Genomic DNA, 112,618 nt, shown 5'->3' with positions numbered 1-112,618 from the left:
CCCGTACAGCTGGCGCTGGTTCAGCTGGCCGACCGCTCGATGAGCTTTTTTTCACTGTTTATCCGCGCTTTCGCCGTCATCTGGCACTGGCTTGCCAGCGCCTATTTTATCGCCCTGTTTCTGCTCTCGATCTTTAACCCCGGCGACAGCCTCAGGTTTATGATGTCCGCTACCGTGCGTTCGCTGGCAATAATAGGGCTGGGCGCGCTGATTTCCGGCGTTCTCAGCCGCTGGATCTCAAAAACCATTATTCTCTCGCCAGAGCTGCGTCGCAACTATCCCGAGCTACAAAAAAGAGTGAACGGCTGGGTTTCCATGATGTTAAAGCTGGCGCGTACGCTGACGGTGTTTGCCGTCTGCCTGCTGCTGCTGAACGCCTGGAATCTTTTCGACCTCTGGCATTGGCTGACGGTCGGCGCAGGCGTGAAGCTGGTAGATGTGATCATCCGTATTGTCATGATCCTGTTTTTCTCGGCGGTGGGCTGGACACTGCTTGCCAGTCTGATCGAGAGCCGTCTCGCTTCCGATTCTCACGGCAGGCCGATGCCCAGCGCCAGAACCCGCACACTGCTGACGCTGTTTCGCAACGCGCTGGCCGTGGTCATCAGTACCATCACTATCATGATCCTGTTGTCGGAAATCGGCGTGAATATCGCGCCGCTGCTGGCGGGCGCAGGCGCGCTGGGCCTGGCGGTATCCTTTGGTTCGCAAACCCTGGTTAAGGATATTATTACCGGTATTTTTATTCAGTTTGAGAACGGAATGAACACGGGCGATTTGGTCACTATCGGCGCCATTACCGGCACGGTGGAGCGCATGTCAATCCGCTCGGTAGGCGTTCGCCAGGATACCGGCGCTTACCATATTATCCCCTGGTCTTCGATCACTACCTTCGCTAATTTCGTGCGCGGCATTGGCTCTTTCGTGGCGAATTACGATGTGGATCGCAGTGAGGACAGCGATAAGGTGAATGCCGCGCTGCACGAGGCGGTGGACGAACTGATGCAGGACGAAACCATTCGCGGCATGGTTATTGGCGAGCCTAATTTCGCCGGACTGGTCGGGCTGACCAACCAGGCCTTTACCGTGCGCGTCTCCTTTACTACCCAACCGCTGAAGCAGTGGACGGTGCGTTTCGCGCTCGACAATAGGGTGAAGAAGCATTTTGATGCGGCGGGGATCAAAGCGCCGCATCCAACGGTGCAGGTCATGCCAAACGGCAGCGGGCTGGACGCCGCCGCCGCTGTGCCTGCGTTGCCTGCGCCGGAGTAACGGACGGCCGTACTGGCGGTATTAAAGACGGCTCATCTGGCGTTCGCGAGCCGTCTTTTCCATAAAGGTCCAGGCGATAAAACGGCTCTGCTTTTGGCCCTGAGCCATTTCCACGGTGCGTACGGCCACCGCATCGACCTGCTCCAGTGCACGCCACAGCTCGGGCAGGTTTTCGCGGCGGGACACCAGCGAAGTAAACCACACGCACTGTTTCGCAAAATCCACGCTTTCATTAATCATGCGGCTGATAAAGGCTTTTTCGCCGCCTTCACACCACAGCTCCTCCTGCTGGCCGCCGAAATTTAACGGCGCGTTTTTATCCAGACCGAGATTACGCACCTTGCGCTGGGTGCCCTGCTGCGCTTCGCTGGCGGACGCGTGAAACGGCGGGTTGCACAGCACGGCATGATACTGCTCGTTTTTATGAATAACGCCGTGAAAAATCGCCTGCGTATTTTTCTGACGACGCAGGCGAATACCGCGATTCAGGCCCGGATTGGCGGCGATAATGGCGTTAGCGGCGCGCATCGCCTCTTCATTGATTTCGCTGCCGGTAAAGCGCCACTCATATTCCCGATAGCCAATCAGCGGATAAATGCAGTTGGCACCGCAGCCGATATCGAGCACGTTAATATTGCGCGGCGCGACGGCGCGGTTATCTTCCGCCAGCAGGTCGGCCAGATGATGAATATAGTCAGCCCGGCCCGGCACCGGCGGACAAAGAAAACCATCCGGGATCGCCCACTGTTCAACCTGATAGAAATGCTTCAGCAATGCCTGATTTAACATTTTTACCGCGGCCGGATCGGCGAAATTCACCGATTCATCACCGTACTGATTAACCGCCACAAACTCCGCCAGCGGCGGATGACTGGCAATCAGGGCAGGAAAATCATAGCGGCCACGATGGCGGTTACGGGGATGAAGCTGGGTTTTTTCGACAATCTTTTTCATGAACGGCTCTCTTATCTGCAGGCGCGTAAGATACCTGCTGCGGTAAAAATCGTAAACAATTCCCGCCTTTTTTCCCACGGCGAAGCGGCTACTATGTAATAACTATCCCTTTATCAGGAGTTCAGATGTCCTCTTCCCGCCATACTTATCAACCGCGTCTTGGCCACGGTCTGCCTCATGATCCTTTGAACGCCATTATTGGCCCGCGTCCCATCGGCTGGATCAGTTCCCAAAGCGCCAGCGGCGAGCGCAATCTGGCGCCCTACAGCTTTTTTAACTGCTTTAACTATAAGCCGCCTATTATTGGTTTCTCCAGCCAGGGCTGGAAAGACAGCGTGGCGAACATCGTGGAAACAGGCGAGTTTGTCTGGAACCTGGCTACCCGCGAGCTGGCCGTGGCGATGAATGAAAGTTCGGCTTCGCTGCCGCGCGGCGAGGATGAATTCGCTTTTTCCGGCGTGACGCCCATTCCCGGCACGCAGGTAGCGGTCAGCATGGTAGCCGAAAGCCCGGTGAATTTTGAATGCAAGCTGACGCAGGTTATCCAGCTGCAAGACGCCGACGGCGGCAAGCTGGAGCAGTGGCTGGTGCTGGGCGAGGCGGTGGCGATCCATATCGATCACAAGCTGCTGGAGAACGGCATCTATCAGACGGCGAAAGCCAACCCTATATTGCGGGCGGGCGGCCCCAGCGCCTATTACGCCATTAGCGACGATTTACGTTTTGATTTGGTACGGCCGGACGCGCGCCAGTCCTGAGCCGTTCTGTGCCGCCTTGTACAGGGCGGCTTAGATCGCTTTCTTTTAGCTTATACAGCATTGCTATCAGGCAAGCTCGCCGGGCAGCCTGGCGCAGATATTCTGGCGGCCGCGCCGTAAGCGGCCGCAGCCACGAAAAGCCTGAGTGAACGGCCACGCCCCGCGCTGTTTTTAGACGCGCAGCTCTGCTTTTCAACGCGAGCGGGAAACCCTGCTGCGCACCTTTTTTTGGTATGATGTTATGCATCCCGAAAGCCATCATGGAGTGATAATGAAGAGAATTGCTATTGATATGGATGAGGTCATTGCCGATTTCCATCCTAAAATGGTCGCCACGTTTAACCGCCATTTCTCGCTGGAACTGGCGCACAGCGAATTCAATCTGTTCAGCCTGGCAGAGGAAAAGCCCGAGATGCTGCAGGAGATCTTTAGCCGGGTCAGCGAAGACGCGGAATTTTTTGGCGATCTGGGCGTAATTGCCGACAGCCAGCGCGTGATTGAGGCGCTAAGCCATCGTTACGAGATCTTTATCACCACGGCCGCCATGCAGATGCCCTCTTCGTTTAATGCAAAATTCCGCTGGTTAAATACCCATTTCCCGGCCATCAAACCCAGTAATATTGTGTTCTGCGGCAACAAAAGCATTATCAATGCGGATTATATGATTGATGATAACGCCCATAATTTCACAGGGTTTTGCGGAGAAGGCATCCTTTATAGCGCCCCGCACAACCTGCAGGTAACCGGCTACAGGCGGGTTAAAAACTGGCAGGAAATAGAGAACCTGTTGCTCTGAGCTCCCTCACTTTTGAAAAATACCTGTCAGGCAGCAGTGCCGCGCTCGCCTTCCGGCTTATCGTCCGCAAAGGAGAAGATATGATCCCCGTTTCGCTGATTCAGGAAGCCATTGAATGGCGCAGACAGTTTCACTTAAGGCCGGAGCTGGGCTATCACGAAGATGAGACTTCACAGCGCGTAGCGGCGCTGCTGCGCGAGTTTGGTTTGCAGGTGCATACGGGCCTGGCAGGCACCGGCGTGGTGGGCACGCTGGAGAACGGTCCCGGTCCCGCTATCGGTTTTCGTGCGGATATGGACGCCCTGCCCATCACCGAGCTGGGCGATGCGCCGTGGCGCTCCTCGCAGCCTGGCGTGATGCACGCCTGCGGACACGATGGCCACACGGCCATGCTGCTGGCGGCGGCGAAACATCTCAGCGCCACGCGGCGGTTCAGCGGCACGCTGCATTTTGTTTTCCAGCCGGCGGAAGAAAACCTGGGCGGTGCCAGAAAAATGGTCGCCGACGGCCTGTTTACGCTGTTTCCCATGGACGCTATCTACGGCCTGCATAACTGGCCAGGCCTGCCGGTCGGTCATGTGGCGGTGAACAGCGGCCCCATGATGGCTTCGCTGGACGCTTTCGAAATTACGCTGCGCGGGAAAAGCTGCCACGCGGCGATGCCGGAAAACGGCGCAGATCCGATCGTAGCCGCCGCGCAGCTCATTCTTGCGCTGCAAACTATCCCGGCCCGACGCCTGTCGCCGCTCTCCTCTGCGGTAGTCAGCATCACGCAAATTAATGGCGGCGAAGCCATTAACGTTATCCCGGAAAGCGTGGTGCTTCGCGGCACGCTAAGATGCCTGCAGGCCGATGTGCGTAGCCGGGTGCGCGGCATGATTGACGACTTTGTCACTACTTTTACCGCGCCGCTGGGCATTGACGGCAGCATTGACTACCTGACCGATTACCCGGTGACCTGCAATCACGCCGCCGCCGCACAGCAGGTTCGCGACTGCGCGCTGGCATTACTGCCGACAGAACAGGTGCACTGGGAAACCAGCCCATCAATGGCGTCGGAAGATTTTGCCTGCATGCTGGAAGCCTGCCCCGGTGCCTATTTCTGGATAGGTGCAGACGGCGAGGTGCCTTCTGCTCCGCTGCATAACGCCCGCTACGATTTTAACGATGATGTTATCCCGGAAGGCGTTACGTTCTGGACGGCGCTGGCGGAAAAGCTTCTGCCGCTCGGATAAGCGCCATGCGCTTTCCGGCCCGACGGGAAGGCTGCCTCGCTTTTTAGATCCACTTCAAAAAAGAATGCAAGAAGCAGGCAGGCACGTAAAAAACTTTGCGTGACCTGTTCCGCTTCATGAAAACGTCGCTGACTTCACGGCCAAACCGCTTTATCCTGACGGCAGATTTTTCAGGGAAGGCGGGATTTATGCACAGAACGCGAAGCGTACTGCCGGATGGCAGACACGCCATGTTATATCGGGTTGAGGCAGGCGAAGCGGGCGTTTACCTGGTGCAGTTAACGGAAATTGTTACGGTTGAGGATTCACTTATTAATTTGCCGCAGGGGCTACTGACAGGTAAACGACCGCACAGGCTAACGTTGAAGGGCGGCTGTTATGATATCGCTTTTGACAGCCTGGATAATATCGAAGCCGACACGCCCTTTTTTAAAAGGCGATTTAGGGGTCAGCGCGCGCAGGCTCTGAACTGCATTATTGATTATATAATCGACAAGCACTACACTGCGTACCGGCCTTATTGCTATACGTTTTTGGCTTTTGACGAACTGCTTTCACGAGCTTATCGCTTGCGAATACTACAGCTCAGCAGAAGCCAGCCGCAGCGGATAGCCGCCGTTTACCCAAACCTTGATCCTCACAGGAGGGGTTATGCCGTTAAACTCAGATAAACCCACCAGGCCGCTGACGCTGGAAGAGGCCATCGCGCTTAAAGCCCGGCGGATGAAAGCTGTTTATGAGCACTTTCAGAAGCAGGACAAAAAGCGCAGCGCATCCGTTATTTTTTTCAGGCCGGATGCGTAACCGCCAGGTAAGGCTTGCAAAGCCTTACCTTTCGAACGCTTACCTGCCCGGCGAAGCCATCCATCCGGCAAAACGTTCAACCTCAGCCCGGCGAAGCGTTCAATCTCAGTCAGGCGAAACGTTCAGCCTCAGCCCGGCAAAATCGTTTCCCCGATAAACAGCTTATCGCCGCCCTGGCTAAAACGCCCGGTCCGGCTCAGTATCCGGCCTTCGCGATTTGCTCCAGCGCGCTCTCTACGTCCACCGCGCGGCCCGTAGCGACGTAACAGCAGGCGATCTGCTGACGCAGCGACTGCGGTACCGCTACTTCGCGATTGAGGCAACGCCTGATCCATTCAGCCGTTGTTTCAGCCTCTTTACCCGCAGGCAGCGCGTCGCGGGCGATATGGCTTTCCGGCTGGCGTGGTAACAGCACCTCTGGCTCCTCTCCGGCAATCAGGTTCAGCGCCGGGCAGCGCTGCGGATTGGCATAAACCTCGCCTTCCGTACCGTTAAGCAGCAGCGCGCGGCCGCCGATGGCCTGGAAGAATTTGCCCACGCGCGGGATATATTCCGGGTGCGACACGCTGGAAAGCCGCAGCGCCGCATCTTCGCCAAACGGCGTCAGCAGCTTCGCCAGCGTATGCGCGCTGTTGCGTACGCCCAGCAGCCAGCGCAGCGAGAGCTGCCGCGCCAGCGGCGCGCAAAGCGTTTCAACCGACACGAAGACCAGTTTGCCCTCTTCCAGCCGCTGCTGCGCTTCCTGCATGTCCGATACCGCCTTAACGCCCAGCGCGGCAAACACCGCCTCACTGGTAACGCGAGTCGGGTCATCGCTAACGCCGTGCACCACCACAGGAAAACCGAGCAGGGAGAGCAGTAGCGCCAGCAGCGGCGTCAGGTTCGCCTGTTTACGCGCGCCGTTATAGCTTGGGATCACCACCGGCATAGGCAGGCTGGCAGGCGGCTGTAGTTTCAGCACGCGCGCCTGTACGGCCTGATAAAAGCCGAGCATCTCCTCCTCGCCCTCGCCTTTGATTCGCAGCGCAATCAGGATAGCGCCCATCTCAAGCGGCGACACCTCGTCCGCCAGCATCCGGCTGTAAAGCTCGCTGGCGGTAGCGAAATCAAGGTCGCGGGCATGATTTTTCCCTCGGCCGATCTCTTTAATAATTTTTGTATAGTCCATGCTTCTGCTCTGTTGGGTGGTTAGCGACGGCGGCGACGTACGGTTTTCTTACCCGGTACGGCCGCAACGGCTTTTGGCGGCTCCCCCGGCGGCATAGGCGGCTGCTCAATGGGGAAAACCGGTAGCGCGCCCAGCAGGCGCGCGCCATAGCTTTTGGTCAGCAAACGACGATCGTAAATCACTATCTCGCCGAAACAGTCGTGGCTGCGGATCAGCCTGCCCACCTGCTGGATCAGGTTAAAGGAGGCGCTCGGCAGGCTTTGTACTTCAAAAGGATAGCGCTTCAGGCTTTTCAGCCATTCGCCCTCCGTCAAAATAACCGGACTGTCCACCGGCGGAAAGGCAATTTTATGGATATGCACCTGCGACAGCAGGTCACCCTTCAGATCCAGCCCTTCGGCAAAGGATTGCAGGCCCACCAGCACGCTGGTTTCGCCCTGCTCCACCTTTTTACGATGTAGCGCCACCAGCGCCGGACGCGGCCTGTCGCCCTGCACCAGCAGCATCAGCCGCAGCTCCGGCAGGTAAGAGATAAACTGCTGCATCGCCCGCCCGCTGGCAAACAGCACCAGCAGCCCTTTGTGTTTGCCTTCTTTAATCTGCTGGCGGAAAAAGTGCGCCATTTCCGCCAGGTGTTCCACTTCGTTAGCCAGCATCGGCTCGTAGCGCATCTGCGGGATAATCAGCTTGCCCTGCTCAACGTGGTTAAAAGGCGAATCCAGCGCGACAAAGCGATCGCCCGGCTTTTCGCTCAAGCCCGCCATTTCCTGCAGGCGCTGAAAGCTGTTCAGCGAGCGTAGCGTGGCCGAGGTCAGCACCACGTGCGGGATTTTACGCCACAGCAGTTTTTCCAGCTGCTCGCTGACGCGGATACCGGCGCAGTGAAACAGCAGGTGCGGGTTACCTTCACGCAGCTCACGCGTCACCCATTTGGACACCGGCGCGCCGGAGGCCTGCGCCATTGAGGCGAGCCGCCACAGCTTGCTGCTGGCCTCGAACCAGCCCAGCGCGCGGTTCATCTGGATCAGCGTACGGTGCAGGCGCACTACGTCGAACTGCCCCGTTTTTTCACTGAGATCGTTCAGCAGCGCCTCTGCCAGCCCGCGCAGCCCGTCGCTGAGTTTGAACAGGCGCGCGCACAGCGTCATCACCTCTTCCGGCAGCTGGCCCATCTCGAAACGGTATTCGCCTTCCTGATTGCCGGGCGGCAACAGCTGCACCAGGATTTGCGACAGCTGTTGCAGCTGCTCGCGCACCTCTTCACAGTGGGCTTTAAGCCGCTCCGGATTGCCAAGATGCGGCGGCTTTTTCGGCCGGAACTGCGCCATACACTGTTCAACCAGACGACAGAAAAGGTCGAGCTGTAACGTGCTCCAGGCGGGCGTGATATCCCCGCTCATTTCCAGCGCGTCGCGCGCCACGTCCGGCAGGTGGTGTCCTTCATCAAGTACCAGCAGCAGATTTTTCGGCGGCGGCAGCACCGATTCCGTTTCCAGGGCCGCCATGACCAGCGCATGGTTAGCCACCACCACGTCGGCGTTTTCGATTTCCCGCCGGGCCAGGTAGAACGGGCATTCACGGAACCAGTGACAGTTGCTGCCCAGACAGTTGGCTTTATCGGTACTGATGCGCTGCCAGAGCGAATCTTCAATCGTCTCTTCGCAGTGGTCGCGCAGGCCGTCCCACTGATGGCGATCGAGGTTTTTCGCCAGCGTAGTACAGAGCGCCCGCTCATCCTTGCTGGCGGTCATTTCATCATCAAGAAACAGCAGCAAATCGCCCTGCTTTTCTTCATCGCCGCCCAGCGCGGACAGGTTGCGCGGGCAGACGTAGCGACCCCGGCCAAACGCGGCGGTAAAACGCAGATCGGGGATGATCTTCTGCAACAGCGGCAGATCTTTCGTGAAGATCTGATCCTGCAGCGCCACGTTGGCGGTGCTGACCACCAGCGGCTTATCTTCCGCACGGCTGACGGCGATACCGGGGATCAGATAGGAGAGCGTTTTGCCGACGCCGGTCGGGGCTTCAATCGCCAGATGGCGCCCTTCGTCGCCCGCCAGCGTTTTCGCCACTTCGGCAATCATCTGCCGCTGCGGCGCTCGGGAAATAAAATCGGGGATTTGCTGCTGGAGAGCCTTGTACCAGCCGGCAATTTGCGCTTTTAACGCGGCAGTTAGCGCCATATCAATCACTTTTTATTGAAACGGCCTGTATTTTTACACAGTATTTCGTTCAGCAATAGTCCCTGAAGGTTAATCCTGCGGCGCGGCTCGCAACCTGGTGCTGTCCGCGCCTGCTGACGGGCCGAATTTACTCGCCGCTGTCCGTTTCGATTTTATTGGTGCCCAGCCTGCCGGTAAAAGGCAGCCGCAGCGCCGGATGCTTAAAATCGATGCCGAAATTAAAGGCCAGCACGTTAAATTCCACGCCTTCCTCCGCACCCAGCGTCAGCCCAAGCACGCCCAGCAGTGAAACCTGCAAGCCTTTGCCTGAGGCGGGCAGCCCCACCGGACGGCTCAGCGGGCGGAAATCTTTACCGATGGCGTTCGCAGGCAGATCGAGCTTCAGCTCCGGCACTTCTCTGCCGATATGGGCCAGAAAAGTATTGCTGTTGGGGCCGGGCCAGACCCGATAGCTGTGCGGCCAGGGATAGCTGCCGATAGCGGCTTCGATCGCCGGGATCATCGCCGCCGCGCGTTCGCCGCGATGATCGACCAGCAGTCTGGGCTTAGCGCCAAACCAGTAGCCGTCGGGCAAAGCGTAATTATGGCGAATAACGTTGCTGCTGCCCCAGCTGACCACCTCGTAGCGGTGATACTGGCTCTCGCCGGCCTTTTTAAAAATGATCCACGGATGGACGGCGAACAGTCCACGCCAGCCAAAGGTCGGCGCGGTATAAACCTGCACGATGGCCGTATCGATAAACTTCTGCGGATCGGGCGCCATCTCTGCCGAATCACGTCTGGCTGTGGACCAATGTTGGCCATTGATGGCGACGCCGCTGTGGGTCGCCTTAACGTAGCTCTGCGCGAAAGAGAGCAGCAGCATACAGATAAAACTGATACCTATCACTTTTACAAGGAACATAATACCTTTGGCTGCCCGCAGCTGCGGGTCGGATCAGAGAGTGGGATAACATCAGCGAGCAGCATGCTGTCGCTTAAGGTGTGAGCAGAATCACATTACTGAAAACCGGCGCGGCATTCAATCTTTGTCCACCGCATGCCGTCGTGAGTAAAATTCACAAAAACCGGCCGGTTGCCCGGCCTTTTAGTTATTCGTCAGTTAATTGCTCTGGCTGGCAACCGTACAGCTCCGCCAGCTTGTGCAAATTAAAATTGCGTGGTCTCTCGCTTTTTTCCATGGCTGATACAGAAGCCTGAGTAATGTTCAGCGCCTCAGCGACCTGCTTTTGGGTCAGGCCACGATAAAGACGCCACGCCGCATGAAGCGTTACGCCTTTTTGCACAGAAATATCGACTACCTCGCCGGGGATAAAAGCATCATCATTTTTTCCCGCAACATAGGGTACTGATTCCCATAATTCAGCCAGATCGGCGCTTTGCGTTAGTTTTTCAAATAGCGCTATTGGCACTATTGCCGCCTTGCGATTTCCGGCGCTGTCAGTGATGAATTCAATCATATCGTTTCTCATTGTAGTAGACCGGCAATAATGAAGTTATTTAAGACAAATTCGGCAAATCGAATTTTATTCAATAAGTTTTGCTGGTACGCCTCGCAATTTGCTGGATGGCAATGATTTTGGGTTCCCCGTCTTTTACATAGTCGAATAATACCGGATAGTTACCCCATCTTAGCCGGTAATCGGCTTCACCTGCCGTCAAGGGCTTTACGTCCAGATTTGGCGTGTGCAGCGGAAAATTTTTTAACTCATTCACCGCTGCGTTAATCGCTTCTCTGTCGCTTTTGCTTTTGATAGCAAGAAGTTGTTTCCGCGCTGCTTTGCGCCATTTCAGTTCCGGCATTCCTTGCCCACCTTTTAAAGGATACATCCTTATCAAACTCGATAAATATAGATATTATATTCTATGAGAACAACATAAAAATAGAACTACGTCGTGTTTTTATCTATAAAAACTGGCGACGGCTATTGTATCCGGGACTGCGAGGGCTGTAGCTATACACCCGCCGTGACCTGTTTGTACATAACGGTAGTCGCTTCCGGTTCGCCACGGGTCGAGAGAGCAAAATACGGGATCTGCCCGCAAACCTGCCAGCCCTGCGCCAGGTAAAGCTGCTCGGCCGCATCACCGGAGCGCGTATCAAGCACCAGCAGCGTTTTGCCCTCCTGCTCCGCCAGCCGTTCAGCGCGGCCTAACAGCTCACGAGCGATGCCCTGCCGTCTGGCATCAGGATGTACCAGCAATTTGGCGATTTCTGCACGATGAGAGCCGTTTGGCTTGCCGCAAAATTCTACGATGACCGTGCCGACAATCTCCTGCTGTCGACGTGCAACCAGCAGCCGCTTTTCGCCGCTGGCGAGGCTGGCGATTACCCCTGTCCAGAACTGTTTCATAGGTGCAGGTTCGTTACTGACAAAGCCGATACTGGCGCCCAGCGCAACACAAGCGCTCAATACATTGTATAATTCATCCTGGCCTTTAGCGGCCTCTTCTGCGGTAAGAAGCGAATAAGTGATAGTGGTCATAAGTAGCAGATCGTCCTGTAAATCGTGCTTTGGCGACACGTGGATTAACGGGTAGACTACCGTTATCGTGCGTGACGGAGACTGAGGGTTTCCCGCCGCGTTTCAATAAGATATACGACGTGGCGCCTCGCCCGGCAAGTTGTACAATTAAATAATAGTTGTACAACAATAGAGAGTTGGTTAGGCTCAGGGGAGTCAAACAGGTTTAAGGAAAGGCATGGCTTTATACAGTATTGGTGACGTCGCCGAACGCTGTCGGATAAATCCTGTTACGCTTCGTGCGTGGCAGCGCCGCTACGGTTTGCTGAAACCGCAGCGCACCGAAGGCGGCCATCGTCAGTTTGATGATGAAGATATACAGCGTATTGAAGAGATTAAACGCTGGATAGAGAGCGGCGTACCGGTAGGCAAAGTTAAAGCGCTGCTGGAAGGCGAAAGCGTTAACGCGCACGACGGCTGGATGACGCTACAGGAAGAGATGATGACGGTATTGCGTCACGTCAGGCCCGCTAAGCTCAGAGCAAAAGTGGCAACGGCCGGTCGGGAACATCCGGCGGCGGCGCTGATTGACCATGTTTTTATTCCTATCCGCCAGCGACTGAACCTGGATCAAAATACGGCCAGAACGATGTGCAGCCTGCTTGACGGCATCCTGATCGATTACGTGACCTTCTGCCTTGCAGGCAGCCGCAAGAAGCCCGGCAAGGATGCGCTGATTATCGGCTGGGGCACGGAAGATCGTACGCGCATCTGGCTGGAGGCCTGGCGTCTGTCGCAGCAGGGCTGGCGTATGGAAGTGCTGGCCGAACCGCTGGAGATGCCGCGTCCTGAACTTTTTCCCGGCCAGCAGCTGTTTATTTTCACCGGCAAACCTCTGACGCGCCGCCAGCAGGAGCAGATCGCCCACTGGCAGGAACAGGGCTACGCCGTGGCGCATCAGGCCGCATAGCTTTATGGTCATCGTCGCCAGCGCCCTGCTGGCCTCGTCCGTTTTCTCCTGCTAAAAACCAGCAAAGGCTTAACGTCCGCTCAGTAAAAGCGATATACTTTGCTCTCTTTTTTACGGCAGGCGGATAACGGTATGAACTGGCAGAAAATCGGCGTAATTTTTATCTTCTTAATGATGGCGCTGGGCGGTATCGGCGGCGTCATGCTGACCGGCTACACCATCCTTATTCGCGCTTAAACCGCCGTAGCAGGCGCTCGAAAAGGCGGTCCGTCACGATCGCCAGCAGCGCTACCAGGCAGGCTCCCTGTAAGATATAGGCGGTATTAAAGCCGCTCAGCCCGATAATCACCGGCGATCCCAGCGTGTTAGCGCCCACCGTTGAAGCGATGGTGGCCGTGCCGATATTAATAATCACCGAAGTGCGGATCCCGGCCAGGATCACCGGCGCGGCCAGCGGCAGCTCTACCTTAAACAGTATTTGACGCGGACTCATACCGACGCCCGCCGCCACCTCGCGCAAAGTCGGCGGCACCGCGTCAATACCAGCCAGCGTGCCCTGTAAGATCGGCAGCAGCCCATACAACAGCAGCGCGACCATCGCAGGCTGTTCGCCAAAGCCGATAACCGGCACCGCCAGCGCCAGCACGGCCACCGGCGGGAAGGTCTGGCCTGCGGCCACCAGCGTTTCTACTACCGAGCGAAACGCCTTTCCCGCCCGGCGCGTTACCGCAATACCGGCGCCCAAACCCACTATCACCGCAGCGAAGCTGGAGAACGCCACCAGCCGGATATGCGCCAGCGCCAGCCGGATAAAGCTTTCCTGCTGGTAAAGCGGCCTGTCGAGCTGGGGAAAAGCGCGCGCGAACAGCGGGCCGCTATAGGGCATCAGCAGCAGCAGCGCTACAAACAGTAAAATCAGCCAGAGGAGCGGATCGCGAAGCAGGCGCATATTATGGCTTCTTCTGCCGCAGTAAATCAGCAAAGTGCAGCACGCCGAGCGGCTGCTGATTGCTGTCCCGTACCGCCAGCCGGTCGGTTCCACGTGCGATAAACAGCGACAGGGCTTCGCGCAGCGTCAGCGTTTCCGCAATGCCTTCCTCCTCCAGCCATTCGTCTCGCCGCGCCGCCTCGCCTGCCAGCCCCAGCGAAAGCAGGCGAATACCCCATTCGCTCTGGCCGAAAAAGCGACGCACAAAGTCATTAACGGGTTTTGTCAGCAGCGCCGTCGGCGTGCCCTGCTGCACCACTTTGCCGCCGTCCATTAAGACCAGCCGGTCTGCCAGCGCCAGCGCCTCGTCGATATCGTGCGTTACCAGCACTATCGTCTTGCCGGAAAGGCGATGAATACGGGCAATTTCCTGCTGAAGCATGGCGCGAGTCACCGGATCGAGCGCGCCGAAAGGCTCATCCATCAGCAGCACTTCCGGATCGGCTGCCAGCGCTCTCGCCACGCCAATACGCTGCTGCTGCCCGCCGGAAAGCTGATGCGGATAGCGATGGCGAAACGTCTCTTCCATATTCAGCAAGGCCAGCAGTTCACTGACGCGCGCGTCGATTTGCGGCTTGCTCCAGCCCAGCAGTTTCGGCACGGTGGCGATATTTTTTTCTACCGTCCAGTGCGGGAAAAGCCCGGTGGACTGGATAACGTAGCCCATTCGCCGCCGCAGCGCCTGCGGGTCGAAGCGACGGATCTCTTCGCCGCCAAAACGTATCGCGCCCTTATCGTGTTCGATCAAACGATTAATCATCTTCAGCGTGGTCGATTTACCGCAGCCGGACGTGCCGATCAGCACGGTAAATTCGCCTTTGGCGATATGCAGCGTCAAATCGCTGACCGCCGCCTTGCCCGCAAAATATTTACTCACCTCTTTGAATTCAATCACTGGCGTTGTATCCCGGAGAGCAACAGCTTAAATAACGTATCCACCGCCACCGCCAGGGCGATAACAGGGATCACCCCCAACATGACCAGATCCAGCGCGCTGCTGAGCAGGCCCTGAAAAATGACGGCCCCGAAGCCGCCCGCCCCGATCAGCGCGGCGATAACCGCCATGCCGATGGTTTGCACCGCCGTGACGCGCAGACCGGCAAGCAGTACCGGCAGCGCCAGCGGCACCTCGACCTGGCGGAATATCTGGCCACCGCTCATGCCCATGCCCCGCGCAGTTTCAATCACCGCTTGCGGCACGTTCTGCAATCCGCTCACGACGCTACGCACCAGCGGCAGCAGCGCATAGAGCACCAGCGCGATTAGCGCGGGCGCCATACCGATGCCGCTGATGCCTAACGTGGTCAGTGCCGGAAACTCGCGCGCCAGCCCGCTGAGCGGGGCGATAAGCAGGCCAAATAGCGCGACGGAAGGCACGGTCTGAATGATATTCAGCGTGGCGAAAACCGATGACTGTATGGCCGGACGACGACAGCAGTACCAGCCCAGCGGCACGCCGATCAGCAGCGCCGGCAAAAGCGTGCCGCCCAAAATCAGCAGGTGTCGTGACAGCGCCTGGTCGAAGACATCGCGCCGGTTGGCATACTCTTTCAGCAGGGAAAGCGCGTCGAGCTGGCCGCTCAGCAGCAAAAAGACCGCCGGCAGCCAGATCTGCGCGTTCAGCAGCAAACGCCATAACGCCTGTCGGGTCAAACGGCTGATGGCATCTGTCGCCATCAGCAGCGCCAGCGCGGCTGCCAGCCAGAAGCCGCTGCCCAGAGAGGTTCTTGCCAGCGGATGGCCCTGCTGCGCCAGCGAGGCGGCCGCATAACCGCCAGCGGCGATCAGCGCGATAAACAGCGTTTCGCTACAGAGCAGCGTTAAGGCCAGGCTGGCGCGCTTCTGCGGCCAAAAAGCGAGCAGCATCAGTAACAATGCGGGCAGCAACAGCCACCAGCCCAGGCCGTTGGCTACCTGTTGCAGCCCAAGCGGCTGACCGGAAACAAGCCGGTTCGGCGCCCAGTTGAGAAACGGCAGCGCCGTCAGCGCTGCCGTCAGCAGCAGCGCCAGCGTCAACGTAACGCGGTTATGTACCCGAATAGTCATTTTGCCGCGCGTGGCTACAGATTTTTCTGTTGCAGATAGTCGGCGGCCACTTTTTTCGCGTCCATCCCTTCTACCGCAATTTTGGCATTAAGCTGCTGCAGCGTTTTTTCATCCAGCGAGGCGAAAACCGGCTTCAGCCAGTCGCCGATTTGCGGATACGCTTTCAGCACCGCTTCGCGGATAACCGGCGTCGGCGCGTATACAGGCTGCACGCCCTTGGGATCGCTCAGCGTTTGCAGGCCAAGCGCCGCTACCGGGCCGTCGGTGCCGTAAGCCATCGCCGCGTTAACGCCGGAGGTTTGCTGCGCTGCCGCTTTCAGCGTAACGGCCGTATCGCCGCCCGCCAGCGACAGCAGCTGATCCTGATCCAGCTTAAACTGATAGGCACGCTCAAAAGCGGGCAGCGCGTCGGGCCTTTCGATAAACTCCGCCGAGGCCGCCAGCTTAAATTCGCCGCCGCTTTTCAGCCAGGCACTGAGATCGGCCAGCGTGGCGAGCTTGTTTTTCTGCGCCACATCGCCGTGTACCGCGATGGTCCATGTATTGTTAGCGGGCGACGGCGTCAGCCAGATCAGATGATTTTTCTCGCCGTCGAGCTTCTTAACCAGCTGATAGCCTGCCTGGGCATTTTTCCAGGCGGGGTTTTTCTCGTCGTGGAAGAAGAAAGCGCCGTTGCCGGTATATTCCGGATAGATATCCAGTTCGCCCGCCGTGATGGCGCCCCTGACGACCTGCGTATTTCCCAGCTGAATTTTGTTCACGGTTTTTACGCCGTGTTTATCCAGCACCTGTAAAATCAGGTTGCCCAGCAGCGAACCTTCCGTATCAATTTTCGACCCGACCTTTACCGCCTCCGCCGCCTGCGCGCCGCCCGCCATCGCCAGCCAAACCGCCAGCGCCAGCGCGCCGCCCAATCTTATGCTTTTAGCCATTTCGCGTTTCCCTGTTATCGACTCAGCTTCAAGAGTAGCTGAAGAATTAACCACTTAAAACCGCCGCCTTACAACTAAATTACATTGCACCGTTTGGTTGTAACTTATAACGAGCGGGAATTTAACTCTGCCAGCGCCGGGAGTATGCTCACAAACCACACCACTAAAACTGAATATAACCTCATGACTGACTTAACGGCTGAATCGCATGTCGCCACGGCAGGGAGCGAGCCAACGGGCGAAACGTTGTTTATCCGTCAGGCTGCGGACGTTGCAACGCTGGTCAACAACAGTACCCAGGCGCGTAGCAATGCGCATATCGTGATCGCGATTGCGCTGGGTGGCGTGTTTCTGGACGCCTACGATCTGGGCGCGCTGGCGTTTGGCATGAAGGACGTAACCAAAGAGTTTGGCCTGACGCCTGCGGGCGCAGGCATGGTGGCTTCCGCTATTGCCTTTGGCGCTATCGTCGGCGCGCTGATTGGCGGCTATCTCACCGATAAAATTGGCCGCTACCGCGTGTTTATGGCCGATATGTTTTTCTTTGTGGTGGCCGCGCTGGCCTGCGCTTTTGCGCCAAACGAATACGTACTGGCGGGCGCGCGTTTTGTGATGGGGCTGGGCGTGGGCATCGATCTGCCGGTCGCGATGGCTTTTTTAGCGGAGTTCTCAAAGCTGAAAGGACGAGGCAACAAGGCGGCCAGCATTGCCATGTGGTGCCCTACCTGGTATGCCGCTATTTCTGTCTCTTATCTGCTGGTGCTGTTTTTTTACTCGGTGCTACCGGAAGCACAGGCGGGCTGGCTGTGGCGGATTATCCTGGGCTTTGGCGCGGTACCCGCGCTGCTGATTATCGCCGTTCGCAGTCGCTATATGAGCGAATCGCCCGTCTGGGCCGCTAACCAGGGCGATTTGCATGGTGCGGCCGCTATTTTACGGCGCTCTTACGGCATCAATGCGCAGGTGGCGAAAGAAGCCGATCTGACGCCCGCCGTGCCGGTTCGTCGTGCCAGCTGGCGCAACTATGGCGAACTGTTTAAGGGCATTTACCTGCGTCGTACGCTGCTCGCTACCGTTACCGCCGTCGCTTCGGCTTTCGCCTATAACGCCGTTGCGTTTGGATTGCCGGTGATCCTCTCCAGCTTTCTGGCGCAGTCGATGCTGACCACCATCCTGGTCTCGCTGGCGCTGAATCTGCTGTTCGCCTTTGTTGGCGGGCTGCTGGCGGTACGTTTAGTGCCGCGTCTGGGCACCTGGCGGATGACGGTAGCCGGCTACGGCTGCCAGTTTGTGGCGCTGCTCGGCCTGGCGCTGGTGGGCAGGCCGGACGACGGCACGCAGGCGGCGGTGTCTGTCGCCATGCTGGCGCTGTTTCTGCTGGGCCAGGGCTTTGGGCCAGGCTCGCATACCATGACTTTTGCCTCGCTTAGCTATCCAACCTCGCTACGCGGCGTGGGCGTGGGTATGAACCAGACGCTGATGCGCGGCAGCTCTACCCTGTCGCTGTTTCTGTTTCCGCTGCTGTCGGCGGCGCTGGGCACTAACGTGTTCTGGGTTATCGGCCTTGCGCCGCTGGCGGGCCTGCTGGCGCTGCTGCTGGTACGCTGGGAGCCGTCAGGCTACGACGTGGACGCCGAGGATTTTACGGCTGAACCGCCAGCGCGGCCGCAGTAAAGCGGGCAAATTCGGCGGGGATGCGGGCGAAGGTATGCAGAAACCACGGCGTAAAACGCTCGGGGTGCGCCGCCATTTCCTGCTGAATTTCCGGCAGCGAAGCGTAGCGCCAGTCGTCCGCTTCTTCCGGATTAGGCTGCGGCAGCTCATCGCTCAGGGTAAACAGGACGTGACCATATTCATGTTCGATCAGGCCATTTGCCAGCGGCAGGTAATAGCTCAGCTCAAACATGGGTTCTAGCCTCAGCGATAACCCCATTTCTTCATTGAGGCGTCGCTCGGCCGCGTGTCGCGTCGACTCTTCCGGGTAAGGATGGCCGCAGGTGGTATTGCTCCACAGCCCGCCGCAGTGGTATTTACCGCTGGCGCGCCGTTGCAGCAGCAGCTGATGGTGGGAGTTAAACACGTAAACGGTGACCGCGCGATGCAGCAATCCTTTCTGATGAACCTCAAGCTTTTCCATTCGACCGATGGCGCGATCCTGGTCGTCGACCAGGATAACTTCGATTGCAGACATGCACACCTCTTAAGAATTATCTCAGATAATTGTGGCATATCTTTGGCGGCCGTGGCTGGGTAAAATCGTGCGAAAGTATGACGGCTTAGCCAGCCGGCGGATCCACCAGCTCGGGCCGCGCCCGGAAGACAGGATTACACCCCGCCTCGGTTAAGCGTTCCACTAATTGCAGGCCGCCTTGTGGTTCCTGTTCGACGAATTCCTGCTCGGCGGCCGTCACCGGCGTGGCCCATAACAGCGTCACTTTTTCTCCTTCGCGCGGCGGCAGTGTGAAACTGTCGCCCAGCGTGGCCGAAAGCAAAAAGCCTTCAAAACCTATCGGCGCGACGGCGGAAGAGAGCGTGTGCCCTTCGCCCAGCCAACTGAGGCGCGCCCAGGGAAAATGCGCAAAGCTTGCCAGCGCGCTGGCCATCTGCACCGCGTTCTCTTCGCTCATCACCTCGCCGTCGATCGCCATCGCCAGCTCGATACGGCGATGATCGGCAGCGTCTTTATCCTTATAGAGGAAATCGATCCACGGCATGGGCCGGATGCTCATACCCAGCGTCAGAAAATACCAGTTGCCCTGATGATAGTGCTGCGAGATGGCCATTGGCGGCCAGCTGCCCTGGTCGATAGCGTAGTACTTTAGCGACTCACCATATTGCGCCTCGTAGCAGCGCAGCATTTCTCGCTGAATGCCTTCCCACGGCTGGGCATCCTGCCAGTCGCGCCAGAAAAGACGATCTTTCTCCGCCCGCGCGTACCAGCTGTTGGTAGAGGCGGAACCCAGCGGCGCGGTCAGCCGGTTCTCTTTGATGCAGCCAGCGGAAAAGCTGACCTGTTTATCCTGATACAGGCTCCAGCCGGGAATAACCGCCAGCAGCTGCCCCTGATACCAGAGCGCCGCACCGTCATCGCCGGGCGTCCAGATAACCTGCAGGCCTGCCGGATGCAATATCGGCTCCGCTTCCAGCGTGCGGCAGTATTCGGCGCTGAGCAGCGGCGGAATGCCCTGCGCCATCGCCTCGCTGTCTTCCTGCGCGGGCGCAGGCAGCAGGTTTCTCAGCCAACAGCCGCGCACGGCAAACTGGCCGCGAAACGGCTCGGCCGGACGAATGTAAAAATAGGCGGTGCGCTCATCCTGCTCAACCGTGGCAATAAGGGTTTGTTGCTGATTAAAGACTTCAGCCAGCCGGTACGTCTGTGTCATAGCGCCTCGACAAGGGTTCAGGGTCATCCCTTTTCCCGGAATTTCCCGGAGAATAGAGCAGGATGCCCGTGCGCGCCATGTCACAACAAGGGTAATAATCTCAAATTTCGCGCCCCATGCGCTGCATGGCACGATAATAGCCGCCGCGACGCACGCACCAGCGCAGCCCGGACGCCAGCCATTTCATCCGCTGGCGGATTAGCGCCCGCCGCCAGCCGGAAAAGCGAAAGCCAAACTGCTGCTGCGTCCATTCGGGCAAAAGCTCAATGCCCGCCATCATCATAGTGCGCATGGCCGGACGCGCCTGCCAGCTCGGCGCGGGCATGGTCAGCAGCACGGCGAGCACCGCTCTGGTGCGCTCGTCACAGCGCAGCTGCGGCCGCATCGCCGTCAGATAAGCCTCAACTTCCTGTACCGTTTTCGGCACCTGCTCCGCGCCCAGCGCTTCGGCCACCACGGCGGCCTCCGTATAATAGCGATCCTGATCTTCTCTGCTGAGCAGCGGATTTTTATAGCGCAGATGGGCAGCCAGAAAGCGGCTGGTCTCTGCGACGTGCACCCAGGTCAACAGCGCCGGATCGCTGGCCGCATAGGCGTTGCCCTGGCCGTCCACGCCCGTTACCCGCAGATGGATCCGCTTTACGCGCTCGATTAACGTGTGGGCGTCCGCCGTGTTGCCAAAGGTGGTCACGGCGATAAACTGGCTGGTGCGCCGCAGCCTGCCTGACATATCCTCACGAAAGGTTGAGTGATCCCAGACGCCTGCCAGCGCCTGCTGATGCAGCATCTGCATCAGCAGCGCGGAGATGCCGCCGCACAGCATCGACGAGAAATCGCCGTGCACCTGCCAGATAACGCTGTCCGGCCCGTAAAGACCGGGATCGCCAGGCGGCTGGCTGAGGTCGAAGTCGTTCATCGCCAGCCCGTTCAGGCGAAAGACCTGCTGCTGGATCCTGTCTCTGAGTGAAAGCATTATTTTCCTGATTTTGAGGCGTTAATGACGTCTGATACAGCCCAGGCTGCGTTTTCGGGCAGTTCATCTTCGTGCCAACGTGACATCCGGCCTTGCCGATGTAATAAATTATATAATATTCCTTTGTTCTTTTTTAGACTTTGCAAGCAAGATGATACTTCGTTATATTTCTCGAGTAGCTTACTCAGCCTTTAAATCAGATATCAAAAGGATAAGGGAATATGCTTGAACCAGAAAAAGGATTATTAACCTTCAGAGCTGAAGGCAGCAATAGTAAATATACCAAAAGCGCGCGCCCTATGCTGGCTGGTGCACATAACAATCCACAGGAACTTATTAATTATATAAGAAATACGCCGGCCCTTCGTGATGATGAGCCTGCCAGACAAAGAGTAAACTATTTACTGGAGTCGCGATGAAAAAATCTCTCGCGTTCGTATTACTTATCTGCCAGGCGAGCTTTGCTCAGGAGAATTGCGCGACGATCACCAATAGCGAGCAGTACTATAACTGCTCATATATCAAAAAGGAGGCCGCTACCAAAAGGCTGGATGCTGTTTACAGTAAGTATTTAACTGAAGTTACTCATAGCTACACTGAGCATAAAAATATTGGTGAGGATCTTCTGGCTAAAATTAAAAAATCTCAGGTAGCATGGCTTAATTATATGCACGCTACTTGTGATATTTATGCCTTTCAGATCGACGAAAATAACCAGCGTCATACCGCGGCAATTAATCAATGTGTTACTGATATGTCGGAAAAAAGAGTCACGGAGCTGGCAGAAATGATAGCCAATATTTAACCAGTACAAGCCACGCCAGCCGGTATGCTCACCGTTAGTTGCCCGGATTTTCTTGCCGCCAGGGGGCAGGAATGTACAAACGCCGTCTACGGTAGCAAATCGGCGGCCATACCACGACGAAATGCACAAATGCCCTCTGCAGCGGCAAGCTGGCGATCGTAGCGGCGGCGAAAGCTTTCCAGCTGTTATCCAGATTATGTAAAAAGGTCACGCGTGGTTCCTGACTGAAAAATCCACCATATCGGTGCGGAAACTTCGCATCACAGGGAGAGTCGGGCGCAGGTAAAAAGTTTGATTGCGCTTAATTCCGCACGCAATAACCTTTATGCTTATCCGCTTTAACCCGCAGGGAAAAGGAAAAGCCATGAGTATCACTATCCGCCAGGCCCGTCCGGCAGACGCGCAAACCATTTACGCGATGATTTATGAACTGGCCGTTTATGAAAAAGCGCCGGAAGAAGTTGTGACCACGCCGGAGGAAATTCGCGAGACGCTGTTTGGCGCAGAAAGCAAAACCGAAGCGCTGATTTGCGAAGTGGACGGCACCGCCGTCGGCTATGCGGTGTTTTTTACCAGCTACTCAACCTGGCTTGGCCGCAACGGCATTTATCTGGAAGATCTCTATATTTCGCCCGATGCGCGCGGCAACGGCGCGGGCAAAGCGCTGATTAAGCATATTGCGCAGCTGGCCGTGCAGCGCCGCTGCGGTCGTCTGGAGTGGAGCGTGCTGGACTGGAATCAGCCCGCTATCGACTTCTATTTAAGCATTGGCGCCGTGGCGCAAAGCGAATGGGTGCGTTATCGCCTGGACGGCGACGCGCTGCTGAAATTTGCCGAAGCAGGAAAGTGAAAAGGAGGCGAATATTCGCCTCCTGATGTCTACAGCCGGGCCTTCACGCCCGGTTTTTACAGGTAATTAAATTCCGCATCGCTGGTGTGAACAGAATCCAGCCCGATCATCACGCTGAATTTACCCGGTTCCGCCACCTGCTGCATTTTGGCGTTCCAGAATTTAAGCGCCTTCACGTCAACAGGGAAGGTCACGGTCTGCGACTCGCCCGCTTTCAGCATAATGCGCTTAAAGCCCTTCAGCTCCTTCACCGGGCGGCTAACGCTGGCGACCTGGTCACGCAGGTAAAGCTGCACCACGGTCGCGCCGTCAAGCTTGCCTGTGTTGGTCACCGTGACCGAAGCCGAAACCTGACCGTTACGCGGCATGGTTTTAGCCGAAAGCGTGACCGGCGATACCGTAAAGCTGGTATAGCTCAGCCCGTAGCCAAACGGATAAAGCGGGCCGTTCTCCGCATCGTAATAGTGCGAGGTATATTTGTTCGGCCTTGCCGGATCGTAAGGCCGCCCCGTGTTCAGGTGGTTGTAGTAGATTGGGATCTGCCCTACCGAACGAGGGAAAGACATCGGCAGCTTGCCGGACGGATTGTAATCGCCGAACAGCACGTCCGCGATGGCGTTGCCGCCTTCGGTGCCGCTGAACCAGGTTTCCAGCAGCGCATCCGCTTCGCGGCTCTCTTTAACGATAGCCAGCGGGCGCCCGTTCATCAGCACCAGCACCAGCGGCTTGCCGGTCGCCTTCAGCGCGCTAATCAGCGCCTGCTGCGAAGGCGGAATGGTGATATCGCTGCGGCTGGACGCTTCATGCGCCATGCCCTGCGCTTCGCCCACGACGGCAACCACCACATCCGCTTTTTTCGCCGTCTCTACCGCTTCGTCCAACAGCTGCTGCGGGGTGCGCGCATCTACCGTGACCGCTTTTTCATAGAGGTTCAGAAAGTCCTGAATGCCCTTGTTGTCGCTGACGTTAGCGCCTTTGGCGTAAAGCAGCGTGGCTTTGCCTGCGGTAGCGTTTTTAATGCCTTGCATGACGGTAACGGACTGCGAGGCGACGCCTGCCGCCGACCAGCTGCCCATAATATCGCGCTGGCTGTCGGCCAGCGGGCCGATCAGCGCGATAGTGCCCGCTTTTTTCAGCGGCAGCGTGTCATTGCGGTTTTTCAGCAGCACGATGCTTTTGCGAGCGACATCACGCGCTTCCGGCCGGTGTAAGCGGCTTTCGGCATTGGTGTCTTTGGGATCGCTCTCCGCCGGGCCAAGATGACTGTAGGGATCGTTAAACAGTCCCATATCATATTTGACGTTAAGCACATGGCGCGTGGCATCGTCGATATCCGCCATGCTGACCGCGCCGCTTTTTACCAGGTTCGGCAGATACTTACTGTAGTATTCGTCGCTCATGCTCATATTCACGCCGGACTGGATGGCGACACGTACGGCATCCTGCGGATCGCTGGCCACGCCGTGCTTCATCAGCTCTTTGATCGCGCCGTGATCGCTGATGGTGATACCTTTGAACTTCCAGTCATCCCGCAGCAAATCTTTCAGCAGCCAGCTATTGGAAGTGGCAGGCACGCCGTTGATTGAATTCAGTGAGACCATCACGCCGCCGCTGCCCGCGTCCAGCGCCGCTTTGTAAGGCGGCAGATAGTCCTGCGCCAGCCGCTGCGGGCTCATATCCACCGTGTTGTAATCGCGACCGCCCTCTACCGCACCATAGGCGGCGAAGTGCTTCACGCTGGTCATCACCGAATAGCGATCCGCCGGGCTTTTGCCCTGCATGGATTCAACCAGCATGCGGCCCATCTCCGAGGTCAGCCAGGTATCCTCGCCGAACCCTTCCGATACCCTGCCCCAGCGCGGTTCGCGCGTGACGTCCACCATCGGCGCCCAGGTCATGTTCAGGCCGTCGTCCGCCGCTTCATAAGCCGACACGCGCCCCACGGTTGCGATAGCATCCAGATCCCAGCTTGCCGCCAGCGCCAGCGGAATAGGGAAAACGGTACGCTGACCGTGTACCACGTCATAGGCAAAGAACAGCGGAATTTTCAGGCGGCTGAGCTGCATCGCCTGATCCTGCATCGCGCGGATATCGTGGCGCGTGACGGTATTAAAGATCGCGCCGACCTGCTCTTGCTTGATCATTTCCCGGATAGCCTCTTTCGGGTTATCCGGGCCGACGCTGATTAACCGGAGCTGGCCGATTTTTTCATCCAGCGTCATTTTCTGCAGGAGGTTGCTCACAAAGGCATCGCGAGCTTCGGGCGTCAGCGGGTGCTGCCCGTGGTTATCGTCGGCAAAGGCAGGCTGTAGCGCCAGCGCAACGGCGAAGCTAACAGAACAAATCCATTTCATCAGGGTAGTTTCTCTCAGGTAAACGACAGAAAATCGTGCGGCGAGTGTGCCATAAGTTGAGGATAGCAGGTAGTTTTCAAGCCGGTTGAGCCTGCTTTAGTTCAGCGGTGCTAAAGTTAGGGCGTGCGATAAAAAAGGACACAAGGATATGAACAGACCCTCATCAACCGGCAGCAGGCTGGTTTCGGAACTGGGCCGCATCGTCGGCCGCGCCCACTTGCTGACCGATCCGCAAAAAACCGAACGCTACCGCAAAGGCTTCCGCTCTGGCGAAGGCGAAGCGCTGGCCGTGGTGTTTCCCGGCACGCTGCTGGAACAGTGGCGCATTTTACAGGCCTGCGTGGCGGCAGACGTCATCGTGCTGATGCAGGCGGCCAATACCGGCCTTACCGAAGGCTCGACGCCAAACGGCAACGATTACGATCGCGACATCGTGATTGTCAGCACCCGCCGGATGGATAAAATTCAGCTGCTGGATGACGGCAAACAGGTGCTGGCGTTTCCCGGCAGCACGCTTTATCAGCTGGAAAAAATCCTTAAGCCGCTGGGGCGCGAACCGCATTCGGTGATTGGCTCCTCCTGCATTGGCGCGTCGGTGCTGGGCGGCATCTGCAACAACTCCGGCGGTTCGCTGATTAAGCGCGGCCCGGCCTACAGCGAAATGGCGCTCTATGCGCAAAAAGATGCCAGCGGCAGGCTGGTGCTGGTAAACCATCTTGGTATTGAGCTGGGCAGCACGCCGGAGCAAATTCTCAGCCGGCTTGATGATGAAACCTGGCGGCCTGAAGATGTGCGCTACGACAGGCGGCACGCGTCGGATCACGACTACGCGGAACGCGTGCGCGAAGTCGAGGCGGATACGCCTTCCCGCTTTAACGCCGATGCGCGGCGGCTGTTTGAGGCTTCCGGCTGTGCGGGCAAGCTGGCCGTTTTCGCCGTGCGGCTGGATACCTTCACCAGCGAAAAAGCCCAGCAGGTTTTTTATATCGGCACCAATCAGCCTGCCGTGCTGGACGAGCTGCGCCGCCATATCCTGCAACACTTTAACGAACTGCCGGTGGCAGGCGAATATCTGCACCGCGATATGTTTGATATTGCCGAAACTTACGGTAAAGACACCTTTGTGATGATCGATAAACTCGGCACCGATAAAATGCCGCTGTTTTTCGCGCTGAAAGGCCATATCGACGCGCTGCTGAAGCGCTTCTCGTTTATTAAGCCCAACCTTACCGACCGCGTGATGCAAAAAATCAGCGGCCTGCTACCTTCACACCTTCCCGCCAGGCTGAAAGCTTACCGCGATCGTTTCGAGCATCATCTGATGTTAAAAATGGCCGGGCCGGGCGTGGAGGAAGCGCGCCAGTACCTGAAAGATTACTTTCAGCAGGCGGACGGCGACTATTTTGAGTGCACGCCGGAAGAAGGCGGCAAGGCCTTTTTGCATCGCTTTGCCGCAGCGGGCGCGGCCGTTCGCTATCATGCGGTGCATCAGCAGGAAGTGGAGGATATTCTGGCGCTGGATATCGCCCTGCGCCGCAACGATCGAGACTGGTTTGAAAAGCTGCCGCCGGAATTTGACGACGCGCTGGTGCATCGTCTCTATTACGGCCACTTTTTCTGCCACGTCTTCCATCAGGATTACATCGTGAAAAAGGGCGTTGACGCGCATGCCCTGAAGGAGAAGATGTTGCAGATCCTCAGCGAGCGCGGCGCGGAATATCCTGCCGAACATAACGTAGGCCATCTTTATCAGGCCAAACCGCAGCTGAAAGCTTTTTATCAGCAGCTCGATCCCACCAACAGTTTTAACCCCGGCATCGGCAAAACCACCAGGGCGAAAAACTGGGCGGAGTGCGGCTGTACAAGAAAAGCGGAGCGCTAAGCCAGATAGCGGCATAACCGATAGTCATGCCGCCTCAGACTGCTGACAAAGAATACGTGCGAACCGGACTTTTTGCAGCGAAACCGCAGCCCCGCAGCAGCAGAGGCTGAGCGGATAAGCGGACCGTTTTGGCGCATGGACGCGCCAAACGAGCCTACAGGGACGTGCGCGTCCGTGTTCCGATCTGCCTCTGCTGCTTTTCACCGGCCCGAATGCGACCTGGTGACAGCATATGAGTTTGTCAGTAATCTCCGGCGGCATATGCCGCCTGGCGTTTACGTCTCGCCGTCCTGCACCACCACTTTCTGACCGTTACGCTGCTCGACGATCATCGTCTGCGGCGTGGAAAGCACGATGCCTTCTTTGCGCAGCCGCGTCAGAATATCAAACAGCAGATCGCTCTTCGCGCCGGAAACCTGGCGCGGACTGGTGACGTTGCCGGTCACCGACAGCACAATGCCGGCCGGGGTAAGATCCTTAAAGGTGACGGAAGGCTCCGGCGTGTCCAGAATGCGCTCGTTATCGACATAAACGTCCAGCAGCAGCTGGCGCACCTTGACCGGATCGATATCCAGCGGGAACGTCAGCGTAATGGTCGCCACGCCCTGCGCGTTACCCATTGTCGCGTTACGCACGTTCTGCGAGATAAACTGCGAGTTCGGCACGATCACCGTGGATTTATCGCCCAGCTGGATCTCGGTGGCGCGCACGTTAATACGACGGATATCCCCTTCAATGCCGCTGATACTGACCAGATCGCCCACTTTTACCGGCCGTTCGGTCAGCAGGATCAGACCAGAGATAAAGTTTTTAACGATTTCCTGCAGGCCGAAACCGATACCGACCGATAAGGCGCTGACGATCCAGGCCAGCTTGTTCCATTGCAGCCCCATCACCGACAGCGCCAGCAGGATCACCAACACATAGCCCAGGTTACTGAACAGCGTAATCAGCGACACCCGCATCCCGGTGTCCATAGTGGTTTTCGGCAGGAAATCCTGATCCAGCCAGCGGCGAGCCGAACGCAGCACGTAGATGCCGACAATCAGGCACAGCAGCGCGTTCAGCACGTGCGCCGGCACGATGTTCAGCGACTCCAGCCCTTTGCCGCCCCAGAACTCAATGGCTTTTTGCACCAGCTCAATCGGCGTGGCGCTGCTGAAGGTGCCGTTCAGCAAGGCTATCGCGGCGATCAGCACCAGCACGGTTTTACCCAGCGCGCCCAGCAGCGCAGCGACCTGGGAAAGGTGGCGCTCGTCGATATTCAGCGAGCGCTGAATGCCTTTGCCGGTGGCGTTGCTGGTAGAAAACAGCGATTCGCTGGCGTCGGCCACCAGGTGGCTGAGAATATAAAACGAACCGCAGACGATCCCCGCCCAAACCAGCTCGTAGCTCAGAAAGCGCGCCAGCGTGACGTAGCCGATCACCAGCGCCGCCATAATCGCCACGCCGGTCAGCGTGATCGCCATCTGGATCAGGCCAACCAGCGTCGATTTGGCTTCCGGCTGCACGCCTTCCAGCGCCAGTTTGCGGCGCACGCGATTGGTGCGGAAACTGATAGAGAGCGCCGCCGCGCCGATCAGCAGCGCGGTGATGCCGTTCGCCATCACCGTGGTGGCGACGCTGGTATTGGCGCTGCTGTTAAGGTTTTCCAGCGCCTGAAACACAAACACCAGTCCCGCCATCAGCGGCGGGAAGGGTTTTAACGCCAGCGCTACTTCGTTGGAAATCGTCGGCAGACGCCAGGAAGGCCGACGCGTGGAGAGAAACGCCCGGCCCAGGCCCGCAATCAGACCGCAGAAGATGCTCAGGCCGACCAGCTTATCGGCAAAGGCGCGCACGTCGTCCGTCACGTCAGGATGACGGGTAAAGGCCAGGTTGAGGAAGTTAAAGGCCAGCACCACGGCGGCCAGCGTGGTCAGCGCAATCGCGGCGGCAAGAAAACTGCGGCGCAAACGTCCTTCCGGCAGACGGTGGATACCCACCCACGCCAGAAACTCTTCCATATAGCGGCGTCCGAACGTCGCCACCAGGCCCGCTAACACTATCCACACCACCGTGCCCATGCGCCAGTCCGGCTGCCAGGCCAGCACCGCCGTATCGGCCAGCTCGTCAAGAAAGCCTTTCACTTTCTCATTGTCGTTGCTCTGGCTGTTGTACAGCGGCGACCAGAAGCGCGGCCCGAAAATACTGCCCGCGTTCAGGGCCAGCTGGGTCTTTAACGCATCGCGGCGCAGGCTGACGATCTGCGTAGACAGGTTGGTCGCGCCGCTTTTAATCGCTTCCGCCTGGCTAATCTGATCGTCGATTTTTGCCTTCTGGTTTTGCAGATTTTTACGCTTGCTGGTGACTTCCGAAGTCTCTTTGACACCGCTTTCCGGCTTCGGCGGCGGGCCGAGCACGTCAAGCTGGGCCTGAAGCTGAGCACGCTGCGGCGTAATGGCCTGCACCAGCGTGTCGGCGTCGCCGGACAGCTCCTGCGCCATCTCGTTCAGCGCGCTAAGCTTGCTGTCGTTGGTTTCGCCGGAAACCTGCTGTTTGATTTTATCCAGCACCTTCTGCATTTTAGGCAGCTCAACGGCGGCGTTGAGTTTGGCCGGCGCCTCGGCGGTTTGCTGGCTGGCATCATCGTCAGCGGCCCAGCTCAGCGCGGGCGAAAACGCGATCAGCGCAAACAGACAGGCGCGTAAAAAAGTCACTATGGTAGACATGAAAAGTTCCAGATATCAGACAATCGGACGGGCAAACGCGCGCTATTTTAGGGGTTTGCCCGCCTGAAAACCAGCAGATGCTTAACTATTCAGTAACGTCGCCGTTACCGCCATTGCTGACCATTTCCGCCGCGCGCTGCTTTTTATAGCTCAGGGCGGCGGCGGGAACCGGCGAAACTTTCCCCGTTTCCAGCCAGCTGCGTAGACGATTAGCGTCGGCAAAGTGGGTATATTTTCCAAAAGCGTCCAGTACCACCAGCGCCACCGGACGCTGTTTGATGACGGTGCGCATTACCAGGCAGTGGCCCGCCTGATTGGTGAAGCCGGTTTTGGTCAGCTGGATATTCCAGTCCGGCCGGTAAACCAGATGGTTAGTGTTGCGGAACGGCAGCGTATAGGGTGGATTGGCGAAGGTCGCCATCTCTTCATGGGTGGTGCTCAGCTGCCCAAGCAGCGGATAGCGCTTGCTGGCGATCAGCAGCTTAGTGAGATCGCGCGCGGTCGACACGTTCTGAATCGACAGCCCGGTAGGCTCTACGTAACGGGTATGGGTCATGCCCAGCTCGCGCGCTTTCGCGTTCATCGCCCGGATAAAGGCGTCGTAGCCGCCGGGATAGTGATGCGCCAGGCTGGCGGCCGCCCGGTTTTCCGAGGACATCAGCGCCAGCAGCATCATATCTTTGCGGCTGATTTCGCTGTTTAAACGCACGCGGGAAAAGACGCCGCGCATTTCCGGCGTATGGCTGATATCCACTTTCAGCATCTCGTTCATCGGCAGATGCGCATCGAGCGCCACCATCACCGTCATCAGCTTGGTGATAGAGGCCATCGGCCGCACCAGATCGGGATGGCTTTCGTAGATCACTTTATTCGTATTGAGATCGACAATCATCGCGCTGCCGGAGGCAATCTGCGGTTGCGCCAGCGAGACCTCGTGCGGGCTGGCAGCGGCCTGATGCACAGCAACCTGTCCGGAAAAAAGCAGGGCCAAACTTAAAAGAGACAAGCGAATTTTTGCAGGCATTATTGAAAACTTAATCGGGTAGTGATTCAGGTATGGCCAGGCCATACGCCGCCGCCGCACAATGCACGCCACGCGGGGGCTGGCGGCGTCATCATACGATGGTGACTCATCTTTTTCCTAAGGGATATTCGTATCCGGGCGTAACGAATCCGCCGTCGGCGACCCGACGGCGGCGACAGTCAGAACAGGCGATAGCCGTAGCCCCAAAGAACCACGGTCATGGCCAGCAGCACTTCAAAGACCAGCACGCCAATCGCCAGCGTCGAGCCGGAAAAGCGCAGGCTTTCTTCCCGGTCGATATTCAGAAACATAGGGATGCCGAGGTACAGCAGATAGCCGGTATAGGCCAGCGCCAGCGCGCCGACAAAAACGCAAAGCCAGACCAGCGGATAAAGCGCGACCAGCCCGCTGATAAACAGCGGCGTAGCGACATAGCCCGCAAAAACGGTACAGCGTTGCAGACTGGGACGTTGCGGATAGTTCCGTGCCATCCAGTGGATCACCCGGCCCATCACCGCAACGCCGCCTAAAATCAGGCCATAAAACAGAATGGCGAGGGCGAAAGCAGTCATCAGTGACAGCTGAACGGTACGCTGCGCGCCAAAGTCCCAACCTAATCGGGTGGTGCCGATAAACGCACAAATCACCGGGATCAGCGCCATCAATAAAACGTGATGGGTATAGTGATGCGAAACGGTTTCGTTTTCTTGCCGGATATCGCGCATTTCACGGTCAGGATGCGCAAGAAGTCCCCAGACATGGTTCATATCTTCACTCCTTTAGCTTTGAGAGGCCGCAGCGGACTGGCGGGTCAGGATAAAGTATAAACGATCGTAAACTGTTTATTTTTTAAACGCTGCATCCTCAGGCTAAGCGGTTCTGTTTGTTACGAAAAAAAGTGCGCTTTACGGCAACTTTTGTCCCGCTTTGGCCATCAACGTTTAGACTAAGAGTCTTTTAGCGCATTAACCGCAGGAGCAAAGGCAAATGGATATCAATCAACTGATCACGCAGTACGGTTACGTGGCGCTGTTTTTAGGCTGTATTGCCGAAGGGGAAACCTTCACGCTGCTGGGCGGCGTGGCGGCGCATGAAGGCCTGCTGCACTACGGTCTGGTGGTGCTGGTGGCGATGGCGGGCGGCATTCTGGGCGATACCGCGCTCTTTTTCCTCGGCCGTTACTACGGCGCAAATATCCTTAAAAAATTTACAAAACATCAGAAGCAGATCAAAAAAGCCAACTCGTTAATCCGTAAGCGGCCGGTGCTGTTTGTGATCGGCGTACGCTTTATGTACGGCCTGAGAATTGTCGGCCCGATTATCATCGGTTCCAGCCGCCTGAAGCCACAAAAATTTATGCTGCTGAACGTGATTGGCGCGGTGCTGTGGGCGCTGATTTTCGTTTCGCTGGGCTATATCGGCGGCCAGGTTATCGCGCCGTGGCTGCATACGCTGGATCGCCACCTCAAGCAGATTTTCTGGGTGGTGCTGATTGTGGCGCTGGTCTGGGGAGTAAGGATTTGGTTTAAGCGCCGCGCGGCGCACCAGACGGATGAAGAGTAACGCTGACAGATAAAGGGCGAGGTCGCCCTTTGTCATCGGCTACTTCTGAATATAGAACTGCGGGTTCGCCAGCGTAAAGCCGCCGTCTATCACAAAAGACTGCCCGGTAGTGTAGCTGGCCCATTCGGAACAGAGCCAGGCGACCATGCTGGCTATTTCACGCGGATCGCCCGGTCGGCCTGCCGGGATCTCCGGAATAGAAACGTTACGGGCATCATCATCGCTCATGTCGTTCATCGGCGTGGCGATCGCGCCGGGCGCTACCGAATTTACCAGAATGTTATGCGGCATCAGGCTCAGCGCCATCGATTTGGTCAGGCCGCCCAGCGCATGTTTGGCAGCGGTGTAGGCCGTCGAATCCGGCAGCGGCGTGTGCTCGTGTACAGAGGTAATATTGACAATCCTGCCGCCCTCGCCCTGTTCAACCATATGGCGCGCGGCAATTTGCCCACAGATAAAAGCGCCGTCCACGTCCACGGTAAAGACTTTCCGCCACGAATCAAACGAGGTTTCCAGAAAAGGAGATTTATCGTTGGTGCCGGCGTTATTGACCAGGGCGTCAATGCGGCCGAGTTTACTGATTAACGCCTCCAGCGCCTTGCCGCCCTCCTGCGGATCCGCCAGGTCAAGATGCTGAATTTCCGCTCTCCTGCCCAGTGCACGCACCCGTTCCGCCGTATCCTGCGCGCCCTTTTCATCCGAGCGCCAGGTAATGCCGATATCGTACCCCTGCTCCGCTAACATAATCGCGCTGGCCTTGCCTATCCCGGAATCGGAAGCGGTAACAACGGCAACTTTCTGCTCTGCTTTACTCATGGGTTTCTCCTCGGTCGCTGTAAAAAAGCTAAGTATAGATGAGGGAGATTCAGCGGCATTTACACTTGCTTGCGCTTCCTGACGCCCGTCCCGCCGGACGCTGGCTATAGTTAAAAAACAACCGGCTACCCGAGGAAGGGGCATGAGCAAGATAAAAAGAAAGATCGAGGATCATGGCGTTATCGGGGATTTACGCACCTGTGCTTTAGTCGCCAACGATGGCGCAATCGACTACTTTTGCTGGCCGGATCTGGACAGCCCGTCCGTGTTTACCGCGCTGCTGGACGGCGACGAAGCGGGCCTGTTCAGCATTGAGCCTGACTGGCCGGAGGCGCGCCGCCAGCAGCTTTATCTGCCTGATACCAATATTCTGCAAACCCGCTGGCTGGATCGCAAAGGCGTGGCGGAAATTACCGACTATATGCCGCTCTGCCAGCCGGAAGACCGGCAGCCACGCCTGATCCGACGGGTTAAGGTCATTCATGGCGAAGCAACGTTTACGCTGCGCTGCGCGCCGGTTCATGACTATGCCCGCGCGGAAACCACGGCCAGCCTGAGCGAGGGCGACGTACTCTTCAGCGCGGAGAACCAGCCCACGCTGCGGTTGAGCGGTAAAGCTGACTTCCAGCTGGCGCGCAACGCGGCAACTTCTACTTTTACCTTACAGGCTGGCGAACACCGCGAGTTCGTGCTGGGCTGCGCGGACGACGAGAAGGTGGATGAGGAAAAGACCGCCCTGTGTTTCCAGGATACGCTGCGTTTCTGGCGCGACTGGAGCGCGAAAAGCACCTATCGCGGCCGCTGGCAGGAAATGGTGACCCGTTCGGCGCTGACCCTGAAGCTGCTGACCTCGTGGAAGCACGGCTCGATCGCCGCCGCCGCCACCTTCGGCCTGCCGGAGGAGCTGGGCGGTGAACGCAACTGGGACTATCGCGCCTCGTGGCTGCGCGACGCCTCTTTCAGCATGTACGCGCTGATGCGGCTGGGCTACGTCGATGAAGCCCGCCACTTTACGCATTGGGTTGGGCGCTGCGTCGAAAACAGCCATCACGACGTGGAAAAACTTCAGGTAATGTATCGCATCGACAGCGGTACCGAGCTGCACGAAAGCGAGCTGCTTAATCTTTCCGGCTACGCGAACTCCACGCCGGTACGCATCGGCAACGACGCCTGGAATCAGACGCAGCTGGATATCTATGGCGAGCTGATGGACGCTGTTTACCTGGCTAATAAATATGGCGAGGCCATCTCCCATCGCGGCTGGCTGCACGTCAGTAAAATGATCGATCACGTCGGCGAAAACTGGAACAAGCCCGATGCGGGAATTTGGGAAATGCGCGGTGAACCGGAGCATTTTCTGCATTCGCGTCTGATGTGCTGGGTGGCGCTGGATCGGGCGATACGGCTGGGCCAGAAGCGCTCACTGTCGTTTCCCTATGAGCGCTGGCTACGCATCCGCGACGAGATCCGCGAAGATATCTGGACAAACTTCTGGAATGAAGAACAGGGCCATTTCGTTGCCACACGCCACGGCGACTTTGTTGACGCCTCAATGCTGCTGATGCCGCTGGTGAGGTTCGTCGGCGCGACCGATCCTGACTGGCTGGCGACGCTCGACGTCATTAAAGATAAGCTGGTCAGTGACGGCCTGGTTAAACGCTATAACCGAACCGAAACGCCGGCTGACGGGCTGGAAGGCACGGAAGGCTCCTTTACCGCCTGTTCGTTCTGGTACGTAGAGTGCCTTGCGCGCGCCGGGCGGGTTTACGAAGCCCATTTTGAATTTGAAAAACTGCTAAGCTATGCCAATCCGCTCGGGCTTTATGCCGAGGAGTTCGATCACCAGGGCTATGCGTTAGGCAATACGCCGCAGGCGCTCAGCCATCTGGCGCTGATCAGCGCGGCCTTTTTCCTGAACCGCAAGCTGAACGGCGACGATCCGCTATGGCAGCCCTGACGCGGCGTGCCGCAGAGAACGCTCTGCGGCTAAATTTACGTAAAGCTGGCCTTTGGCCGCAAATGCAGGTTTATTCCTGCTGAGTTATGACCATATAATGTGCAGCCGGTCACAGCCGACCTGCACAGGCTCCTTTATCCACAGTTTACATGGCGCAATACCTTGAAGAATATGAAAAAAAGCATCCGCGCGTTAGCCACTTTACTGCTGGCCGCCACCGCTTACAGCCAGTCTGCTTTTGCCGTGGTTTATAATCTGCCCGCCGCCAACAGCCGTCTTATTGGCGAAAACATTGAAATTACCGTGCCTCAGGACAGCAAACTGCCGCTGGAGGCGTTTGCCGCACAGTATCAGATGGGCCTGAGCAATATGCTCGAAGCCAATCCCGGCGTGGATGTCTATCTGCCGAAAGCAGGCTCAAAACTGATCGTGCCTCAGCAGCTGATCCTGCCCGACGCGCCGCGCGAAGGGGTGGTGATCAACAGCGCTGAAATGCGTCTTTATTACTATCCGAAAGGCGGTAAGACCGTGGTCGTGCTGCCGGTCGGCGTGGGCGAACTGGGTAAAGATACGCCGGTAAACTGGACGACAACGGTACAAAGCAAGAAAGACGGCCCAACCTGGACGCCGACGAAAAAGATGCATGAAGACGCCGCGGCGGCCGGTTCGCCGCTGCCGCCGATCTTCCCGGCCGGCCCGGATAACCCGATGGGCCTTTACGCGCTCTATATCGGCCGCCTGTACGCTATCCACGGCACCAACGCTAACTTTGGCATCGGCCTGCGCGTCAGCCACGGCTGCGTGCGCCTGCGCGCCGACGATATCAAATGGCTGTTCGACAACGTGCCTGTGGGTACGCGCGTACAGTTTATCGACCAGCCGGTGAAGGCGAGCGTGGAGCCGGACGGCACCCGCTATATCGAGGTGCACAACCCGCTGTCGCAGACCGAAGAGCAGTTCAACTCTCGCGAGCCGGTGCCGCTGACGCTGACCGCCGCCGTGAATAAAGTGGTTGGCGACGCCAGCGTGGACAGCGCAAGCCTCGAAGCCGCGCTGAAAGCCCGTACCGGCATGCCGACCAAGGTCAACGGCGCGTCCGGCAACGGCTATGCGGCCCCGATCCCTGTTCAGGAGAACAACAGCGCGCAGCCAACAGAGCAGCCAACCACGCCAGTTACGCCGCAGGGCGCTAACGTGGGCGGCGAGGCGGCTCCGGCGGCTACGGTAGACGGCCAGCCCGCGACCGTAGACGGTCAGGCCACCGGCGAAGGCGCAACCGACGCGCCGCAGGCACCGGCGGCAGGCGACAACGGCTTTGTCGTGCCGGCGCAGCCTGGCCCGGTTTACGATAAGACCACCAAACCGGCAGCGAAAGTCGCGGTGCCAGCGCAGTCGTAACCGAACTCGCTCACTCACCAGCAAAAACGGGCCTTATGGCCCGTTTTTTATTGCACGCCGTGGGCTTTCTGACCGTTCTCTCCCGCAACTTTCATTTTTTTCTCAACCTGTTCTGTGATCGTTTTCAATAATTACTACATTCCTGCCAGAGATTATTTTTTAAACGGCTACGTTTTAAAAACGCAACGACATCCCATTAAAACAATAATGGCCAGCAAGACTTATCTTTCACCTCTGGAAGGCAAAAATGGCGAAAAAAAGTAATGCTCAGGATATTGATAAACTGATCGAACTGGTGGGCGGAAAAGAAAATATAGCAACGGTGAGCCATTGTATTACGAGGCTCAGATTTGTGCTTAACGATCCGGCGAAAGCCAGGCCCAAAGAGATTGAAACGCTGCCGATGGTGAAAGGCTGTTTTACCAATGCCGGTCAGTTTCAGGTGGTTATCGGCACGGATGTCGATGACTGGTATCAGGTATTGCTCAAACAAACACAGCTTAGCGGCACCGATAAAGAAAGCGCCAAGCGGGTCGCCAGGCAGAATATGAAATGGCACGAAAGCCTGATCTCGCACTTTGCCGAAATCTTTTTCCCGCTGCTGCCGGCGCTTATCAGCGGAGGGTTAATATTAGGCTTCCGTAATCTGATTGGGGATTTACCGCTTTATAACGATGCTCCGCTTACCGCCGCGTCGGTAGTATGGAAAAGCGTTTACGATTTCTTGTGGTTAATTGGCGAGGCGATCTTCTTTTATATTCCGGTAGGCCTGTGCTGGTCTGTGGTTAAAAAAATGGGCGGTACCCCGATTTTAGGGATCGTGCTGGGGATCACCCTGGTTTCGCCGCAGCTGATGAATGCTTACCTGTTAGGCCAGCAGGTGCCTGAGTCGTGGAATTTTGGCTGGTTTACTATCGATAAGGTCGGCTATCAGTCTCAGGTTATCCCTTCAATTCTGGCTGGCCTGACGCTGGCATGGATTGAGCTTAAGCTGAAGCGTATCGTGCCGGATTATTTAACGCTGGTGGTGGTGCCGGTGGTATCGCTGCTGATCGCGGTGTTTCTGGCGCATACCCTTATTGGGCCTTTTGGCCGCATTGTCGGTAACGGTATCGCCTGGGGCGTAAGCCACCTGATGACCGGGCCTTTTGCCCCCGTCGGCTCCGCGCTGTTTGGCTTTTTGTATGCCCCGCTGGTTATCACCGGCGTGCATCAGACCACGCTGGCGGTAGATTTACAGCTGATCCAGAATCTTGGCGGCACACCGGTCTGGCCCATTATCGCCCTGTCGAACATGGCGCAGGGGTCAGCGGTGCTCGGCATCATCTTTATGAGCAAAAAAGTGAACGAGCGTGAAATCTCCGTACCAGCGGCTATCTCCGCTTATCTGGGCGTAACCGAACCGGCCATGTACGGGATCAACATGAAATACCGTTTTCCCATGCTGTGCGGCATGGTGGGATCGGCCTGCGCCGGTCTTATCTGCGGGCTTTCCGGCGTGATGGCGAACGGGATTGGCGTTGGCGGGCTGCCGGCTATTTTGTCGGTTAAAACGCAATATTGGGCCGTGTTTGGCATGGCGATGGTCGTCGCTATTGTTATTCCGCTGCTGCTTACGATGGCGATTTACAAACGCAAACAGGCCGCCGGCAAGCTGCTGGTAGTCTGAGAAAAGGCCGCTAAAAATGACGGAGCGTTAGTCCGTCTGCGGCGAAGACCTCCGGGCGCTACCATTTCAGGCCCAGGCCGGTGGTAAAGTTACGCTCGTTGAGCGTATCGCGCGTGCCGCTGACCAGGTTATGGCCGTAGCTGACGTTCAGCGAAGACCAGCTGGTCAGCTGGTAACGCAGGCCGACTTCCGCATCCAGCGTAAAGATGTTGCCATCCAGCGAATGCCCCGCGTCGCCGTGGCTGAACAGCGCAATCTTTCTGCCCTCAAGAAAGCGCTGATAGTCCCAGCGCAGCGACGCGCCTAAATGGCTGTCATAACTGCCGTCGCTATAGCCATAGGTAAACGCGCCGCCCAGCAGGGCCAGCGAGAAAGAACCCAGCTCGTCATCCCAGAACTGATAGCCAGGACCGGTGCCCAGCAGCGCCTGTTCGGAAAGATCCTCCACCCAGTCGCGCTTGTAGCTGGCCCTGCCCTGCCAGAACAGCCGATCCTGAAACTTATAGTCCAGCGCGTAGCGCAGGCTGTAGTTTTCGGTGTTCATGCTGTCGTCTTCTTTTTCGCGCGTATAGGTGCCGCCGAAATCGTTACGCCATTTGCCCACGTTGACCTTGTTGTTGTAAGCGAAATGCGAGTCCTGAGTATGGGTAGAGGCTTTTTTCAGGCTGACGCCCACATCGATATTGCCGGTCCAGGTCAGCGCGTCGGTTTTAGGCTTAGGCTTCATAAATTCGTCGAACTTCGCAACCTGAACGCGCTGCTCGTCATCGCCGCGCCGCACCACAATATAGCCCCGATCGGCGGCTTCCAGCTGCGCTTTAAACACCGTATCGCCGCTGCGCAGATCTATCGCCTTTTCACTGGAAAGCGTGCTGACCGCCCCCCAGTCCAGCGAAAGCGTACCGCCGTAGCTGCTGTCCATCACCAGTTTGCCGTCGCTTAACGAACGGATGGTACCGCTGAGGCGATCGCCATTTTTCATCCAGACCGTATCGGCGCGGGCAGCCCCCGTCGCCAGCACGGGCAGTAATAGCAGGCCGGTAAGCGGCGAGCGAAATAAAGAAAAAGACATAGGCGTGAACAGAATCCTCTGAAACGGTGGACGAGTGTCTTTATATCCTGGTTGATAACGCGGGCGCTAAGCACGGGAATATATCTGATAAATAAGGCGATTAACGTTATATGCTGCGTTAGTAGGCGTTATCAGACACTATTTCGGTCATCTTACTGTCATCAAGCCTGCGTACATCTTCAGACAGGTGTCTCTTTTTCGCTGACGGCTGAGAGGATTTATGAGCGACAATAGCGCAGTACCGCACTATCCGGCGGCCAGCAGTCGCCCCGTTTTCCAAAAGAACAGTCGGCTCTCCGTGCTGCTGTTTATTCTGCTGCTGGTGCTGGGCATCGCCTTCGCCGGCGTGAACCTCTTTCGTGACGTCAGCGACGCGGGCGGCGCCAGCACCAGCTACGTTCCCTATCTGCTGCTCGGCATGGCGCTGCTGATTGCGCTGGGCTTTGAGTTCGTCAACGGCTTTCACGATACGGCCAACGCCGTGGCGACGGTGATCTATACCCACTCGCTGACGCCAACCGTGGCGGTGATTTGGTCGGGATTTTTTAACTTCCTGGGCGTGCTGCTTTCCAGCGGCGTGGTCGCCTTCGGCATTATTTCGCTGCTGCCCGTGGAGCTGATTTTACAGGCGAGCAGCGGCGGCGGCTTCGCGATGGTTTATGCGCTGCTGTTTTCCGCTATTCTCTGGAACCTGGGCACCTGGTGGTTTGGCCTGCCCGCCTCCTCTTCCCATACGCTTATCGGCTCTATTATCGGCGTCGGCGTGGCGAACGCGCTGATCCACGGCCGTACCGGCACCAGCGGCGTGGACTGGGATCAGGCGCTGAAAGTGGGCTATGCGCTGCTGCTGTCGCCGGTAGTGGGCTTTGTCTGCGCGGGCCTGCTGCTGCTGGTGATGAAGCGCGTGGTGAAAAATCGTCGCCTGTATAGCGCGCCGCAGGGCAACCGCAAGCCGCCGGTGTGGATACGCGGGCTGCTGATTTTAACCTGTACCGGCGTCTCTTTCGCGCACGGTTCCAACGACGGTCAGAAAGGCATGGGGCTGATAATGCTGATCCTGGTCGGCACCATGCCGATGGCCTACGCGCTGAACCGTTCTATCCCTGCTGAACAAAGCCCGCGCGTGGCGGCGCTGGCTACCGTGACGCAACAGGAGCTGCTGCGCCAGTCGTCCGGCGTGCCGATGCCCGCTTCGCCCTACGACGTGCTGACGGCCTACGTGCGCACCACCACGCTGACGCCGCAGGTTCTTCCCGCGCTGGCGCAGCTAACCGGCGCTATTGGCGATCAGATCCGACAATACGGCACCGTGGATAAGATCCCGGCGCAGGCCGTTTCTAATACCCGCAATACTATGTATCTGGCTTCGGAAACCATCAAGCATCTGAAGAGCGAACCGCAGTTCAGGCTGCCCGCGCAGACGCAGCGGGATCTGGATGCGCTGAAGGCAGAGCTGGATAACGCCACGCGCTTTATTCCCTGGTGGGTGAAGGTGGTGGTCGCTATCGCGCTGGGTCTGGGGACGATGGTGGGCTGGCGCAGGATCGTGGTAACGGTGGGTGAAAAAATCGGCAAAACGCACCTGAGTTACGCCCAGGGCGCCAGCGCGGAGCTGGTGGCAATGGCGACTATCGGCGCCGCAGATGGTTTTGGCCTGCCGGTTTCCACCACGCACGTGCTCTCTTCCGGCGTGGCGGGCACCATGGCCGCTAACCGTTCCGGGCTACAGCTTGCCACGCTGCGCAACCTGGCCATGGCCTGGATATTAACGCTGCCGGTGTCGATCCTGCTTTCCGCCTCGCTTTACTGGCTTTTTACCCGCTTTTAACCGCCGCTTCAGGCTGCATCACCTTGATGCAGCCTTAGTTTTCTAACGCTGCGCCCGCCCGCAGGCGTAACCGCATAATCACCACCAGCGCAAAAGCCACCACCACAGCCGCTGCCAGATAAACGGTATCAATACCCCAGCGCCCTATCAGCAGTCCCGCCACCGGCCCAGTGATGCCCAGGCCAAAATCCAGAAAGGCAGAATAGAGGCCGAGCGCCGATCCCTGGTTTTGCGGCGCCACCTGCCTGATAGCCTCCACGCCAAGCGCCGGAAAGATCAGCGAAAAGCCGGAGCCGGTCAGAAACGCGCCGATATCCACCACCAGCGACGAGTGCGCCTGCCAGATAATCAGCAGGCCAACGCACTCGATAGTGAAAGAGCAGGCGGAAACGCGCAGGCCGCCAAACCGGCTGATAAAGTTGCTGAACACCAGACGCATCGCCACAAAACCCGCGCTGAACAGCGTCAGCGAAAAGGCCGCGCCGCGCCAGCCGTGGCTGGCAAAATAGAGCGTGATAAAGGTGGCGATAACGCCGAAGCCGATAGTGCCCAACCCCAGACAGAGTCCGTACGGCCAGATACGGGAAAACACCTGGTTAAACGGAATGCGCTGGCCTGTAGTGACCACCACCGCCGCACGGCGAGACGCCAGCCAGAAACCAAAAACCGCCATCAGCACAATCAATCCGGCAAAACCAGGGATGCCGAAGGCGGCGTTAAGCATCACGCCCAGCGGCGCGCCCAGCGCCATCGCCAGATAGGTCGCTACGCCGTTCCACGAGATTACCCGCGCGCTTTGCGTGGTGCCGACAATATTAATGCCCCAGAGAATGGAGCCGGTGGCGGTCAGGCTTTCGCCCAGCCCTAACATAACGCGCCCGATAGCCAATAAAATCAGGCTGGTTAGCGGCGTGCTAAACATCACCGCCAGGATGCTGAACAAACCGCTGGCGCCGCACAGCACCAGGCCCATCAGCACCACTTTTTTCGGGCCGAGCAGATCGGCATAGCGCCCGGCCTGTGGACGGCTGATCAGGGTAGCGAAGTATTGCAGGCTGATAATTAAGCCAGCGATAAAGGTGCTGTAGCCCAACTGGTTATGCACGTAGCCAGGCAGAACCGCCAGCGGCAGACCGATAGAGAGGTAGCAAAAGAAGGTGAAAATCACCACGGAAATAATGCGCTTGTTGAGCTGAGCGCTGGATAAGGCTGGGATCGCAGACATGTCAGAGCCGGAAAATAAGTGTGATAAGCCTCACATCATACCCTTAGCACAAGGTGAGATCCTGCGGCTAAATGTTACAAATTTGTAATAGGAACGGCGAGTTATCTCACCGTTAACGCATAGCGATCCACCGCCAGCGCGATCTCGCCTGAGGTTTTCAACGCGCGTACCTGGCTAAACAGATCGCTGGCTTCCTGATAGGCTTTGCGCAGATAGCCCAGCCACTGTTTGATCCTGGCAACATGATAAAGCCCGGTATCACCCTGTTTTTCCAGCTGCACGTAGCGCTGTAGCAGCGTCACCACCTGCGGCCAGGGCAAAGGCGGTTCGTTATATTTAATCACCCGGCTCAGATTGGGCACGTTAAGCGCGCCGCGCCCGATCATCACGGCGTCGCAGCCCGTTACCCGCAGACAATCCTGCGCGCTTTGCCAGTCCCAGATTTCACCGTTGGCGATAACCGGGATAGTCAGACGCTGGCGGATCTCGCCAATCGCCTGCCAATTAATCCGCTCCGGCTTGTAACCATCTTCTTTGGTTCGCCCGTGCACCACCAGTTCGCTGGCGCCGGCCTGCTCTACCGCATCCGCGATTTCAAACTGTCGCGCGCCTGACTCCCATCCCAGCCGCACCTTCACCGTCACCGGCAAATGCGCAGGAACGGCTGCGCGCATCGCTTTCGCGCCGCGATAAATCAGCTCGGGATCTTTCAGCAGGGTGGCGCCGCCGCCGCTGCCGTTAACGGTTTTGGAAGGACAGCCGCAGTTCAGATCGACGCCCCAGGAGCCCAGCTCCACCGCGCGCGCCGCGTTTTCCGCCAGCCATTCAGGATACTGACCCAGCAGCTGAATACGCACCAGCGTGCCGGAAGGCGTACGGCTGGCGTGAAGCAGCTCCGGACAGAGCCGGTAAAAGGATTTGGCAGGCAAAAGCTGATCGACCACCCGCAGAAACTCGGTGATACAGAGATCGTAATCGTTGACGTCGGTGAGCAGTTCGCGCACCAGTGAATCAAGCACGCCCTCCATCGGGGCAAGTAAAACGCGCATGTCACAAACCGTTGCTGATAAAGGAAAGAGGAGGCTGGCTTAACCGCCAGCGAAAACAAGGGGATCGGGCGATCCCCTTTATTTACCGTTACGCCGGATTAGAACGACGCTGACGGGTTTTGTTGGTGCGCGGTGCGCCAGCGCTTTCGCCCTGACGACGTGGGCCGCTGCCCTGACGCTCCGACTGGCTACGCTCGCCGCTGGCTGCCTGGCTACGGCCACCGCCGTTACCGCTACGACCGCGTTCGCCGCCGCGATTGCCCTGCGGCGCGCCGCGACCACGGCCTGCACCGCCGCCACCGCCGCCACGCTGCTGACGACCGTTCTGAATCGGCTCCGCTTTGATGCTCGGATCCGGCTCGTAGCCTTCAATAGCGATACGCGGGATCTCACGCTTCAGCACGCGCTCGATATCGCGTAGCAGCTTGTGCTCGTCCACGCAGACCAGCGACAGCGCTTCGCCGGTGGCGGCAGCACGACCCGTACGGCCGATACGGTGCACATAATCTTCCGGCACGTTCGGCAGCTCGTAGTTAACTACGTGCGGCAGTTCGGAAATATCGATACCGCGCGCGGCGATGTCGGTCGCCACCAGTACGCGAATGTTGCCGTCTTTAAAGTCGCTCAGCGCACGGGTACGCGCGCCCTGGCTCTTGTTGCCGTGGATGGCGGCGGCGGTGATGCCATCTTTATTCAGCTGTTCAGCCAGATGGTTAGCGCCGTGCTTGGTGCGGGTAAACACCAGCACCTGCTGCCAGTTGTCGCGACCAATCAGGAAAGAAAGCAGTTCCCGCTTGCGCTTTTTGTCCACAAAGTGCACGTGCTGGGTAATCTGCTCGGAAGCGGTGTTGCGGCGAGCCACTTCCACCTGCTCCGGGTTATGCAGCAGTTTTTCCGCCAGGGTTTTGATCTCGTCGGAGAAGGTAGCGGAAAACAGCAGGTTTTGACGCTTAGCCGGCAGCTTGGACAGCACGCGACGGATATCGTGGATAAAGCCCATATCCAGCATACGGTCCGCTTCGTCCAGCACCAGGATTTCAACCTGTGACAGATCCAGCGCGTTCTGATGCTCCAGATCCAGCAGACGGCCCGGTGTTGCCACCAGCACGTCAACGCCGCCGCGCAGCTTCATCATCTGCGGGTTGATGCTGACGCCGCCAAAGACGACCAGCGAGCGCAGATCCAGATATTTACTGTAATCGCGCACGTTTTCGCCAACCTGCGCGGCCAGCTCGCGGGTTGGGGTTAAGATCAGCGCGCGAACGGGGCGGCGACCTTTTGGATGCGGGCTTGAGCTGCTCAGCAGCTGCAGCAGCGGCAGCGTAAAACCAGCGGTTTTACCGGTACCGGTCTGGGCGCTGGCCATCAGGTCGCGCCCGCCCAGTACGACAGGGATCGCCTGACGCTGAATAGGGGTTGGCTCGTTATAGCCCTGTTCGTTAACTGCACGCAAAATATCGGCATTAAGGCCGAGAGAATCAAATGACATAAAGTTGACTGACTCCGGTTCCGCCCTGACCGCGACAAGCGGTGTAGTTTCCAGGGGGAGAATATGACGCCAGGCTCAGCCTGACGCTTGAAAGGGGGCACAAACCACGGTGCGTAAGGGCCGGATTATAACAGATGTTCCACGCCCGGCGCGAAATATTCTTTCACGGTCAAAAAAGCGGCGGGTTTATCACGGGAACAGGGGCCGGGAAGCTGCAGGATGGCGGGCCGTCGCGGCCCGCCCGGCGTTAACGGCGAACGCGCACCGGCTCTTTAGCCAGCAGCGAAACCACGGCGGGCCCGGTCAGCATGACCACGCCAACGCAGCCCAGCAGCAGGTTGTTATGCACTACGCGGGACAGCAGATACAGCACCAGCATCGCGGCGCCAAAATAGTAAGTGGTGGTGACGTCTTCCAGGAAGTCGCCCAGGCGACGTAAACGCGGCAGGCGCTGGGCCGGCAGCATGACGATAAAGACGCTGGCGTACATCGCCAGTAACACCGAGCTGACCTGGAACAGCGCATGATGCTGCCAGCCCCAGACAAGGGCGGCAATCAGCAGCAGGTGCAGCGTGATATGGACACAGGTTTGTCCGGTAACAATCTGAACACGATTGGACCATTTCATTATTTTATCTCCCGACAGACCTGACTGAGGTCTGCCCAAGCCTGGCTGTCACAGTAAGTGACAACGCATTTCATCAGACTACCGTAGTTCTTAATTAATGCCGTAAATTTCTGCACTTAGCGGCACACTTTTGTGACAAGGACTACACTTTACTCTTCCTGATCCGAAGAGGAGAGCGCGCACAGTATGTCACAAAAACCGCAAGGATTTTCATTAAAAGTCCTGACGATCAATACGCACATGGGTTTCAGCGCGACCAATAAGCGTTTTATTTTGCCGGAATTAAGGGATGCGGTCAGAGATACCTCGGCCGATATTGTCTTTTTGCAGGAGGTCATGGGCTCTCACGATCTGCACTCTATTAAGGTGCAGAACTGGCCCGACACGCCCCATTACGAATTTCTTGCCGAGATGATGTGGCAAGATTTCGCCTATGGGCGCAACGCCGTCTATCCTGAAGGCCATCATGGCAACGCGCTGCTGTCCCGCTTTCCCATTTTGTCCTATGAAAACCGGGATATCTCCGTAGAGGGCACGGAAAAGCGGGGCCTCCTGTACTGTAAAATAACGCTCCCCGACAGCGACAAGATTTTGCATACCGTCTGCGTGCATCTGGGCCTGCGGGACGCGCATCGCGCCGCTCAGCTAACCATGCTCTGCGAGCTGCTTAATAGTCTGCCGCCGGATGAACCCGTGGTGGTGGCGGGCGACTTCAACGACTGGCAGCAAAAAGCCAATAAAATATTACAACGAGGAGCGGGGATGGAAGAGGTATTCAGCCAGAAAAACGGCCGCCCGGCACGTACCTTCCCTGCCCGCTTTCCTCTGTTACGACTGGATCGAATTTACGTTCGTAATGCCGCCGTCAGTCATCCGCACAAAATACCGCTGCGACCCTGGTCGCACCTGTCCGATCACGCGCCTCTGGCTGTGGAGATACACTTATGAAAACGGAATGGCGTGACGGTAATCGCCTGCGCCTGTTGGCCAATGGCGAACAATATTTTCCCCGCGTCTTCGAGGCGATCCGCCGCGCAAAAGAGAGCGTGCTGCTGGAAACTTTTATTCTTTTTGAGGATGAAGTCGGGAAAGCCCTGCAGGAAGTTATTCTGGATGCCGCCACGCGCGGCGTGAAGGTTGAAATGCTGCTGGACGGCTATGGCTCTAACGACCTTTCGCCGGAATTTATCCGCAGTCTCACCTCCGCTGGCGTGCGCTTTATCTTTTACGATCCGCGCCCGCTGGTGCTTGGCATGAGAACCAACGTTTTCCGCCGCATGCACCGTAAAACCGTGGTTTGCGACGGTGAAATCGCTTTTGTCGGCGGCATTAACTATTCCGCCGAGCATAATTCCAGCTACGGCGAGGAAGCGAAGCAGGACTACACCGTCGAGGTCAAAGGCCCGGTGGTGGAAGATATTGCCCGCTACGTCAAGGAGGCGATCAACAGCGAACAGCCTGTCAGGCGCTGGTGGAACGGACGGTCGCACCGCGCCGTGCGCAACCGTGCGCCGGGCGATGCGCAGGTGCTGTTTGTCTGGCGAGATAACAACGAGCACCGCGACGATATCGAGCAACACTATATCGATATGCTGCGCGAGGCCAAAGAAGAGGTGATTATCGCCAACGCCTATTTCTTCCCCGGCTATCGTCTGCTGCGCGAAATGCGCTCGGCGGCCCAGCGCGGCGTATCGGTGAAATTGATCGTGCAGGGCAAGCCCGATATGCCGATCGTCAAGGTCGGCGCAGAGCTGCTGTATAACTATCTGGTCGGCGGCGGCGTGGAGGTATACGAATATATCCGGCGTCCGCTCCATGCCAAAATTGCCATCCAGGATAAATTCTGGTCAACGGTTGGCTCCAGCAATCTCGATCCGCTTAGCCTGTCGCTGAATCTGGAGGCGAATCTGATCATTCACGATCGCGCATTCAACCAGACCCTGCGCACCGAACTGGCGCGTTTGCTGGCCGAAGATTGCGTACGGGTGGATGAAGATAAGCTCCCTCCTCAAAACTGGTGGCAGCTGGGGAAAAGCATTGTGGTCTTCCACTTCCTGCGGCATTTCCCGGCGATTGCCGGCTGGCTGCCCGCGCATACGCCTAAGCTGGCGCAGATCGCGCCGCCGGTGCAGCCTGAAATGGAAACCCAGGATCGCGTCGAATCTGACAGTGAAAAAGAGAGGGCTAAATCCTGATGTCTCAGTCACATGCTCGCTGGAAATGGATAAAAAAAGGGCTGACCGGCCTGTTTTTTATCGCGGTAATCGTGCTGCTGGTGATTTACGCCCGCAAGGTTAACTGGCATGACGTGCTTAACGTTATTACCAACTATAACCGCACGGCTATTCTCGCCTCCGTAGCTCTGGTGGTGGTCAGCTATCTGACCTATGGCCTCTACGATTTAATCGGCCAGGCCTACTGCGGCCACAAGCTGCAAAAGCGGCAGGTGATGCTGGTGTCGTTTATCTGCTACGCCTTTAACCTGACGCTCAGTACCTGGGTAGGCGGCGTGGCGATGCGCTACCGGCTCTATTCGCGGCTCGGCCTGAGCGGCAGCACCATTACGCGTATTTTTTCGCTCAGTATCGCCACCAACTGGCTGGGCTACGTGCTGGTGGCCGGTATCGTTTTCAGCAGCGGCGCGGTGCCGATCCCCAAAGGCTGGTTTATTGGCGAAGGCACGCTGCGCGCGATCGGCGTGGGGCTGCTGGCCTTTGTGGTGTTTTATCTTGCGCTCTGCGCCTTCTCCAAACGTCGCCGCTGGACGGTAAAAGGCCACAAGCTGGCTTTGCCCTCTTTCCGCATGGCGATGCTGCAGTTTGCGGTGTCCAGCGCTAACTGGCTGGTGATGGGGATGATTATCTGGCTGCTGTTTGCGCAGCAGGTTGATTATCCTCAGGTGCTGGGCGTGCTGCTGATCAGCAGTATTGCGGGCGTGATTATTCATATCCCTGCCGGGATTGGCGTGCTGGAAGCGGTATTCCTGGCGCTGTTGAGCGGCGAGCATCTGTCGCACGGCGCCATTATCGCCGGGCTATTGGCCTATCGCGTCATCTACTTTATCGCGCCGCTGCTGTTGGCGCTGGTGCTTTATCTGTGGCTGGAGAGCCGGGCGAAAAGCCTGAGGCATAAAAACCAGCAGGATATGCAAAAGCAGGCGTAAAAAAAGGGGCGGTAAACGCCCCTTGTTCATTAACGGCGGTTGCCGAAAATCCGCAGCAGCATCAGGAACAGGTTAATAAAGTCCAGATACAGCGTCAGCGCGCCCATAATCGAGTGGCGGCGCAGATTCTCTTTATCCCGCACATCAATATTCTCACCGATATTTTTCAGCTTCTGCGTGTCATACGCGGTCAGCCCGACGAACACCAGCACGCCGATATAGGTAACGGCCCACATCAGCGCGGTGCTTTTCAGCCAGAAGTTAACCAGCGACGCCAGCAGAATACCGATCAGCGCCATAAACAGGATACTGCCCATCCGGCTCAGATCGCGCTTAGTGGTATAGCCCCAGAAGCTCATTACGCCGAACATCCCGCCGGTGACCACAAAAGTGCTGGCGATAGACGAATAGGTATATAGCAAAAAGATGCTGGCCAGCGTCAGCCCGGTCAGCGCCGAATAGAGCATAAACAGACCGGTCGCGACCGCGCCGCTCAGCTTGTGCACCATGCCGGACAGCACAAAGACCACGGCCAGCTGGGCGATAATCAGCCCGTAAAAGGTAATTTTATTGGCAAAAACCAGCTGCATGACCGCAGGGGTGTTGGCGGCAAACCAGGACACGAAAGCGGTCAGCAGCAGACCGCAGGTCATCCAGCCGTAGACCTGCGCCATGTAGGTTTGCAGGCCCGTGGTGGCGCCGGAAACAATAGAACCGTTGGAACGAGGATATCTTTCCATGATGCTCTCCTTTAAGGTGAATTTACTGCTAAGTCTGGCACAGTCCGGCCGGGTTGGGCCAGCAGCGCCTGTAGCTTTTTCGTGACAAAAATTCCCCTTGCACCACAAACCTGGCCTGACGCCCCGCGACTGTATAAAGGTCAACCATTTTTTGCCGATAGAGTGAACACAGGGAGAACGCTTACCGGGAAGTCTGAGAACAATTTAATTCACTCCAGGGGTTCCTGATGAACAAGCCACACCAGAAGCGAAAAATGAGCACGCGCACCATGATGCTCCTGACCGGCGCGTTAACTATCACGCTCGGTTTTACCATCACTATTGGTCTGCTCAGCTGGCAGTCCAGCCAGCAACAGCGCAAAATCGCCGAGCAGTATCTGGGACAAATTGCCCAAAGCAACGCGCTCAGCGTGCAGCAAAGCCTTGATTACGCCCGCACGGTAGCCAGAGATATGGGCCAGAGCATTCTCGCCCTGCCCGCCGCTGGCGTGCCCGATCGCAAAGTCGCGGAAGAGTTAATGAAGGCAGCCATGAAGCAGAATCCGGACTATCTGTCGCTGTCGATCACCTTTGAAGCCAATGCCTTTGACGGCAAAGATGCGGAATTCGCCGCCCGGCCCGGTACGCCGCCGCAGGGACGTTTCGCGCGCTTTGTCGATCGCGACAGCGCGGGCAATTTCGCCATGCATAATCTGGAATCCATCTTCACGCCCGGCCAGGGCGACTACTATCTGATCCCGCAAAAGCTGCAAAAGGATGTATTGATTGAACCTTACAGCTACGCCTATAACGGCGTGCCGACGCTGCTGACCTCGGTGGCGGCGGTGATTATGGATAACGGCCAGCTGAAAGCGGTCGCCACGTCCGATATCTCGCTCGCCTCGCTGCAAAAAAGCGTGGGCGCGGTGAAGCCCTGGAGCGGCACCGGCTATGCGCTGCTGCTTTCCAACAAAGGCCTGGTGGTGTCCAGCCCTGACAAAGCGGAAGCGGGCAAGGCGTATAAAGGCGAAACCAACGGCTTTACCCAGGATGTGGTGCAGCATTTTGACCGCGTGCTGGGCGAGGATGTGCTGGAAACCTGGCGCCCTGTGACCATCGGCAACAGCCAGCAGCCCTGGTATCTGGGCGTGGTGGCGCCGGTCAGTGCGGTAATGGCTGAGGCCAACCGTCAGCTGATCCATGCGCTGATTATGATGGTGCTGAGCATTGTGATTGTCTGCGCCGTGCTGGGCGTGCTGTTCAGCCGAAAAATCTCCCGGCCGGTGGGCGGCGAACCTTCTCAGGCCGCAGAAATCGCGCTTGGCGTGGCGGAAGGCAACCTCAGCGCGGATATTCCGGTTGGTGCGCAGGACAGGCAAAGCATTTTCTTCGCCATGCAGACCATGCAGCAGCAGCTGCGCACGATGGTTGGCGAGATCATTTCCGCCAGCGATTCCGTCCGCCAGGGCGCAGAAGAGATCGCTTCCGGCAACCTCGATCTGGCATCGCGTACCGAACAGCAGGCCGCCGCGCTGGAAGAGACCGCCGCCAGCATGGAACAGCTTACCGCCACGGTGAAGCACAATGCCGATAACGCGCACAGCGCCACCGAGCTGACCGATAACGCCACCGCTATCGCACAGCGAGGCGAGCAGCTGGTGCAGCAGGTGGTGGAAATCATGCAGCAGATTGACGAAAGCTCGCAGAAAATCGGTGCGATCACCAGCATCATTAACGGCATTGCTTTCCAGACCAATATTCTGGCGCTTAACGCCGCGGTGGAAGCCGCTCGGGCTGGCGAACAGGGCCGTGGTTTCGCCGTGGTGGCGTCGGAAGTACGCAGTCTGGCGCAGCGCAGCGCCAACGCGGTAAAAGACATCTCGGCGCTGATTGGCGAATCAACGCAGCGCGTGAATACCGGGGTTTCGCTGGTGCAGGACGCGGGCAGAACCATGCAGGAGATGAATACCGCCGTGAATTCCGTGAAGACGATTATCGGCGAGATCGTGCACGCTTCCGACGAGCAGTCGCAGGGCATTGGCCAGGTGACGGTGGCCGTCAACCAGATGGACGGCGCGACGCAGCAGAACTCCGCGCTGGTTCAGCAGATGTCCGCCGCCGCCGCCTCGCTGGAAGATCAGGCGAAACAGCTGGCGCAAACGGTACAAATCTTCAGGCTGGAATCGGCGTAACGGAAGATGGCAGCCTCGCACTGAGGCTGCCTTAATCGCTCAGGATAGCATCAGGCAAAGGCATCCGGGCCTTTGCGCGCCAGCGTATTCAGTACTCTTAACGCCGCGCCGTTAGGTTTCTTTTCGCCCCGCTCCCATTTGGAAATGGTTACCACCGACATATTGACGTATTCGGCCAGCATCGCCTGGCTGAGATCGAAACGCTCGCGCAGCTGCCGTATCGCCTGGCCGGGCATATCCTGCACCACAGGAAGATGCTGGCGTAGCTCCTGCAATCGAACACGGGCATCAATGTAGTGCACGGTTTCAGCAGAAACGCCGCCGACTTCATGAAAGTCGTGGGCGATTTCCTGTAAGTCCTTTAAATGGTCAACCATCAAATTTAACCTCTCGCATTTTTCCTGCGGCCAGCGCTTTTTCCACTATTTCAGGCGACATAGTGAACAGCTCCGCCGCAATTTTTCTGTATGCTTCAAGCTCGCTGGCTGAAATTTCCTTACCCGCTTTTTTTGCAGCGGATTTAGGGTAACCGTTAACAAAGAAAAGATGCTGTTGCAATTTAAACACCACCACAGCACGCGCGCCTCCGCTTTTTCCAGCCTCCAGCGGAATGCGCTTTTTATAGACATGGCCGCCCAGACTGGCTTCATAATAACCGGCTATTACTTCTCTGGCGGCCTGCCGAATCTTATCGTTATCAATACCCGTCCCCTTGAGATTTCTGTCGAACGGCTTTAATACAAAAATCGCCATTATCGCTATCCTTGCTATCAATTACCCGGCGCTTCCTGCGCCCTGACAGACCTTACTTTACTATAGTACTAAGGACAGTAGCAAAGCGCAATATTTAACCATATCGACTTAGTTTGCCCGTCCCAGACAGCTTTGATAACGTCCGTCCACGCGCTGCGCGAACCAGGCGGTAGTCAGACTGCGGGTAATTTTCGGGCTTTCCAGCTTAATACCGGGCAGCATCTCGCGCGGCTGACGCCTGCCGGCATTTTTATCCGCCCGGGCAAACACCTGCTGCCATAAGTCGGTTTTTTCAAACGCCAGCGTTTCGCCTTTCTCCAGCGCGCTGCGGATGGCGCCGTCGCTTAACCCTAAGTGCAACGCCCGTACCGCCAGCTCGGTGGAGCCGGCCGCATCCGAACCGTACTGGATCAAATCGCCGTCCAGCGCCAGTTTAATGCCGCTAAGCCGCGCCACGGCAGCCTGAAACGCCGCGTTGCGGCTGGCATACCAGCCCGCGTTAAAATCCGCGAAGCGGTAAAGCGTTTTGCTGTAGTTAGCCGGATAGCCAAGCAGATGGCGGGTGCCGAACCAGACGCCGCCGCGACGGCTGAACACTTCCCGACGAATAGTGCCATCGATCGGGTAAGGGTAGCCATCGGCATGGGCCTCGGCAAAGGCAATGCTGACCTGCATCGGGCCGCCGGTGTGGATAGGGTTGAGGTTGCCAAACAGCGTCTGCCCCATCGGCACCATATTGATAAAATCATCAAAAATGGCGCTCAGCTCTTTTTCGCTGCGCACCTTGTCCAGCCTGTCGGTATAGCTCTCGCCGTTCGGCGATTTGATCCGCAGCGCGGTACGCACCACGAAGGAGGGAATATGCAGCTTGCCCGCGCGGCGGTCGATTTCGCCCCAGGCGATTTTCGGCAGGCCCGGCACGCTGGCGTTAGCATTAAAGGTGGTTTCCTGATCGGCGACGGCAATAACGGCGCAGACGTTGCTGACGGAAGGATCGAGCTTCTGGCTGGTGAACGCGGCGAAGATGTCGTCAGTCCAGCCCTGACGATCGCTGACTTTGGACGGCAGCAGCCGGGTGATCTGCGCTTTTACATCGGCCGGGCGCCGCTCGGGCAGCTTCTTTTCAGGTTGAGTGCTACAGCCTGCCAGCACCAGCAAGGCCAGCAGCGACAGACGTTTAACGGCGGAGTAAACCATGACTTTCCCTGTGTAAAAAAAATTTACCTCAAGGTTACACAGCGAAACATGATTAATCCATCAGAGCGGGCTAAAACAGCCCCCGGAACGGCCCGCCCTTGCCGACCGGCGGCAAAGAACCGCTATGCCCAGCGCGAGGCGGCTTCTTTATCGCTGTCGCGGGCATCAACCCAGCGCTCGCCTTCCGGCGTGGCTTCTCTTTTCCAGAACGGCGCGCGGGTTTTCAGATAATCCATAATAAATTCCGCCGCCGCAAAAGCCGCGCCTCGATGTGCGCCGCTGACGCCAACCAGCACGATTTCATCGCCGGGAAACAGCTCGCCGATACGATGGATCACCGTCACGCGCTGCATTGGCCAGCGTTCGCGCGCTTCGGCCACGATCTCCGCCAGCGCCTTTTCGGTCATCCCCGGATAATGCTCCAGCGTCAGCGCAGAAACGTTATCGCCCAGGTTGTGATTGCGCACTTTGCCGGTAAAGGTCACCACGGCGCCATCTTCATCACAGGCGGCCAGCCAGCGGTACTCTTCGGCCATCTCAAACGGCGCCTGCCCTACTCTGATCCGGGTTTCCATTTTAACCTCCGGTTACCGGTGGGAAAAACGCGACCTCGTCGCCCGCTTTCAGCGGATGCTGGGCGGAAACCAAAGTCTGATTGACCGCCGCCAGCAGCTTGTCTGACGAGAGCGCCAGCGACCAGCGATCGCCTCGCTGCGCCAGTGCCGCACGCAGCGCTTCCACGGTGGCGTAGTCTTCGGTAACGCTGATGCTGTCGGTGCCGACCAGCTCGCGCACCTGCGCAAAAAAAAGGACGTTAATCATGCTTATCCGCCTTAAAATCGCCGGATTTGCCGCCGCTTTTGCTCAGCAGTCGGCACTGTTCAATGCTGATATCTTTCTGCACCGCTTTGCACATGTCGTAAATGGTCAGCGCGGCCACCGAGGCCGCCGTCAGCGCCTCCATCTCTACGCCGGTTTTGCCGGTCAGACGGCACAGCGATTCGATACGCACGCGGCTGTTGGCGGTATCGGCGCTCAGCGTCACTTCGACCTTGCTTAGCAGCAGCGGATGGCACAGCGGGATCAGCTCCCAGGTACGCTTGGCGGCCTGAATACCCGCAATGCGCGCCGTGGCGAAGACATCGCCCTTGTGATGGCTGCCGTCCAGGATCATCTGGAGCGTATCGGGATGCATCACCACAAAGGCTTCCGCACGCGCTTCACGTACGGTGTCGTTTTTGGCGGAGACATCCACCATGTGCGCCTCGCCGGAGGCGTTAATATGGGTCAGTTGGGACATAGTTCAGGGCTTCTTCAGGTGCGAGACAAAATTACAGGGACGAGTGCGGGCGTCGAGCTGATCGCGGATAATGCTTTCCCAGGCGCTTTGACAGGCGCGGGTGGAGCCGGGAACGGCAAAAATCACCGTCTGGTTGGCCATGCCCGCGACGGCGCGCGACTGAATGGTCGCGCTGCCGACATCTTCCCAGGAAACCATGCGGAACAGCTCGCCAAAGCCGTCGATTTCACGATCGAACAGCGGCAGCAGCGCTTCCGGCGTGCTGTTTTTGCTGTTAAAGCCCGTCCCGCCGTTCACGATCACCACCTGGACATCCGCGCTGGCGATCCAGCTGGAGACCACGGCGCGAATGCGGTAGCGGTTGTCTTTCACCAGCGCGTGATCCAGCACCTGATGCCCGGCTTCCGCCAGCGCTTCACGCAGATAGTCGCCCGAGGTATCTTCCGCCGCGTCGCGGCTGTCGGAGACGGTCAACACCGCCACGTTAAGCGGGATAAATTCCGCCGTCGATTTTGCCATTGTAGACTCCATGCGTTAGCCGCCGATAAAAGAGAGATTCTGCGTGATGCCGGTGTTGCCCTGATGCAGAAAATGCGTCTGCTTTTTGGTTTTCAGGCTGGCGGCAATGCGCGCCTGCAACTCTGCCTGCTGATCGTCGCTTTGCAGCAGATCGCGCAGCGACACGCCACCATCGCCAAACAGACAGAGGTGCAGCTTGCCGACGGCCGACACGCGCAGGCGGTTACAGCTGGCGCAGAAATTTTTCTCGTAGGGCATGATCAGGCCGATTTCACCGGCATAGTCCGGATGGCAGAACACCTGCGCCGGGCCGTCGCTGCGCCCGCGTAGCTGGCGAACCCAGCCCTGCTGGAGCAGCTGGTCGCGGATCACCTCGCCTGATACGTGGTGATTACGGAACAGATCGCCGCCTTCGCCGGTTTCCATCAGCTCAATAAAGCGTAGCTGGATTGGCCGGTCGCGGATCCAGTCAAGGAAGGTTTGCAGGCTGTGATGGTTAACGTCGCGCATCAGCACGGTGTTGACTTTGACCTTGCTGAAGCCTGCGTCAAAGGCCGCGTCAATACCCGCCATGACCTGATGGAATTTGTCCTGACCGGTGATAGCGTGAAACTGACGGGCATCAAGGCTGTCGATGCTGACGTTCAGCGCCGTCAGCCCCGCTTCACGCCAGGACGCCACGTCACGCGCCAGCCGGTAGCCGTTAGTGGTGACCGCCAGCTGACGAATAGCGCTGTTTTCGCGCACCGCGGCGATAATGTCGGTAAAATCGCGACGCAGCGAAGGTTCACCGCCCGTCAGGCGCACCTTTTCCGTGCCCGCCGCCGCAAAGGCACGGGTGACGCGCCGGATTTCATCCAGCGAGAGGAAGCTTTTGTTGGTGACGCCCTGCGGCTTGTAGCCATCCGGCAGGCAATAGGTACAGCGGAAATTACAAACGTCCGTGATCGACAGGCGCAGATAGTAAAAGCTGCGGTCGAAATTATCAGTAAATTGTGACACCAGAACACCTTTCCAAATATCGGGAGATGCAGGCATTTCTTTCTGCACCCTGGCAACGTAAAGTTGCGGCCAAAGCACCCTATCCGAAGACTTAGGCGCCAGGGCTAAGTGTGACTTACCGGTATGGTAAGCCATGGTAGTAAAAGTCTACTGCTAACGAAGCGCGGTTGCCAGTAAGGAATTTCGCTATGTATTTTGATATATAACGTTTTTTTACCGCCGTTTTACGGCACCTTAGCGTAAAATAAGGCAAAAACCACTGACAGGCTGGCTGCACTGTTAACATATTGAAGGAATTTTATGCGTAACCGTACTCTGGCCGATCTCGATCGCGTCGTGGCGCTTGGCGGCGGGCATGGCCTGGGCCGTGTTTTATCCGCGCTGTCGTCGCTCGGCTCACGCCTGACCGGCATTGTCACGACCACCGATAACGGCGGCTCCACGGGACGTATTCGTCATGCGGAAGGCGGCATCGCCTGGGGTGATATGCGCAACTGCCTGAACCAGCTGATTACCGAACCCAGCGTGGCCTCCGCCATGTTCGAGTATCGCTTCGGTGGCCAGGGCGAGCTGGCCGGACATAACCTGGGTAATCTGATGCTGAAAGCGCTGGATCACCTGAGCGTGCGGCCGATCGAGGCGATCAATCTGATCCGCAGTTTGCTGAAGGTGGATGCTTTTCTGATCCCCATGTCCGAACAGCCGGTCGACCTGATAGCCCTTGACGATCGGGGTCAGCAGGTTTACGGCGAAACGGCGATCGACAAGCTTGCCATGCCGCCGCGCGAGCTGCTGCTTTCGGCCAGAGCCAACGCGACCAAAGAAGCGGTTGAGGCAATCCACGAGGCCGACCTGATCCTGATTGGGCCAGGCAGTTTCTATACCAGCCTGATGCCGGTGCTGCTGCTGCCGGATATGGCGCAGGCGCTCAGACGCACGCCCGCGCCGATGGTGTTTATCGGTAATCTGGGCAAAGAGCTTAGCCCGGCGGCGGCACAGCTGACGCTGGCGGATAAGCTGACCGTCATGGAAAAATATATCGGCAGGAAGGTGATTGATGCCGTCGTGGTCGGCCCGCATGTGGATACTACGGGCGTCAGCGAACGCCTGATCGTGCAGGAGCCGCTGGAGGCGGCGGATATCAAATACCGCCACGACCGCCAGCTGCTGCACAGCGCGCTGGAGCAAGCGATCCAGCGACTGGGCTAGCGCGCCGAAACCCTTGCTCCCAGGACGAGACGGCGACGGCCTGGTGCCGCGTCTCAGGAAGCGGCAATAAACAGCTCGCGTACCTGATGCAGCTGATCGCGTACGTTGGCGGCCTCTTCGAACTCCAGGTTTTTGGCGTGCTCCTGCATTTTCGTTTCCAGCTCGCGGATACGCTTCTGCAACCCTTTTGGCGATAAATCGACCACCGCCGCATCGCCCTCCACCACATCGCGAGGCGATTTAAGGCGTTTCGGTTTATTTTTGTTGATGCCCTGGCCCAGCTCCAGAATGTCGGCGATCTTCTTGTTGAGCGCCTGCGGCACAATGCCTTTTTCCTTGTTGTAGATCTCCTGCTTCTCGCGGCGACGTTCAGTTTCGCCAATCGCCCTTTCCATCGACGGCGTAATTTTATCGCCGTAGAGAATAGCCTTGCCGTTAACGTTACGCGCGGCGCGACCGATAGTCTGGATCAGCGAGCGTTCGGAACGCAGGAAGCCCTCTTTGTCGGCATCCAGGATCGCCACCAGCGAAACTTCCGGCATATCCAGACCCTCACGCAGCAGGTTGATGCCGACCAGCACGTCAAACTTGCCGAGGCGAAGGTCGCGAATGATCTCCACACGCTCTACGGTGTCGATATCCGAGTGCAGATAGCGCACCCGCTCGCCGTGCTCGGTCAGGTATTCCGTTAAATCTTCCGCCATACGCTTGGTCAGCACCGTCACCAGCACGCGCTCGTCGATTGCCACGCGCTTGCGGATTTCCGACAGCAGATCGTCAACCTGAGTAGCGACCGGCCGCACTTCGATCAGCGGATCCAACAGGCCGGTCGGACGCACCACCTGATCCACCACTTCGCCGCCCGATTTTTCCAGCTCGTACTTGCCTGGCGTGGCGGAAACATAGATGGTCTGCGGCGCCAGCGCCTCGAACTCTTCAAACTTCATCGGACGGTTATCCAGCGCCGACGGCAGGCGGAAGCCGTACTCCACCAGCGTTTCTTTACGCGCCCGGTCGCCGCGATACATGCCGCCGATCTGCGGGATGGTGACGTGCGATTCGTCAATCACCAACAGGCCATCCGCCGGCAGATAGTCAAACAGTGTCGGCGGCGCCTCGCCAGGCCCACGGCCGGAAAGGTAGCGCGAGTAGTTCTCAATGCCCGAGCAGTAGCCCAGCTCGTTCATCATTTCTAAATCGAACTGCGTGCGCTGGGAAATACGCTGTTCTTCCAGCAGCTTATTGTTCGCCAGCAGCGTTTTACGGCGATCGGCCAGCTCGACTTTAATGTCTTCCATCGCCTGTATGATGCGCTCGCGCGGCGTCACGTAGTGCGTCTTTGGATAGATGGTATAGCGCGGGATCACCGAGGTGATCTGGCCCGTCAGCGGGTCGAAAATCGACAGCCGTTCGACCTCTTCGTCAAACAGCTCGACGCGCAGCGCATAGTCGTCCGATTCCGCCGGGAAGATATCGATCACTTCGCCGCGTACGCGGAAAGTCCCGCGCTGAAAAGCCTGGTCGTTGCGGCTGTATTGCAGCTCCGCCAGACGCCGCAGAATGGCGCGCTGATCGATAACCATACCGCGCGTCAAATGCAGCATCATTTTCAGATAGGAATCCGGATCGCCCAGGCCGTAAATCGCCGACACCGACGCCACCACGATGACATCCCGACGCTCCAGCAGCGCTTTGGTCGCCGACAGACGCATCTGTTCAATATGCTCGTTAACGGAGGCGTCCTTTTCGATAAAGGTATCCGAACTGGGCACGTAGGCTTCCGGCTGATAGTAGTCGTAGTAGGAGACGAAATACTCCACGGCGTTTTCCGGAAAGAATTCCTTCATCTCCCCGTAAAGTTGCGCCGCTAAGGTTTTATTCGGCGCCAGCACCATCGTAGGCCGATTGAGATCGGCGATGACGTTGGCAACGGTAAACGTTTTGCCCGACCCCGTTACGCCGAGCAGCGTCTGATGCGCCAGTCCATCCTGCAGCCCTTCTTCAAGGCGGCGAATGGCTTCAGGCTGATCGCCGGAAGGTTGAAAGGCGGAATTAAGTTTAAAGACTTTGCTCATTGCATGGCTACCTGATGATGAAAAGCGCGGACAGGGTGGTAATTTTACTCTGCTATGACGATTTTGCCAGCAAAAAATACTGGATATATCTCCAGTTATCGATTAGAACAAAGGGAAGGCAGCGCGCGTGTGGGCCAACAGCGTTGAACGGATGCTTAAGCGGCAAGAAAGTGAAGAGGTTATCCCCAGCCGGACTGAAACTTTAACATTTGTCAAGACATCCTGACAAAATGGCGCGGGCAAAATATGCTGCGATCCTTCCCCGCTTGATTTTCACTAACGCCTTGAAATTTAATGCAATGTTATTTCAGCCGAGTTTAGCACCAACTCAAGCTTAAGCCGCGCCGGCTCTCGCCTTTTACAGGTTTTCAGTCATTCATACACATGGTTATCCACAGGAATGGTGGATAACTGATTTCAACGCCCAACCCGTCTGCTGTGTATAAAATGCAGCGTCCTGTGAGCGCGTACGCAAAAAAAATTTTTTCCTTAAATTTTTTACCTGTCCTGCGCGGTCTTGTCCGACCTGAAGCATACTTCTGCCTTCAGGGCTATCCCCATTAAGGCTTTTTTTTCAGCGGGTCGGGCGGCCGATCTGCCTTACAGGCAGGCGCCTGCACCATAAATGTTGGGTTTAGGGCACCATCAAAGTGCAGTCGGAAATTTCCGTCGGCAATTGTTAACCTTTTCTGACCAATTACCCGCCCTGCTTTCCTGATTTGCCGGTCGTTTTTTTCTGCATTTTAAAACCTGGCCTGCGAATTGCAGTTCCTGTTGACCGCCTCACGCTTTCAACATACCAGAGCGAGAAGCCCAAGCCATGGACGCTGCGTCCATGGTCAATCCTTCGTCACGCTACGAAGGCGCGCTCGAAAACTGTCTGGAGGAGAGTGTCAGATGCTGAGCTTACATGCGATAAATCAGTTTTACGGGCAGGATCATATTTTATGGGATGTGGATCTGGAACTGCCGCCGGGCACCTGTACGGGCGTGCTGGGAAGGCCGGGAATGGGGAAAACCACGCTGGTCAACTGCATTATGGGCCACCTGCCGATTAACAGCGGCACCATTATGTGGCAGGAAGGCAATCTGCCGCCGCAAAATCTGCTGCAGCAGCCGGTAGAAAAACGCGCGGCGCTCGGCATCGGCTATGTGCCTCAGGGGCGGCATATTTTCTCGCAGCTCAGCGTCGAGGAGAACTTGCAGATAGCGCTGCTGGCGGGCGCAGGACAACAGCGCCATCCGGCCATTCCGCCGATGGTTTTCGATCTTTTTCCCGCGCTTTATTCGCTTCGTCACCGGCGCAGCGGCGAACTGCCGCTCGATCAGCAGCAGCAGCTGGCGCTGGCCAGAGCGCTGGTGCTCCAGCCGAAGCTGCTGATCCTGGACGAGCCGACGGAGGGCATGTCGCCCTGGCTGGAAGAGGAGATGGGGAATTTGATCCATCGATTGAATCACGATTTCGGCTTGACCATTCTGCTGCTTGAGCAGCGGATCTCTTTTATCCGTAAGGTGGCGGACTATTTCCTGCTGCTGCATCGTGGGCGCAACGTGGCCCACGGCAGCGTGGCGCAGCTGGATGAGAGAATAGTCAACACCTGGCTTACCGTTTAGTCATGCCCTCCGGCGCGCTGCCAGAGGGCATCGCCTTATTCCGGCAGGCGCACGTAGTGACCAAGCCGGTCAAAATCGGCGCTGTCGGTGAGATAAGGGATTTCACCCAGCAGCGGCGCGGGCAGCCGCTGTTGCAGCGTCGCCATGTATTCCGCATGACGCCTGCCCGGCGGCTGCACCGTATTGGCTATCCAGCCAGCCAGACGCAGACCGCTGGCCGTGACGGCCTGCGCCGTCAGCATGGCGTGATTGATGCAGCCCAGCTTGACGCCGACCACCAGCACCACGGGCAGCTGTTCCAGCGTCACCCACTCCGCGAAGGTCGTCGTGGCTGAAAGCGGCGTAAACCAGCCGCCCGCGCCTTCGGTCAGCACCCACTCCGCCTGCTCGCGCAATGCCGCCAGGCCAGCCGAAAGCTGAGTAAACTCAATGGGCCTGCCCTCTTCCGCGCTGACGATATGCGGAGACGTCGGCTCCAGAAAGGCCAGCGGATTGATCTGCTCATAAGGCAGCGTCAGCACGCTGTTGCGCTGTAAAGCCAGCGCGTCGCTGTTGCGGATACCTTCCGCCGTCATTTCACAGCCGGAAGCAACGGGCTTATAGCCTACGCTGCGCAATCCGGCGGCGCGGGCAGCCTGCAACAGCGCGGTACTGGCGACCGTTTTCCCTACTTCCGTATCCGTTCCGGTAATAAACCAGCTACTCACAATCAATCACTCCATACAGCAGATGATAGCTGAGCAGGAAACCGCGCTCGTCGCGCGGCCAGCTCTGCGCCAGCTGACTCAGATGATGACGGCTCAGCAGGCCGTCACGGCGGCCCTGATGCAGATGCGTGGCGCCGATGCCCTTCAGCGAACGCAGCGCGCCGAGCACGTCCGGGAAAGCCAGCGTCTGCGTCTGCGTGATTAGCCGAAGCCCGAGCGAGCTTCCCGCTTCCGCTATTTGCGCCTCGCTCAGAAAACGGTTAACGGGCGCGGGCAGATCCAGCGCCTGCCAGGCCTGGTTAAGCTCGTTCAGCGAGCCGGCGGCCAGCGTTGAAAACAGCACCTGGCCGCCAGGCCGGGTCACGCGGCGCATTTCGGCCAGCGCCAGCCGTAAGTCGCTGCACCATTGCACGGCAAGGTTGCTCCAGCACACGTCGAAGGCGGCATCGGTAAAAGGCAGCGCTTCGATATCGCCCAGCTGATAGGCGTCGGCCGTGTCGCCAAGCCGCGCCTCGTTCAGCATGGCCGGAGAAAGATCCAGCGCGGTGACCTTGTTGCCCGCGCTGCGCCAGCGCTTGCTGAACCAGCCCGGCCCGCAGCCCGCATCCAGCACCTGCTTTTGCTCACGGCCGCGCGCCAGCGCAAAGAGTGCTTCGCCGCTCAGACGCTGCAGCTCCGCGTGCCGGTTGTAGCTCTGCGCCGCCCGGCCGAAGGCTCTGGCGATCGCCGCTTTATTGACCGTTTGCGTCATGCAGCGCCTCCAGCAGTCGTTGAATATCTTCTTCCTGATGCGCCGCGCTCAGCGTGATGCGCAGCCTCGCCGTTCCCGGCGGCACGGTGGGCGGGCGGATAGCCGTTACCCAGCATCCCCTTTCGCGCAGCCGTTCCGCCAGCCGCAGCGCCGCCTGCTCTTCACCTACCAGCAGCGGCTGAATAGCCGTTGAAGAAGGCAGGATCGCCAGCCCGCCAGCCGCCGCGCCTTCGCGAAACAGGCGGATATTCTTTTGCAGCCGCGCGCGCAGGTCGTCGCCCTGCTGTACGGCGCGTAAAGCCGTCTGGAGCGCGAAAGCCTGCGCGGGCGGCATCGCCGTGCTGTAGATCAGATGACGCGCGAACTGCAACAGGTAGTCCGCCGTCTCTTCGCTACAGAGCACTGCCGCGCCGCTCAGCCCAAATGCCTTGCCGAAAGTCACGATCAGCAGCTCCGGACGCACGTTCTGCTGCCAGCAGCTGCCGCGCCCCTGCTCGCCCGTTACGCCGATGCCGTGCGCATCGTCCACCAGCAGCCAGCCGTTGTGCAGAGCGGTAAGCTGATGCAGCTCTTGCAGCGGCGCGCTGTCGCCATCCATGCTGAAAACGCCTTCCGTCACCACCAGCGTTTCGCCGCCGTCGGCAGGGCTGAAGAGTTTCGCCAGCGCTTCCGGCTGATTGTGCGCAAAGCGGCGCAGCGTAGCCGGACTGAGCGAGGCCGCTTCCAGCAGCGAAGCGTGCGCCAGGCGATCGGCGAAGATGCGATCGTTTTTCTGCAGCATTGCGGCAATGATTGCCTGATTCGCCGCAAAGCCTGAAATAAACAGCAGCGCGCGCGGATAGCCCAGCCAGTCGGCCAGCTGCTGCTCAAACGCCTGATGAGGCGCGCCATAGCCGGTAACGTGACCCGATCCGCCTGCGCCGACGCCGTAGCGTTCGGCCCCCTGCTGCCAGGCGGCGATAACGTTCCGATCCCGGCTCAGCCCCAGATAGTCATTAGCGGAGAAGTTCAGGTAGCGACGGTCGTTCACGCACAGGGTGCGCACGTCGTCGTGCTGGCTGACGCGGCGCTGGCGAAACTGCTGCTTCTCCCGGCGCTCCGCAAGCGCCAGGCTGATGCGTTGTTGCCAGCCCATTTACACGGCCGCGTTATAGAACTGGTCGGTATCGGCATTCAGCAGCTGACCCGCCAGCGCCTGCTGCTGCTCGTTGTCGCCCGCTTCCGTGGTGGTGTGCGCCGGATTCAGGCCCAGCTTGCGGAACAGGATCAGATCCTTGTCCTCTTCCGGGTTCGGCGTGGTCAGCAGCTTGCAGCCGTAGAAAATCGAGTTAGCGCCAGCCATAAAGCACATCGCCTGCGTCTGCTCGCTCATCTGCTCGCGGCCGGCGGAAAGACGCACGTGGGAGGTCGGCATCATAATGCGCGCCACGGCGATGGTGCGGATAAAATCGAAAGGATCGACATCGTCGTTGTCGGCCAGCGGCGTGCCTTTGACCTTGACCAGCATGTTGATCGGCACGCTTTCCGGCGGCACCGGCAGGTTAGCCAGCTGCACCAGCAGACCGGCCCGATCGTTAACGGTTTCGCCCAGGCCGACGATGCCGCCGGAGCAGACTTTAATGCCCGCGTCGCGTACCTTGCCCAGCGTGTCCAGGCGCTCCTGATAGCTGCGGGTGGTGATAATGCTGCCGTAGAATTCCGGCGAGGTATCCAGGTTATGGTTGTAGAAATCCAGCCCGGCGTGCGCCAGCCGCTGCGCCTGCTCATCGCTCAGCGTGCCCAGCGTCATACAGGTTTCCAGCCCCATTGCTTTAACGCCTTTGACCATCTGCTCCAGATAAGGCATATCGCGTTCGTGCGGGTTTTTCCACGCCGCGCCCATGCAGAAGCGGTCAGATCCTGCGGCTTTGGCTTTGCGGGCAGAGGTCAGCACCTCTTCCACTTCCATCAGGCGCTCCGCTTCCAGGCCGGTTTTGTAGCGGGCGCTCTGCGGACAATATTTACAGTCTTCCGGACAGGCGCCGGTTTTGATCGACAGCAGCGTGCTGACCTGCACCTGACGCGGATCGAAATGTTGACGATGCACCTGCTGCGCTTCAAACATCAGCTCCAGAAAAGGCTTGTCGAAAAGGGCCTGGGCCTGGGCGACTGTCCAGCGATTTGCCATTGCTTGCTCCAAAAGAAAAGATCTCATGTTCATTTTACGGTTATACTTGTAAACTAAATTTTTTAATTTTGGTTTACAAGTATTTTATGACCCCTCTCGACCTCGCTTTTGACCGCGACCATATCTGGCATCCCTACACGTCAATGAGCAAACCGCTGCCGGTGTATCCGGTGGTCGCGGCCTCTGGCACCTCGCTGCAGCTGGCTGATGGCCGCGAGCTGGTGGACGGCATGTCTTCCTGGTGGGCAGCTATCCACGGCTATAACCATCCGCGCCTGAACCAGGCGATGCACGCGCAGATCGAGCAGATGTCGCACGTGATGTTTGGCGGGATCACCCATCCTGCGGCCGTGGCGCTCTGTCGTCGTCTGGTAGAGATGACGCCACAGGGGCTGGAGTGCGTTTTTCTGGCGGATTCGGGCTCGGTAGCCGTTGAGGTTGCCATGAAAATGGCGCTGCAATATTGTCAGGCGCGCGGCGAAAGGCGTCAGCGCTTTCTGACGCTGCGCAACGGCTATCACGGCGATACCTTTGCCGCGATGTCGGTATGCGATCCACAGAACTCCATGCATTCGCTCTATCAGGGCTATCTGCCGAACCACCTGTTCGCCGCCGCGCCGGGCTGCGGGTTCGACGATGAGTGGCAGGAAAGCGATATCGCCGATTTTGCCCGTCTGATTGGCGAACAGGCGCACGAGCTGGCCGCGGTGATCCTGGAACCCATCGTGCAGGGCGCGGGCGGAATGCGCTTCTATCATCCGCGCTATCTGCAAGGCGTGCGCGAGCTGTGCGATCGCCACAACGTGCTGCTGATAGCCGATGAAATCGCGACCGGCTTTGGCCGTACCGGCAAGCTTTTCGCCTGCGATCACGCCGGGATATCGCCTGATATTCTGTGCGTTGGCAAAGCGCTGACCGGCGGCACCATGACGCTTTCCGCCACGCTGACCACGCGCGAGGTTGCCAATACCATCAGCAACGGCGAGGCGGGCTGTTTTATGCACGGCCCGACGTTTATGGGCAATCCGCTGGCCTGCGCGGTGGCCAGCGAAAGCCTGGCGATGCTGCAGGAAAATCGCTGGCAGCGGCAGGTAAGCGCGATTGAAGCGCAGCTGAAAGCCGCGCTGCTGCCGCTAAAAGCGCAGCCGGAAGTGGCGGATGCCAGGGTACTGGGTGCGATTGGCGTTATCGAAACTCGTCGACCGGTGAATATGGCGGCGCTGCAGCGCTTTTTCGTTGAGCGCGGCGTCTGGATCCGTCCTTTCGGCAGGCTTATCTATTTAATGCCGCCTTACGTTATCGAGCCGGAAGCGCTGCAAAAGCTGACAACAGCGATAGCGGCGGCGGTTGCCTGCCCCACGCTGTTTTTATCCTGACGACGGCGATCAGTCATAGTCAAAATAAATAGTCGCGGTGGCAACGACCGACCCTGGACTGAGATTAGCCGGATCGAACACCTTATAGGCAGCGTTCAGGTTAATGGCGCTGGCATGAATGTCGGCGCCTTTGGTAATCGACAGCAGCGAAGTGGCTTCGCCTGCCGCCGTCCCGCCTGACAGAGAAACGGCCTTACCGGCGCTGTCGCTCAAGACGATGCCGACGCCCTGCGAGCTGGAGCGGCTGTTACGCATAATCTGCTGGCTGTTCTCCACCAGGTCGGCGCTATAGAGCCAGGCATTAACCGAACGCGTAGCGCCACCCGCCAGGGTTGCAGAGCAGCTGATCGGCAGCGTAAAAGAGGTACTGTCGGTGGCAATGCCGTTACGCAGCATATTCAACGACACCCTGGGTAGCGTCACCTGCTGATCCGGCATTTCACAGGTGGTTTCCGCCGGGTTAAAGGTCACCGTCAGGGACTGATAGCCCAGGTAATCATTGTTCCAGTTGCCCGAAGCCGCCACTTCAGCCGCCTGCTCCACCGTAGGCGTGGAGCCAATAAAGTTGGCGTTATGCATCACCATGGTCACGATCTCCGCGCTCCCGGCGTCGGTCACCTTGTAAAATTTGCTGTCGGTTACGCCCGGATCGCTGTCCAGTAAGGTGGCGGTAAGCTGATAGCTAAAATCCGAGCCTTGCAGCGTTCTGTCGCCGTTTTCATAATCTATCTTTTCGATAAATCCACTGGTCTGAAGTTTTATCCAGCGTGCCGTGCCCGCTGCGTTAACAAACTTCACCCAAAAGCCATTTTGTATCGGGCTGACAAAGTGCACCGCGTTGCTATTGAAAATAAGATAGCATGTCACCGGCACTGACCAGGTTGCCGTTCGGGTTTCGCTGTGGCTATCCTGCGCGGTCAGCAAACCTGAAAGGTTCAGGCTGTCGTTGGCCTTTACCGTCGAACCGCTTATAAGGGTACAGCCCGCCTGCACGCCTGCGGAAACAGCGCACAACCCGAGCAGTAACGCTATCCAGTATTTTTTCATGATGACTCCCTGAAAATGAATGCGGCGCCTTTTCGGCTTAGCGCACGCAAAAAGAGGTCTGCGCCGCGTTGGCTAAATGGATCCGGCACGTTTTACTTTCCTGCCCTTCCGTCAGCTGCACGTGCAGCCATTCGGGGAGCTGCTTCGCTTTGAGATAAATCAGGCTGCCCTGCGCTACGTAGCCCAGCGAGTTGCCTTCTGCATCGGTGACGCCGGCCCCAAAAGGCAAAGGCTGCCCGTTATCAAACAGCGCTTTGAAGGTAAACACGGCACGCGTGTCGGTTTTATATTGCACATAGTTAATGCTGCCTGCCCAGGGCGTCACGCGTCCGATATTGCCCAGCAGTTCGCCCTCGCTTTCACCGCGAGGGTTATCCAACAGATAAGTGTTCATACGGTAAGGCGTGACGGAAGGAACCAGAACCCGGCCTGCGCGGTTGGTTCTCATATTGGGATTGCCGTTGACCGTGGCCTGAGCAATACCCGGCGCGTCCAGGATCACAAAAGTATTGCCCGTGTTGCCTGAAGCCAGCACGCCATCGCGCCAGAGTACGGCGCTGCCGCTGGCGCCTATGCCAAGCTGACGGAAATCGCTCGCCTCGCTGTACTGACCCGTTAACTTTGCATAAGGCGTGCGCCAGGCGCTGTAGGCACCAAACTTTGCGCTGTGTCCGGTACGGTCATGGCTGAAGTTAAGGCTGTAGTCCAGGCTTTCCAGCGAGCTGTTGACCCCGGCTTCCATACCGCTATATTTACCGTCCTGCGACGAGGTACGCAGCGTGACGCTGTGGCGGTTGCCGGACAGAGAGAGTGGAATAGTAACGGCCAGGTCGATCCGCTGCTCATCGTAGCTTTTGCTGCTGTAACGCCGCTCTTCTTCGCTGCCGTCATATTCATAATGATTGCGGCGAAAGGCCAGGCTCCACGTCGCTTTTTTGTACAGGTTGCTGTAGGTCAGACTGTATTGCTTTAGCATGCGATCGCTGTTCCAGTACTGACGCCACAAGCCGTCAATCGCAATCCGTCCCCAGCCCGGCGGCAGGGTCTGATCGAGGTTAACGCTGAAGCTCTGTTTGCTTCGCAGGTATTGCTTACCGTTCTCCTCACGCGCTAGCGCATTGGTTTGTACCGTGTCATACAGGGAAAGATAGCGCGCCGTATTGTAATAGTAAGTCGCCAGCGTCAGGTTGGTTTTGGTCATAAAGAAGCGGCTGTAAGCTAATTTCCAGCGCTCTCCCTGCATCGACTCCCCACTGTTCAGATGCGCGCGGGCCATGTCCACATTGGTTGAAAATGATCCGACCCGTGGCAAACTAAACGCGCCGCCCAGCAGAAAAGAAGCATAATCCTGGCTTAGCGTGGCGCCGCTATAGAGCGTCAGATAGTTATTAATGCCGTGTGAGCCATTGCCCTGAACAAAGGCCGGGTGTAAATCCACGTCATGCAGCTGAACGTTACCCGCCGTTAACAGCCACTCTGACGAGCCGCTTCTCAACATATCGGAAACGGTAGAGTAAGGGACGGTAAAACGCTCGGTGATGCCGCCAGCGTTGGCAACTTCTACCGTGAGATCGCTGCGCGATCCGCCAGGCATAAGATCGTCAATAACAAAAGGGCCCGGCGGCACGTTTGTTTGATAAATGGCGCTGCCGTTTTGATAAACGCTGACTACGGCGTTCGCCGTGGCGTTACCGCGAATAACCGGCATATAGGTACGATAAGAATCGGGATACATGCGCTGGTCTTGTTTTAAGGTGATGCCGCGAAAACGTACGTTATCGAACCAGGGCGAATTGGTATAGCTGTCCCCTATCCTGAATAACGAATTAATAGCTGGCAGCGCGCGTTCGACATAGCGGGATTGCGTATTCCATTCTCCCTGGCGACTACGCGTACGTTGAAACTGGCTGTTATCGACCAACTGCCAGTGGGCTAAATTAATGCCGCTGCTGAGTGAAAGAAAAAAGTTATCCGCATTGCCATCGTTGTTATGTTGTTGGAGGTTATTATAGCTGAGGCTGTAATTGGTAAAAGCGCCATTAATCCCTGCATCCCACAGTTCCGGCGCGATCCAGCGGCGATCTTTTTTATCTATCTTGGCCTGAGGAATAGTCAGATTCAGGCGCAGCATTCCTCTGTTAAGCGTGGCCTGTCCGCCGTAAAGTATTTCGGCTACCGGCACCCACTCTTTTTTAGTTATCGCTTTTTTATCAATATATTTAATTGGCAGAGCTTTAAGCGTTGCGCCTGACAGCCAGAAAGCTTCCCCTGAATCCACTTTCACCGGAAAATTACCGCTCCAGCTGCCGTTAATATAAATATCCAGATCGTAAACTCCGGATAAAATGGTCTGCCCCTGATTATTCCAGTCAGCCTGAGAAGAATCCCCTACCATCAAACTGGTATTGAATGTTTCAGCCGCGTTGACTACAGAGCAGTTCAGAATAATACAGGTGAGATAAAATAGCTTTCCATAGCCTGTTGGGGCAAGCAAATTTACTGTCGCCTTCATTATTTGCTCCTGAATAATTCCTTTTATTTTACTAAATCAATTGTAACAGGGACTCTGCTGCCATAGTCGTCAATATAAGTCAGCTGATACTTGCCGCCTGAAGCGGATACTTTTCCTGCATCAAGAGGCTGACAGGTAAAAGGCGGTACCGAAACGGTTTTACTAATCAGATTATCCTGTTTTTTTCCTTGCTGAACGCGCGTGCTTTTTCCGTCCCATCTCATCAGCTGTATGGCAGTCAGATAAAAAGGCGATGCATTATTGATGCAGACATTCTGGTTTTTCCTTTTCAGGCTCAGGTACCGACCAATATTTTCAGGCGAGATCTTTAGTCCTGTCGGACGCCAAAAAATTTTTATCCGGCTGCGTATAGCGACCTGCATATAGTTAGCCGCCGCATCCAGCTTTTTCGGTACAGGAGGAATATCCAGCACGTTCAGCCAGTACAGCGACTCGCGATCTTTGGCCAGGGTTCTGACCTGATCGTTGTGATTAATCCTTAAAACCTGGCCATCGTTACCCTGAATTTTTACCACCGGGGGAACCACCATAAAGGGCGTTGAGATATTTTCAGGCTTTTCGTTTTGTCTGCCGTCATCTATCCATGCCTGCACCAGATGCTGTTCTTTACTTTTATTGATTAGCTGCACTGAAACACTTTTAGCGTCGGCAGGAAAGATCACGCGGGTTGAATTAATAATAACATTGGCGCTGGCGGCACAGCTGAAGACATAACAGACGATAATAAGCAAAAACTTTTTCACAAACACTCCTGAAATGCCGTCCGGAAGAGACAGGAAAGCCGACGCTCTCCTGTCCGGGTGCAAGGTAGATTATTCGTAGCTGAACGTATAAGTTGCGGTAGTCACTACTGAACCAGTAGAAACGTTGCTGCCGCCGTAGTTGTAATAATGCGCGTAAAGATTAATGTCGCCTGCCGCAGCCGTATCGTAATTCCCACTGGCAGCGGATTGGCTTGTAGCCAGTCCTGTTGCCAGAGCCTCGTTCATTTTTACCAGATCGCTACCGTTTTTAGTGATGGCGATACCGACACCTTCGGCTGAACCCGATTCGTTTTTCAGGTAATTCATATCATCCGAAACATTGGCGCCGGTGAAGACAATATTCAACGACTGTGCAGCCGTGCTGGCGTCATCAAAACCGCTACAGCCCGAAACGGTAATCGTAAAAGGCGTGGCGCTGCTGCCGATCACGCCTGGCGTGGTGCCCATGTCTTCTTTAGTGACAGGCGACACGTTAACGGTAAAGTCCGACCCGCTATTCGTGGTGACATTACAGGTTGTGTCGCTGACCGCGCCGTTAAAGGTAATAGTGCCCCCGGCGACAGAGGTGCCGGTTGCTGCATATACGCTGCCAGTAAAAAGGGTACCCGCCATAGCGGTAGCTAATAATAATTTTTTAAATTCTTCCATAAATTCCCTCTACTTCACATGTTTATGTGGCTGACTTTTTAGATATAAATTCATCAGGAACATTCCAGCTCAGGAATATAGCATTCCTTAAGAAGGCCCCGAGCCTTATTATCGCCCTATTTCTAATTTCTTGTAAATAGTTTTTAGGACAAATCTAATTAAACAGTCCCATCAAAAAGCTTAGCTATTGTTTAGATAAATAGTAAATTATGTTAAGGGTAACGATAAAAATAAATATAAATACATTAATTAACTAACAATACTCTTAAGTTAAACTAAGTTTTGTCAGAAGATTCATAATTTATACCTAAAATTCTGAATTTCTCGCCCGGACAATAATTAAAACATTGTTAATGAAACGCACATCTTCATCAGGAAATACGCAATAACTAACCTATTTATATCCCAATACAAGCTCTATTTTTGCGTTAATTATATGAACGCTTTTACATTGATTGCGCGATAAAGCTTTTAAAAATTGTTAATAATAATTGCGTTGCCGCCCCGGTTTTAACCCACAGGCAAGCAGAAAAAGATTAAAAAGCCTCACTAAATTTCAGTGGCGCTGTTTTACCTGTTTTACGGCCCAGAGCAAAGCGAGCACGAGACATATGCACTACGCTTTTTACGGGTTGTATTTTGTAAAGGAGAAAAACCATGCCGCAAGACAAACAGACAAATCGCCGTATCGTGCTCGCCTCGCGCCCGCATGGCGCACCGACTGAAGCTAACTTTCGTCTGGAGTCACAGCACGTACCAACGCCAGGGAAAGGCCAGATTCTACTTCGGACGATCTGGCTCTCGCTGGATCCTTATATGCGTGGCCGGATGAGCGACGCGCCTTCCTATGTGCCGCCGATCGCCGTTAACGACGTCATGGGCGCGGGCACCGTCGCCATCGTTGAACAATCAAATCATGAAGATTACCAGCCTGGCGACTGGGTAGTCAGCCAGAGCGGCTGGCAGGATTTTGCCCTGTCGGACGGCAAAGATCTGTTTAAGCTCAGCGGCCCCGTGCTGAAACACCCTTCGTGGGCGCTCGGCATGCTGGGGATGACCGGTTTTACCGCCTATATGGGCCTGTTGGATATTGGTAATCCGCAGCCGGGCGAAACCGTGGTCGTGGCGGCGGCAACCGGCGCGGTCGGCTCTATGGTAGGCCAGATAGCGAAGCTGAAAGGCTGTTACGTGGTGGGTATTGCCGGTGGCGAAGAAAAATGCCGCTACGCCGAAGATGTGCTGGGCTTTGACCGCTGCCTCAACCATCGGTCAGGCGACTTATCAGAATCGCTTAAACGCTACTGCCGCGACGGTATCGACGTCTATTTTGAAAGCGTCGGCGGCCCGGTATTTGACGCCGTCCTGCCGCTGATGAATACCAAAGGCCGTATCCCGGTCTGCGGCCTGATCGCCGACTACAACAGCAAGGATGCGCCGGAAGGGCCAAATCGCCTGCCGCTTTTCCAGAGCGCCATCCTGCGTAAGCGCCTGCACGTTCAGGGCTTTATTATCAATCAGGATTACGGTCATCGCTTTAACGAATTTTTCCAGCAGATGAGTCAGTGGGTCGCGGAGGATCGTTTTGTTTTCCGCGAAGACATAGTAGAGGGTCTGGACAACGCGCCGGAAACCTTTATCGGCATGCTCGAAGGTAAAAACTTCGGTAAAGTGCTGATTAAAGTGGCTGGCGACACGCCAACAGGAGCCTGAAATGAAAATTTTAATGGTGCTGACTTCGCATGACCGACTTGGCGAAACCGGCAAAAAAACCGGTTTCTGGCTGGAGGAATTCGCAGCGCCTTATTACATTTTCCGCGATGCGGGCATCAACGTGGTGCTGGCGTCGCCCGCTGGCGGACACCCGCCGCTGGATCCCAAAAGCGACGAGCCGGATGCGCAAAGCGCCGATACCGAACGCTTCCGTAAAGATATTGCCGCTCAGCAGGCGCTGGCCAATACCCAGCAGCTGGGCAACATCGATAGCAGCAAATTCGACGCGGTGTTTTATGCCGGCGGCCACGGCCCGCTCTGGGATCTGGCGGAGGATCGGCAGAGCATTGAACTGATTGAGAGTTTTTACGCTAACGGCAAACCGGTCGGCGCGGTCTGCCACGCGCCGGGCGTGCTGAAGCGGGCGAAAAAGCCGGACGGTTCGCCACTGGTGGCCGGAAAACGCGTGACGGGCTTCAGCAACAGTGAAGAAAGCGCCGTCGGGCTGACGAATGTGGTACCTTTCCTGGTTGAGGATGCGCTGAGAGGGCTGGGCGGCAACTATGAAAAAACCCATGACTGGGGCAGTTTCGCCATTACGGACGGTCACCTGGTGACCGGCCAGAATCCCGCATCCTCCGTCGCCGCAGCCGAGGAGCTGCTGAAACTGCTTCATCAATAATGCCAGGAGGGGAAATGAAACTCTTTAGTCAGGATTTTAACGACGGCGACAAGCTACCGGCGCGCCAGGTTTTTAACGGGATGGGCTACGAAGGCGATAACCTGTCGCCGCATCTGACCTGGGATGACGTGCCCGCCGGCACCAAAAGTTTTGTCGTCACCTGTTTTGATCCCGATGCGCCAACTGGCTCCGGCTGGTGGCACTGGGGCGTGGCCAACCTGCCTGCCGACACGCGCGTGCTGCCGCAGGGCGCAGGCTCCGGCGTGGCCGAACTGCCTTCCGGTGCGGTGCAGACCCGCACGGATTTCGGCAAAGCGGGCTATGGCGGCGCGGCACCGCCAAAAGGCGAAAGCCATCGCTACATTTTCACCGTCTATGCGCTGGACGTGGAAAAGCTGGACGTGGACGAGCAGGCGAGCGGCGCGATGCTGGGCTTTAACGTGCATTTCCATCAGCTGGCGAGCGCTTCGCTTACCGCTATCTACAGCTGATAAAAAACAGGCGGCCTTATCGCCGCCTGTCCTTTAAATTTCCGTGATGGTCACCCACATCGGCCCCTGCCCTACCGCATAACGTCCCAGCGGCGTCAGCAGTCCTCTCTCTTCCGCAATGCTATAGACTGCAATATGGTGCGACTTCTGTCCCGCCGCAATCAGGTAGCGACCGCTGGCGTCGATGTTAAAGCCGCGCGGCTGCGTTTCCGTTGGCTGATGGCCCTCAATCGTCAACAGTCCGCCGTCCTCGCTGACGCTGAACGTGGTCAGTACGCTGGCGGTACGGTCGCAGGCGTAAAGGTGACGACCGTTCGGGGTCAGGCGAATATCCGCCGCCCAGCGCGTGTCGCTGAAGCCTGCGGGCATCATATCCAGGCTCTGCACGCGTTCGACTTCGCCATGCGCGTTATTCAGCTGCCAGACGTCGACCGTACTGTCCAGTTCGTTTACGCAGTAGGCGTACTGCTGGTTCGGATGAAACACCATATGGCGCGGGCCAGCGCCCTCAACCGTATTGACCTGAGGCTGCGCGTGCGGCAGCAGCTGACCGTCTTCCTGTAAATCAAACAGACAGATGCGATCCTGTTTTAGCGCCGGGACGAACAGCGTTTCGTTTTTAAGATCGATGTTAGCCGAGTGGCAGCCATCCAGCCCTTTAATCACCTGCAACGGTTCGCCCGGCAGGCCTTGCGCATCGATCGGCGTGACGCTGACGCAGGCGTCGTTATAGGAACCGGTAAAAATAAAGCGTCCCTGAAGATCGGTAGAAATATGGGTCGGGCTGCCCGGCAGCGGCGCTTCTGCCGCTTTGGTCAGCTTGCCTTCGCTGTCGATATGAAAAGCGATAACGCGGAAATCAGGACGGATACCGACATACAGAAAAGCTTTATTCGGGCTGACCACCATTGGCTGAACCTGGCCTGGCAGATCGACCACCTGCAGCAGCGTCAGCGCGCCCTGCGGGTCAAGCTGCCAGGCATGGATCTGCCCGCTTTCCGGGCTGGCGGTATAAACGACTTGTTTCATAAATGCTCCTTTTTCAGGTCAATCGGGTCTGCTTCAGCGTAGCGCGTTTTCGCAGGCCACGCAGGCGGATTTGTGCCGGACGATTTTGTCAGCGCCGCCACAGGGTGTAGACTCAAAAATTCGTTTTCAAACCACATTCGGAACGATTTATGAGTTATCGCGTTATTGCTTTAGATCTGGACGGTACGCTGCTGACGCCGCGTAAGACCATTCTTCCTGAATCGCTGGAAGCGCTGCAAAAGGCCCGGCAGGCTGGCGTAAAAATTGTGATAGTGACCGGCCGCCATCACGTCGCTATCCACCCTTTTTATCAGGCGCTGGCGCTCGACACACCTGCAATCTGCTGTAATGGCACCTATTTGTATGATTATCAAGCAAAAAAGGTGATATCTGCCGATCCGCTGCCGCAGGATCAGGCGCTGCGGGTGATTGAGATGCTGGACGAGGCCGCCATTCATGGCCTGCTGTATGTTGATAACGCGATGCTTTACCAGGCCGAAACCGGCCATGTAACCCGCACCATTAACTGGGGGCTGTCGCTGCCGGAACATCAGCGTCCGGTGTTTATTAAGGTGCCGAGCCTGAGCAAGGCGGCAGAAGAAGCGGAATCGATCTGGAAATTTGCCATATCCCATCCCGATACCCGCGCGCTGCAACAGTTTGCCGACAGCGTGGAGCAGGAAATGGGCCTGGCCTGCGAATGGTCCTGGCACGATCAGGTCGATATTGCCAAAGCGGGCAACAGCAAAGGCAAACGGCTGGCGGAGTGGGTTGAATCTGAAGGCTATCGGATGAGCGATGTGCTGGCCTTTGGCGATAACTATAATGACCTGAGCATGCTGGAAAACGTCGGGCTGGGCGTGGCGATGGGCAACGCCGACGACGCCATCAAGGCACGCGCGCATCGGACGATCGGCACCAATCTGGAGCCGGGTATCGCACAGACTATTTATCAGGAAGTGCTGTAGCGGCTTTACCGATGGCAGGCGATCGGCAGCAGTCTGGCGCTGGGTATCGCACAGACTATTTATCAGGAAGTGCTGTAGCGGCTTTGCCGGTGGCAGGCGATCGGCAGCAGTCTGGAACCGGGTATCGCACAGACTATTTATCAGGAAGTGCTGTAGCGGCCTTGCCGATGGCAGGCGATCGGCAGCAGTCTGGCGCTGGGGATTGCACAGACTATTTATCAGGAAGTGCTTTAGCGGCTTTGCTCATAGTGTCCGCCTGTTGACGCGGGCGAAAAGCGATACCTGCGTCAACGAAACGATCACACGGCAACTGTCCCCGTCAGGCGGCGATCGCCACGCTTTTGATCTGGGCGTAGAGCCACATGCCCGGTTTAATCATCAGCTCATCCCGCGCCCAGGGCGTAATGCGCGCCCAGAGTTCGCTTTGCCCTATCAGCAGCTTCACCTCGACCTGATTATCGATATCCAGCAGCTCGCCGACCTGCGCCGGAATGACGTTGCGGATAGTGCTGTTCAGCGGCGGCTGCAGCACCAGCGAGACGTCGGCGGCCTGAATGCGAATGCGCAGCGGCGTTTTCAGCGGCGCGTCGATGCGGTTAACCCAGATATGCTGATCGCCCAGCGAAAGGGCCGTCATCGCATAGTGCGGATGCTGCTCCAGCACCTGAACGCGCAGCACGCTGCTTTGCTCCGCGCGCGGCAGCCACGGCCGCATGGCGCTGCTGGCCCAGACTTTTTCCAGCGCGCCCAGCGCTTTCACTTCGCCTTTATCCAGCACCAGCACGTTATCCGCCAGCTGGATAATCTCTTCAAGGCTGTGGCTGACGTACAGCACCGGAATGGCCACCTGTTTCGCCAGCGCCTGCAAATAGGGCAGCAGCTCACGCTTGCGCGGCAGATCCAACGAGGCCAGCGGCTCATCCATCAGCAAAATTTCCGGCGCGCTGAGCAGAGCGCGGCCTATCGCCACCCGCTGTTTTTCTCCGCCGGACAGCGAAAAAGGAAAACGCGACAGCAGCTCGCCGATGCCTAGCAGCGCTACCAGTTCATCGAACTGCGAGCGCATCGTTTTCGCCATGCCGTATTCCAGGTTGCCTTTCACCTTGTAGTGCGGAAAGAGGCGCGCATCCTGAAAAACATAGCCGATACGGCGCTTTTCCGGCGGCAGGTTCACGCTGGTCTGAGCATCGAACAGCACCCTGTCGTTCAGGGAAATATGTCCTTCCTGCGGCGTGGTCAGGCCGCCGATAGCGTTAATAAGTGACGTCTTGCCGGCGCCAGAGACGCCGAAAACAGCCGTGATGCCTTGCGCCGGTATGTTTGCGTTTACCTGCAAAGTGTGGTCGCCAAGGCGCTGGACAATATCAAGCTCTAACATGGCATCCCCAACTTTTTGCGTCCCCGACGCGCCAGCCATTCCGCCAGCCACAGCGAACAAAGCGCCAGCGCAATAGCGATCAGGCAAAGCCTGGCCGCCGCGTTTTCCGCGCCCGGCGTTTCAATCAGCGTATACATGGCGGAAGGAAGCGTGCGGGTTTCGCCAGGAATATTGGACACAAAGGTGATGGTCGCGCCGAATTCGCCCAGCGAACGGGCGAAGGCGAGCACCGTGCCGGCGATAATGCCGGGCAGCGTCAGCGGCAAGGTGATGGTGAAAAACACCCGCCAGCGGCCTGCGCCCAGCGTGCGCGCCGCCAGCTCCAGCCGACCGTCAACGCCTTCCAGCGCCAGGCGAATTGCCCGTACCATCAGCGGAAAAGCGACCACGGCAGAGGCCAGCGCCGCGCCGCGCCAGCTAAAGGCGAAGGTAAAGCCGAACCAGTCGTAGAGATACTGGCCGATAAAGCCGCGTCTGCCGAATCCAATCAGCAGCAGATAGCCGACCACCACCGGCGGCAGCACCAGCGGCAGGTGGATCAGGCTGTCGAGCAGCGTCTTGCCGGGAAACCGGCAGCGTACCAGCACCCAGGCCGCTGCTATGCCCAACGGCAGGCTGAACAGCACCGCCACGCTGGAGACTTTCAGGCTGAGCAGAACCGCCTGCCATTCGGGATCGCTTAATATCACAGAGGCGTAAATCCGTAGTGTTTAAACACGGCCGCAGCTTCCGGCCCTTTCAGATAATGATAAAACGCGGCGACGCCGGCGGTATCATGCCCTTTCACTTTCGCCATTGGATATTCCACCGGCTTGTGGCTGTCTGCCGGGAAAACGCCAACCACGGCCACTTTGCTGCTGGCTACCGCATCGGAGCCATACACGATGCCGTAAGGCGTTTCATTGCGCTCCACCAGTGCCAGCGCGGCGCGCACGCTGTTGCCTCTCGCCAGCATCGGCTCCAGCGTTGACCAGGCGCCCAGCGACTGCAATGCTTCCTTGGCGTAGAGCCCTGCCGGAACATGATCGGGATCGCCTACGGACAGACGCTGGCCCTGCAACAGGCTTTTCCAGTCGGTGTTTTTCGACAGCGTGACTCGCGGCGATTTCGCTTCTTTCGGCGCTACCAGCACCAGCTCGTTGCCTAACAGCGTATAGCGGCTGGCTTCTTCAATGCTTTTTTTCTGCGCCGCGTAATCCATCCACTGCTGATCGGCAGAGATAAAAAGATCGGCGGGCGCGCCCTGCTCTATCTGCCGCGCCAGCGTAGAAGAAGAGGCAAAAGAGGAGACAATTTTTACCTCTTTTCCCTGCTGGTAGCGATTAGCGATATCCTGCAACGCGTTGGTTAAGGAGGCGGCGGCAAAAACGGTAATTTTTTCAGCCGCTACGGCCTGGCCGGTCAGGCTTGCCGTTACCACGGCACCGATCAAGAAAGGGCGTAATTTCACAGACATGGTCTTCTCCGAAGGTCTCGTTATGTAGCCTTCACTATAACGATTTAACAACCGGTGTCATAAAGATTATCGGCATAAACGGAGAGAAGTTGAGGCGGCTCGCAAAAAATAGCGCCCGGTGTCGCCGGGCGTATCGGGCAGGGATCTAGCGGCGTTCTTTCGCAGGCTGCTCGTTGCGATGACCAAACTTTGAAATGACGTTAAAGACTTCGCCAAGGCCATAGATCAGGCCAAGGATTATCGCCATCACCACGGGAACCATGAGGATCGCTTCTGCAAGACCGATGAGTAATTCCAGCATGGTATTTTTCCTCACTGAATAAAAGAAGTTATTGTATCCGTAGCGGATAAAAGTGCACTGACCTTTTGTGCGTTTTACCTGTTTTTACGCCCCGCCTGCGCAACAGTGTACAATTCCGGAAACCCTTTTTTGCCAGGAGCGACCATGCAGGCTGAGCTTTCCCTGATCCTGAAATTACAGCAGCGGCTTTTCGCCGATCCCCGCCGTATCGAACTGCTTAAACAGATCGCCGCGACCGGCTCCATCAGCCAGGGCGCGAAAATGGCCGGGATCAGCTATAAAAGCGCCTGGGATGCAATTAACGAGATGAACACGCTGGCCGACCGCACGCTGGTAGAGCGCGCCACGGGCGGCAAAGGCGGCGGCGGCGCGCAGGTCACCGCCTACGGTGACAGACTGATTCAGCTTTTCGCGCTGCTGGAGCAGATTCAGCAGAAAGCGTTCGATGTATTGCAGGATGACGTGCCGCTGGGCAGCCTGCTGGGCGCCATCGCCCGGTTTTCGCTGCAAACCAGCGCCCGCAACCAGCTTTTCGGCACGCTGGTGCAGCGCGACGCGCAGACGGTGCAGCAGCATGTTGAGATCCTGCTGGCCAACGGCGAGACGCGCATCAAAGCCGCGCTGACTGAACAGAGCGCCAATCGCCTTGAACTCACGCCGGGCAAAGAGGTGCTGGTGCTGATAAAAGCGCCGTGGATAGACGTGACCCAATCCGCGAGCAAGGCCGATAACCAGCTCGACGGCGTACTGAGCGAGTTGATTAAGGGCGAGACCCACAGTGAAGCGCTGATCGCGCTGCCGGGCGGCGAAACGCTGTGCGCTACCTTAACCAACCAGCGCGCGCAGGAGCAAAATCTTCAGCCTGGCGCGGCGGTAACAGCACATTTTAATGCCGATCGCGTGATTATCGCCACGCTGCTCTGAAAACGGCGGCACCATTTGACAGCGCCGCCGCTCAGCGTCGATAGTGAAGGGAATAATGCATAAAATGGAATAAACAATGTCTACGTTGCAAATTTCGCAAGGCACGTTTCATCTTAGCGCGACCCGTAACCTGATGCTGCCGTCGCTGACGATCCGGGCTGGCGAAAGCTGGGCTTTTGTGGGCGCTAACGCCAGCGGCAAATCTTCCCTCGCGCGCGCCCTTGCGGGCGAGCTTGCCGCCGCACGAGGCGAAGTCGTCAACACTTTCCGCCCCACTCGTCTTTCGCTTGAGCAGTTACAAAAGTTGGTTTCCGAGGAATGGCAGCGTAACAACACCGATATGCTCAGCCCGGATGAAGAAGATACCGGCCGCACCGCTGCCGACATTATTCAGCAGGAGGTGCGCGATGAGGCACGCTGTCGTCAGCTGGCGGAAACCTTTGGCATCGCTTCGTTGCTCGATCGTCGTTTTAAATATCTCTCGACCGGGGAAACCCGCAAGACGCTGCTCTGCCAGGCGCTGATGGCCGAGCCGGACCTGCTGATCCTCGACGAGCCTTTTGACGGGCTGGACGTTGCGTCGCGCGCCAATCTGGCCCAGGTTCTGGCGCAGCTCCACCAGCAGGGGCACACGCTGGTGCTGGTGCTGAACCGTTTTGACGATATTCCCGACTTTGTCGAACGGGTTGGCGTGCTGGCCGAATGTGAGCTGACGCATGTAGGCGCACGCGAAGCAATCCTGGCCGAGGCGCTGGTCGCCCAGCTGGCACACAGTGAAAACCTGCAGGGGATGGCGCTACCGGAAGCGGACGACGCATCGGCAAAAACGGCGCTGTCATCGCAGACGCCGCTAGTGGTGCTGCGGGACGGCGTAGTCTCTTATAACGATCGCCCTGTTCTTAACCATCTTGACTGGACGGTGCAGGCGGGCGAGCACTGGCAGATCGTCGGCCCGAACGGCGCGGGAAAATCAACGTTGCTGAGCCTGGTAACGGGCGATCATCCCCAGGGCTACAGCAATGACTTAACGCTGTTTGGCCGCCGTCGCGGCAGCGGCGAAACCATCTGGGATATCAAACAGCATATTGGCTACGTCAGCAGCAGCCTGCATCTGGATTACCGCGTCAGCAGCAGCGTGCGCAACGTGATCCTTTCCGGCTATTTTGACTCTATCGGTATTTATCAGGCCGTTTCCGATCGGCAGCAAAAGCTGGCGGAGCAGTGGCTACAGCTGCTGGGGATGCGTGCCGTGGCGGACGCGCCTTTTCAGAGTCTGTCATGGGGGCAGCAGCGGCTGGTGCTGATAGCCCGCGCGCTGGTCAAGCATCCGGCTTTGCTGATCCTGGACGAGCCGCTACAGGGGCTGGATTCGATCAACCGCCAGCTCGTGCGCCGCTTTGTTGACGTGCTGATTGGCGAAGGCGCCACGCAGCTTCTTTTCGTTTCGCACCATGCTGAAGATGCGCCACAGTGCATCACCCATCGCCTGACGTTCGTGCCGGACGGTGACGGCTATCGCTATCAGCAGGACAGGCTCTGAGGCGAGCTTAGGGTCAGCCGTCAGGCTGGCTCAGGCTGCCTGTTCAAAGAAAGGATAGCGCATCGAAGTAACGGCATGGCGTGATGTACGTGGGCAACTCTTGCATAGTATGTAGGGCCAGTCTGGCTGGCGTGGGCGCGGGATGAATATGTAAATCTGAAGCCTGCTAAAATTTTGCAAAAATCTATATAAGGCTTATCTGATGAAGAAAAACAGACATATCAGTGCCGTCATGATGCCTGTTAAACATTTCCATTTTTTGGATTTTTCAACGTAAAAAAAGACCATGTAAAGTATGAATATAAATGATAGTGCCAGCCCACCAAAAACGTTTCCATTACCCCTGTTATTATTTAATGAACCTTGCGGGATAGTCGAATCCATATCGTAGATAACATCGTATTTATCAACCATAGATAAATAAATCAGCACCATGCAAACCAGATAAAAAAGAATAAATGCAATTCTAAAAAACTTATTCATAAAATCATGACCCTGTTACGAGACCAGTCTGGTAAAATGCTGCCAGTTTTTGACAATAAAATCACCATATCGCGTATCTTTTTTGATGCTTTCCAGACTCGGATTGGTGCCCCGGTTATATCTGGCTCCAATAATTCTCACATCATTCATACTGAGCCGAGAGGGTAACTTGTCATAGTCAGCAAGCTGGCGTAAGTGCATAGCCGCGAGGGTAATGTTATAGGCATCTTTTTCAAGACACCGTGATAGCGAGCGGAGTTCTGATGTACTCATCTTGTCTGCATTAAGGCCCATAGTTTTAGCTGCTGTACGCAGTTGCATGCTGACAAAGCCAAACGAGGTTTTAGCCGGCGGAGAGGTTACAGTAAGATTACGATCGATACAGACTGGGCCGCTCCAGTCTATGAAGCGAACTTCAAAAGCAAAACGATCTATAATATCTGGATCACCGCCTACCTCAATCCAGCAGACACCAGCAAGTAATTCTGGGGGCAGTTTATAGCGAAGAGCAGCCGATCTGATAAGCAAACTCTGTTTTTTGACCCAGGTATCTTTAAAACCTCTGGCATAAGATCTGCCACCGCCGAATCTTTCAGGAAGTATTTTCCAACGGAATACATCAAGGAAAGTCCATGAAGGGGATTTTGTCATCTTCCTGCATTGTTCAAAGTTACGCATATCCATATAAAAAATCTCCATTTATTTCTCTATGCTGCTCAATAAAACTGAGCGTTAATATCAGAAACCCTCGCCTTGTTGAGTACCAAAGAAATTTTAAAACGTGCGTTCCACTATGCTTTACTTATCTGACAAATCAGTCCTTACGCATGTTTTATACGACATATGAGTACCTTCGACAACCCAAAATATACTGTATTTTTATAATGATTGTTTTCTTGTGATTGTAGCCTGAATTAAGAACAGACCGTTTATTTCATCCCCAACACTTAGTGCTTTTAAAAAAAGGCGCACTCCCATAATGGCCAGTAACACAGTCGCTCATATCTGGTTCGTAGATTTCGACATTATTCTACCGAGTAAAGCCATGATTATCTGCCCCTGTACGGCCTGAATAACCGCGTATAGTACCGCTACACTTTTTGGTATATACCAACTGCGCCATGCATGACGTAGACATGGCGTAAGTCCGTTCCTGGAGCCTCGGCACGCGTATCCCTGTGTTCGACGGTCGTGTCTCGTCTATACGTCCTGACAAGCGGCGAACGCTCGCCTGCCTGGATGTTAGCGCTACTCTTTTCGTTCTTTTAGTATGTTGGCACTAATAGCTCGCGCAGCCTTAGTATGTTGGCACTAAACACCAACGATGGTTTCAAGGTGCCGGTGTGCCAGAGCGTCATCCGATTAATCTGATATTTACTCGCCATAGATTTCCCCTGCCCTGTCGACAGGCGGCACGCCCCGTGTAACCGCTACCACTTTCAACCGTAGCGGGAAAGGAATTTATGGATTAAACAGCCGTGAAACCTGCCTCTTCGGAATTTTCATCTTGTGTAAACGATTCCATTTATTCACACTCGATCACGCTTTATCGTTCCGCGCTGTGCTATTTTTCTTTCAGGCTTGCAGGCATTACAAAGTAATCAGGACTCAATATGCAGAAATTTAATCCGGTCGATCATCCGCATCGCCGCTATAACCCACTGTCCGATCAGTGGATTCTGGTTTCTCCGCATCGTGCCAAACGCCCCTGGCAGGGCGCACAGGAGACGCCTTCTCAGGAGAAGCTGCCTGCGCACGATCCGGACTGCTTTCTTTGCCCCGGCAACACGCGCGTAACCGGCGATAAAAATCCCGATTACACCAGCACCTATGTGTTTACCAACGACTTTGCTGCGCTGATGACCGATACGCCGGACGCGCCGGAGAGCGACGACCTGCTGATGCGCTGCGAAAGCGCGCGCGGCACCAGCCGGGTGATCTGCTTTTCACCGGATCACAGCAAAACGCTGCCGGAGCTGTCGGTTTCCGCGCTGGAAGACGTGGTTCGCACCTGGCAAGAGCAGACTGCCGATCTGGGTCAGCACTACCCGTGGGTACAGGTGTTTGAGAACAAAGGCGCAGCGATGGGCTGCTCCAATCCGCATCCTCACGGCCAGGTGTGGGCCAACAGCTTCCTGCCTAACGAAGCCAAACGCGAGGACGATCTCCAGCGCGCTTATTTTGCGAAAAACCAGTCGCCGATGCTGGTGGATTACGCCAGCCGCGAGCTGAATGACGGCAGCCGCACGGTGGTGGAAACCGACCACTGGCTGGCCGTGGTGCCCTGGTGGGCCGCCTGGCCGTTCGAGACGCTGCTGCTGCCGAAAGCGCACGTCAAGCGCCTGACCGACTTAACGGACGCGCAGCGGGCCGATCTGGCCGTGGCGCTGAAAAAGCTGACCAGCCGCTATGACAACCTGTTCCAGTGCTCCTTCCCCTACTCTATGGGCTGGCACGGCGCGCCGTTCAACGACGACGCCAACGACCACTGGCAGCTTCACGCGCATTTTTACCCGCCGCTGCTGCGTTCCGCCACGGTGCGCAAGTTTATGGTTGGCTATGAAATGCTGGCCGAAACCCAACGTGATTTAACGGCGGAACAGGCGGCTGAACGGCTGCGTGCCGTCAGCGATATTCATTTCCGCGAGACCGGAGCATAACCATGAGTTTAAAAACCCTGACCCAACAGATTTTCAGCGAAAAATTTGGCTATGCCGCGCCGCAAACTATCCAGGCGCCGGGCCGCGTTAACCTGATTGGCGAGCACACCGACTATAACGATGGTTTTGTGCTGCCCTGCGCTATTGATTATCAGACCGTGATCGCCTGCGCCAAACGCGACGATCGCCAGGTACGCGTCATCGCCGCCGACTATGAAAATCAGGAAGATATTTTTTCGCTGGACGAGGCGATTACTCCGCATGACACGCAGATGTGGTCAAACTACGTGCGCGGCGTGGTCAAGCACCTGCAAAAACGCATTCCTGACTTCAACGGCGTGGATATGGTGATTGCAGGCAACGTGCCGCAGGGCGCGGGCCTCAGCTCTTCTGCCTCGCTGGAAGTGGCGGTCGGCACCGTGTTCCGTCATCTGTATGCGCTGCCGCTGGACGGCGCGCAGATTGCCGTAAACGGCCAGGAAGCGGAAAACCAGTTTGTCGGCTGTAACTGCGGCATCATGGATCAGCTGATCTCGGCGCTGGGCGAGAAAGATCATGCGATGCTGCTCGACTGCCGCACGCTGGGCACGCGTCCGGTGCCGATGCCGGAAGATATCGCAGTAGTGATCATCAACTCTAACTTCCGCCGTAACCTGGTGGGCAGTGAGTACAACACTCGCCGTCAGCAGTGCGAAGCGGGCGCAAAATTCTTTAACAAAAGTTCGCTGCGCGATGTCGATCTGGCGCAGTTTGCAGCGATGGAGCATGAGCTTGACCCGCTGGTCGCCAAACGCGTGCGCCACGTGCTGACCGAAAACGCCCGCACGCTGGAAGCGGCGGATGCGCTGGCGAAGGGCGATCTGGCGCGCATCGCCGTGCTGATGGCGGAATCTCACGCTTCCATGCGCGACGATTTTGAAATCACCGTGCCGCCAATCGATACCCTGGTAACCATTGTGAAAAACAGCCTGGGCGATCGCGGCGGCGTGCGCATGACCGGCGGCGGCTTTGGCGGCTGCGTGGTGGCGCTGATGCCGTTGGATCTGGTCGACAGCGTGAAAGCGGCCGTGGCGGAGCAGTACGAGGCGCAGTCCGGCATTAAAGAAACTTTCTACGTCTGCAAAGCCTCTGAAGGAGCGGGCCCATGCTGAGTCACTCGCATGCGCCAGACGGCCAGCCGTGGCGCATCACAACGCTGCGCAACGCGGGCGGCATGGTAGCGACCTTTATGGACTGGGGCGCCACCTGGCTTTCCGCGCGCGTGCCGATGAAAGACGGCAGCGTGCGCGAAGCGCTGCTGGGCTGTGCCACGCCGGCCGACTACCTTAATCAGACCGCCTATCTGGGCGCAACGGTTGGCCGCTACGCCAACCGTATCGCTAACGCCGCTATCAGTGCAGGCGAGCAGCGCTGGCAGCTGGCGGCCAATCAGGGGAAACATCAGCTGCACGGCGGGCCACAGGGCTTTCACGCCCGTCGCTGGCAGATCGTCAGCCAGACCGGCCAGGAAGTCGAATATCAGCTGGATTCCCCTGACGGCGATCAGGGCTATCCCGGCCATCTCCAGGTTACCCTGCGCTATCGGCTGGAAGAGGACAATACGCTCACGATCCGCTATCACGCCACGGTGGACCAGGCCTGTCCGGTTAATCTGACCAACCACGCCTATTTCAATCTGGATGCGCAGCACGGCGACGCGCGCCATCATCGCCTGCGCCTGCGTGCCGACCATTATTTGCCGGTCGACAGCGAAGGCATTCCCAACCGCCTGCTGACCGACGTCACCGATACCGGCTTTGATTTCAGAGAGATCAAAACGGTGGCGCAGGACTTCCTGCTGGATGACGATCAGCGCGCGGTCAAAGGCTACGATCACGCGTTTCTGCTGAACGGCGGTGACGATACGCAGCCGGACGCGGAGCTGTGGTCGGCCGACGGCAGGCTGAAGCTCAGCGTGTTTACCACCGCGCCTGCGCTACAGTTCTATTCAGGAAATTATCTGGAAGGCACCCCGGCTCGCGAGCAGGACGTCTATACTGCCTTTCAGGGCATTGCGCTGGAGAGCGAGTTTTTACCCGACTCGCCTAATCATCCGGAATGGCCGCAGCCCGACTGCTGGCTGCAGCCAGGTGAATCGTATCAGTCAGAAACGCGTTATCGCCTGACGCCGCTTTGATTAAGCGCATGAAAAACGTGCATCGCGCCTGCGGCAGGCTTACGTGGCGCGCAGATTTCCGCTATGGTAATGGCCAGTTAAAATTGCGTCGGCAATTTTCGCTTTCCGTTATCTTAGAAACGTCAGATTATTAAGGAGTTAAGCTATGGCTGTAACTAAGCTGGTTCTGGTACGTCACGGCGAAAGCCAGTGGAACAACGAAAACCGCTTTACCGGATGGTACGATGTCGATCTGTCCGATAAAGGGCGTACCGAAGCGAAAGCGGCGGGTCAGCTGCTGAAAAAAGAAGGCTTTACCTTCGATTTCGCTTATACCTCCGTGCTGAAACGTGCCATCCACACGCTGTGGAACATTCTTGACGAAGTGGATCAGGCCTGGCTGCCGGTTGAAAAATCCTGGCGTCTGAACGAGCGTCACTACGGTGCGCTGCAGGGTCTGGATAAAGCGGAAACCGCGCAGAAATATGGCGACGAGCAGGTTAAACAGTGGCGTCGCGGCTTTGCCGTCACGCCGCCGGAGCTGGATCGCGCTGACGAACGTTTCCCTGGCCACGACCCGCGCTACGCCGCGCTGACTGCCGAGCAGCTGCCGACTACCGAAAGCCTGGCGCTGACCATCGATCGCGTGCTGCCTTACTGGAACGAGTCTATTCTGCCGCGCATGAAGAAAGGCGAGAAAGTGATCATTGCTGCACACGGCAACTCGCTGCGCGCGCTGGTGAAATACCTGGACGACATGAGCGAAGAAGAGATCCTTGAGCTGAACATCCCAACCGGCGTGCCGCTGGTGTATGAGTTCGACGAAAACTTCAAGCCAATCAAGCACTACTATCTGGGCGATGCGGACGAGATCGCGGCTAAAGCCGCCGCCGTAGCGAATCAGGGTAAAGCGAAGTAAGAGCCAATAAAAAAATCCGCCGAAAGGCGGATTTTTTTATGTCGCGTACGGGAAACTTATCCGCGACGCGCTTTCACCGCCTCTGCCAGCTGGCGCAGCACGGTTTCAGTATCTTCCCAGCCGATGCAGCCATCGGTCACGCTCTTGCCGTAGACCAGCGGCTCGCCGCTTTCCAGGCTCTGATTGCCTTCAACCAGATGGCTCTCGATCATTACGCCGATAATCGCTTTTTCGCCGCCCGCAATCTGCTGCGCCACGTCGTCCGCCACGGTCAGCTGCTTTTTAAACTGCTTGCTGCTGTTGGCATGGCTGAAGTCGATCATAATTTGCGGCTCCAGGCCCGCTTTCGCCAGGCCTGTCTTCACTTCTTCCACATGCTGCGCGCTGTAGTTCGGCTCTTTGCCGCCGCGCAGAATGATATGGCAGTCGCCGTTGCCGCTGGTTTCCACAATGGCGGAGTGTCCATATTTGGTCACCGACAGGAAGCAGTGCGGCGCGCTGGCGGCATTGATCGCATCAATAGCCACTTTAATGGTGCCGTCGGTGCCGTTTTTGAAGCCGACCGGACAGGAAAGCCCGGAGGAAAGCTCGCGGTGCACCTGAGATTCGGTAGTGCGCGCGCCAATCGCGCCCCAGCTCATCAGATCGGCCACGTACTGCGGCGTGATCATATCCAGAAATTCGCCCGCCGCCGGCAGGCCGGTATCGTTGATGTCCACCAGCAGCTTGCGCGCAATGCGCAGACCGTCGTTGATCTGATAGCTGTTATCCATATGCGGATCGTTGATCAGCCCTTTCCAGCCAACCGTGGTGCGCGGTTTTTCAAAGTAAACGCGCATGACCACTTCCAGCGAGTCGCTCAGCTCTGCGCGCAGCTTCAGCAGACGGGCAGCATACTCCTTTGCGGCCTCGGTATCGTGAATTGAGCAAGGGCCGATCACCACCAGCAGGCGATCGTCATTTTTTTGCAGGATACGGTGAATGGCCTGGCGGGTATCAGCGACAGTTTTAACCGCCGTCTCCGTGGCAGGAAATTTTTCAAGCAGCGCAACGGGAGGTAAAAGTTCTTTTATTTCTTTAATTCTTAAGTCATCATTCTGATAATTCATAATATTTCCAGATAGTTACTGAGCCGTACTGCACACCAGGCGCATCCAGACCAATTTATCGCGTGAACCCCAGCCTGTAAATCGACTTTGCACAAATTATTATCAGTAGGAGTTGCCGTTTTCGCGCTTTTTACTACACTTTAACTTGTTAATACTTAAAAAAAACGCACAGGGATCGCCTGCTTTATCGCCGCGTATCGCTTGCGTAAGGAGAGGTTGCCTCTTCCACTTTATGCAAACCGCTTTTTTAGCAGGGTTTGGTTCGCCAAGACGCAAAAAAAATTAACGGAGTAAGATGATGAAAAAGTTTGCAATCGTTTTCCTGACAGCAGCAATGACTCTGGGTAGCGCTTCCGCCATGGCGGCGGGCAGCAACAACGGTACCGCTAACCAGGCGGCAGACGCCGGGGCCGCAGCGGGCAGCGCAAAACAGAATATTGCGCCGAACAACGTTGATAACAGCCATATCAATAATACCGGCGACGCCACTGCCGATACCACGCACAAAACGACCCATCACGCTAAAAAGAAAATGACCGCGGATGAGATCGATAAAAATACCCAGTGCAAAGACGGTAAATGTCCTGACATTAACCAGAAAGTAGGCCCGGGTACTGACAGAAAAACCGACGGCACCTCGCAGTAAGTTAGCCGCGGATGACAAAAGGAGAGCTGAGGCTCTCCTTTTTTTATTGGCCGCCCCAGCGCATTCACAATAAAAAAGCCCGTCACGGGCATGCTCCATTCCTTGTTATGATAAAGCAGGTTTATTGAAAAGATGGATACTTATGGCGCATTCGCATTCTCATAGCGGCGGAAACCGCAATCGTTTACTGGCCGCCTTTCTGGTCACGGCTGTTTTTATGGTCGCGGAAGTTGTTGGCGGCCTGCTTTCCGGCTCGCTGGCGCTGCTGGCCGATGCCGGACACATGCTCACGGACGCCGCCGCGCTGCTGATGGCGCTGCTGGCCGTGCAGTTCGCCAGCCGCAAGCCAAACGCACGCCACACTTTCGGTCTGCTGCGGCTGACTACGCTGGCCGCGTTTATCAATGCTATCGCTTTGATCGTGATTACCGCGCTGATCGTCTGGGAAGCCGTCCAGCGCTTTATGCATCCCGAACCCGTGGCCGGTGGCTTTATGCTGGGCATTGCCGTAGCGGGCCTGCTGGCGAACCTGCTCTCTTTCTGGCTACTGCATCACGGTAGTGAAGAGAAGAACATTAACGTTCGCGCCGCCGCGCTGCACGTGCTGGGCGATCTGCTGGGTTCCGTCGGCGCCATTGCTGCCGCGCTGATTATTATGTTTACCGGCTGGACGCCCATCGACCCGATCCTGTCGCTGCTGGTGGCGGTGCTGGTGCTGCGCAGCGCCTGGGCGCTGCTGAAAGAGAGTTTTCATGAACTGCTGGAAGGGACGCCGCCGCTGCTGGACGTGGAGAAGCTGAAGCGGGCGTTAACGCGTGATATTCCTGAGGTACGCAACGTGCACCACGTTCACCTGTGGCTGGTGGGCGAAAAGCCGGTGATCACGCTGCATACGCAGGTGATCCCGCCTTACGATCACGACGCCCTGCTGCACCGTATTCATGACTACCTGCACGAGCACTATCAGATCGAGCACGCCACGGTGCAGATGGAATACCAGAGCTGTGACGATGGCGACTGCGAGCTGTCATGGGGAAAAAGCGGGCACGACCATGCCCACCATCATCACTGATTAAGCCAGCGCCTGCCTGCGGGCGCTTTTAATCCAGAGCCACGAGCCGTTCAGCGCAATTAACGTCAGAATGGCATATTCCAGCGACATTGCATAAACCCCCTGACGAGCGAAGATCATCACGCTAATCACATCAATCACCACCCACAGCAGCCAGTTTTCGACATATTTCCGCGTCATTAAAATCATCGCCACCACCGACAGCACCAGCAGACAGGAATCCCAGAACGGGAAAGCGTCCGGCTGAAGCTGCGGCATCGCCACCGCTAGTCCCAGCGTCTGCATCAGCTTAACGGCGACTTCCGTCAGCCAGCCAAAAACCGGGTTGATATACAGGGTCATCAGGGCAATCGCCACCACGCTGAACAGCGCCCAGCCAAGGGCTTTTGGCAGGCCCAGCCAGCGAATTTGCAGCGCCTGCTGGTTGTCGGTGGTCTGCCGCGTCCATGCATACCAGCCGTAAACGTTAGCGCCGAAGAAAAAGAGCTGCAGCAGCAGGCTGGCATAAAGCTGGATCTGGAAAAAGATCGCCGCGAAGAGCGTGACGTTGATCAAACCAAAAACGTAGTTGATGTTTTTTTCAAGGCTGGCGAGCCAGATACAGAGCAAACCCGCCAGCGTGCCGATCGCTTCAATCCAGGAGAGGTCGTAGCCGCCCGCCCCTACAGGGATGTGAACCAGAATATTTTGCGTGCTGAAAAAATCCATATTGGCACCTTGTAGCTGAAAACGGGCGTTATTTTAATGATGCAGCAAAGGTTAGCATACGATCCAGCGGCCGTAACGCGCCTTCGCGCAGCGCCGCATCAACGTTAATTTCATGTTCGCTGCCGCCGTGCTCCAGCCCTTCTGCAATAGCCTGTAGCCCGTTCATCGCCATCCACGGACAGTGCGCGCAGGTGCGGCAGGTTGCGCCCTCGCCCGCCGTTGGCGCTTCCAGCAGCTCTTTGTCCGGGCAGGCCTGCTGCATTTTGTAAAAGATACCGCGATCGGTTGCCACAATCATTTGCCGCTGCGGCAGCGTTTTCGCCGCCTGAATCAGCTGGCTGGTTGAGCCTACTGCATCGGCCAGCTCGACAATGGCCTGCGGCGACTCAGGGTGCACCAGTACCGCCGCATCGGGATAGAGCGCTTTCATCCGCGCCAGCGCCTGGGTTTTGAATTCGTCATGGACGATACAGGCCCCTTGCCAGCACAGAATATCCGCGCCGGTCTGGCGGGTAACGTAGCGGCCAAGATGGCGATCCGGCGCCCAAATAATTTTTTCCCCCAGACCGTCAAGGTGTTCAATCAGTTCAACGGCGATGCTGGAGGTCACTACCCAGTCCGCGCGCGCTTTTACCGCTGCGGAAGTGTTGGCATACACGACAACGGTACGATCGGGATGCGCATCGCAAAACCGGGTGAATTCGTCAATCGGACAGCCCAAATCCAGCGAGCATTCCGCCTGAAGCGTCGGCATCAGAATGGTTTTTTCCGGGCTGAGTATTTTTGCGGTTTCGCCCATAAAACGTACGCCCGCCACCAGCAGCGTGGAGGCAGGATGCTGGCTGCCAAAGCGCGCCATCTCCAGCGAATCCGCCACGCAGCCGCCGGTCTCTTCCGCCAGCGCCTGGATTTCCGGATCGGTATAGTAATGCGCGACCATCACTGCATCGCGTTCTTTCAGCAGCCTTTTGATTTTGCTGCGATAAAATTGCTTTTCATCAGGCGTTAAGCGGGCAGGCTTAGGCGGAAAAGGATAGACAGCGGTTTCGGGATCGAACATCAGGCTCATCACACGGCTCTCGTTTTGTGCACTTAACCAGAGTGGCGGCCATAACGTTAGTTACGCGCTTATCCGCCCGGTTTGTTTTATATGCTAAACAAGATAGCCGAATCTTTCACCGCTGTCGCGGATTATTTGCTGCCCTTAACGAAGCTGGAAGTTATCCGTCGCCTCTAGCTTCAGTAAATAAGCCTTAACCTCAAGCCCACCGGCAAAACCGGTCAGCTTGCCGTTGGCGCCGATTACCCGATGGCAGGGCGCAATAATCGATACGGGATTTTTGCCGTTAGCCGCGCCTACCGCGCGTACTGCGGCTGGATGCCCAATCTCGCAGGCAATCTCCCGATAGCTGCGGGTTTCGCCAAAGGGGATCGCCACCAGCGCGGCCCAGACTTTTTTCTGAAATTCCGTGCCGACAAAATCAAGCGGCAGCGCGAACTGCCTGCGTTTGCCGGCAAAATATTCCGAAAGCTGGCGCGCCGTTTCCAGCAAAATCGGATGCGATCCTTCCCGCAACAGCTCGGGAAGTCGGTAACGCCTGGGATCTTCGTTTTCCCACAGTACGGCTGCAAGCCCTTTATCGCTGGCAATCAGTTTTAACGTGCCGACCGGCGACGGCATAAGCGTGTAAAAATGACTCATCTTATTTCCTCCTCCTCCGTGCTACGGACAGTAATTATCCGCGTAACGGCCCGAGTTGCCAGCCGTTTTCGGTCATCGATCTGAAATAGTTAGCTGTCCGAAAATGGCTGGCACGGCATCGAAAAGCGGCCTACTCTGCCAGACAGGTTGCCTGACGGGAAAAGATGATGATTGATGCAAAAATCGCGTACCTTGCGCTTACCTCGCGCGACAGCCGTTTCGATGGCGTGTTCTATGTAGGCGTGATCTCGACGGGGATTTACTGTCGCCCGGTCTGTCCCGTAAAGGCGCCGCTGGCGAAAAATTGTCTGTTCTTTGACAGCGCTGCCGCCGCCGAAAAAGCGCATTTCCGCCCTTGCCTGCGCTGTCGGCCTGAACTGGCACCCGGCAATGCGCCTATTGATAACGGCAGACGTATTGCGGACAGCCTTATCCAGCATATTGCCGAGGGCGTGCTGGAAGAAGACGCCAGTCTGGAAACGCTGGCGGCCCGTTATTCTGTCAGCCTGCGGCAGCTGCGGCGCATTGTACATAAAGAACTGGGCGTATCGCCGCTGGAGCTAAAGCAGACTCGCCGGCTGCTGCTGGCAAAACAGCTGCTGACTGAAACCGCGCTGCCGGTGACGGAAATTGCGCTGGCCAGCGGTTTTGCCAGCCTGCGCCGCTTCAACGATGCCTTTAGCAAGCGCTACCGGATGCCGCCCGGCCGCCTGCGCAAACAGATACCTGCGGATAGCGATACCTCGACGCTGTTACTGCATTACCGCCCCCCTTTTGACTGGGTGGCCCTGCTGGATTTTCTTCGCCTGCGCGCGCTAAAAGGCGTGGAAGCGGTCGATGACGTCAGCTATGCCCGTACGGTGCGTCTGGGCGCGCATCGGGGCTGGATCCGCGTCATCCACACAGGAAACTCGCTTCAGGTAACCTTTACGCATTCACTCGCGCCGGTTTTGTCTGCTTTGCTTCTGCGGCTGCGAAATTTATTCGATTTGGATGCGCATCCGCAGATCGTTGCGGAGCATCTTGGTCAGGATCCTTTATTGAGCGAAAGCCTGCTGAAAAACCCCGGCCTGCGCGTGCCTGGCGCTTTCGATAGCTTTGAAATGATGGTGCGGGCCGTACTGGGCCAGCAGATTACGGTAAAGGCAGCCACAACGCTTGGCGGGCGCTTTGCTGACGCTTTTGGCGAGGTTATTACCACATCTGTTCCCGGTCTGACGCATCTGTCGCCTGAGGCGTCTACAGTTGCGTGCAGCACGCCTGAAGCAATAGCCAGCCTTGGCATCGTACGTACGCGAGCCAGAACGCTGCTGGCGCTGGCAGATGCCTGCGCGCAAGGCATGCCAGAAACAGCCGCGCAGCCGGAGCTGATGATAGCCAGGCTGACCGCCTTGCCGGGCATCGGCGAGTGGACGGCACATTACATAGCTATGCGCGCCTTACGCTGGCCCGATGCGTTTCCGGCGGCGGATATCGTGGTGCGAAAAAATTTGGGTAGCGTGACGGCAAAAGAAGCGGAACGGCTGGCAGAAGCCTGGCGGCCGTGGCGCAGCTACGCGGTGATGCATATCTGGAAAAACCTGACGCCGCTGAAGTAGCACGGCAGTAGAGCGACCGGAACTGGGCATGTATGGACGCGCGAAACGAACCTGGGGGGCGGCGCGTCCGTGTTCCGAGCTGCCTCAGCCGCCATTCTCCGATCTTATCGCGACAGAATAATAATACTGCTGCTTCAGGCCAGTTAGCCAGGTTCGAACCCCGCCCGAATTACAAACGGCAAAAAGGCGCCTTTAGGGCGCCTTTCTACATTGGTGGGTCGTGCAGGATGACTCGGCTGAAGCCTCGCCCTTCGGGTCGTTGCCTGCGGCAACGCTGTCTCCCTTTGGTCGACTCGACCTGCGGCAGGTTCGAACCCCGCCCGAATTACAAACGGCAAAAAGGCGCCTTTAGGGCGCCTTTCTACATTGGTGGGTCGTGCAGGATTCGAACCTGCGACCAATTGATTAAAAGTCAACTGCTCTACCAACTGAGCTAACGACCCGAAGTGGTGGGTGATGACGGGCTCGAACCGCCGACCCCCTCCGTGTAAAGGAGATGCTCTACCAACTGAGCTAATCACCCACTTCGGTACTTCTCGTGAAAGTAATCCTTCACGTTTTACAGCGGTTACCATTTTAGTAATGGTGGGTCGTGCAGGATGACTCGGCGTTCCTCGGCCTGCTGGCCCGTTGCTTAACGCAACGTTGTTTCGCTTCGCTCAACCGAACCTGCTGCAGGTTCACATCCTTCACGTTTTACAGCGGTTACCATTTAGTAATGGTGGGTCGTGCAGGATTCGAACCTGCGACCAATTGATTAAAAGTCAACTGCTCTACCAACTGAGCTAACGACCCGCTGTGTACTGCCTGCCGCTTAATGTCTGTTTCTTGCATCAGATACCACTTAAAAAGTGGTGGGTCGTGCAGGATTCGAACCTGCGACCAATTGATTAAAAGTCAACTGCTCTACCAACTGAGCTAACGACCCGCATCATGCGGTACTGCTTACTACTTAATTAGTGGTGGGTCGTGCAGGATGACTCGGCGTCCCTCGGCCTGTCGGCCCGTTGCTTAACGCAACGTTGTTTCGCTTCGCTTAACCGAACCTGCTGCAGGTTCAAATCCTTCACGCTTACCTTTTGTCACTACTTAATTAGTGGTGGGTCGTGCAGGATTCGAACCTGCGACCAATTGATTAAAAGTCAACTGCTCTACCAACTGAGCTAACGACCCACTTTTACGCTGTCAGAATGTTTTAACATATGTCCCGGCAACGGCGGCATATATTACTGATTTACCGTTTCAGCGCAACCACTATTTTCAGATAACTTGTTCAACTGCCTGAGTTTCACCCGACCGGGCCATAAATTAGGCTAAACCCGTTCGTAAGCGGTTAATTACAGCGCAGCCGCACGTTTTTGCGCTTGTTTCGCCACGTCGGTGTTTGGATACTGTTTGATCACCTGCTGGTAGACGGCTTTCGCTTTCGCGCTGTCGCCCTTCTCCTGCATGATCACACCCACTTTATACAGCGCATCCGCGCTTTTCGGCGATTTAGGGTAATTTTTCACTACGGTGGCGAAATAGTAGGCCGCGTCGTCTTTTTTACCCTTGTTGTAATTCAGCTGTCCCAGCCAGTAGTTAGCATTCGGCTGGTAGGTTGAATCCGGATACTTCTTGATAAAAGCCTGGAACGCAGCGATAGCCTGCTCGTTCTGCTTTTTCTCCAATACCAGCGCCACAGCCGCGTTGTAGTCGCTGTTGGCGTCGCCACCCTGCGTCGGCGCAGCAGAAGCGCTGTCGCTGGCTGTAGCGCCTTCTGCGGCCGCTGCCGGAGCCGTAGCGCCTGAAGCCGCCTGAGGCTGCGCAGACGCGCCGCTGCTCAGCGTCTCTATCTGCTGATAGAGATTCTTCTGGCGTTCGGTGATCTGGTTAAGCTGATACTGGTTTTCCTGAATCTGACCACGCAGCGAGTCAATGTCACGCTGGTTGTCGGCAAGCTGCTGCTGGAATTGCTGAAGAAGCTGTGCCTGCGCGTTAGAGATACGCTCAAGCGAGGTGACGCGGTCTTCGACCGAGCCTGAACCTACGTTACTGATTGACGCCTGGGCATTAGCGGCCCAGGGGGCCGCTACGCCAACCAGTAACGACAGACCCAGCAAGTGAAGTCTGAAGTTACTAATCATATGATTCTCTTAGTATACCAGTACGGCACGACGGTTTTTGGCGTAAGCCGATTCGTCGTGGCCCAGTACGGCTGGCTTCTCTTTACCGTAAGAAACGATAGAGATCTGGTCAGCAGAAACGCCTTTGCCCTGCAGGTACATTTTAACGGCAGTAGCACGACGCTCGCCCAGGGCGATGTTGTACTCTGGCGTACCACGCTCATCCGCATGACCTTCTACAGTCACTTTGTAAGACGGGTTGTTACGCAGGAAAGTAGCGTGCGCGTCCAGCATCTGAGCGAACTCAGACTGGATGTCATACTTGTCCAGACCGAAGTACACGATGTTGTTGCGTTGCAGCTGCTGCATCTGCAGGCGCGCCTGCTCGTCGGAGGACATATTGCCGCCGTTCATGCCGCTGTTCATGCCGCCGTTTGCGTCATCGCCCATACCCATACCGCTGGTCTGGTCGTTGTTGTTGTTTTTGTGTGAGCTACATGCAGCCACTGCGATAACTGGCAGTGCCAGCATTAAGCCTTTCAGCACTTTATTCAGTTGCATTTCTACAATCCTATTATTGTTTGCCATACATATTTATATGCATCACAGATACGGCGACCAGGCAGGTGATTTTACCTGTCCATCAGTAGCCGGAAGACGCGCTTTGAAACGACCGTCGGTCGACACCAGCTGCAGTACGGATCCCATGCCTTGAGTAGCGCTGTAGATAACCATAGTGCCGTTTGGCGCGAGGCTCGGCGTTTCATCCAGGAACGTGTCCGTTAATTGTTGAACGGCTCCCGTTTCCAGATCTTGTCTGGCGATATGTTGCGCACCGCCGTTGGTGCTTACCATCACCAGAGATTTTCCATCGGTGCTGACATCGGCGTTCTGATTCTGAGAGCCTTCCCAGGTCAGACGCTGCGGCGCGCCGCCGTTTACACCAATTTTATAGATTTGTGGACGACCGGCCTGATCCGAGGTATAGGCCAGCGTCTGGCTGTCCGGGAACCAGGTAGGTTCAGTGCTGTTATAGCGGCCGTCGGTGATCTGACGCATCTGGCCTGAACCTAAGTCCATCACGTAAAGATTCATGCTGCCGGATTTCGACAGGGTGAACGCCAGCTTGCTGCCGTCAGGCGAGAACGCAGGCGCGCCGTTATGACGAGGGAAAGAAGCAACCTGGCGGATAGCGCCGTTGGCCAGCGTCTGGATCACCAGCGCCGATTTGCCGCTTTCAAAGGTCACATAGGCCAGCTTGCTGCCATCTTTCGACCAGGCCGGAGACATCAGCGGCTCAGGCGAACGGTGCACCACAAACTGGTTATAGCCGTCATAGTCGGATACGCGCAGCTCATACGGGAACTGGCCGCCGTTGGTCTGCACCACATAGGCGATACGGGTACGGAACGCGCCTTTGATGCCGGTCAGCTTTTCAAAGCTTTCATCGCTGGCCGTATGCGCCGCGTAGCGCAACCATTGTTTAGTCACCTTGTACTGATTCTGCGCCAGCACGGTGCCCGGATTACCGGAGGTATCCACCAGCTGATAAGAAACGGTATAGCTGCCGTCGGCGCCAGGCTGGATCTGCCCGACCACCACCGCATCAATACCCAGCGCGGTCCATGCAGCAGGCTGCACTTCCGCTGCGGTGCCTGGCTGCTGTGGCAGACGAGCGCGATCCAGCGGATTGAATTTGCCGCTGTTGCGTAAATCCGCCGCCACGATGCCGCCAATATCTTCCGGGGCTGCGCCCGGGCCAGCCCATTTAAACGGGACTACGCCGATAGGACGTGCGGTGTTAACGCCCTGGGTAATCTCGATGCGAACTTCTGCATGCGCCATAGCGACAAACAGCATCAGGAAACTTAGTGCTACTCGTAATGCCTGCTTCATCTTCTCTCCCTTACCTGAACGCTACGTCCACGATAATTAGCAGTGTTTCAACAAACCAATGGTGCATTTATAGAGTACGGCAAGTTGACCATAGTTCAACCTGCCGCGTCCTGGCATCTTCTTACAGCTAATCTTACGGTTTGAAGATTAACGTCGCCTCTTTCACCGCCTGATACACATCCGTGCTTGGCGGTTTTGGGATCCTCGCCATGCGGGCAGCGTTAATAGCCGCCTGACACAGCGCCGGATCGCCGCCTGCCGGGGTGGCCGAAATCAACAGCCCGTCCGGCGCCAGCTTGATATGCACGTTACAGGTGCGTCCTTTAAACGTATCCGCGTCATAAAACTTGCTCTGGATAGCGCTCTGTACCTGGCCAAGGTAGCTGTCGATAGCGGCGCCGGAGGCGCCCGATTTCTTCTGGTTGCCCTGCCCCGCCGCGCCCGCGCCGCCGGTTTTACCCTCTTTTGGCGCGTTTTTGCCGGAGGTCAGGCCGCCCAGCAGGTCGTCGACGTCGCTGCTCTCTTTAGCCGCTTCCGCCGCGGCTTTCTTCTTCGCATCGGCCGCCGCTTTCGCTTTTGCGGCTGCGTCCGCTTTGGCTTTTGCCGCCGCTTCGGCCTTCGCTTTCGCCGCCGCTTCGGCTTTCTCTTTTGCTTCCTCAGCCGCTTTTGCCTTCGCCGCCTCGGCCGCTTTTTCTTTGGCTTCTTTCGCCTGCTGCGCCGCTTTCTCTTTGGCTTCTTCGGCGGCTTTTTCTTTCGCCGCCTTCGCTTCGGCGGCAGCCTGGGCTTTCGCATCGGCCTGCGCTTTGGCTTTTGCCTCCTGCGCCGCTTTCACTTTAGCCGCCTGCGCCGCCGCGGCCGCTTTTTCTTCCGCTTCTTTTTTAGCATCCGCCGCGGCTTTTTTCGCTTCGGCTTCCGCTTTCTTCTGCGCGTCCGCCGCGGCTTTCGCCTGCGTATCGGCCTGCGCTTTGGCATCCGCCTGGGCTTTGGCTTTCGCTTCTGCTGTCGCGGCCGCTTTGGCATCCGCCTGGGCTTTGGCTTTCGCCTCTGCCTGCGCCGCGGCCTGCTGCTCGGCCGCCTGCTTCGCCGCTTCCTCAGCTTTTTGCTGTTCTGCGGCCTGCTTCGCGGCCTCTTCCGCTTTCTTCTGTTCCGCCGCCTGCGCCGCTTCCTGCTTCGCCTCCAGCCGCTCTTTTTCCAGCGCTTTCAGACGCTGCTGTTCCGCAGCCTGCTTCTGCTGTAGCTCTTCCGCCTGCTGCTTCGCCTGCTTTTGACGCTGCTGCTCGGCGCGCTGGCTGTCGCTCTGCTGATTCTGCTGGCGGTTGTACTGCTCGACGATAGCGCCAGGATCCACCATGACGGCATCAATGTCGCTACCCCCGCCGCCGCCGCTGCTGGCGTCGATATGTTCGTCAAACGAGCTCCAGATCAGTAACGCAATCAGAAAGATATGCAGGATCACTGAAATGATGATGGCGCGTTTTAACTTATCGTTCTGTTCGGTTACCTTCGACACTTTCGATTCCCAAAAACGGTCCGAAATTAAATCGGCTGCGTCATTAATCCAACCGACTTCACGCCCGCCTGATGCAGCAGGTTCAGCGCCTTGATGATCTCATCGTAAGGCACCTCTTTCGCGCCGCCGATCAGAAACACCGTCTTCGGATTCGCTTCGATACGGCGCTGCGCTTCAGCGACGACCTGCTCCGGCGGCAGCTGTTCCATGCGATCGTGATCGACCACCAGGGTGTATTGTCCCACGCCCGCCACTTCAACAATCACCGGCGGATTATCGTCGCTGGACACCGTTTTGGAATCCGTGGCGTCCGGCAGATCCACCTCTACGCTCTGGGTGATAATCGGCGCCGTCGCCATAAAGATCAGCAGCAGTACCAGCAGAACGTCGAGCAGCGGAACAATATTGATTTCGGACTTCAGGTCGCGTTTACGGCGACCGTGCGTTCTGGCCATAGGTCACTCCTACCTGCTGTTCTCGCTGGAGAAAGCCTGACGGTGCAGAATAGCGGTGAACTCTTCCATAAAGTTATCGTAATTCTGCTCCAGCTTGTTCACGCGCTGGTTGAGGCGGTTATACGCCATAACTGCCGGAATAGCGGCAAACAGACCGATAGCGGTCGCGATCAGCGCTTCGGCAATCCCCGGCGCCACCATCTGCAGCGTGGCCTGTTTTACCGCGCCCAGCGCGATAAAGGCGTGCATGATGCCCCAGACCGTACCGAACAGGCCGATGTAAGGACTGATCGAGCCAACCGTGCCCAGGAAAGGAATATGGTTTTCCAGCGCTTCCAGCTCACGGTTCAGCGAGATGCGCATGGCGCGCGTTGCGCCTTCCACCACCGCTTCCGGCGCGTGGTTGTTGGCACGATGCAACCGGGCGAACTCTTTAAAGCCGGCATAGAAAATTTGTTCAGATCCGGCCAGCTCATCACGGCGCGCCTGGCTTTCCTGATACAGGCGCGACAGCTCAATGCCCGACCAGAATTTGTCTTCAAACGCGTCGGCTTCACGGCCCGCCGCATTCAGAATACGGGTGCGCTGAATAATGATTGCCCAGGAGGCAACAGAAAAGCCAATCAAAATCAACATGATAAGTTTGACCAGAAGGCTCGCCTTCAGGAACAAATCAAGAACGTTCATGTCAGTCACTGCTTGAACTCCGCGACAATAGACTTGGGAAGCGCAATGGGCTTCATCAGATGTGGATTGATGCAGGCGATCAGGACTTCGGCTTCATTCAGCGTCCGGCCTTCTGCATTAACAATACGTTGTGCGAATGTCATGGTCGTTCTGGTCATGTTGACGACCTCGCTCTGCACCTCAAGAAGTTCATCAAGACGCGCGGCGGCCAGGTAATCAACCGTGAGACGACGCACGACAAAACCGACCTGCTGTTCCAGCAGCGTCTGTTGACTGAAATGGTGCTGGCGCAGCATCTCGGTTCGTGCCCGTTCATAAAAAGCGACATAGCTGGCATGGTAAACCACGCCACCGGCGTCGGTGTCTTCATAGTAGACACGCACCGGCCATCGAAAAAGCATTGTACTCACTCTACATCCCGGTATAACTTTTTAAACGTTGCTACTATACGCAAGAGCATACGCCTTTGGAATGGATTGCCAGAGGCTAAACAAAATAATTATCTTCCGGAAACAATTATGTGGATTTAGGGAGAAATCTTAAACGTTTACTGACATAACCCAGGGCTGAAAAAAGCCGGGTTAACGGCGGAGAGCAGCGGCGACGAGCAGGAAAAACGGACCGGCGAACCGATCCGTTATTATCCCGCTTTTATTACGGCAGGCAGTAAAATTCTTTTATGCGCGCTTATCGAGATGTTCGATAGCCAGCGCGGTAATCACCCCGATGGCGCAGGCCAGCAGCGTGCCGAGGATCCAGGCAAAATACCACATCGTTCTGCTCCTTAATCAGTAAAGGGAATGCGTGTTGGCTTCTATCTGCGCGCGCGTGATGCGGCCAAACATTTTGTAGTAGCACCAGCTGGTGTAAATCAGAATAAGCGGCACAAAGATCGCGGCCGTAACGGTCATGATTTTCAGCGTCAGCAGGCTGGAAGTGGCGTCCCACATGGTCAGGCTATGGTTCATCATGCTGCTGGAAGGCATCACAAACGGGAACATCGCCACGCCCGCCGTCAGGATCACGCAGGCTACCGTCAGCGAAGAGCAAAGAAACGCCCAGCCGCCTTTATTCATCCGTGAACAGATAACGGTAAACAGCGGTAGCAGCACGCCCAGCGCCGGGATAATCCACAGCAGCGGCTGATGGGTAAAGTTTACCAGCCAGCCGCCCGCTACGCGGGTCACTTCTTTCGCCAGCGGATTGGAAGCCGCATTGTGATCCAGCGTGGACACCAGCTGATAGCCTTCAATGCCGTACTTCACCCAAATACCGGCCAGCACGAAGCCCGCCATCATCACCAGCGTGGCGATCTGCGCGATCGTTTTGGATCTGAGATACAGCTCACCCGTGGTGCGCATTTGTAGGTAAGTGGCGCCCTGAGTCAGGATCATGGTGACGCTGACCACGCCTGCCAGCAGCGCAAACGGGTTCAGCAGCTGGAAGAAGCTGCCGGTGTAGAACAGACGCAGATATTCATCGGCATAGAAAGGCACGCCCTGTAACAGATTGCCAAACGCCACGCCAATAACCAGCGGCGGCACAAAGCTGCCGATAAAAATGCCCCAGTCCCACATGCCGCGCCAGCGCGGATTTTCTATTTTGGAGCGGTAGTCGAATCCTACCGGCCGGAAAAACAGCGAGGCCAGCACCAGCATCATCGCCACATAAAAGCCGGAAAAGGCGGCGGCGTAGACCATCGGCCAGGCGGCAAACAGCGCGCCGCCTGCGGTGATAAGCCATACCTGATTGCCGTCCCAGTGCGGCGCGATGGTGTTGATCATAATACGGCGCTCAACGTCGTTGCGGCCAATCAGACGGCCAAGCATCCCAACGCCCATATCAAACCCGTCGGTAACCGCGAAGCCGATCAGCAGCACGCCAATCAGTACCCACCAGACGAAACGCAACAGTTCATAGGTGATCATGGTTAAACTCCTGTTCCGGTGGCCTGTTCAAAGTGATAACGCCCTGTTTTCAGGCTGCTTGGCCCGCGCCTGCCGAACTTAAACATCAGGTACATCTCGGCAAGCAAAAACAGCGTGTAAAGCCCGCAGATAAGCAGCAGCGAAAACAGGATTTGACCCGTGGTCAGCGATGAGTTGGCAACGGCCGTCGGCAGCACTTCGCCAATCGCCCACGGCTGGCGGCCATATTCGGCAACAAACCAGCCGGCTTCCGCCGCAATCCACGGCAGCGGGATGCCGTACAGCGCGCATTTCAGCAGGAAGCGGCTTTGACCAATGCGGTTACAGATGACGCTCCAGAAACAGCAGAGGGTAACCAGCAGCATCAGCACGCCGCACGCCACCATGATGCGGAAAGCGAAATAGAGCGGCGCGACGCGTGGGATGGAATCCTGCGTGGCCTGACGGATCTGCGCCTCGCTGGCGTCGGCTACGTTCGGCGTATAGCGTTTCAGCAGCAGCCCGTAACCCAAATCCTGCTTCGCCTGGTTAAAGGCGGCGCGCACTGCCGGATCGCTGTTGCCTTCCCGTAGCTGTTCCAGCAGCTGGTAAGCGCGCATCCCGTTGCGGATGCGGATCTCATGCTGCGCCATCAGATCTTTGATGCCGGTAACCTGTTGATCCACAGAGCGGGTAGCGATCAGGCCCAGCGCCCAGGGGATCTGAATGGCGTAGCGGTTTTGCTGCGCCTGCTGATCGGGCAGGCCGAACAGCGTAAAGGCCGCCGGCGCGGGCTGCGTTTCCCATTCCGCTTCGATAGCGGCAAGCTTGGTTTTCTGCACGTCGCCGACCACATAGCCCGACTCGTCGCCCAGCAGGATCACGGCCAGAACGGCTGCCATGCCGAAGCTGGCGGCAATAGCGAAAGAGCGCTTAGCAAAAGCGATATCGCGACCGCGCAGCAGATAGAAGGCGCTGATGCCCATAATGAACATGGCGCCGCAGGTGTAGCCTGCCGCAACGGTATGCACAAATTTGACCTGCGCCACCGGATTGAGGATCAGTTCGGAAAAGCTGACCATCTCCATGCGCATGGTTTCAAAATTGAATTCTGAGCCGACGGGATTCTGCATCCAGCCGTTCGCCACCAGGATCCATAGCGCCGACAGGTTAGAGCCTAACGCCAGCAGCCAGGTGCACGTCAGGTGCTGCACTTTACTCAGCCGATCCCAGCCGAAAAAGAACATGCCGACAAAGGTGGATTCAAGGAAAAAAGCCATCAGGCCTTCAATAGCCAGCGGCGCCCCGAATATATCGCCGACGTAATGGGAATAATAAGACCAGTTGGTGCCGAACTGGAATTCCATCGTCAGGCCGGTGGCCACGCCAAGCGCAAAGTTAATACCGAAGAGTTTCCCCCAGAATTTCGTCATATCTTTATAGATTTGTTTGCCTGACAGCACATAAACCGTTTCCATTATTGCCAGCAAAAACGCCATTCCCAGCGTTAAAGGGACAAACAGAAAATGGTACATCGCCGTTAGCGCAAACTGTAAACGCGACAGTTCGACCACATCTAACATGTTGACTCCTTGCTCCGTGCTCAGTTTTGTCCATGCGCCGGGCGGCCAGCGTATGGCGCAACAGGATCGCTCCTCATCGGGGTGACGTAACCCTGTAGGTAAGTGAATAATGTTAATGAGAAAAAATCAGCCGGCCCGCGCCGTTGCTGTTTTTTCAGGATAGCGATCGGGAAAATTTGCGATCGACACAGGAAGTCCCTTTTTATAATTAAAAGCGTAAAGCTGATTTTTTGACGCAGAGCAATTTAATCCCAAAGCTGATTTTTAGCCAGCCTCCGAAGCGTAAATAACTTGCGTTTCTTTGATCGCGATTAATTAATTGCGATAAAGTAAATATGAAAGGGATTATTTTAACAAAGAGGATTATTTAATTTAATTAATATTCAATACAGAAAACAATTTTGTAATATTAACCGGCGGGGTTAATTTTATCGCGTTATTTTACAGGAAGCTTTGCATTATATTAGCTTATTAATAAGAAAGCTTAACCAATATTCTGGCATGAATGCAAAAATAAAAAAGGCTGCCCTGAGGCAGCCCTGATGAGAAGATGGATCCGGCTTACTGCGGCAGAACCGCTTTCACCGCATCGCCGATATCGGCCAGGCTGCGCACGGTTTTCACGCCGGCCGCTTCCAGCGCCGCGAACTTCTCGTCCGCCGTGCCTTTACCGCCTGCGATAATCGCGCCCGCGTGGCCCATACGCTTGCCTTTCGGCGCGGTAACACCTGCGATATAGCCGACAACCGGCTTGGTCACGTGCTCTTTAATAAAGGCGGCGGCTTCCTCTTCCGCACTACCGCCGATTTCGCCGATCATGACGATCGCTTCAGTCTGCGGATCGTCCTGGAACAGTTTCAGGATATCGATAAAGTTAGAGCCAGGGATCGGGTCGCCGCCGATGCCCACGCAGGTGGACTGGCCGTAACCGATATCGGTAGTCTGCTTCACGGCTTCATAGGTCAGCGTGCCGGAACGGGACACGATGCCGATACGGCCTGGCTTATGAATGTGGCCCGGCATGATGCCGATTTTGCATTCGCCTGGGGTGATGACGCCAGGGCAGTTCGGGCCAATCATACGCACGCCCGCTTCATCCAGCTTCACCTTCACGGTCAGCATATCCAGCGTCGGGATACCTTCGGTGATGGTGATAATCAGTTTGATGCCCGCGTCGATCGCTTCCAGGATGCCGTCTTTGCAGAACGGCGCCGGAACGTAAATTACGGAGGCGGTGGCGCCAGTGGCTTCTACCGCTTCACGCACGGTATTAAAGACCGGCAGGCCCAGATGCTCGGTGCCGCCTTTGCCTGGCGTTACGCCGCCAACCAGCTGCGTGCCGTAAGCCAGCGCCTGCTCGGAGTGGAAAGTGCCCTGTCCGCCGGTGAAGCCCTGGCAGATTACCTTGGTGTTTTTATCGATCAGAATGGACATTATTTACCCTCCGCTGCGGCAACAACGCGCTGCGCCGCGTCGCTCAGGCTGGTTGCTGCAATAATATTCAGGCCGCTGTCCGCCAGTTTCTGCGCGCCCAGCTCGGCATTGTTTCCTTCCAGACGCACCACGACCGGCACGTTAACGCCCACTTCCGCTACCGCGCCGATGATGCCGTCAGCAATCAGGTCGCAGCGGACGATGCCGCCGAAGATGTTGACGAAGACGGCCTTCACCGCGTCGTCAGAAAGGATGATTTTGAACGCTTCGGTCACGCGCTCTTTGGTGGCGCCGCCGCCAACGTCCAGGAAGTTAGCCGGCTGGCCGCCGCTCAGCTTCACGATGTCCATGGTGCCCATCGCCAGGCCTGCGCCGTTAACCATACAGCCGATATTGCCTTCCAGCGCCACGTAGTTCAGTTCCCACTGCGCAGCGTGCGCTTCGCGGGAGTCTTCCTGGCTTGGATCGCGCATTTCACGCAGCTCCGGCTGGCGGAACAGCGCGTTGCCATCTGCGCCCAGCTTGCCGTCCAGGCAGATCAGATCGCCCTGCTTAGTGATCACCAGCGGGTTGATTTCGACCAGCGCCAGATCGCGCTCCAGGAACATGGTCGCCAGACCCATAAAGATTTTAGTGAACTGGCCAACCTGTTTGCCGGTCAGGCCCAGTTTGAACGCCAGCTCGCGGCCCTGATAAGGCTGCGGGCCGGTTAACGGATCCAGCGCCATTTTGTGGATCAGATGCGGCGTCTCTTCCGCCACTTTTTCAATTTCCACGCCGCCTTCGGTCGAGGCCATAAAGACTACGCGACGGGTGCCGCGATCCACGACCGCGCCCAGGTAAAGTTCCTGATCGATGTCGGTTGCCGCTTCCACCAGGATCTGGTTGACCGGCTGACCGTTAGCGTCGGTCTGGTAAGTGGTCAGACGCTTGCCCAGCCAGTGCTCGGCAAATGCGCGGATCTCTTCTTTGCTTTTTACTACCTTCACGCCGCCCGCTTTACCACGGCCTCCGGCATGAACCTGACATTTCACGACCCACGGGCCAGCGCCAATTTTAGAAGCGGCTTCTTCTGCTTCGCGTGGAGTGGTGCAGGCATAGCCGACAGGTGCCGGTAAACCATACCGGCCAAACAGCTGTTTTGCCTGATATTCATGTAAGTTCATGTTGTTAATCCATCCAGTTCGGAAAAGACTTGGCCAAATCCGGCAGTATGCCAGCGCTTTGGCCACACATAGGGTTGAGCGCGGCTTTCACCGCGCCCGACAGGAATTAAACGTCCAGCAGCAGACGAGACGGATCTTCCAGCAGCTCTTTGATCGCGACCAGGAAGCTCACGGACTCTTTGCCGTCGATCAGGCGATGATCGTAAGAGAGCGCCAGATACATCATTGGCAGGATCACCACCTGACCATTGACCGCCATCGGACGATCTTTGATGGCGTGCATCCCCAGAATGGCACTCTGCGGTGGGTTGATGATCGGCGTGGACATCAGCGAGCCGAAGACGCCGCCGTTGGTAATGGTGAAGTTACCGCCGGTCAGTTCGTCTACGGTCAGCTTGCCGTCACGGCCTTTGATCGCCAGCTCTTTGATTTTTTTCTCGATATCCGCCATGCCCAGCGCATCGATATCTTTCAGCACCGGCGTAACCAGGCCGCGCGGCGTGGATACCGCAATGCTGACGTCGAAGTAGTTGTGGTAAACCACATCTTCGCCGTCGATAGAGGCGTTAACTTCCGGGAAGCGCTTCAGGGCTTCCACTACCGCTTTCAGGTAGAAGGACATAAAGCCCAGACGGATGCCGTGACGTTTTTCGAAGGCTTCGCCGTACTGCTTGCGCAGGTTCATGATCGGCTGCATGTTGACTTCGTTAAACGTGGTCAGCATCGCGGTGCTGTTTTTCGCTTCCAGCAGACGCTCGGCGATACGCTTACGCAGACGAGTCATCGGCACGCGTTTTTCGCTGCGGCCAGCCAGCGAAGGCGCGGCTTCAGCCGCTTTCGGCTCGGCGGCTTTGGCAGCTGGCGCTTTCGCCAGGTGTTTCTCTACGTCTTCACGGGTCAGACGTCCGCCCACGCCGGTGCCTTTGATCGCCGACGGCTCCAGACCGTGTTCGGCAATCAGGCGACGGATAGCCGGGCTGAGCGCGTCGTTGCTCTCTTCTTCCAGCGAGGCGCTCTGGCGCTGCGCCGGAGTAGACTCTTTCTCTTCCGTTTTGGCGGAGCTTTCTTTGCCGCCGCTGTTGCCTTCTTTCAGGCGACCCAGCGCCTGACGAGAAGTTACGGTGGCACCTTCGTCTTCCAGAATCGCTTCCAGCACGCCGTCGGCGGAAGCAGGCACTTCCAGCACCACTTTGTCGGTTTCGATTTCTACCAGCACTTCGTCACGGCTGACCGCGTCGCCAGGTTTTTTGTGCCAGGTCGCTACGGTGGCGTCGGCGACGGATTCAGGCAGGTCGGGAACGAGAATATCTACGCTACTCATTATTTTTCCTTTAATTAATTAACGTTCAGCGCGTCATTAACCAGATCTTGCTGCTGCTGCTGGTGAACGGACATATAGCCAACTGCCGGCGAGGCCGAAGCGGGACGACCGGCGTAACGTAATGAAGCACCAAACGGCACTACCTCACGGAAATGATGCTGGCTACAGTACCAGGCACCCTGATTCAGCGGCTCTTCCTGACACCAGACAAAATCATGCACGTGCGCGTACTGCTGGAGTTTTTCCTGCACCGCTTTGTGCGGGAACGGATAGAGCTGTTCAATGCGGACGATAGCCACGTCGGTCTGCTCGTTTTTACGCCGCTTTTCCAGCAGATCGTAATAGACTTTGCCGGAGCAGAGCACCACGCGCTTAACGCCTTTTGGATCGAGATCGTCGACTTCGCCAATCGCCGGCTGGAAGCTGCCGTTAGCCAGCTCTTCCAGCGAAGAGACCGCCAGCGGATGACGCAGCAGCGATTTCGGCGACATCACCACCAGCGGACGACGCATCCCGCGCAGCGCCTGACGACGCAGCATGTGGTAAACCTGCGCCGGCGTGGAAGGCACGCAAACCTGCATGTTCTGCTCGGCGCAGAGTTGCAGATAGCGTTCCAGACGCGCGGAGGAGTGCTCCGGCCCCTGCCCTTCATAGCCGTGCGGCAGCAGCATCACCAGACCGCACATGCGGCCCCATTTCTGCTCGCCGGAGCTGATGAACTGGTCGATAACCACCTGCGCGCCGTTGGCGAAGTCGCCGAACTGCGCTTCCCAGATAGTCAGCGTGCGCGGTTCCGCCGTGGCGTAACCATATTCAAACGCCAGCACCGCTTCTTCAGAGAGCACGGAATCCCAGACGCGGAACGTGCCCTGACCGTTATGGATATGCTGTAACGGCGTATAGGTAGAGCCGTTGGCCTGGTTATGGATCACCGCGTGACGATGGAAGAAGGTGCCGCGGCCCATATCTTCGCCGGACAGACGGCACGGAATGCCTTCGTCTACCAGCGTGGCGTAGGCCAGGTTTTCCGCTGCGCCCCAGTCAAATGGCTTCTCGCCTGCGGCCATCGCGGCGCGGTCGTTGTAGATCTTGGCCACGCGCGACTGCATTTCAATCGCTTCCGGCACGGTGCTGATGCGTTTGGCCAGCGCCTGCAGGCGTTTCAGATCCAGCGTCGCCGGATAGCTTTCGTCCCACTCGTGGTTCAGGTAAGGCGACCAGGTAAAGGAGTGCAGGCTCATCGGACGCCATTCCGGCACCACGCATTCACCGGCATCCAGCGCGTCGCGATAGAGATTGACCATCTCCGTCGCGTCTTCCAGGCTGGCGACCTGTTCCGCTTCCAGACGGTCGGCGTAAAGCTTACGCGGCGTCGGATGCTTTTTGATTTTCTGGTACATCACCGGCTGCGTTGCGCTTGGCTCGTCGGCTTCGTTGTGGCCGTGGCGGCGGTAGCAAACCAGATCGATAAAGACGTCGCGCTTGAAGGTGTTACGGAAATCAAGCGCCAGGCGGGTAACAAACGCCACCGCTTCCGGATCGTCAGCGTTGACGTGGAAGATCGGCGCCAGCACCATTTTACCGATGTCGGTACAGTACTGCGTGGAGCGCGCATCCTGCGGATTAGACGTGGTGAAACCAATCTGGTTGTTGATCACGATGCGCACGGTGCCGCCAACTTCATAGCCGCGTGCCTGCGACATGTTCAGGGTTTCCTGCACCACGCCCTGGCCGGTAACGGCCGCGTCGCCGTGGATGGTGATCGGCAGCACTTTGCTGCTGCGCGGCTCGTCCAGACGATCCAGACGGGCGCGAACCGATCCCATGACTACCGGGCTGACGATTTCCAGGTGCGACGGGTTAAACGCCAGCGCCAGATGCACCATGCCGCCTTCGGTTTCCACGTCGGACGAGAAGCCCATATGGTATTTCACGTCGCCGGTGCCGAGATGCTCTTTATGCTTGCCGGAGAACTCGTCGAACAGGTCCTGCGGCTTTTTGCCCAGCACGTTGATCAGCACGTTCAGACGACCACGGTGCGCCATACCCAGCACCACTTCGCGCGTGCCGCTTTTGCCCGCGTGACGGATCATCTCGTTCAGCATCGGCACCAGCGCATCGCCGCCTTCCAGCGAGAAGCGTTTCGCGCCGGGGAATTTCGCGCCCAGATAGCGCTCCAGCCCTTCCGCAGCGGTCAGCTGTTTCAGAAAGCCTTTTTTCTCATCCGTAGAGAAAGAGGCCTGGCCCGCCACCGATTCAATGCGCTGCTGGATCCAGCGTTTCTCTTCGGTGTTGGTGATATGCATATATTCCGCGCCGATCGAGCCGCAGTAGGTTTGCTGCAGCAGGCTGAACAGATCGGCCAGCTTCATCGTATCTTTGCCGAAGGCGAAGGAACCTACGTTAAAGGTTTCCTGGAAATCGGCCTCGGTCAGATCGTGAAACGCGGGATCCAGATCCGGCACCGGCTCCTGTTTCCACAGGCCCAGCGGATCGAGATTGGCCTGCTGATGGCCACGGAAGCGGAAGGCGTTAATCAGCTGGAGCACCTTCACCTGCTTGGCGTTGGTGTCGGGATCGCTGACGGAAGAGGTATAGCGAGAGGCATCTTTCGCCAGACGCTTGAAATATTCGCGAGTGGTGGAGTGGAATTGCTCTGGCCTGACTCCGTGACCCGGAAGCTGCTGAAACAGCGTTTTCCAGGCCGCATCGACAGAGTCAGGATCGGTCAGATAGTCCTCATAGAGCTGCTCTATATAGGTCTGATTCGCGCCGGCCAGCCAGGAGGAGTCCAGCCAGGGTTTCATCGCGCTGTTCTGCATTGTGATCCCTTAAAGCATTACGCTTTTTTGTTGCCGTGATTATGTAACGGAACAGCTAAGCCCCGCGCCGCGTCAGCGGCTTGCCCTCGGCCGTGTTCCGCTTAAGCAAAACCCGGCCTGATAAAACGACCGGGAGCCAGGCTCCCGGACGGTCTGCGCTTAAGCGCTTCGCGCCAGCAGCATCGACTTGATATGGCCGATGGCGCGCGTCGGGTTCAGCCCTTTCGGACAAACGCTGACGCAGTTCATAATGCTGTGGCAGCGGAATACGCTGAACGCATCGTTAAGGTCGTCCAGGCGTGCACCGGTTTCCGTATCGCGACTGTCGATCAGGAAACGGTAGGCCGCCAGCAGCCCCGCCGGCCCGATAAACTTGTCCGGGTTCCACCAGAACGACGGGCAGGAAGTGGAACAGCACGCACAAAGAATACACTCGTACAGGCCGTCCAGTTTTTCCCGCTGTTCCGGCTGCTGCAGGTGCTCGCGAGCCGGTGGATTTTGCCCATTATTCAACAGGTAAGGCTTAATTTTCTCATATTGAGTGTAGAACTGGCCCATGTCTACTACCAAATCGCGGATGACCGGCAATCCAGGCAGGGGACGGATCACAATTTTACGTTTTCCCGCGCCGAGCGCGGAAACCGGCGTAATGCAGGCCAGGCCGTTCTTACCGTTCATATTGATGCCGTCGGAGCCGCAGACGCCTTCGCGGCAGGAGCGACGGAAAGCCAGCGTCGGATCTTTCTCTTTCAGACGGATTAGCGCATCCAGCAGCATCATATCGCGCCCTTCTTCCGACTCCAGGCTATAGTCCTGCATCCGCGGCGCGTCATCGACGTCCGGGTTATAACGATAAACTGAAAATTCGATTCTCATCATATGCTCCGCGAACTAGTAGGTACGGGCTTTCGGCGGGAAAGCCGCGCGCAGTTTCGGCTCCATGTTCACCTCACGGCGAGTCATGCTTTCGCTCTGCGGCAGATAGACGCTGTGGCACAGCCAGTTTGCGTCGTCACGTTCCGGGTAATCGAAGCGGCTGTGCGCGCCACGGCTTTCCGTACGGTAGTTGGCGGCAACCGCGGTGGCGTAAGCCGTTTCCATCAGGTTATCCAGCTCCAGACACTCAATACGCTGGGTATTGAAGTCAGGCGAACGGTCGTCCAGACGGGCGCTTTTCAGCCGCTCGCGCAGGACTTTCAGCTCTTCCAGACCTTTTGC

107 protein-coding genes, 5 tRNA genes, 3 other RNA genes and 1 riboswitch (2 of these 116 cut by a window edge) are annotated in these 112,618 nt (G+C 57.0%); of the genes, 38 read left to right on the top strand and 77 right to left on the bottom strand.

Annotated elements, in window-relative coordinates; genetic code table 11:
• Positions 1–1,272, top strand: partial view of a mechanosensitive channel protein gene (ybiO, locus tag ACVWZ0_RS07800; RefSeq protein ID WP_253461060.1) — the 3' portion only. Its footprint begins 960 nt before the window's first position; 1,272 of the gene's 2,232 nt are visible here — the last part of the coding sequence; its start codon lies off the left edge, out of view; its stop codon occupies positions 1,270–1,272.
• A gap of 21 nt (positions 1,273–1,293) precedes the next feature.
• Here the strand turns inward: ybiO and rlmF are convergent, their stop codons facing one another.
• Positions 1,294–2,226 carry a 23S rRNA (adenine(1618)-N(6))-methyltransferase RlmF gene (gene rlmF, locus ACVWZ0_RS07795; protein ID WP_253454783.1) on the bottom strand — a complete coding sequence of 311 codons (933 nt, stop codon included), beginning with the start codon at positions 2,224–2,226 and terminating at the stop codon, positions 1,294–1,296.
• A gap of 125 nt (positions 2,227–2,351) precedes the next feature.
• Here rlmF and ACVWZ0_RS07790 point away from each other — a divergent pair, with 125 nt between their 5' ends.
• From ACVWZ0_RS07790 to ACVWZ0_RS07770, 5 genes are all read left to right on the top strand, one after another.
• Positions 2,352–2,984, top strand: a complete 633-nt coding sequence (locus ACVWZ0_RS07790) for a flavin reductase family protein (RefSeq protein ID WP_253454784.1) — start codon at positions 2,352–2,354, stop codon at positions 2,982–2,984.
• 271 nt (positions 2,985–3,255) lie between these two features.
• Entirely contained in the window at positions 3,256–3,780 is a 525-nt protein-coding gene (locus ACVWZ0_RS07785; RefSeq protein WP_253454785.1) for a 5' nucleotidase, NT5C type, read from the top strand.
• 80 nt (positions 3,781–3,860) lie between these two features.
• Positions 3,861–5,015: a M20 aminoacylase family protein gene (locus ACVWZ0_RS07780; RefSeq protein WP_253454786.1), complete on the top strand. Its 1,155-nt coding sequence runs from the start codon at positions 3,861–3,863 to the stop codon at positions 5,013–5,015.
• Positions 5,016–5,110: 95 nt separating this feature from the next.
• A complete protein-coding gene (locus ACVWZ0_RS07775; RefSeq protein WP_253454787.1) occupies positions 5,111–5,686 on the top strand; it encodes a hypothetical protein in 576 nt (191 codons plus the stop codon).
• Positions 5,667–5,819, top strand: a complete 153-nt coding sequence (locus tag ACVWZ0_RS07770) for a hypothetical protein (RefSeq protein ID WP_253454788.1) — start codon at positions 5,667–5,669, stop codon at positions 5,817–5,819. The genes ACVWZ0_RS07775 and ACVWZ0_RS07770 overlap by 20 nt, the downstream gene beginning before the upstream one ends.
• Positions 5,820–6,015: 196 nt before the next feature.
• Here ACVWZ0_RS07770 and ybiB read toward each other — a convergent pair whose 3' ends face one another.
• From ybiB to ACVWZ0_RS07740, 6 genes are all read right to left on the bottom strand, one after another.
• The gene (gene ybiB / locus ACVWZ0_RS07765; protein ID WP_253454789.1) at positions 6,016–6,987 is read right to left on the bottom strand and encodes a DNA-binding protein YbiB; all 972 of its coding nucleotides are present in this window, start codon (positions 6,985–6,987) and stop codon (positions 6,016–6,018) included.
• 20 nt (positions 6,988–7,007) lie between these two features.
• Positions 7,008–9,170, bottom strand: coding sequence for an ATP-dependent DNA helicase DinG (gene dinG, locus ACVWZ0_RS07760; protein ID WP_253454790.1), 2,163 nt, complete (start codon positions 9,168–9,170; stop codon positions 7,008–7,010).
• A 127-nt stretch (positions 9,171–9,297) separates the two neighbouring features.
• Positions 9,298–10,074 carry a DUF3750 domain-containing protein gene (locus ACVWZ0_RS07755; RefSeq protein WP_253454791.1) on the bottom strand — a complete coding sequence of 259 codons (777 nt, stop codon included), beginning with the start codon at positions 10,072–10,074 and terminating at the stop codon, positions 9,298–9,300.
• Positions 10,075–10,261: 187 nt separating this feature from the next.
• Complete coding sequence (locus tag ACVWZ0_RS07750; RefSeq protein ID WP_253454792.1) at positions 10,262–10,630, bottom strand: helix-turn-helix domain-containing protein; 369 nt, start codon at positions 10,628–10,630, stop codon at positions 10,262–10,264.
• 70 nt (positions 10,631–10,700) lie between these two features.
• The gene (locus ACVWZ0_RS07745) at positions 10,701–10,973 is read right to left on the bottom strand and encodes a type II toxin-antitoxin system RelE family toxin (RefSeq protein WP_253454793.1); all 273 of its coding nucleotides are present in this window, start codon (positions 10,971–10,973) and stop codon (positions 10,701–10,703) included.
• A gap of 152 nt (positions 10,974–11,125) precedes the next feature.
• Positions 11,126–11,656, bottom strand: a complete 531-nt coding sequence (locus ACVWZ0_RS07740; protein ID WP_253454794.1) for a GNAT family N-acetyltransferase — start codon at positions 11,654–11,656, stop codon at positions 11,126–11,128.
• A gap of 217 nt (positions 11,657–11,873) precedes the next feature.
• Between ACVWZ0_RS07740 and ACVWZ0_RS07735 the strand changes: the two genes are divergently transcribed.
• Complete coding sequence (locus ACVWZ0_RS07735; protein WP_253454795.1) at positions 11,874–12,605, top strand: MerR family transcriptional regulator; 732 nt, start codon at positions 11,874–11,876, stop codon at positions 12,603–12,605.
• Between the two features lie 132 nt (positions 12,606–12,737).
• Entirely contained in the window at positions 12,738–12,842 is a 105-nt protein-coding gene (locus ACVWZ0_RS07730) for a protein YohO (protein ID WP_125288804.1), read from the top strand.
• On the opposite strand, the gene ACVWZ0_RS07725 is transcribed toward ACVWZ0_RS07730, so the two are convergent.
• The 4 genes from ACVWZ0_RS07725 to osmF are packed head-to-tail and all read right to left on the bottom strand — an operon-like array spanning position 12,829 to position 16,571.
• Positions 12,829–13,554, bottom strand: coding sequence for an ABC transporter permease (locus ACVWZ0_RS07725; RefSeq protein ID WP_253454796.1), 726 nt, complete (start codon positions 13,552–13,554; stop codon positions 12,829–12,831). The genes ACVWZ0_RS07730 and ACVWZ0_RS07725 overlap by 14 nt on opposite strands.
• Before the next feature lies 1 nt (position 13,555).
• Complete coding sequence (locus ACVWZ0_RS07720; protein ID WP_253454797.1) at positions 13,556–14,488, bottom strand: ABC transporter ATP-binding protein; 933 nt, start codon at positions 14,486–14,488, stop codon at positions 13,556–13,558.
• The gene (locus ACVWZ0_RS07715; RefSeq protein ID WP_253454798.1) at positions 14,485–15,639 is read right to left on the bottom strand and encodes an ABC transporter permease; all 1,155 of its coding nucleotides are present in this window, start codon (positions 15,637–15,639) and stop codon (positions 14,485–14,487) included. Before ACVWZ0_RS07715 ends, ACVWZ0_RS07720 begins: the two co-directional genes overlap by 4 nt.
• A 14-nt stretch (positions 15,640–15,653) precedes the next feature.
• Positions 15,654–16,571 carry a glycine betaine ABC transporter substrate-binding protein OsmF gene (gene osmF / locus ACVWZ0_RS07710; protein WP_253454799.1) on the bottom strand — a complete coding sequence of 306 codons (918 nt, stop codon included), beginning with the start codon at positions 16,569–16,571 and terminating at the stop codon, positions 15,654–15,656.
• Between the two features lie 183 nt (positions 16,572–16,754).
• Between osmF and ACVWZ0_RS07705 the strand changes: the two genes are divergently transcribed.
• Positions 16,755–18,245: an MFS transporter gene (locus ACVWZ0_RS07705; RefSeq protein ID WP_253454800.1), complete on the top strand. Its 1,491-nt coding sequence runs from the start codon at positions 16,755–16,757 to the stop codon at positions 18,243–18,245.
• Here ACVWZ0_RS07705 and idi read toward each other — a convergent pair.
• The 3 genes from idi to ACVWZ0_RS07690 all read right to left on the bottom strand — a co-directional run bounded on the left by idi (position 18,214) and on the right by ACVWZ0_RS07690 (position 20,927).
• Positions 18,214–18,762 carry an isopentenyl-diphosphate Delta-isomerase gene (gene idi / locus ACVWZ0_RS07700; protein WP_253454801.1) on the bottom strand — a complete coding sequence of 183 codons (549 nt, stop codon included), beginning with the start codon at positions 18,760–18,762 and terminating at the stop codon, positions 18,214–18,216. The two genes, ACVWZ0_RS07705 and idi, sit on opposite strands and share 32 nt — an antisense overlap.
• Positions 18,763–18,847: 85 nt before the next feature.
• Positions 18,848–19,954: a suppressor of fused domain protein gene (locus ACVWZ0_RS07695; protein WP_253454802.1), complete on the bottom strand. Its 1,107-nt coding sequence runs from the start codon at positions 19,952–19,954 to the stop codon at positions 18,848–18,850.
• A 100-nt stretch (positions 19,955–20,054) separates the two neighbouring features.
• Positions 20,055–20,927: an oxygenase MpaB family protein gene (locus tag ACVWZ0_RS07690; protein ID WP_253454803.1), complete on the bottom strand. Its 873-nt coding sequence runs from the start codon at positions 20,925–20,927 to the stop codon at positions 20,055–20,057.
• A 221-nt stretch (positions 20,928–21,148) separates the two neighbouring features.
• Here ACVWZ0_RS07690 and ACVWZ0_RS07685 point away from each other — a divergent pair, with 221 nt between their 5' ends.
• The gene (locus ACVWZ0_RS07685) at positions 21,149–21,346 is read left to right on the top strand and encodes a hypothetical protein (protein WP_253454804.1); all 198 of its coding nucleotides are present in this window, start codon (positions 21,149–21,151) and stop codon (positions 21,344–21,346) included.
• Complete coding sequence (locus ACVWZ0_RS07680; RefSeq protein WP_253454805.1) at positions 21,343–21,732, top strand: lysozyme inhibitor LprI family protein; 390 nt, start codon at positions 21,343–21,345, stop codon at positions 21,730–21,732. Before ACVWZ0_RS07685 ends, ACVWZ0_RS07680 begins: the two co-directional genes overlap by 4 nt.
• Before the next feature lie 34 nt (positions 21,733–21,766).
• Here ACVWZ0_RS07680 and ACVWZ0_RS07675 read toward each other — a convergent pair whose 3' ends face one another.
• Complete coding sequence (locus tag ACVWZ0_RS07675; RefSeq protein WP_253454806.1) at positions 21,767–21,943, bottom strand: hypothetical protein; 177 nt, start codon at positions 21,941–21,943, stop codon at positions 21,767–21,769.
• Between the two features lie 153 nt (positions 21,944–22,096).
• Here ACVWZ0_RS07675 and ACVWZ0_RS07670 point away from each other — a divergent pair, with 153 nt between their 5' ends.
• Positions 22,097–22,582: a GNAT family N-acetyltransferase gene (locus ACVWZ0_RS07670; protein ID WP_253454807.1), complete on the top strand. Its 486-nt coding sequence runs from the start codon at positions 22,097–22,099 to the stop codon at positions 22,580–22,582.
• Positions 22,583–22,638: 56 nt separating this feature from the next.
• Here the strand turns inward: ACVWZ0_RS07670 and bglX are convergent, their stop codons facing one another.
• A complete protein-coding gene (gene bglX / locus ACVWZ0_RS07665; protein WP_253454808.1) occupies positions 22,639–24,936 on the bottom strand; it encodes a beta-glucosidase BglX in 2,298 nt (765 codons plus the stop codon).
• A 148-nt stretch (positions 24,937–25,084) separates the two neighbouring features.
• Between bglX and dld the strand changes: the two genes are divergently transcribed.
• Complete coding sequence (gene dld / locus ACVWZ0_RS07660) at positions 25,085–26,818, top strand: D-lactate dehydrogenase (RefSeq protein ID WP_253454809.1); 1,734 nt, start codon at positions 25,085–25,087, stop codon at positions 26,816–26,818.
• Between the two features lie 275 nt (positions 26,819–27,093).
• Here the strand turns inward: dld and ACVWZ0_RS07655 are convergent, their stop codons facing one another.
• The 3 genes from ACVWZ0_RS07655 to ACVWZ0_RS07645 form a co-directional block, all read right to left on the bottom strand.
• Complete coding sequence (locus ACVWZ0_RS07655; protein WP_253454810.1) at positions 27,094–29,529, bottom strand: DUF3772 domain-containing protein; 2,436 nt, start codon at positions 29,527–29,529, stop codon at positions 27,094–27,096.
• A gap of 85 nt (positions 29,530–29,614) precedes the next feature.
• Complete coding sequence (gene pbpG / locus ACVWZ0_RS07650; protein ID WP_253454811.1) at positions 29,615–30,553, bottom strand: D-alanyl-D-alanine endopeptidase; 939 nt, start codon at positions 30,551–30,553, stop codon at positions 29,615–29,617.
• Between the two features lie 179 nt (positions 30,554–30,732).
• Entirely contained in the window at positions 30,733–31,320 is a 588-nt protein-coding gene (locus ACVWZ0_RS07645) for a Yip1 family protein (RefSeq protein ID WP_125288822.1), read from the bottom strand.
• A gap of 220 nt (positions 31,321–31,540) precedes the next feature.
• On the opposite strand from ACVWZ0_RS07645, the gene ACVWZ0_RS07640 reads away from it, so the two are divergent.
• Positions 31,541–32,116, top strand: a complete 576-nt coding sequence (locus tag ACVWZ0_RS07640; RefSeq protein ID WP_253454812.1) for a DedA family protein — start codon at positions 31,541–31,543, stop codon at positions 32,114–32,116.
• A gap of 39 nt (positions 32,117–32,155) precedes the next feature.
• Here ACVWZ0_RS07640 and ACVWZ0_RS07635 read toward each other — a convergent pair whose 3' ends face one another.
• On the bottom strand, positions 32,156–32,932 hold the full coding sequence (locus ACVWZ0_RS07635) for an SDR family oxidoreductase (protein ID WP_253454813.1): 777 nt from the start codon (positions 32,930–32,932) through the stop codon (positions 32,156–32,158).
• 142 nt (positions 32,933–33,074) lie between these two features.
• On the opposite strand from ACVWZ0_RS07635, the gene ACVWZ0_RS07630 reads away from it, so the two are divergent.
• The 3 genes from ACVWZ0_RS07630 (at position 33,075) to treB (ending at position 37,956) form a co-directional block, all read left to right on the top strand.
• Positions 33,075–34,889: a glycoside hydrolase family 15 protein gene (locus ACVWZ0_RS07630; protein ID WP_253454814.1), complete on the top strand. Its 1,815-nt coding sequence runs from the start codon at positions 33,075–33,077 to the stop codon at positions 34,887–34,889.
• 171 nt (positions 34,890–35,060) lie between these two features.
• Positions 35,061–36,287, top strand: coding sequence for a L,D-transpeptidase family protein (locus ACVWZ0_RS07625; protein ID WP_253454815.1), 1,227 nt, complete (start codon positions 35,061–35,063; stop codon positions 36,285–36,287).
• Positions 36,288–36,534: 247 nt separating this feature from the next.
• Positions 36,535–37,956, top strand: a complete 1,422-nt coding sequence (gene treB, locus ACVWZ0_RS07620; protein WP_253454816.1) for a PTS trehalose transporter subunit IIBC — start codon at positions 36,535–36,537, stop codon at positions 37,954–37,956.
• Positions 37,957–38,014: 58 nt separating this feature from the next.
• Here the strand turns inward: treB and ACVWZ0_RS07615 are convergent, their stop codons facing one another.
• Positions 38,015–39,028, bottom strand: a complete 1,014-nt coding sequence (locus ACVWZ0_RS07615) for a DUF481 domain-containing protein (RefSeq protein WP_253454817.1) — start codon at positions 39,026–39,028, stop codon at positions 38,015–38,017.
• Between the two features lie 220 nt (positions 39,029–39,248).
• Between ACVWZ0_RS07615 and ACVWZ0_RS07610 the strand changes: the two genes are divergently transcribed.
• A complete protein-coding gene (locus ACVWZ0_RS07610) occupies positions 39,249–40,856 on the top strand; it encodes an inorganic phosphate transporter (RefSeq protein ID WP_253454818.1) in 1,608 nt (535 codons plus the stop codon).
• A gap of 34 nt (positions 40,857–40,890) precedes the next feature.
• Here ACVWZ0_RS07610 and ACVWZ0_RS07605 read toward each other — a convergent pair whose 3' ends face one another.
• The 4 genes from ACVWZ0_RS07605 to ACVWZ0_RS07590 all read right to left on the bottom strand — a co-directional run bounded on the left by ACVWZ0_RS07605 (position 40,891) and on the right by ACVWZ0_RS07590 (position 45,247).
• A complete protein-coding gene (locus ACVWZ0_RS07605; RefSeq protein ID WP_253454819.1) occupies positions 40,891–42,081 on the bottom strand; it encodes an MFS transporter in 1,191 nt (396 codons plus the stop codon).
• A 101-nt stretch (positions 42,082–42,182) separates the two neighbouring features.
• The gene (dusC, locus tag ACVWZ0_RS07600; protein ID WP_253454820.1) at positions 42,183–43,130 is read right to left on the bottom strand and encodes a tRNA dihydrouridine(16) synthase DusC; all 948 of its coding nucleotides are present in this window, start codon (positions 43,128–43,130) and stop codon (positions 42,183–42,185) included.
• An 88-nt stretch (positions 43,131–43,218) separates the two neighbouring features.
• Positions 43,219–44,619 carry an ATP-dependent RNA helicase RhlE gene (rhlE, locus tag ACVWZ0_RS07595; protein ID WP_253454821.1) on the bottom strand — a complete coding sequence of 467 codons (1,401 nt, stop codon included), beginning with the start codon at positions 44,617–44,619 and terminating at the stop codon, positions 43,219–43,221.
• Between the two features lie 247 nt (positions 44,620–44,866).
• Positions 44,867–45,247, bottom strand: a complete 381-nt coding sequence (locus ACVWZ0_RS07590; RefSeq protein ID WP_253454822.1) for a YbhQ family protein — start codon at positions 45,245–45,247, stop codon at positions 44,867–44,869.
• Between the two features lie 186 nt (positions 45,248–45,433).
• Between ACVWZ0_RS07590 and ACVWZ0_RS07585 the strand changes: the two genes are divergently transcribed.
• The 3 genes from ACVWZ0_RS07585 to ACVWZ0_RS07575 are packed head-to-tail and all read left to right on the top strand — an operon-like array spanning position 45,434 to position 48,410.
• Positions 45,434–46,195, top strand: coding sequence for an endonuclease/exonuclease/phosphatase family protein (locus ACVWZ0_RS07585; RefSeq protein WP_253454823.1), 762 nt, complete (start codon positions 45,434–45,436; stop codon positions 46,193–46,195).
• Complete coding sequence (clsB, locus tag ACVWZ0_RS07580; protein WP_253454824.1) at positions 46,192–47,442, top strand: cardiolipin synthase ClsB; 1,251 nt, start codon at positions 46,192–46,194, stop codon at positions 47,440–47,442. Before ACVWZ0_RS07585 ends, clsB begins: the two co-directional genes overlap by 4 nt.
• Positions 47,442–48,410, top strand: coding sequence for a lysylphosphatidylglycerol synthase domain-containing protein (locus tag ACVWZ0_RS07575; RefSeq protein ID WP_253454825.1), 969 nt, complete (start codon positions 47,442–47,444; stop codon positions 48,408–48,410). Before clsB ends, ACVWZ0_RS07575 begins: the two co-directional genes overlap by 1 nt.
• Before the next feature lie 29 nt (positions 48,411–48,439).
• On the opposite strand, the gene ACVWZ0_RS07570 is transcribed toward ACVWZ0_RS07575, so the two are convergent.
• Entirely contained in the window at positions 48,440–49,150 is a 711-nt protein-coding gene (locus ACVWZ0_RS07570; RefSeq protein WP_125288836.1) for a Bax inhibitor-1/YccA family protein, read from the bottom strand.
• Between the two features lie 227 nt (positions 49,151–49,377).
• Between ACVWZ0_RS07570 and ACVWZ0_RS07565 the strand changes: the two genes are divergently transcribed.
• Positions 49,378–51,321 carry a methyl-accepting chemotaxis protein gene (locus tag ACVWZ0_RS07565; RefSeq protein ID WP_253454826.1) on the top strand — a complete coding sequence of 648 codons (1,944 nt, stop codon included), beginning with the start codon at positions 49,378–49,380 and terminating at the stop codon, positions 51,319–51,321.
• Positions 51,322–51,371: 50 nt separating this feature from the next.
• Here the strand turns inward: ACVWZ0_RS07565 and ACVWZ0_RS07560 are convergent, their stop codons facing one another.
• The 8 genes from ACVWZ0_RS07560 to moaA all read right to left on the bottom strand — a co-directional run bounded on the left by ACVWZ0_RS07560 (position 51,372) and on the right by moaA (position 56,095).
• Positions 51,372–51,698 (bottom strand): helix-turn-helix domain-containing protein, encoded by a 327-nt coding sequence (locus ACVWZ0_RS07560; protein WP_253454827.1) that lies wholly within the window; start codon positions 51,696–51,698, stop codon positions 51,372–51,374.
• Entirely contained in the window at positions 51,691–52,074 is a 384-nt protein-coding gene (locus ACVWZ0_RS07555) for a type II toxin-antitoxin system RelE/ParE family toxin (RefSeq protein WP_253454828.1), read from the bottom strand. Before ACVWZ0_RS07555 ends, ACVWZ0_RS07560 begins: the two co-directional genes overlap by 8 nt.
• A gap of 108 nt (positions 52,075–52,182) precedes the next feature.
• A complete protein-coding gene (locus ACVWZ0_RS07550; protein WP_253454829.1) occupies positions 52,183–53,271 on the bottom strand; it encodes a DUF1615 domain-containing protein in 1,089 nt (362 codons plus the stop codon).
• Between the two features lie 122 nt (positions 53,272–53,393).
• Complete coding sequence (moaE, locus tag ACVWZ0_RS07545; RefSeq protein ID WP_125288839.1) at positions 53,394–53,846, bottom strand: molybdopterin synthase catalytic subunit MoaE; 453 nt, start codon at positions 53,844–53,846, stop codon at positions 53,394–53,396.
• Position 53,847: 1 nt separating this feature from the next.
• On the bottom strand, positions 53,848–54,093 hold the full coding sequence (gene moaD / locus ACVWZ0_RS07540; protein ID WP_253454830.1) for a molybdopterin synthase sulfur carrier subunit: 246 nt from the start codon (positions 54,091–54,093) through the stop codon (positions 53,848–53,850).
• A complete protein-coding gene (moaC, locus tag ACVWZ0_RS07535; RefSeq protein WP_253454831.1) occupies positions 54,086–54,571 on the bottom strand; it encodes a cyclic pyranopterin monophosphate synthase MoaC in 486 nt (161 codons plus the stop codon). The genes moaD and moaC overlap by 8 nt, the downstream gene beginning before the upstream one ends.
• Before the next feature lie 3 nt (positions 54,572–54,574).
• A complete protein-coding gene (gene moaB, locus ACVWZ0_RS07530; RefSeq protein ID WP_253454832.1) occupies positions 54,575–55,090 on the bottom strand; it encodes a molybdenum cofactor biosynthesis protein B in 516 nt (171 codons plus the stop codon).
• 15 nt (positions 55,091–55,105) lie between these two features.
• Positions 55,106–56,095: a GTP 3',8-cyclase MoaA gene (moaA, locus tag ACVWZ0_RS07525; protein ID WP_253461063.1), complete on the bottom strand. Its 990-nt coding sequence runs from the start codon at positions 56,093–56,095 to the stop codon at positions 55,106–55,108.
• A riboswitch (molybdenum cofactor riboswitch) is annotated at positions 56,082–56,215 on the bottom strand. (Overlaps the previous gene by 14 nt.)
• 177 nt (positions 56,216–56,392) lie before the next feature.
• Between moaA and ACVWZ0_RS07520 the strand changes: the two genes are divergently transcribed.
• Positions 56,393–57,301, top strand: a complete 909-nt coding sequence (locus tag ACVWZ0_RS07520; RefSeq protein ID WP_253454833.1) for a gluconeogenesis factor YvcK family protein — start codon at positions 56,393–56,395, stop codon at positions 57,299–57,301.
• 53 nt (positions 57,302–57,354) lie between these two features.
• On the opposite strand, the gene uvrB is transcribed toward ACVWZ0_RS07520, so the two are convergent.
• The gene (uvrB, locus tag ACVWZ0_RS07515) at positions 57,355–59,376 is read right to left on the bottom strand and encodes an excinuclease ABC subunit UvrB (RefSeq protein WP_253454834.1); all 2,022 of its coding nucleotides are present in this window, start codon (positions 59,374–59,376) and stop codon (positions 57,355–57,357) included.
• A gap of 897 nt (positions 59,377–60,273) precedes the next feature.
• On the opposite strand from uvrB, the gene ACVWZ0_RS07510 reads away from it, so the two are divergent.
• Positions 60,274–60,990, top strand: a complete 717-nt coding sequence (locus ACVWZ0_RS07510) for an ABC transporter ATP-binding protein (protein ID WP_253454835.1) — start codon at positions 60,274–60,276, stop codon at positions 60,988–60,990.
• 35 nt (positions 60,991–61,025) lie between these two features.
• On the opposite strand, the gene bioD is transcribed toward ACVWZ0_RS07510, so the two are convergent.
• From bioD to bioB, 4 genes are read right to left on the bottom strand one after another with little or no spacing between them, the layout of a single operon-like run.
• A complete protein-coding gene (bioD, locus tag ACVWZ0_RS07505; protein ID WP_253454836.1) occupies positions 61,026–61,697 on the bottom strand; it encodes a dethiobiotin synthase in 672 nt (223 codons plus the stop codon).
• Positions 61,690–62,448, bottom strand: a complete 759-nt coding sequence (gene bioC / locus ACVWZ0_RS07500) for a malonyl-ACP O-methyltransferase BioC (RefSeq protein WP_253454837.1) — start codon at positions 62,446–62,448, stop codon at positions 61,690–61,692. Before bioC ends, bioD begins: the two co-directional genes overlap by 8 nt.
• The gene (gene bioF, locus ACVWZ0_RS07495; protein WP_253454838.1) at positions 62,429–63,583 is read right to left on the bottom strand and encodes an 8-amino-7-oxononanoate synthase; all 1,155 of its coding nucleotides are present in this window, start codon (positions 63,581–63,583) and stop codon (positions 62,429–62,431) included. The genes bioC and bioF overlap by 20 nt, the downstream gene beginning before the upstream one ends.
• Positions 63,584–64,615 carry a biotin synthase BioB gene (bioB, locus tag ACVWZ0_RS07490; RefSeq protein WP_253454839.1) on the bottom strand — a complete coding sequence of 344 codons (1,032 nt, stop codon included), beginning with the start codon at positions 64,613–64,615 and terminating at the stop codon, positions 63,584–63,586.
• An 86-nt stretch (positions 64,616–64,701) separates the two neighbouring features.
• Between bioB and bioA the strand changes: the two genes are divergently transcribed.
• A complete protein-coding gene (gene bioA / locus ACVWZ0_RS07485; protein ID WP_253454840.1) occupies positions 64,702–65,991 on the top strand; it encodes an adenosylmethionine--8-amino-7-oxononanoate transaminase in 1,290 nt (429 codons plus the stop codon).
• 9 nt (positions 65,992–66,000) lie between these two features.
• Here the strand turns inward: bioA and ACVWZ0_RS07480 are convergent, their stop codons facing one another.
• From ACVWZ0_RS07480 to ACVWZ0_RS07465, 4 genes are all read right to left on the bottom strand, one after another.
• Complete coding sequence (locus ACVWZ0_RS07480; protein ID WP_253454841.1) at positions 66,001–67,038, bottom strand: fimbrial protein; 1,038 nt, start codon at positions 67,036–67,038, stop codon at positions 66,001–66,003.
• Between the two features lie 37 nt (positions 67,039–67,075).
• Entirely contained in the window at positions 67,076–69,550 is a 2,475-nt protein-coding gene (locus ACVWZ0_RS07475; RefSeq protein WP_253454842.1) for a fimbria/pilus outer membrane usher protein, read from the bottom strand.
• A gap of 23 nt (positions 69,551–69,573) precedes the next feature.
• Positions 69,574–70,314, bottom strand: coding sequence for a fimbrial biogenesis chaperone (locus tag ACVWZ0_RS07470; protein WP_253454843.1), 741 nt, complete (start codon positions 70,312–70,314; stop codon positions 69,574–69,576).
• Between the two features lie 69 nt (positions 70,315–70,383).
• Entirely contained in the window at positions 70,384–70,983 is a 600-nt protein-coding gene (locus ACVWZ0_RS07465) for a fimbrial protein (protein WP_253454844.1), read from the bottom strand.
• A gap of 657 nt (positions 70,984–71,640) precedes the next feature.
• Here ACVWZ0_RS07465 and ACVWZ0_RS07460 point away from each other — a divergent pair.
• Genes ACVWZ0_RS07460 through ACVWZ0_RS07450 form a run of 3 tightly spaced genes read left to right on the top strand, consistent with a single transcriptional unit; the run spans position 71,641 to position 73,866 of the window.
• On the top strand, positions 71,641–72,693 hold the full coding sequence (locus ACVWZ0_RS07460; protein ID WP_253454845.1) for an NADP-dependent oxidoreductase: 1,053 nt from the start codon (positions 71,641–71,643) through the stop codon (positions 72,691–72,693).
• A 1-nt stretch (position 72,694) separates the two neighbouring features.
• Entirely contained in the window at positions 72,695–73,375 is a 681-nt protein-coding gene (locus ACVWZ0_RS07455; RefSeq protein WP_253454846.1) for a type 1 glutamine amidotransferase domain-containing protein, read from the top strand.
• 14 nt (positions 73,376–73,389) lie between these two features.
• Positions 73,390–73,866 carry a kinase inhibitor gene (locus tag ACVWZ0_RS07450; RefSeq protein ID WP_253454847.1) on the top strand — a complete coding sequence of 159 codons (477 nt, stop codon included), beginning with the start codon at positions 73,390–73,392 and terminating at the stop codon, positions 73,864–73,866.
• 33 nt (positions 73,867–73,899) lie between these two features.
• Here the strand turns inward: ACVWZ0_RS07450 and pgl are convergent, their stop codons facing one another.
• A complete protein-coding gene (gene pgl, locus ACVWZ0_RS07445) occupies positions 73,900–74,895 on the bottom strand; it encodes a 6-phosphogluconolactonase (protein WP_253454848.1) in 996 nt (331 codons plus the stop codon).
• Between the two features lie 149 nt (positions 74,896–75,044).
• Between pgl and ACVWZ0_RS07440 the strand changes: the two genes are divergently transcribed.
• Positions 75,045–75,863, top strand: a complete 819-nt coding sequence (locus ACVWZ0_RS07440; protein WP_253454849.1) for a pyridoxal phosphatase — start codon at positions 75,045–75,047, stop codon at positions 75,861–75,863.
• 319 nt (positions 75,864–76,182) lie between these two features.
• Here the strand turns inward: ACVWZ0_RS07440 and modC are convergent, their stop codons facing one another.
• The 4 genes from modC to ACVWZ0_RS07420 form a co-directional block, all read right to left on the bottom strand.
• Positions 76,183–77,241, bottom strand: a complete 1,059-nt coding sequence (modC, locus tag ACVWZ0_RS07435) for a molybdenum ABC transporter ATP-binding protein ModC (protein ID WP_253454850.1) — start codon at positions 77,239–77,241, stop codon at positions 76,183–76,185.
• Positions 77,235–77,930, bottom strand: coding sequence for a molybdate ABC transporter permease subunit (modB, locus tag ACVWZ0_RS07430; protein ID WP_253454851.1), 696 nt, complete (start codon positions 77,928–77,930; stop codon positions 77,235–77,237). Before modB ends, modC begins: the two co-directional genes overlap by 7 nt.
• Positions 77,927–78,697, bottom strand: a complete 771-nt coding sequence (gene modA / locus ACVWZ0_RS07425) for a molybdate ABC transporter substrate-binding protein (RefSeq protein ID WP_253454852.1) — start codon at positions 78,695–78,697, stop codon at positions 77,927–77,929. Before modA ends, modB begins: the two co-directional genes overlap by 4 nt.
• Before the next feature lie 145 nt (positions 78,698–78,842).
• Entirely contained in the window at positions 78,843–78,998 is a 156-nt protein-coding gene (locus ACVWZ0_RS07420) for an AcrZ family multidrug efflux pump-associated protein (RefSeq protein WP_253454853.1), read from the bottom strand.
• A 144-nt stretch (positions 78,999–79,142) separates the two neighbouring features.
• Between ACVWZ0_RS07420 and modE the strand changes: the two genes are divergently transcribed.
• Both modE and modF read left to right on the top strand, forming a co-directional pair.
• Positions 79,143–79,922, top strand: a complete 780-nt coding sequence (gene modE / locus ACVWZ0_RS07415) for a molybdenum-dependent transcriptional regulator (protein WP_253454854.1) — start codon at positions 79,143–79,145, stop codon at positions 79,920–79,922.
• A 76-nt stretch (positions 79,923–79,998) separates the two neighbouring features.
• Positions 79,999–81,462 (top strand): molybdate ABC transporter ATP-binding protein ModF, encoded by a 1,464-nt coding sequence (gene modF, locus ACVWZ0_RS07410; RefSeq protein WP_253454855.1) that lies wholly within the window; start codon positions 79,999–80,001, stop codon positions 81,460–81,462.
• A gap of 498 nt (positions 81,463–81,960) precedes the next feature.
• On the opposite strand, the gene ACVWZ0_RS07405 is transcribed toward modF, so the two are convergent.
• Positions 81,961–82,644, bottom strand: a complete 684-nt coding sequence (locus ACVWZ0_RS07405) for a hypothetical protein (protein WP_253454856.1) — start codon at positions 82,642–82,644, stop codon at positions 81,961–81,963.
• A gap of 914 nt (positions 82,645–83,558) precedes the next feature.
• Here ACVWZ0_RS07405 and galT point away from each other — a divergent pair.
• The 4 genes from galT to gpmA all read left to right on the top strand — a co-directional run bounded on the left by galT (position 83,559) and on the right by gpmA (position 87,679).
• Positions 83,559–84,605 (top strand): galactose-1-phosphate uridylyltransferase, encoded by a 1,047-nt coding sequence (galT, locus tag ACVWZ0_RS07400; RefSeq protein WP_253454857.1) that lies wholly within the window; start codon positions 83,559–83,561, stop codon positions 84,603–84,605.
• Between the two features lie 2 nt (positions 84,606–84,607).
• Entirely contained in the window at positions 84,608–85,756 is a 1,149-nt protein-coding gene (gene galK, locus ACVWZ0_RS07395) for a galactokinase (RefSeq protein ID WP_253454858.1), read from the top strand.
• Positions 85,750–86,781, top strand: coding sequence for a galactose-1-epimerase (galM, locus tag ACVWZ0_RS07390; RefSeq protein ID WP_253454859.1), 1,032 nt, complete (start codon positions 85,750–85,752; stop codon positions 86,779–86,781). The genes galK and galM overlap by 7 nt, the downstream gene beginning before the upstream one ends.
• Before the next feature lie 145 nt (positions 86,782–86,926).
• A complete protein-coding gene (gene gpmA / locus ACVWZ0_RS07385; RefSeq protein ID WP_253454860.1) occupies positions 86,927–87,679 on the top strand; it encodes a 2,3-diphosphoglycerate-dependent phosphoglycerate mutase in 753 nt (250 codons plus the stop codon).
• Between the two features lie 56 nt (positions 87,680–87,735).
• Here gpmA and aroG read toward each other — a convergent pair whose 3' ends face one another.
• Positions 87,736–88,788, bottom strand: a complete 1,053-nt coding sequence (gene aroG / locus ACVWZ0_RS07380) for a 3-deoxy-7-phosphoheptulonate synthase AroG (RefSeq protein ID WP_253454861.1) — start codon at positions 88,786–88,788, stop codon at positions 87,736–87,738.
• Between the two features lie 295 nt (positions 88,789–89,083).
• Here aroG and ACVWZ0_RS07375 point away from each other — a divergent pair, with 295 nt between their 5' ends.
• Both ACVWZ0_RS07375 and zitB read left to right on the top strand, forming a co-directional pair.
• Entirely contained in the window at positions 89,084–89,434 is a 351-nt protein-coding gene (locus ACVWZ0_RS07375) for a YbgS-like family protein (protein ID WP_253454862.1), read from the top strand.
• Between the two features lie 142 nt (positions 89,435–89,576).
• Positions 89,577–90,506, top strand: a complete 930-nt coding sequence (gene zitB, locus ACVWZ0_RS07370; protein WP_253454863.1) for a CDF family zinc transporter ZitB — start codon at positions 89,577–89,579, stop codon at positions 90,504–90,506.
• Here zitB and pnuC read toward each other — a convergent pair whose 3' ends face one another.
• The 3 genes from pnuC to ACVWZ0_RS07355 form a co-directional block, all read right to left on the bottom strand.
• On the bottom strand, positions 90,507–91,214 hold the full coding sequence (pnuC, locus tag ACVWZ0_RS07365) for a nicotinamide riboside transporter PnuC (protein ID WP_253454864.1): 708 nt from the start codon (positions 91,212–91,214) through the stop codon (positions 90,507–90,509).
• A 28-nt stretch (positions 91,215–91,242) separates the two neighbouring features.
• Positions 91,243–92,283: a quinolinate synthase NadA gene (gene nadA, locus ACVWZ0_RS07360; RefSeq protein ID WP_253461066.1), complete on the bottom strand. Its 1,041-nt coding sequence runs from the start codon at positions 92,281–92,283 to the stop codon at positions 91,243–91,245.
• Between the two features lie 135 nt (positions 92,284–92,418).
• Complete coding sequence (locus tag ACVWZ0_RS07355) at positions 92,419–92,916, bottom strand: methylated-DNA--[protein]-cysteine S-methyltransferase (protein WP_253454865.1); 498 nt, start codon at positions 92,914–92,916, stop codon at positions 92,419–92,421.
• A gap of 167 nt (positions 92,917–93,083) precedes the next feature.
• On the opposite strand from ACVWZ0_RS07355, the gene ACVWZ0_RS07350 reads away from it, so the two are divergent.
• Positions 93,084–94,514, top strand: a complete 1,431-nt coding sequence (locus ACVWZ0_RS07350; RefSeq protein ID WP_253454866.1) for a DNA-3-methyladenine glycosylase 2 — start codon at positions 93,084–93,086, stop codon at positions 94,512–94,514.
• Between the two features lie 211 nt (positions 94,515–94,725).
• Here the strand turns inward: ACVWZ0_RS07350 and ACVWZ0_RS07345 are convergent.
• From ACVWZ0_RS07345 to sdhA, 24 genes are all read right to left on the bottom strand, one after another.
• Positions 94,726–94,850: non-coding RNA, RtT sRNA (locus ACVWZ0_RS07345), on the bottom strand.
• 31 nt (positions 94,851–94,881) lie between these two features.
• Positions 94,882–94,957: transfer RNA gene (locus ACVWZ0_RS07340), tRNA-Lys, on the bottom strand.
• Between the two features lie 4 nt (positions 94,958–94,961).
• Positions 94,962–95,037, bottom strand: a tRNA-Val gene (locus tag ACVWZ0_RS07335).
• Between the two features lie 60 nt (positions 95,038–95,097).
• Positions 95,098–95,221: non-coding RNA, RtT sRNA (locus ACVWZ0_RS07330), on the bottom strand.
• A 12-nt stretch (positions 95,222–95,233) separates the two neighbouring features.
• Positions 95,234–95,309, bottom strand: a tRNA-Lys gene (locus ACVWZ0_RS07325).
• Between the two features lie 57 nt (positions 95,310–95,366).
• A tRNA-Lys gene (locus ACVWZ0_RS07320) sits at positions 95,367–95,442 on the bottom strand.
• Positions 95,443–95,474: 32 nt separating this feature from the next.
• Positions 95,475–95,598, bottom strand: a non-coding RNA gene (locus ACVWZ0_RS07315) — RtT sRNA.
• A 13-nt stretch (positions 95,599–95,611) separates the two neighbouring features.
• A tRNA-Lys gene (locus ACVWZ0_RS07310) sits at positions 95,612–95,687 on the bottom strand.
• 164 nt (positions 95,688–95,851) lie between these two features.
• Positions 95,852–96,640, bottom strand: a complete 789-nt coding sequence (cpoB, locus tag ACVWZ0_RS07305) for a cell division protein CpoB (protein ID WP_253454867.1) — start codon at positions 96,638–96,640, stop codon at positions 95,852–95,854.
• A 9-nt stretch (positions 96,641–96,649) separates the two neighbouring features.
• Positions 96,650–97,180, bottom strand: coding sequence for a peptidoglycan-associated lipoprotein Pal (gene pal, locus ACVWZ0_RS07300; protein ID WP_253454868.1), 531 nt, complete (start codon positions 97,178–97,180; stop codon positions 96,650–96,652).
• Positions 97,181–97,222: 42 nt separating this feature from the next.
• Positions 97,223–98,515, bottom strand: a complete 1,293-nt coding sequence (tolB, locus tag ACVWZ0_RS07295; RefSeq protein WP_253454869.1) for a Tol-Pal system beta propeller repeat protein TolB — start codon at positions 98,513–98,515, stop codon at positions 97,223–97,225.
• 133 nt (positions 98,516–98,648) lie between these two features.
• A complete protein-coding gene (gene tolA, locus ACVWZ0_RS07290) occupies positions 98,649–100,025 on the bottom strand; it encodes a cell envelope integrity protein TolA (protein WP_253454870.1) in 1,377 nt (458 codons plus the stop codon).
• Positions 100,026–100,051: 26 nt separating this feature from the next.
• Positions 100,052–100,480 (bottom strand): colicin uptake protein TolR, encoded by a 429-nt coding sequence (tolR, locus tag ACVWZ0_RS07285; protein WP_253454871.1) that lies wholly within the window; start codon positions 100,478–100,480, stop codon positions 100,052–100,054.
• A gap of 9 nt (positions 100,481–100,489) precedes the next feature.
• Positions 100,490–101,167, bottom strand: coding sequence for a Tol-Pal system protein TolQ (gene tolQ, locus ACVWZ0_RS07280; protein WP_253454872.1), 678 nt, complete (start codon positions 101,165–101,167; stop codon positions 100,490–100,492).
• Positions 101,168–101,172: 5 nt separating this feature from the next.
• Positions 101,173–101,568, bottom strand: a complete 396-nt coding sequence (gene ybgC / locus ACVWZ0_RS07275; RefSeq protein ID WP_301289557.1) for a tol-pal system-associated acyl-CoA thioesterase — start codon at positions 101,566–101,568, stop codon at positions 101,173–101,175.
• Between the two features lie 276 nt (positions 101,569–101,844).
• On the bottom strand, positions 101,845–101,940 hold the full coding sequence (cydX, locus tag ACVWZ0_RS07270) for a cytochrome bd-I oxidase subunit CydX (protein ID WP_253454874.1): 96 nt from the start codon (positions 101,938–101,940) through the stop codon (positions 101,845–101,847).
• A 15-nt stretch (positions 101,941–101,955) separates the two neighbouring features.
• Positions 101,956–103,095: a cytochrome d ubiquinol oxidase subunit II gene (cydB, locus tag ACVWZ0_RS07265; RefSeq protein WP_253454875.1), complete on the bottom strand. Its 1,140-nt coding sequence runs from the start codon at positions 103,093–103,095 to the stop codon at positions 101,956–101,958.
• Between the two features lie 2 nt (positions 103,096–103,097).
• Complete coding sequence (cydA, locus tag ACVWZ0_RS07260; RefSeq protein ID WP_253454876.1) at positions 103,098–104,657, bottom strand: cytochrome ubiquinol oxidase subunit I; 1,560 nt, start codon at positions 104,655–104,657, stop codon at positions 103,098–103,100.
• A gap of 561 nt (positions 104,658–105,218) precedes the next feature.
• Positions 105,219–106,091 carry a succinate--CoA ligase subunit alpha gene (gene sucD, locus ACVWZ0_RS07255; RefSeq protein WP_125288610.1) on the bottom strand — a complete coding sequence of 291 codons (873 nt, stop codon included), beginning with the start codon at positions 106,089–106,091 and terminating at the stop codon, positions 105,219–105,221.
• The gene (sucC, locus tag ACVWZ0_RS07250; protein WP_125288609.1) at positions 106,091–107,257 is read right to left on the bottom strand and encodes an ADP-forming succinate--CoA ligase subunit beta; all 1,167 of its coding nucleotides are present in this window, start codon (positions 107,255–107,257) and stop codon (positions 106,091–106,093) included. The genes sucD and sucC overlap by 1 nt, the downstream gene beginning before the upstream one ends.
• A gap of 106 nt (positions 107,258–107,363) precedes the next feature.
• The gene (gene odhB, locus ACVWZ0_RS07245; RefSeq protein WP_253454877.1) at positions 107,364–108,578 is read right to left on the bottom strand and encodes a 2-oxoglutarate dehydrogenase complex dihydrolipoyllysine-residue succinyltransferase; all 1,215 of its coding nucleotides are present in this window, start codon (positions 108,576–108,578) and stop codon (positions 107,364–107,366) included.
• Positions 108,579–108,592: 14 nt separating this feature from the next.
• Entirely contained in the window at positions 108,593–111,400 is a 2,808-nt protein-coding gene (gene sucA / locus ACVWZ0_RS07240; protein ID WP_253454878.1) for a 2-oxoglutarate dehydrogenase E1 component, read from the bottom strand.
• A 159-nt stretch (positions 111,401–111,559) separates the two neighbouring features.
• Positions 111,560–112,276 carry a succinate dehydrogenase iron-sulfur subunit gene (locus ACVWZ0_RS07235; protein ID WP_253454879.1) on the bottom strand — a complete coding sequence of 239 codons (717 nt, stop codon included), beginning with the start codon at positions 112,274–112,276 and terminating at the stop codon, positions 111,560–111,562.
• Between the two features lie 15 nt (positions 112,277–112,291).
• Positions 112,292–112,618 carry the end of a succinate dehydrogenase flavoprotein subunit gene (gene sdhA / locus ACVWZ0_RS07230; protein ID WP_253454880.1) on the bottom strand. The gene runs 1,440 nt beyond the window's last position, so 327 of the gene's 1,767 nt are visible here — the last part of the coding sequence; its start codon lies off the right edge, out of view — the gene reads right to left on this strand; the stop codon is at positions 112,292–112,294.

The organism is Erwinia sp. TECH1 (assembly GCF_054057575.1).
The sequence above is the reverse complement of the archived record's forward strand: the minus strand, read 5'-3'. Positions and strand labels throughout refer to the sequence as shown.

Coding starts and splice junctions, on each gene's coding strand:
- rlmF (WP_253454783.1), bottom strand. CDS start 2,226: ATGAAAAAGATTGTCGAAAAAACCCAGCTTCATCCCCGTAACCGCCAT.
- ACVWZ0_RS07790 (WP_253454784.1), top strand. CDS start 2,352: ATGTCCTCTTCCCGCCATACTTATCAACCGCGTCTTGGCCACGGTCTG.
- ACVWZ0_RS07785 (WP_253454785.1), top strand. CDS start 3,256: ATGAAGAGAATTGCTATTGATATGGATGAGGTCATTGCCGATTTCCAT.
- ACVWZ0_RS07780 (WP_253454786.1), top strand. CDS start 3,861: ATGATCCCCGTTTCGCTGATTCAGGAAGCCATTGAATGGCGCAGACAG.
- ACVWZ0_RS07770 (WP_253454788.1), top strand. CDS start 5,667: ATGCCGTTAAACTCAGATAAACCCACCAGGCCGCTGACGCTGGAAGAG.
- ybiB (WP_253454789.1), bottom strand. CDS start 6,987: ATGGACTATACAAAAATTATTAAAGAGATCGGCCGAGGGAAAAATCAT.
- dinG (WP_253454790.1), bottom strand. CDS start 9,170: ATGGCGCTAACTGCCGCGTTAAAAGCGCAAATTGCCGGCTGGTACAAG.
- ACVWZ0_RS07755 (WP_253454791.1), bottom strand. CDS start 10,074: ATGTTCCTTGTAAAAGTGATAGGTATCAGTTTTATCTGTATGCTGCTG.
- ACVWZ0_RS07750 (WP_253454792.1), bottom strand. CDS start 10,630: ATGATTGAATTCATCACTGACAGCGCCGGAAATCGCAAGGCGGCAATA.
- ACVWZ0_RS07745 (WP_253454793.1), bottom strand. CDS start 10,973: ATGCCGGAACTGAAATGGCGCAAAGCAGCGCGGAAACAACTTCTTGCT.
- ACVWZ0_RS07740 (WP_253454794.1), bottom strand. CDS start 11,656: ATGACCACTATCACTTATTCGCTTCTTACCGCAGAAGAGGCCGCTAAA.
- ACVWZ0_RS07735 (WP_253454795.1), top strand. CDS start 11,874: ATGGCTTTATACAGTATTGGTGACGTCGCCGAACGCTGTCGGATAAAT.
- ACVWZ0_RS07730 (WP_125288804.1), top strand. CDS start 12,738: ATGAACTGGCAGAAAATCGGCGTAATTTTTATCTTCTTAATGATGGCG.
- ACVWZ0_RS07725 (WP_253454796.1), bottom strand. CDS start 13,554: ATGCGCCTGCTTCGCGATCCGCTCCTCTGGCTGATTTTACTGTTTGTA.
- ACVWZ0_RS07715 (WP_253454798.1), bottom strand. CDS start 15,639: ATGACTATTCGGGTACATAACCGCGTTACGTTGACGCTGGCGCTGCTG.
- osmF (WP_253454799.1), bottom strand. CDS start 16,571: ATGGCTAAAAGCATAAGATTGGGCGGCGCGCTGGCGCTGGCGGTTTGG.
- ACVWZ0_RS07705 (WP_253454800.1), top strand. CDS start 16,755: ATGACTGACTTAACGGCTGAATCGCATGTCGCCACGGCAGGGAGCGAG.
- idi (WP_253454801.1), bottom strand. CDS start 18,762: ATGTCTGCAATCGAAGTTATCCTGGTCGACGACCAGGATCGCGCCATC.
- ACVWZ0_RS07695 (WP_253454802.1), bottom strand. CDS start 19,954: ATGACACAGACGTACCGGCTGGCTGAAGTCTTTAATCAGCAACAAACC.
- ACVWZ0_RS07690 (WP_253454803.1), bottom strand. CDS start 20,927: ATGCTTTCACTCAGAGACAGGATCCAGCAGCAGGTCTTTCGCCTGAAC.
- ACVWZ0_RS07685 (WP_253454804.1), top strand. CDS start 21,149: ATGCTTGAACCAGAAAAAGGATTATTAACCTTCAGAGCTGAAGGCAGC.
- ACVWZ0_RS07680 (WP_253454805.1), top strand. CDS start 21,343: ATGAAAAAATCTCTCGCGTTCGTATTACTTATCTGCCAGGCGAGCTTT.
- ACVWZ0_RS07670 (WP_253454807.1), top strand. CDS start 22,097: ATGAGTATCACTATCCGCCAGGCCCGTCCGGCAGACGCGCAAACCATT.
- bglX (WP_253454808.1), bottom strand. CDS start 24,936: ATGAAATGGATTTGTTCTGTTAGCTTCGCCGTTGCGCTGGCGCTACAG.
- dld (WP_253454809.1), top strand. CDS start 25,085: ATGAACAGACCCTCATCAACCGGCAGCAGGCTGGTTTCGGAACTGGGC.
- ACVWZ0_RS07655 (WP_253454810.1), bottom strand. CDS start 29,529: ATGTCTACCATAGTGACTTTTTTACGCGCCTGTCTGTTTGCGCTGATC.
- pbpG (WP_253454811.1), bottom strand. CDS start 30,553: ATGCCTGCAAAAATTCGCTTGTCTCTTTTAAGTTTGGCCCTGCTTTTT.
- ACVWZ0_RS07645 (WP_125288822.1), bottom strand. CDS start 31,320: ATGAACCATGTCTGGGGACTTCTTGCGCATCCTGACCGTGAAATGCGC.
- ACVWZ0_RS07640 (WP_253454812.1), top strand. CDS start 31,541: ATGGATATCAATCAACTGATCACGCAGTACGGTTACGTGGCGCTGTTT.
- ACVWZ0_RS07635 (WP_253454813.1), bottom strand. CDS start 32,932: ATGAGTAAAGCAGAGCAGAAAGTTGCCGTTGTTACCGCTTCCGATTCC.
- ACVWZ0_RS07630 (WP_253454814.1), top strand. CDS start 33,075: ATGAGCAAGATAAAAAGAAAGATCGAGGATCATGGCGTTATCGGGGAT.
- ACVWZ0_RS07625 (WP_253454815.1), top strand. CDS start 35,061: ATGAAAAAAAGCATCCGCGCGTTAGCCACTTTACTGCTGGCCGCCACC.
- treB (WP_253454816.1), top strand. CDS start 36,535: ATGGCGAAAAAAAGTAATGCTCAGGATATTGATAAACTGATCGAACTG.
- ACVWZ0_RS07615 (WP_253454817.1), bottom strand. CDS start 39,028: ATGTCTTTTTCTTTATTTCGCTCGCCGCTTACCGGCCTGCTATTACTG.
- ACVWZ0_RS07610 (WP_253454818.1), top strand. CDS start 39,249: ATGAGCGACAATAGCGCAGTACCGCACTATCCGGCGGCCAGCAGTCGC.
- ACVWZ0_RS07605 (WP_253454819.1), bottom strand. CDS start 42,081: ATGTCTGCGATCCCAGCCTTATCCAGCGCTCAGCTCAACAAGCGCATT.
- dusC (WP_253454820.1), bottom strand. CDS start 43,130: ATGCGCGTTTTACTTGCCCCGATGGAGGGCGTGCTTGATTCACTGGTG.
- rhlE (WP_253454821.1), bottom strand. CDS start 44,619: ATGTCATTTGATTCTCTCGGCCTTAATGCCGATATTTTGCGTGCAGTT.
- ACVWZ0_RS07590 (WP_253454822.1), bottom strand. CDS start 45,247: ATGAAATGGTCCAATCGTGTTCAGATTGTTACCGGACAAACCTGTGTC.
- ACVWZ0_RS07585 (WP_253454823.1), top strand. CDS start 45,434: ATGTCACAAAAACCGCAAGGATTTTCATTAAAAGTCCTGACGATCAAT.
- clsB (WP_253454824.1), top strand. CDS start 46,192: ATGAAAACGGAATGGCGTGACGGTAATCGCCTGCGCCTGTTGGCCAAT.
- ACVWZ0_RS07575 (WP_253454825.1), top strand. CDS start 47,442: ATGTCTCAGTCACATGCTCGCTGGAAATGGATAAAAAAAGGGCTGACC.
- ACVWZ0_RS07570 (WP_125288836.1), bottom strand. CDS start 49,150: ATGGAAAGATATCCTCGTTCCAACGGTTCTATTGTTTCCGGCGCCACC.
- ACVWZ0_RS07565 (WP_253454826.1), top strand. CDS start 49,378: ATGAACAAGCCACACCAGAAGCGAAAAATGAGCACGCGCACCATGATG.
- ACVWZ0_RS07560 (WP_253454827.1), bottom strand. CDS start 51,698: ATGGTTGACCATTTAAAGGACTTACAGGAAATCGCCCACGACTTTCAT.
- ACVWZ0_RS07555 (WP_253454828.1), bottom strand. CDS start 52,074: ATGGCGATTTTTGTATTAAAGCCGTTCGACAGAAATCTCAAGGGGACG.
- ACVWZ0_RS07550 (WP_253454829.1), bottom strand. CDS start 53,271: ATGGTTTACTCCGCCGTTAAACGTCTGTCGCTGCTGGCCTTGCTGGTG.
- moaE (WP_125288839.1), bottom strand. CDS start 53,846: ATGGAAACCCGGATCAGAGTAGGGCAGGCGCCGTTTGAGATGGCCGAA.
- moaD (WP_253454830.1), bottom strand. CDS start 54,093: ATGATTAACGTCCTTTTTTTTGCGCAGGTGCGCGAGCTGGTCGGCACC.
- moaC (WP_253454831.1), bottom strand. CDS start 54,571: ATGTCCCAACTGACCCATATTAACGCCTCCGGCGAGGCGCACATGGTG.
- moaB (WP_253454832.1), bottom strand. CDS start 55,090: ATGGCAAAATCGACGGCGGAATTTATCCCGCTTAACGTGGCGGTGTTG.
- ACVWZ0_RS07520 (WP_253454833.1), top strand. CDS start 56,393: ATGCGTAACCGTACTCTGGCCGATCTCGATCGCGTCGTGGCGCTTGGC.
- uvrB (WP_253454834.1), bottom strand. CDS start 59,376: ATGAGCAAAGTCTTTAAACTTAATTCCGCCTTTCAACCTTCCGGCGAT.
- ACVWZ0_RS07510 (WP_253454835.1), top strand. CDS start 60,274: ATGCTGAGCTTACATGCGATAAATCAGTTTTACGGGCAGGATCATATT.
- bioC (WP_253454837.1), bottom strand. CDS start 62,448: ATGACGCAAACGGTCAATAAAGCGGCGATCGCCAGAGCCTTCGGCCGG.
- bioF (WP_253454838.1), bottom strand. CDS start 63,583: ATGGGCTGGCAACAACGCATCAGCCTGGCGCTTGCGGAGCGCCGGGAG.
- bioB (WP_253454839.1), bottom strand. CDS start 64,615: ATGGCAAATCGCTGGACAGTCGCCCAGGCCCAGGCCCTTTTCGACAAG.
- bioA (WP_253454840.1), top strand. CDS start 64,702: ATGACCCCTCTCGACCTCGCTTTTGACCGCGACCATATCTGGCATCCC.
- ACVWZ0_RS07480 (WP_253454841.1), bottom strand. CDS start 67,038: ATGAAAAAATACTGGATAGCGTTACTGCTCGGGTTGTGCGCTGTTTCC.
- ACVWZ0_RS07475 (WP_253454842.1), bottom strand. CDS start 69,550: ATGAAGGCGACAGTAAATTTGCTTGCCCCAACAGGCTATGGAAAGCTA.
- ACVWZ0_RS07465 (WP_253454844.1), bottom strand. CDS start 70,983: ATGGAAGAATTTAAAAAATTATTATTAGCTACCGCTATGGCGGGTACC.
- ACVWZ0_RS07460 (WP_253454845.1), top strand. CDS start 71,641: ATGCCGCAAGACAAACAGACAAATCGCCGTATCGTGCTCGCCTCGCGC.
- ACVWZ0_RS07455 (WP_253454846.1), top strand. CDS start 72,695: ATGAAAATTTTAATGGTGCTGACTTCGCATGACCGACTTGGCGAAACC.
- ACVWZ0_RS07450 (WP_253454847.1), top strand. CDS start 73,390: ATGAAACTCTTTAGTCAGGATTTTAACGACGGCGACAAGCTACCGGCG.
- pgl (WP_253454848.1), bottom strand. CDS start 74,895: ATGAAACAAGTCGTTTATACCGCCAGCCCGGAAAGCGGGCAGATCCAT.
- ACVWZ0_RS07440 (WP_253454849.1), top strand. CDS start 75,045: ATGAGTTATCGCGTTATTGCTTTAGATCTGGACGGTACGCTGCTGACG.
- modC (WP_253454850.1), bottom strand. CDS start 77,241: ATGTTAGAGCTTGATATTGTCCAGCGCCTTGGCGACCACACTTTGCAG.
- modA (WP_253454852.1), bottom strand. CDS start 78,697: ATGTCTGTGAAATTACGCCCTTTCTTGATCGGTGCCGTGGTAACGGCA.
- ACVWZ0_RS07420 (WP_253454853.1), bottom strand. CDS start 78,998: ATGCTGGAATTACTCATCGGTCTTGCAGAAGCGATCCTCATGGTTCCC.
- modE (WP_253454854.1), top strand. CDS start 79,143: ATGCAGGCTGAGCTTTCCCTGATCCTGAAATTACAGCAGCGGCTTTTC.
- modF (WP_253454855.1), top strand. CDS start 79,999: ATGTCTACGTTGCAAATTTCGCAAGGCACGTTTCATCTTAGCGCGACC.
- ACVWZ0_RS07405 (WP_253454856.1), bottom strand. CDS start 82,644: ATGGAGATTTTTTATATGGATATGCGTAACTTTGAACAATGCAGGAAG.
- galT (WP_253454857.1), top strand. CDS start 83,559: ATGCAGAAATTTAATCCGGTCGATCATCCGCATCGCCGCTATAACCCA.
- galK (WP_253454858.1), top strand. CDS start 84,608: ATGAGTTTAAAAACCCTGACCCAACAGATTTTCAGCGAAAAATTTGGC.
- galM (WP_253454859.1), top strand. CDS start 85,750: ATGCTGAGTCACTCGCATGCGCCAGACGGCCAGCCGTGGCGCATCACA.
- gpmA (WP_253454860.1), top strand. CDS start 86,927: ATGGCTGTAACTAAGCTGGTTCTGGTACGTCACGGCGAAAGCCAGTGG.
- aroG (WP_253454861.1), bottom strand. CDS start 88,788: ATGAATTATCAGAATGATGACTTAAGAATTAAAGAAATAAAAGAACTT.
- ACVWZ0_RS07375 (WP_253454862.1), top strand. CDS start 89,084: ATGATGAAAAAGTTTGCAATCGTTTTCCTGACAGCAGCAATGACTCTG.
- zitB (WP_253454863.1), top strand. CDS start 89,577: ATGGCGCATTCGCATTCTCATAGCGGCGGAAACCGCAATCGTTTACTG.
- pnuC (WP_253454864.1), bottom strand. CDS start 91,214: ATGGATTTTTTCAGCACGCAAAATATTCTGGTTCACATCCCTGTAGGG.
- nadA (WP_253461066.1), bottom strand. CDS start 92,283: ATGAGCCTGATGTTCGATCCCGAAACCGCTGTCTATCCTTTTCCGCCT.
- ACVWZ0_RS07355 (WP_253454865.1), bottom strand. CDS start 92,916: ATGAGTCATTTTTACACGCTTATGCCGTCGCCGGTCGGCACGTTAAAA.
- ACVWZ0_RS07350 (WP_253454866.1), top strand. CDS start 93,084: ATGATTGATGCAAAAATCGCGTACCTTGCGCTTACCTCGCGCGACAGC.
- cpoB (WP_253454867.1), bottom strand. CDS start 96,640: ATGATTAGTAACTTCAGACTTCACTTGCTGGGTCTGTCGTTACTGGTT.
- pal (WP_253454868.1), bottom strand. CDS start 97,180: ATGCAACTGAATAAAGTGCTGAAAGGCTTAATGCTGGCACTGCCAGTT.
- tolB (WP_253454869.1), bottom strand. CDS start 98,515: ATGAAGCAGGCATTACGAGTAGCACTAAGTTTCCTGATGCTGTTTGTC.
- tolR (WP_253454871.1), bottom strand. CDS start 100,480: ATGGCCAGAACGCACGGTCGCCGTAAACGCGACCTGAAGTCCGAAATC.
- tolQ (WP_253454872.1), bottom strand. CDS start 101,167: ATGAACGTTCTTGATTTGTTCCTGAAGGCGAGCCTTCTGGTCAAACTT.
- ybgC (WP_301289557.1), bottom strand. CDS start 101,568: ATGCTTTTTCGATGGCCGGTGCGTGTCTACTATGAAGACACCGACGCC.
- cydX (WP_253454874.1), bottom strand. CDS start 101,940: ATGTGGTATTTTGCCTGGATCCTCGGCACGCTGCTGGCCTGCGCCATC.
- cydB (WP_253454875.1), bottom strand. CDS start 103,095: ATGATCACCTATGAACTGTTGCGTTTCGTCTGGTGGGTACTGATTGGC.
- cydA (WP_253454876.1), bottom strand. CDS start 104,657: ATGTTAGATGTGGTCGAACTGTCGCGTTTACAGTTTGCGCTAACGGCG.
- sucD (WP_125288610.1), bottom strand. CDS start 106,091: ATGTCCATTCTGATCGATAAAAACACCAAGGTAATCTGCCAGGGCTTC.
- sucC (WP_125288609.1), bottom strand. CDS start 107,257: ATGAACTTACATGAATATCAGGCAAAACAGCTGTTTGGCCGGTATGGT.
- odhB (WP_253454877.1), bottom strand. CDS start 108,578: ATGAGTAGCGTAGATATTCTCGTTCCCGACCTGCCTGAATCCGTCGCC.
- sucA (WP_253454878.1), bottom strand. CDS start 111,400: ATGCAGAACAGCGCGATGAAACCCTGGCTGGACTCCTCCTGGCTGGCC.
- ACVWZ0_RS07235 (WP_253454879.1), bottom strand. CDS start 112,276: ATGAGAATCGAATTTTCAGTTTATCGTTATAACCCGGACGTCGATGAC.